This is a genomic window from Arthrobacter sp. JZ12, from assembly GCF_035189165.1.
Lineage (GTDB): Bacteria > Actinomycetota > Actinomycetes > Actinomycetales > Micrococcaceae > Arthrobacter_D.
This window is the reverse complement of the sequence record NZ_CP045246.1, coordinates 1,143,379-1,257,747: the sequence shown is the minus strand read 5'-3', so window position 1 is coordinate 1,257,747 and position 114,369 is coordinate 1,143,379. Positions and strand designations below refer to the sequence as shown.

Annotated in this window: 108 protein-coding genes, 2 tRNA genes, 3 pseudogenes and 1 riboswitch (2 of these 114 cut by a window edge); of the genes and pseudogenes, 30 read left to right on the top strand and 83 right to left on the bottom strand. The window is 65.0% G+C overall.

Features of this window, described 5'->3' with window-relative positions; translation table 11 throughout:
• The 3 genes from GC088_RS05855 to GC088_RS05845 all read right to left on the bottom strand — a co-directional run.
• Positions 1-302, bottom strand: partial view of a regulatory protein RecX gene (locus GC088_RS05855; protein ID WP_323961320.1) — the 5' portion only. The gene continues 301 nt to the left of window position 1, outside the view; the window shows 302 of its 603 coding nt (coding positions 1-302); the start codon lies at positions 300-302; the stop codon falls past the left edge of the window.
• 6 nt (positions 303-308) lie between these two features.
• A complete protein-coding gene (gene recA, locus GC088_RS05850) occupies positions 309-1,373 on the bottom strand; it encodes a recombinase RecA (protein ID WP_323961318.1) in 1,065 nt (354 codons plus the stop codon).
• A 236-nt stretch (positions 1,374-1,609) separates the two neighbouring features.
• A complete protein-coding gene (locus GC088_RS05845) occupies positions 1,610-1,828 on the bottom strand; it encodes a DUF3046 domain-containing protein (RefSeq protein ID WP_323961316.1) in 219 nt (72 codons plus the stop codon).
• Positions 1,829-1,870: 42 nt separating this feature from the next.
• On the opposite strand from GC088_RS05845, the gene GC088_RS05840 reads away from it, so the two are divergent.
• The gene (locus GC088_RS05840; RefSeq protein ID WP_323961314.1) at positions 1,871-2,344 is read left to right on the top strand and encodes a MarR family winged helix-turn-helix transcriptional regulator; all 474 of its coding nucleotides are present in this window, start codon (positions 1,871-1,873) and stop codon (positions 2,342-2,344) included.
• A gap of 92 nt (positions 2,345-2,436) precedes the next feature.
• On the opposite strand, the gene GC088_RS05835 is transcribed toward GC088_RS05840, so the two are convergent.
• The 6 genes from GC088_RS05835 to dapA form a co-directional block, all read right to left on the bottom strand.
• Positions 2,437-2,877, bottom strand: a complete 441-nt coding sequence (locus GC088_RS05835) for a helix-turn-helix domain-containing protein (RefSeq protein WP_323961312.1) — start codon at positions 2,875-2,877, stop codon at positions 2,437-2,439.
• Positions 2,878-2,961: 84 nt separating this feature from the next.
• Complete coding sequence (locus GC088_RS05830; protein ID WP_323961310.1) at positions 2,962-3,486, bottom strand: CinA family protein; 525 nt, start codon at positions 3,484-3,486, stop codon at positions 2,962-2,964.
• The gene (gene pgsA, locus GC088_RS05825; protein WP_323961309.1) at positions 3,483-4,073 is read right to left on the bottom strand and encodes a CDP-diacylglycerol--glycerol-3-phosphate 3-phosphatidyltransferase; all 591 of its coding nucleotides are present in this window, start codon (positions 4,071-4,073) and stop codon (positions 3,483-3,485) included. The genes GC088_RS05830 and pgsA overlap by 4 nt, the downstream gene beginning before the upstream one ends.
• A gap of 9 nt (positions 4,074-4,082) precedes the next feature.
• Positions 4,083-6,896, bottom strand: a complete 2,814-nt coding sequence (locus GC088_RS05820; protein WP_323961307.1) for an FtsK/SpoIIIE family DNA translocase — start codon at positions 6,894-6,896, stop codon at positions 4,083-4,085.
• A 51-nt stretch (positions 6,897-6,947) separates the two neighbouring features.
• The gene (locus GC088_RS05815; RefSeq protein ID WP_323961305.1) at positions 6,948-8,639 is read right to left on the bottom strand and encodes a ribonuclease J; all 1,692 of its coding nucleotides are present in this window, start codon (positions 8,637-8,639) and stop codon (positions 6,948-6,950) included.
• Positions 8,640-8,657: 18 nt separating this feature from the next.
• Positions 8,658-9,581, bottom strand: a complete 924-nt coding sequence (gene dapA, locus GC088_RS05810) for a 4-hydroxy-tetrahydrodipicolinate synthase (protein WP_323961303.1) — start codon at positions 9,579-9,581, stop codon at positions 8,658-8,660.
• Positions 9,582-9,624: 43 nt separating this feature from the next.
• Here dapA and GC088_RS05805 point away from each other — a divergent pair, with 43 nt between their 5' ends.
• The gene (locus tag GC088_RS05805; protein WP_323961301.1) at positions 9,625-10,809 is read left to right on the top strand and encodes a heparan-alpha-glucosaminide N-acetyltransferase domain-containing protein; all 1,185 of its coding nucleotides are present in this window, start codon (positions 9,625-9,627) and stop codon (positions 10,807-10,809) included.
• Positions 10,810-10,825: 16 nt separating this feature from the next.
• Here GC088_RS05805 and GC088_RS05800 read toward each other — a convergent pair whose 3' ends face one another.
• From GC088_RS05800 to glp, 6 genes are read right to left on the bottom strand one after another with little or no spacing between them, the layout of a single operon-like run.
• Entirely contained in the window at positions 10,826-11,293 is a 468-nt protein-coding gene (locus GC088_RS05800) for a hypothetical protein (protein WP_323961299.1), read from the bottom strand.
• 17 nt (positions 11,294-11,310) lie between these two features.
• Positions 11,311-12,069, bottom strand: coding sequence for a 4-hydroxy-tetrahydrodipicolinate reductase (dapB, locus tag GC088_RS05795; RefSeq protein WP_323961297.1), 759 nt, complete (start codon positions 12,067-12,069; stop codon positions 11,311-11,313).
• 56 nt (positions 12,070-12,125) lie between these two features.
• On the bottom strand, positions 12,126-12,557 hold the full coding sequence (locus GC088_RS05790; RefSeq protein ID WP_323961294.1) for a molybdenum cofactor biosynthesis protein MoaE: 432 nt from the start codon (positions 12,555-12,557) through the stop codon (positions 12,126-12,128).
• A complete protein-coding gene (locus GC088_RS05785) occupies positions 12,547-13,029 on the bottom strand; it encodes a MogA/MoaB family molybdenum cofactor biosynthesis protein (protein WP_323961292.1) in 483 nt (160 codons plus the stop codon). Before GC088_RS05785 ends, GC088_RS05790 begins: the two co-directional genes overlap by 11 nt.
• Positions 13,026-13,505 carry a cyclic pyranopterin monophosphate synthase MoaC gene (gene moaC, locus GC088_RS05780; RefSeq protein ID WP_323961290.1) on the bottom strand — a complete coding sequence of 160 codons (480 nt, stop codon included), beginning with the start codon at positions 13,503-13,505 and terminating at the stop codon, positions 13,026-13,028. The genes GC088_RS05785 and moaC overlap by 4 nt, the downstream gene beginning before the upstream one ends.
• Positions 13,502-14,815, bottom strand: coding sequence for a molybdopterin molybdotransferase MoeA (gene glp / locus GC088_RS05775; RefSeq protein ID WP_323961288.1), 1,314 nt, complete (start codon positions 14,813-14,815; stop codon positions 13,502-13,504). Before glp ends, moaC begins: the two co-directional genes overlap by 4 nt.
• A gap of 127 nt (positions 14,816-14,942) precedes the next feature.
• On the opposite strand from glp, the gene moaA reads away from it, so the two are divergent.
• Together moaA and GC088_RS05765 are read left to right on the top strand one after the other, a co-directional pair.
• Positions 14,943-16,013, top strand: a complete 1,071-nt coding sequence (gene moaA / locus GC088_RS05770; protein WP_323961286.1) for a GTP 3',8-cyclase MoaA — start codon at positions 14,943-14,945, stop codon at positions 16,011-16,013.
• A 2-nt stretch (positions 16,014-16,015) separates the two neighbouring features.
• Entirely contained in the window at positions 16,016-16,267 is a 252-nt protein-coding gene (locus GC088_RS05765) for a MoaD/ThiS family protein (RefSeq protein ID WP_323961284.1), read from the top strand.
• 42 nt (positions 16,268-16,309) lie between these two features.
• Here the strand turns inward: GC088_RS05765 and GC088_RS05760 are convergent, their stop codons facing one another.
• The 4 genes from GC088_RS05760 to GC088_RS05745 all read right to left on the bottom strand — a co-directional run bounded on the left by GC088_RS05760 (position 16,310) and on the right by GC088_RS05745 (position 21,700).
• On the bottom strand, positions 16,310-17,677 hold the full coding sequence (locus GC088_RS05760; RefSeq protein WP_416377500.1) for a M16 family metallopeptidase: 1,368 nt from the start codon (positions 17,675-17,677) through the stop codon (positions 16,310-16,312).
• Between the two features lie 93 nt (positions 17,678-17,770).
• Positions 17,771-20,041, bottom strand: a complete 2,271-nt coding sequence (locus GC088_RS05755) for a polyribonucleotide nucleotidyltransferase (protein ID WP_323961959.1) — start codon at positions 20,039-20,041, stop codon at positions 17,771-17,773.
• A gap of 266 nt (positions 20,042-20,307) precedes the next feature.
• Positions 20,308-20,577 carry a 30S ribosomal protein S15 gene (gene rpsO, locus GC088_RS05750; protein ID WP_323961282.1) on the bottom strand — a complete coding sequence of 90 codons (270 nt, stop codon included), beginning with the start codon at positions 20,575-20,577 and terminating at the stop codon, positions 20,308-20,310.
• Between the two features lie 130 nt (positions 20,578-20,707).
• Entirely contained in the window at positions 20,708-21,700 is a 993-nt protein-coding gene (locus GC088_RS05745) for a bifunctional riboflavin kinase/FAD synthetase (RefSeq protein WP_323961280.1), read from the bottom strand.
• Positions 21,701-21,963: 263 nt separating this feature from the next.
• On the opposite strand from GC088_RS05745, the gene GC088_RS05740 reads away from it, so the two are divergent.
• Positions 21,964-23,874, top strand: coding sequence for a hypothetical protein (locus tag GC088_RS05740; protein ID WP_323961279.1), 1,911 nt, complete (start codon positions 21,964-21,966; stop codon positions 23,872-23,874).
• Here GC088_RS05740 and GC088_RS05735 read toward each other — a convergent pair.
• The 4 genes from GC088_RS05735 to truB are packed head-to-tail and all read right to left on the bottom strand — an operon-like array spanning position 23,871 to position 26,287.
• Positions 23,871-24,497: a DUF4345 family protein gene (locus tag GC088_RS05735; protein ID WP_323961277.1), complete on the bottom strand. Its 627-nt coding sequence runs from the start codon at positions 24,495-24,497 to the stop codon at positions 23,871-23,873. The two genes, GC088_RS05740 and GC088_RS05735, sit on opposite strands and share 4 nt — an antisense overlap.
• Positions 24,498-24,534: 37 nt before the next feature.
• Positions 24,535-24,999 carry a hypothetical protein gene (locus GC088_RS05730; RefSeq protein ID WP_416377518.1) on the bottom strand — a complete coding sequence of 155 codons (465 nt, stop codon included), beginning with the start codon at positions 24,997-24,999 and terminating at the stop codon, positions 24,535-24,537.
• Positions 24,999-25,373: a hypothetical protein gene (locus GC088_RS05725; protein ID WP_323961275.1), complete on the bottom strand. Its 375-nt coding sequence runs from the start codon at positions 25,371-25,373 to the stop codon at positions 24,999-25,001. The genes GC088_RS05730 and GC088_RS05725 overlap by 1 nt, the downstream gene beginning before the upstream one ends.
• Positions 25,373-26,287 carry a tRNA pseudouridine(55) synthase TruB gene (gene truB / locus GC088_RS05720; RefSeq protein ID WP_323961273.1) on the bottom strand — a complete coding sequence of 305 codons (915 nt, stop codon included), beginning with the start codon at positions 26,285-26,287 and terminating at the stop codon, positions 25,373-25,375. The genes GC088_RS05725 and truB overlap by 1 nt, the downstream gene beginning before the upstream one ends.
• Before the next feature lie 36 nt (positions 26,288-26,323).
• Here truB and GC088_RS05715 point away from each other — a divergent pair, with 36 nt between their 5' ends.
• Positions 26,324-27,475 carry a pyridoxal phosphate-dependent aminotransferase gene (locus GC088_RS05715; protein ID WP_323961271.1) on the top strand — a complete coding sequence of 384 codons (1,152 nt, stop codon included), beginning with the start codon at positions 26,324-26,326 and terminating at the stop codon, positions 27,473-27,475.
• 172 nt (positions 27,476-27,647) lie between these two features.
• Entirely contained in the window at positions 27,648-28,781 is a 1,134-nt protein-coding gene (locus GC088_RS05710) for a ScyD/ScyE family protein (RefSeq protein ID WP_323961269.1), read from the top strand.
• Positions 28,782-28,873: 92 nt separating this feature from the next.
• On the opposite strand, the gene rbfA is transcribed toward GC088_RS05710, so the two are convergent.
• The 5 genes from rbfA to rimP form a co-directional block, all read right to left on the bottom strand.
• Entirely contained in the window at positions 28,874-29,314 is a 441-nt protein-coding gene (rbfA, locus tag GC088_RS05705) for a 30S ribosome-binding factor RbfA (protein WP_323961267.1), read from the bottom strand.
• 116 nt (positions 29,315-29,430) lie between these two features.
• Positions 29,431-32,349 carry a translation initiation factor IF-2 gene (gene infB, locus GC088_RS05700; protein ID WP_323961265.1) on the bottom strand — a complete coding sequence of 973 codons (2,919 nt, stop codon included), beginning with the start codon at positions 32,347-32,349 and terminating at the stop codon, positions 29,431-29,433.
• Between the two features lie 204 nt (positions 32,350-32,553).
• Positions 32,554-32,832 (bottom strand): YlxR family protein, encoded by a 279-nt coding sequence (locus GC088_RS05695; protein WP_323961263.1) that lies wholly within the window; start codon positions 32,830-32,832, stop codon positions 32,554-32,556.
• A gap of 73 nt (positions 32,833-32,905) precedes the next feature.
• Complete coding sequence (nusA, locus tag GC088_RS05690) at positions 32,906-33,877, bottom strand: transcription termination factor NusA (RefSeq protein ID WP_323961261.1); 972 nt, start codon at positions 33,875-33,877, stop codon at positions 32,906-32,908.
• 29 nt (positions 33,878-33,906) lie between these two features.
• On the bottom strand, positions 33,907-34,542 hold the full coding sequence (gene rimP / locus GC088_RS05685; RefSeq protein ID WP_323961259.1) for a ribosome maturation factor RimP: 636 nt from the start codon (positions 34,540-34,542) through the stop codon (positions 33,907-33,909).
• Positions 34,543-34,647: 105 nt separating this feature from the next.
• On the opposite strand from rimP, the gene GC088_RS05680 reads away from it, so the two are divergent.
• Genes GC088_RS05680 through GC088_RS05670 form a run of 3 tightly spaced genes read left to right on the top strand, consistent with a single transcriptional unit; the run spans position 34,648 to position 36,752 of the window.
• A complete protein-coding gene (locus GC088_RS05680; protein ID WP_323961257.1) occupies positions 34,648-35,736 on the top strand; it encodes a DUF4439 domain-containing protein in 1,089 nt (362 codons plus the stop codon).
• 9 nt (positions 35,737-35,745) lie between these two features.
• Positions 35,746-35,934 carry a hypothetical protein gene (locus GC088_RS05675; protein WP_323961255.1) on the top strand — a complete coding sequence of 63 codons (189 nt, stop codon included), beginning with the start codon at positions 35,746-35,748 and terminating at the stop codon, positions 35,932-35,934.
• Entirely contained in the window at positions 35,931-36,752 is an 822-nt protein-coding gene (locus GC088_RS05670; protein WP_323961253.1) for an aminoglycoside phosphotransferase family protein, read from the top strand. The genes GC088_RS05675 and GC088_RS05670 overlap by 4 nt, the downstream gene beginning before the upstream one ends.
• A gap of 24 nt (positions 36,753-36,776) precedes the next feature.
• On the opposite strand, the gene GC088_RS05665 is transcribed toward GC088_RS05670, so the two are convergent.
• The 10 genes from GC088_RS05665 to dxr all read right to left on the bottom strand — a co-directional run bounded on the left by GC088_RS05665 (position 36,777) and on the right by dxr (position 46,403).
• Positions 36,777-37,571, bottom strand: a complete 795-nt coding sequence (locus GC088_RS05665; protein ID WP_323961251.1) for a sulfite exporter TauE/SafE family protein — start codon at positions 37,569-37,571, stop codon at positions 36,777-36,779.
• Between the two features lie 9 nt (positions 37,572-37,580).
• Positions 37,581-39,380, bottom strand: a complete 1,800-nt coding sequence (locus GC088_RS05660) for a proline--tRNA ligase (RefSeq protein ID WP_323961249.1) — start codon at positions 39,378-39,380, stop codon at positions 37,581-37,583.
• Positions 39,381-39,492: 112 nt separating this feature from the next.
• Entirely contained in the window at positions 39,493-40,263 is a 771-nt protein-coding gene (locus GC088_RS05655) for a hypothetical protein (RefSeq protein ID WP_323961247.1), read from the bottom strand.
• A 38-nt stretch (positions 40,264-40,301) separates the two neighbouring features.
• Positions 40,302-41,132: a GNAT family N-acetyltransferase gene (locus GC088_RS05650; protein WP_323961245.1), complete on the bottom strand. Its 831-nt coding sequence runs from the start codon at positions 41,130-41,132 to the stop codon at positions 40,302-40,304.
• A 16-nt stretch (positions 41,133-41,148) separates the two neighbouring features.
• Positions 41,149-42,315 carry a flavodoxin-dependent (E)-4-hydroxy-3-methylbut-2-enyl-diphosphate synthase gene (gene ispG, locus GC088_RS05645; RefSeq protein WP_323961243.1) on the bottom strand — a complete coding sequence of 389 codons (1,167 nt, stop codon included), beginning with the start codon at positions 42,313-42,315 and terminating at the stop codon, positions 41,149-41,151.
• 53 nt (positions 42,316-42,368) lie between these two features.
• The gene (locus GC088_RS05640; protein WP_323961241.1) at positions 42,369-42,665 is read right to left on the bottom strand and encodes a YciI family protein; all 297 of its coding nucleotides are present in this window, start codon (positions 42,663-42,665) and stop codon (positions 42,369-42,371) included.
• Positions 42,666-42,682: 17 nt separating this feature from the next.
• The gene (locus GC088_RS05635) at positions 42,683-43,138 is read right to left on the bottom strand and encodes a hypothetical protein (RefSeq protein ID WP_323961240.1); all 456 of its coding nucleotides are present in this window, start codon (positions 43,136-43,138) and stop codon (positions 42,683-42,685) included.
• Positions 43,138-43,746 carry a MarR family transcriptional regulator gene (locus GC088_RS05630; protein WP_323961238.1) on the bottom strand — a complete coding sequence of 203 codons (609 nt, stop codon included), beginning with the start codon at positions 43,744-43,746 and terminating at the stop codon, positions 43,138-43,140. Before GC088_RS05630 ends, GC088_RS05635 begins: the two co-directional genes overlap by 1 nt.
• Positions 43,747-43,810: 64 nt before the next feature.
• Positions 43,811-45,160: a M50 family metallopeptidase gene (locus tag GC088_RS05625; protein WP_323961237.1), complete on the bottom strand. Its 1,350-nt coding sequence runs from the start codon at positions 45,158-45,160 to the stop codon at positions 43,811-43,813.
• Between the two features lie 37 nt (positions 45,161-45,197).
• Positions 45,198-46,403 (bottom strand): 1-deoxy-D-xylulose-5-phosphate reductoisomerase, encoded by a 1,206-nt coding sequence (dxr, locus tag GC088_RS05620; RefSeq protein WP_323961235.1) that lies wholly within the window; start codon positions 46,401-46,403, stop codon positions 45,198-45,200.
• A gap of 99 nt (positions 46,404-46,502) precedes the next feature.
• Here dxr and GC088_RS05615 point away from each other — a divergent pair, with 99 nt between their 5' ends.
• Positions 46,503-47,972 (top strand): HNH endonuclease signature motif containing protein, encoded by a 1,470-nt coding sequence (locus GC088_RS05615; RefSeq protein ID WP_323961233.1) that lies wholly within the window; start codon positions 46,503-46,505, stop codon positions 47,970-47,972.
• Between the two features lie 137 nt (positions 47,973-48,109).
• On the opposite strand, the pseudogene GC088_RS15460 reads toward GC088_RS05615, so the two are convergent.
• The 8 genes and pseudogenes from GC088_RS15460 to GC088_RS05570 form a co-directional block, all read right to left on the bottom strand.
• Positions 48,110-49,573: pseudogene (locus tag GC088_RS15460) on the bottom strand (DUF6994 family protein).
• Positions 49,574-49,944: 371 nt separating this feature from the next.
• Positions 49,945-50,760, bottom strand: coding sequence for an HpcH/HpaI aldolase/citrate lyase family protein (locus GC088_RS05600; protein WP_323961229.1), 816 nt, complete (start codon positions 50,758-50,760; stop codon positions 49,945-49,947).
• Entirely contained in the window at positions 50,753-51,268 is a 516-nt protein-coding gene (locus tag GC088_RS05595; RefSeq protein ID WP_323961228.1) for a MaoC family dehydratase, read from the bottom strand. The genes GC088_RS05600 and GC088_RS05595 overlap by 8 nt, the downstream gene beginning before the upstream one ends.
• Positions 51,258-51,914 (bottom strand): CoA transferase subunit B, encoded by a 657-nt coding sequence (locus GC088_RS05590; protein ID WP_323961225.1) that lies wholly within the window; start codon positions 51,912-51,914, stop codon positions 51,258-51,260. The genes GC088_RS05595 and GC088_RS05590 overlap by 11 nt, the downstream gene beginning before the upstream one ends.
• A 2-nt stretch (positions 51,915-51,916) precedes the next feature.
• On the bottom strand, positions 51,917-52,699 hold the full coding sequence (locus GC088_RS05585; protein WP_323961224.1) for a CoA transferase subunit A: 783 nt from the start codon (positions 52,697-52,699) through the stop codon (positions 51,917-51,919).
• Positions 52,700-52,747: 48 nt separating this feature from the next.
• Complete coding sequence (locus GC088_RS05580; protein ID WP_323961223.1) at positions 52,748-53,908, bottom strand: acyl-CoA dehydrogenase family protein; 1,161 nt, start codon at positions 53,906-53,908, stop codon at positions 52,748-52,750.
• Positions 53,905-56,019 carry an ATP-binding protein gene (locus GC088_RS05575; RefSeq protein ID WP_323961221.1) on the bottom strand — a complete coding sequence of 705 codons (2,115 nt, stop codon included), beginning with the start codon at positions 56,017-56,019 and terminating at the stop codon, positions 53,905-53,907. The genes GC088_RS05580 and GC088_RS05575 overlap by 4 nt, the downstream gene beginning before the upstream one ends.
• 5 nt (positions 56,020-56,024) lie before the next feature.
• Positions 56,025-57,629 (bottom strand): carboxyl transferase domain-containing protein, encoded by a 1,605-nt coding sequence (locus GC088_RS05570; protein ID WP_323961219.1) that lies wholly within the window; start codon positions 57,627-57,629, stop codon positions 56,025-56,027.
• Between the two features lie 131 nt (positions 57,630-57,760).
• On the opposite strand from GC088_RS05570, the gene GC088_RS05565 reads away from it, so the two are divergent.
• Positions 57,761-58,408 carry an SACE_7040 family transcriptional regulator gene (locus GC088_RS05565; RefSeq protein ID WP_323961218.1) on the top strand — a complete coding sequence of 216 codons (648 nt, stop codon included), beginning with the start codon at positions 57,761-57,763 and terminating at the stop codon, positions 58,406-58,408.
• Positions 58,409-58,492: 84 nt separating this feature from the next.
• A complete protein-coding gene (locus tag GC088_RS05560) occupies positions 58,493-58,960 on the top strand; it encodes a GNAT family N-acetyltransferase (protein WP_323961216.1) in 468 nt (155 codons plus the stop codon).
• Between the two features lie 10 nt (positions 58,961-58,970).
• On the opposite strand, the gene GC088_RS05555 is transcribed toward GC088_RS05560, so the two are convergent.
• The 3 genes and pseudogenes from GC088_RS05555 to pdhA all read right to left on the bottom strand — a co-directional run bounded on the left by GC088_RS05555 (position 58,971) and on the right by pdhA (position 62,507).
• The gene (locus GC088_RS05555; RefSeq protein ID WP_323961214.1) at positions 58,971-60,362 is read right to left on the bottom strand and encodes a dihydrolipoamide acetyltransferase family protein; all 1,392 of its coding nucleotides are present in this window, start codon (positions 60,360-60,362) and stop codon (positions 58,971-58,973) included.
• An 8-nt stretch (positions 60,363-60,370) separates the two neighbouring features.
• A pseudogene (locus GC088_RS05550) lies at positions 60,371-61,386 on the bottom strand (alpha-ketoacid dehydrogenase subunit beta).
• On the bottom strand, positions 61,386-62,507 hold the full coding sequence (gene pdhA / locus GC088_RS05545) for a pyruvate dehydrogenase (acetyl-transferring) E1 component subunit alpha (RefSeq protein ID WP_323961212.1): 1,122 nt from the start codon (positions 62,505-62,507) through the stop codon (positions 61,386-61,388). Before pdhA ends, GC088_RS05550 begins: the two are co-directional and overlap by 1 nt.
• 204 nt (positions 62,508-62,711) lie before the next feature.
• Between pdhA and GC088_RS05540 the strand changes: the two genes are divergently transcribed.
• From GC088_RS05540 to GC088_RS05530, 3 genes are all read left to right on the top strand, one after another.
• Positions 62,712-63,182: an Lrp/AsnC family transcriptional regulator gene (locus GC088_RS05540; protein ID WP_323961210.1), complete on the top strand. Its 471-nt coding sequence runs from the start codon at positions 62,712-62,714 to the stop codon at positions 63,180-63,182.
• Positions 63,183-63,319: 137 nt separating this feature from the next.
• Positions 63,320-63,742: a DUF4383 domain-containing protein gene (locus tag GC088_RS05535; RefSeq protein WP_323961208.1), complete on the top strand. Its 423-nt coding sequence runs from the start codon at positions 63,320-63,322 to the stop codon at positions 63,740-63,742.
• Between the two features lies 1 nt (position 63,743).
• Positions 63,744-64,310, top strand: coding sequence for a hypothetical protein (locus tag GC088_RS05530; protein WP_323961206.1), 567 nt, complete (start codon positions 63,744-63,746; stop codon positions 64,308-64,310).
• A gap of 115 nt (positions 64,311-64,425) precedes the next feature.
• On the opposite strand, the gene GC088_RS05525 is transcribed toward GC088_RS05530, so the two are convergent.
• Both GC088_RS05525 and GC088_RS05520 read right to left on the bottom strand, forming a co-directional pair.
• On the bottom strand, positions 64,426-66,042 hold the full coding sequence (locus GC088_RS05525) for a monocarboxylic acid transporter (RefSeq protein WP_323961205.1): 1,617 nt from the start codon (positions 66,040-66,042) through the stop codon (positions 64,426-64,428).
• The gene (locus tag GC088_RS05520; protein ID WP_323961203.1) at positions 66,042-66,434 is read right to left on the bottom strand and encodes a DUF485 domain-containing protein; all 393 of its coding nucleotides are present in this window, start codon (positions 66,432-66,434) and stop codon (positions 66,042-66,044) included. The genes GC088_RS05525 and GC088_RS05520 overlap by 1 nt, the downstream gene beginning before the upstream one ends.
• Before the next feature lie 170 nt (positions 66,435-66,604).
• On the opposite strand from GC088_RS05520, the gene GC088_RS05515 reads away from it, so the two are divergent.
• Genes GC088_RS05515 through GC088_RS05500 form a run of 4 tightly spaced genes read left to right on the top strand, consistent with a single transcriptional unit; the run spans position 66,605 to position 70,413 of the window.
• The gene (locus tag GC088_RS05515; protein WP_323961201.1) at positions 66,605-67,798 is read left to right on the top strand and encodes a sensor histidine kinase; all 1,194 of its coding nucleotides are present in this window, start codon (positions 66,605-66,607) and stop codon (positions 67,796-67,798) included.
• A 39-nt stretch (positions 67,799-67,837) separates the two neighbouring features.
• Positions 67,838-68,557 (top strand): LytR/AlgR family response regulator transcription factor, encoded by a 720-nt coding sequence (locus GC088_RS05510; RefSeq protein ID WP_323961200.1) that lies wholly within the window; start codon positions 67,838-67,840, stop codon positions 68,555-68,557.
• Positions 68,558-68,560: 3 nt separating this feature from the next.
• On the top strand, positions 68,561-68,941 hold the full coding sequence (locus GC088_RS05505) for a DUF485 domain-containing protein (protein WP_323961198.1): 381 nt from the start codon (positions 68,561-68,563) through the stop codon (positions 68,939-68,941).
• 11 nt (positions 68,942-68,952) lie between these two features.
• Positions 68,953-70,413: a sodium/solute symporter gene (locus GC088_RS05500; protein ID WP_323961956.1), complete on the top strand. Its 1,461-nt coding sequence runs from the start codon at positions 68,953-68,955 to the stop codon at positions 70,411-70,413.
• A gap of 66 nt (positions 70,414-70,479) precedes the next feature.
• Here GC088_RS05500 and GC088_RS05495 read toward each other — a convergent pair.
• From GC088_RS05495 to rpsB, 6 genes and pseudogenes are all read right to left on the bottom strand, one after another.
• Positions 70,480-71,057, bottom strand: a pseudogene (locus tag GC088_RS05495) (DivIVA domain-containing protein).
• A 95-nt stretch (positions 71,058-71,152) separates the two neighbouring features.
• On the bottom strand, positions 71,153-72,151 hold the full coding sequence (locus GC088_RS05490) for a phosphatidate cytidylyltransferase (RefSeq protein WP_323961196.1): 999 nt from the start codon (positions 72,149-72,151) through the stop codon (positions 71,153-71,155).
• The gene (gene frr, locus GC088_RS05485) at positions 72,151-72,708 is read right to left on the bottom strand and encodes a ribosome recycling factor (protein WP_323961194.1); all 558 of its coding nucleotides are present in this window, start codon (positions 72,706-72,708) and stop codon (positions 72,151-72,153) included. Before frr ends, GC088_RS05490 begins: the two co-directional genes overlap by 1 nt.
• Before the next feature lie 117 nt (positions 72,709-72,825).
• A complete protein-coding gene (gene pyrH, locus GC088_RS05480) occupies positions 72,826-73,563 on the bottom strand; it encodes a UMP kinase (RefSeq protein WP_323961193.1) in 738 nt (245 codons plus the stop codon).
• 132 nt (positions 73,564-73,695) lie between these two features.
• Positions 73,696-74,532: a translation elongation factor Ts gene (gene tsf, locus GC088_RS05475; protein ID WP_323961192.1), complete on the bottom strand. Its 837-nt coding sequence runs from the start codon at positions 74,530-74,532 to the stop codon at positions 73,696-73,698.
• A gap of 114 nt (positions 74,533-74,646) precedes the next feature.
• Positions 74,647-75,504, bottom strand: a complete 858-nt coding sequence (gene rpsB, locus GC088_RS05470; protein WP_323961190.1) for a 30S ribosomal protein S2 — start codon at positions 75,502-75,504, stop codon at positions 74,647-74,649.
• 319 nt (positions 75,505-75,823) lie between these two features.
• On the opposite strand from rpsB, the gene GC088_RS05465 reads away from it, so the two are divergent.
• Positions 75,824-76,474, top strand: a complete 651-nt coding sequence (locus GC088_RS05465; protein WP_323961188.1) for a M23 family metallopeptidase — start codon at positions 75,824-75,826, stop codon at positions 76,472-76,474.
• Positions 76,475-76,548: 74 nt separating this feature from the next.
• On the opposite strand, the gene GC088_RS05460 is transcribed toward GC088_RS05465, so the two are convergent.
• The 7 genes from GC088_RS05460 to GC088_RS05430 all read right to left on the bottom strand — a co-directional run bounded on the left by GC088_RS05460 (position 76,549) and on the right by GC088_RS05430 (position 83,330).
• Positions 76,549-77,739: an acyl-CoA dehydrogenase family protein gene (locus GC088_RS05460; protein ID WP_323961186.1), complete on the bottom strand. Its 1,191-nt coding sequence runs from the start codon at positions 77,737-77,739 to the stop codon at positions 76,549-76,551.
• Positions 77,740-77,951: 212 nt separating this feature from the next.
• A tRNA-Ile gene (locus tag GC088_RS05455) sits at positions 77,952-78,025 on the bottom strand.
• A gap of 76 nt (positions 78,026-78,101) precedes the next feature.
• Positions 78,102-79,298 (bottom strand): glycosyltransferase, encoded by a 1,197-nt coding sequence (locus tag GC088_RS05450; protein ID WP_323961184.1) that lies wholly within the window; start codon positions 79,296-79,298, stop codon positions 78,102-78,104.
• A gap of 42 nt (positions 79,299-79,340) precedes the next feature.
• Positions 79,341-80,231, bottom strand: coding sequence for a DMT family transporter (locus GC088_RS05445; protein ID WP_323961955.1), 891 nt, complete (start codon positions 80,229-80,231; stop codon positions 79,341-79,343).
• Positions 80,232-80,244: 13 nt separating this feature from the next.
• Positions 80,245-80,853 carry a CDP-alcohol phosphatidyltransferase family protein gene (locus GC088_RS05440; RefSeq protein ID WP_323961182.1) on the bottom strand — a complete coding sequence of 203 codons (609 nt, stop codon included), beginning with the start codon at positions 80,851-80,853 and terminating at the stop codon, positions 80,245-80,247.
• An 88-nt stretch (positions 80,854-80,941) separates the two neighbouring features.
• Positions 80,942-81,784, bottom strand: coding sequence for a phage holin family protein (locus GC088_RS05435; RefSeq protein WP_323961180.1), 843 nt, complete (start codon positions 81,782-81,784; stop codon positions 80,942-80,944).
• A gap of 106 nt (positions 81,785-81,890) precedes the next feature.
• On the bottom strand, positions 81,891-83,330 hold the full coding sequence (locus GC088_RS05430) for a sugar porter family MFS transporter (protein WP_323961178.1): 1,440 nt from the start codon (positions 83,328-83,330) through the stop codon (positions 81,891-81,893).
• A gap of 263 nt (positions 83,331-83,593) precedes the next feature.
• Between GC088_RS05430 and GC088_RS05425 the strand changes: the two genes are divergently transcribed.
• Positions 83,594-84,817: a multidrug effflux MFS transporter gene (locus tag GC088_RS05425; protein ID WP_323961176.1), complete on the top strand. Its 1,224-nt coding sequence runs from the start codon at positions 83,594-83,596 to the stop codon at positions 84,815-84,817.
• Between the two features lie 12 nt (positions 84,818-84,829).
• On the opposite strand, the gene GC088_RS05420 is transcribed toward GC088_RS05425, so the two are convergent.
• From GC088_RS05420 to GC088_RS05395, 6 genes are all read right to left on the bottom strand, one after another.
• Positions 84,830-86,317 (bottom strand): SDR family oxidoreductase, encoded by a 1,488-nt coding sequence (locus GC088_RS05420; protein ID WP_323961174.1) that lies wholly within the window; start codon positions 86,315-86,317, stop codon positions 84,830-84,832.
• A gap of 128 nt (positions 86,318-86,445) precedes the next feature.
• A tRNA-Asn gene (locus GC088_RS05415) sits at positions 86,446-86,518 on the bottom strand.
• A 55-nt stretch (positions 86,519-86,573) separates the two neighbouring features.
• Positions 86,574-88,511, bottom strand: coding sequence for a DNA primase (dnaG, locus tag GC088_RS05410; RefSeq protein WP_323961172.1), 1,938 nt, complete (start codon positions 88,509-88,511; stop codon positions 86,574-86,576).
• Between the two features lie 62 nt (positions 88,512-88,573).
• Positions 88,574-89,809: a deoxyguanosinetriphosphate triphosphohydrolase gene (locus GC088_RS05405; protein WP_323961953.1), complete on the bottom strand. Its 1,236-nt coding sequence runs from the start codon at positions 89,807-89,809 to the stop codon at positions 88,574-88,576.
• Between the two features lie 19 nt (positions 89,810-89,828).
• Positions 89,829-91,007, bottom strand: a complete 1,179-nt coding sequence (dusB, locus tag GC088_RS05400; protein ID WP_323961170.1) for a tRNA dihydrouridine synthase DusB — start codon at positions 91,005-91,007, stop codon at positions 89,829-89,831.
• A 198-nt stretch (positions 91,008-91,205) separates the two neighbouring features.
• Positions 91,206-92,585: a YibE/F family protein gene (locus GC088_RS05395; protein WP_323961169.1), complete on the bottom strand. Its 1,380-nt coding sequence runs from the start codon at positions 92,583-92,585 to the stop codon at positions 91,206-91,208.
• 159 nt (positions 92,586-92,744) lie between these two features.
• Here GC088_RS05395 and GC088_RS05390 point away from each other — a divergent pair, with 159 nt between their 5' ends.
• Positions 92,745-93,497, top strand: coding sequence for an alpha/beta hydrolase (locus tag GC088_RS05390; RefSeq protein ID WP_323961167.1), 753 nt, complete (start codon positions 92,745-92,747; stop codon positions 93,495-93,497).
• Positions 93,498-93,506: 9 nt separating this feature from the next.
• On the opposite strand, the gene GC088_RS05385 is transcribed toward GC088_RS05390, so the two are convergent.
• Positions 93,507-94,424: a GNAT family N-acetyltransferase gene (locus GC088_RS05385; protein ID WP_323961166.1), complete on the bottom strand. Its 918-nt coding sequence runs from the start codon at positions 94,422-94,424 to the stop codon at positions 93,507-93,509.
• Positions 94,425-95,864: a glycine--tRNA ligase gene (locus GC088_RS05380; RefSeq protein WP_323961165.1), complete on the bottom strand. Its 1,440-nt coding sequence runs from the start codon at positions 95,862-95,864 to the stop codon at positions 94,425-94,427.
• Positions 95,865-96,129: 265 nt separating this feature from the next.
• Between GC088_RS05380 and GC088_RS05375 the strand changes: the two genes are divergently transcribed.
• The gene (locus GC088_RS05375; protein WP_323961163.1) at positions 96,130-97,755 is read left to right on the top strand and encodes a M28 family peptidase; all 1,626 of its coding nucleotides are present in this window, start codon (positions 96,130-96,132) and stop codon (positions 97,753-97,755) included.
• A gap of 118 nt (positions 97,756-97,873) precedes the next feature.
• Complete coding sequence (locus GC088_RS05370) at positions 97,874-98,305, top strand: universal stress protein (protein WP_323961162.1); 432 nt, start codon at positions 97,874-97,876, stop codon at positions 98,303-98,305.
• 368 nt (positions 98,306-98,673) lie between these two features.
• Here GC088_RS05370 and GC088_RS05365 read toward each other — a convergent pair whose 3' ends face one another.
• A complete protein-coding gene (locus tag GC088_RS05365) occupies positions 98,674-99,519 on the bottom strand; it encodes a hypothetical protein (protein WP_323961160.1) in 846 nt (281 codons plus the stop codon).
• A 357-nt stretch (positions 99,520-99,876) separates the two neighbouring features.
• On the bottom strand, positions 99,877-100,842 hold the full coding sequence (locus tag GC088_RS05360; protein ID WP_323961159.1) for a DMT family transporter: 966 nt from the start codon (positions 100,840-100,842) through the stop codon (positions 99,877-99,879).
• A 62-nt stretch (positions 100,843-100,904) separates the two neighbouring features.
• Between GC088_RS05360 and GC088_RS05355 the strand changes: the two genes are divergently transcribed.
• Positions 100,905-101,126, top strand: a complete 222-nt coding sequence (locus GC088_RS05355; protein ID WP_323961157.1) for an RNA-binding S4 domain-containing protein — start codon at positions 100,905-100,907, stop codon at positions 101,124-101,126.
• Positions 101,127-101,132: 6 nt separating this feature from the next.
• On the opposite strand, the gene GC088_RS05350 is transcribed toward GC088_RS05355, so the two are convergent.
• Positions 101,133-101,765, bottom strand: coding sequence for a class I SAM-dependent methyltransferase (locus GC088_RS05350; RefSeq protein ID WP_323961155.1), 633 nt, complete (start codon positions 101,763-101,765; stop codon positions 101,133-101,135).
• Positions 101,762-102,451, bottom strand: coding sequence for an alpha/beta hydrolase (locus tag GC088_RS05345; protein WP_323961153.1), 690 nt, complete (start codon positions 102,449-102,451; stop codon positions 101,762-101,764). Before GC088_RS05345 ends, GC088_RS05350 begins: the two co-directional genes overlap by 4 nt.
• Positions 102,452-102,527: 76 nt before the next feature.
• Here GC088_RS05345 and GC088_RS05340 point away from each other — a divergent pair, with 76 nt between their 5' ends.
• Entirely contained in the window at positions 102,528-103,352 is an 825-nt protein-coding gene (locus GC088_RS05340; protein ID WP_323961151.1) for an SGNH/GDSL hydrolase family protein, read from the top strand.
• Positions 103,353-103,378: 26 nt separating this feature from the next.
• On the opposite strand, the gene metX is transcribed toward GC088_RS05340, so the two are convergent.
• Positions 103,379-104,521, bottom strand: coding sequence for a homoserine O-acetyltransferase MetX (metX, locus tag GC088_RS05335; protein ID WP_323961150.1), 1,143 nt, complete (start codon positions 104,519-104,521; stop codon positions 103,379-103,381).
• 16 nt (positions 104,522-104,537) lie between these two features.
• Positions 104,538-104,670: riboswitch (SAM riboswitch) on the bottom strand.
• Positions 104,671-104,991: 321 nt separating this feature from the next.
• On the opposite strand from metX, the gene GC088_RS05330 reads away from it, so the two are divergent.
• Entirely contained in the window at positions 104,992-105,633 is a 642-nt protein-coding gene (locus tag GC088_RS05330) for a VOC family protein (RefSeq protein ID WP_323961148.1), read from the top strand.
• Here the strand turns inward: GC088_RS05330 and GC088_RS05325 are convergent.
• The 4 genes from GC088_RS05325 to GC088_RS05310 all read right to left on the bottom strand — a co-directional run bounded on the left by GC088_RS05325 (position 105,630) and on the right by GC088_RS05310 (position 110,277).
• On the bottom strand, positions 105,630-106,418 hold the full coding sequence (locus tag GC088_RS05325; RefSeq protein WP_323961147.1) for a CPBP family intramembrane glutamic endopeptidase: 789 nt from the start codon (positions 106,416-106,418) through the stop codon (positions 105,630-105,632). The two genes, GC088_RS05330 and GC088_RS05325, sit on opposite strands and share 4 nt — an antisense overlap.
• A 66-nt stretch (positions 106,419-106,484) precedes the next feature.
• Positions 106,485-107,690, bottom strand: a complete 1,206-nt coding sequence (gene hutI / locus GC088_RS05320) for an imidazolonepropionase (RefSeq protein ID WP_323961145.1) — start codon at positions 107,688-107,690, stop codon at positions 106,485-106,487.
• Positions 107,687-109,060, bottom strand: coding sequence for a formimidoylglutamate deiminase (locus tag GC088_RS05315; RefSeq protein WP_323961143.1), 1,374 nt, complete (start codon positions 109,058-109,060; stop codon positions 107,687-107,689). The genes hutI and GC088_RS05315 overlap by 4 nt, the downstream gene beginning before the upstream one ends.
• Positions 109,057-110,277 carry an allantoate amidohydrolase gene (locus GC088_RS05310; RefSeq protein ID WP_323961142.1) on the bottom strand — a complete coding sequence of 407 codons (1,221 nt, stop codon included), beginning with the start codon at positions 110,275-110,277 and terminating at the stop codon, positions 109,057-109,059. The genes GC088_RS05315 and GC088_RS05310 overlap by 4 nt, the downstream gene beginning before the upstream one ends.
• A 278-nt stretch (positions 110,278-110,555) precedes the next feature.
• Between GC088_RS05310 and GC088_RS05305 the strand changes: the two genes are divergently transcribed.
• Positions 110,556-110,936 carry a VOC family protein gene (locus GC088_RS05305; RefSeq protein WP_323961140.1) on the top strand — a complete coding sequence of 127 codons (381 nt, stop codon included), beginning with the start codon at positions 110,556-110,558 and terminating at the stop codon, positions 110,934-110,936.
• Between the two features lie 7 nt (positions 110,937-110,943).
• Here GC088_RS05305 and hutU read toward each other — a convergent pair whose 3' ends face one another.
• Complete coding sequence (hutU, locus tag GC088_RS05300; protein ID WP_323961138.1) at positions 110,944-112,683, bottom strand: urocanate hydratase; 1,740 nt, start codon at positions 112,681-112,683, stop codon at positions 110,944-110,946.
• The gene (locus GC088_RS05295) at positions 112,680-113,354 is read right to left on the bottom strand and encodes an IclR family transcriptional regulator (protein ID WP_323961136.1); all 675 of its coding nucleotides are present in this window, start codon (positions 113,352-113,354) and stop codon (positions 112,680-112,682) included. Before GC088_RS05295 ends, hutU begins: the two co-directional genes overlap by 4 nt.
• Positions 113,355-113,482: 128 nt before the next feature.
• Here GC088_RS05295 and hutH point away from each other — a divergent pair, with 128 nt between their 5' ends.
• Positions 113,483-114,369 carry the 5' portion of a histidine ammonia-lyase gene (gene hutH / locus GC088_RS05290; RefSeq protein ID WP_323961133.1) on the top strand. The gene runs 688 nt beyond the window's last position, so 887 of the gene's 1,575 nt are visible here — the first part of the coding sequence; its start codon is at positions 113,483-113,485; its stop codon lies beyond the right edge, outside the window.

The following is a 114,369-nucleotide window of genomic DNA, read 5'->3' as shown; positions in this document are numbered from 1 at the left end:
CGAGCAAATTCAGCGTCGTCCACCAGCTGGACCTCTTCATAACGGTCCAGTACCTGAACGGCCACCTCCTCCGGAACACCGCGTTCGAGGAGCTTCACGTGGAGTTGATGGCGGCTGCGAGGGGCCATGGAGAGTTGCCGCAGCACAATCGAGCGCGCGACCTCGTGCGGGTCCGCCTCTGGGGTCTGGTCTGCGGCGGAGCCAGGCGTGGGCCCGGCAGATCCCCGTCGTCTGGAAGTACGCCCCTCCCGGGCACCTCGGCTGGATGCACCGGGGAGCGGCGTTTCAAAGCTTTCCTGCATGGAAAACTAGCGACCCTCGGTGCCGACAGCTTTCAACTTGGGCCCGTCCTGTGGCTGCGCAGCCTCTTCTCCGGCTCCACCGACACCCAGTTTCTCTCGAATCCGCTGCTCCAGCTCATCGGCGAGGTCAGGGTTGTCTATCAGGAACTTGCGGGCGTTCTCCTTGCCCTGACCCAACTGGTCGCCGTCGTAGGTGAACCATGCACCCGACTTCTTGACAAGCCCGTTCTCCACCCCGACGTCGATCAAACCACCCTCACGGGAGATTCCATAGCCGTAGAGGATGTCGAATTCCGCCTGCTTGAACGGCGGCGCCATCTTGTTCTTGACGATCTTCGCGCGTGTCCGGTTTCCTACCGGGTTGGTGCCTTCCTTGAGCGTCTCGATTCGGCGCACATCAATGCGCACCGATGCGTAGAACTTCAGTGCCTTACCACCGGTTGTTGTCTCAGGGCTTCCGAAGAAGACACCGATCTTCTCACGCAGCTGGTTGATGAAGATGGCCGTGGTTTTGGTTTGGTTCAGCCGGCCGGTGATCTTGCGCAGAGCCTGGCTCATGAGGCGAGCCTGCAGGCCAACGTGGCTGTCCCCCATCTCGCCCTCGATTTCAGCGCGCGGAACCAGGGCGGCCACGGAGTCGATGACGATGATGTCGATGGAGCCGGAGCCGACCAACATGTCCATGATCTCCAGCGCCTGCTCACCGGTATCAGGCTGAGAGACCAGCAGCGCGTCTGTATCCACGCCCAGCTTCTTGGCGTACTCAGGGTCCAAAGCGTGCTCGGCGTCGATGAACGCGGCGATACCGCCGTTGCGCTGTGCGTTGGCTACCGCATGCAGCGCCACCGTGGTTTTACCTGAGGACTCAGGCCCGTAGATTTCCACGACGCGGCCGCGCGGCAATCCACCAATCCCTAGAGCTGCGTCCAGGGAGATCGAACTGGTGGAAATGGTCTCGATGGGAGCGCGAACCTCGTCACCGAGGCGCATCACGGATCCCTTGCCGTACTGCTTGTCGATCTGGGCCAACGCGGCTTCAAGGGCTTTTTCGCGATCGGCTGGTGCAGGCATTGTTCACCTCGATTATTCAGTGGCCGCCAGGGCCCGTTTAGTGTTCCTCTTGACCGTAGCGTTCGGGTCCGACAGTTTGTCCGCGAGAGAATGTATGTGGACATCCCGAAGAAAAATGCCGGGCTGTGGAGAACGTGTGGCGGCGAAGATTATCTAGCTTCAGCTTAGTCCCGAACCGAACACATATTCGATTGAATGCCCGGCGTGTTCCGGGATTCTTCCGGGGGGGCGCGCAGCTAGCGCGGCTTCACGTCCCGGCCAAGCCTTCGGTGCTCAGGTACGTCCTGCATTTCGCACACCGACAACCACACAACCTTCGGATCTATCCCCGCACGCAGCGCCTCGGCGGGCGTGCGGTCGCCGAGGCCGGACAGGTGCAGGGTCTCGGCGAGGGTGCGTGAATAGGCAGGACCAAACTCATCGTCCATCAACCGCCAGAAGTCGCTCGTACGCATGCCGCGCCTGCCCTTTCCCTGATAAACCCTAGAATGAATCGCATGACTGTGGACCGCCATGAACCCGATGCCTCCGTCGATGCTGCCGTTCAGGCGTTGGAGCAGCAGCTCAGTATGCTGTGGCGGCGCGCCCGGTCCAACTCCTACAAGGTTGCGCGTCGGGTTCATCCTGATATGGAGCCTGCTGCCTACGGGCTGCTGGTCATCCTACAGCGGGAAGGATCAATGCGCCTGACCGACCTCGCAGCCAGCATCGGCGTGGGCAAGCCTTCGGTGAGCCGGCAGATCGCGATGCTCGAACAACTCGGCCTCGTGCAGAAGACAGCCGATCCGCTGGACGGACGCGCCCAGTCGATCAGTCTCACGGAAGACGGCCTGCGTCAGCTTTCGGCGGCCCAGGAGGCACGGAAGGAAGCCTTCCATCATCTGATGGAGGATTGGAGCGTCGATGACGTCACCACACTCGGAAACCTCATTGCCCAGCTCAACGACACCTACACCCGGGACAACTGGTAGGCCCCGCCGGAACTTGCCTGTCCTAACCGGCTACAGCAATGGAACAGGAGGCCCGCCAGACGGCGGGCCTCCTGTTTATGTAAGTTCGGGGATCAGTTCTTGGTTGCGGCCAGTCCCCTGCTGAAGCCGTCGGTGAAGTCCTCCGGGATTTCTCCACCGAACTGCTGGGAGAACTCCTGGGGAACCGTGTCAGGGACAGCTACACCTTCCGCCTCGGCGAGGCGGTCACTGACCTCGCGAAGCATCATTGACAGAGGGACGTCGAGAGCGGCGCAGATGGAGGACAGCAATTCCGAGGATGCTTCCTTCTGACCCCGCTCCACCTCGCTAAGGTAGCCGAGGGAAACTCGGGCGCTATGCGACACTTCCCTGAGCGTACGGCCCTGGCGCTGGCGGACGTCACGAAGGACATCTCCAATTTCGTGGCGTAATACGACCATCTTGCGCTCCTTCGGCTTACGTTGCGGATCTTCTGCCAACCCCACATCCCGCCAACGGATCACGCCGTTTACGGATACGGGTTGCTTTACCATGTGTATCGCCTAACTCCCTTTCGCGGGCTGTTGTACAGCCGTCTGATTTAAGCCTAGCCCGTGCGCGCATTCTGTGCTTGGCACTTATTGATAACTATTCTGGGCGCCCCTTTGTTCCCGGAGCGTCTCTTCGAGGACTTCCACCAGCAACTTCAGGGCTGCTTCACAGGCTTTTTTACGGATTCCCGCCCGATCGCCGCCAAACCTGTGCTCCTGCGAGATTCTGCGGTTCTCCGTGACCACTGCAACAACCACCACGCCGACTTCCTTCCCTTCGTGCGGCTCCGGTCCTGCCACTCCGGTGGTCGCGACGCCGACATCGGCCCCGCAGGATCGACGCGCACCCGCCGCCATCTGCTCGGCAACAGACGGATCAACAGCACCGACTCGTGCAAGGAGTCCTGCCTCCACACCCAGCAGGGATGCCTTCAGATCCCGGTGATAGGAGACGACGCCACCCCGGAGCACGGCGGACGCTCCCGGGACCGTGGCGAGAGCAGCAGCGACCATACCCGCCGTCAACGATTCCGCAGTTGCCACCGACAGCCCCAACCGGCGAGCCTTGTCGATTGCCTCTTCCGCAGCCGGTCCCTTGGAGTATGGCGTCACGGGAGCGGGTTGCGCGCTGAACGGCGCAGGCGGATCGCCTGGAGCACGTAGTCGACGCCGGTCACTACCGTGATCACGACGGCTGCCATCATCGCCACGATGGCCGGCCACTGAGCCCAACCCCCGAGTGCCGCCTGCACCAGGTAAAGGAAGATGGCGAGAGTCTGGACCACGGTCTTCAACTTGCCGCCCCGCGAAGCCGGCATCACGCCGTAACGGATGACCGCGAACCGCAGCAGGGTGATTCCGAGCTCCCGCACCAGGATGACAAGAGTCACCCACCACCACAGTTCACCCAGCACCGAAAGCAGGATCAGGGCCGAACCGATCAGGAGTTTGTCCGCGATCGGGTCGGCGATCTTGCCGAAGTTGGTGATGAGGCCCCGGCTACGGGCGAGGTCCCCGTCCAGCTTGTCCGTGTAGATGGCCACCGCGAACGTGGCCACTGCCAGCCAACGGAACATCCCGCCGTCGCCCGCGTCAGCGAGGAGGAACCAGATGAAGAACGGAACCAGGATGATGCGCACGACCGTCAGGACGTTCGCCACATTGAGAACGGGCACTGCCCCGGAGTCAGCGTTACTCACGGATCAAGGCTACCTGCCCGTCAGTTCCCAGGCGTCTTCGGAGCCGTCGTCGTCTCCGTCGTGGTAGTCCACGGCCTGCGGGCGGGAGTCGAGATCCTCGGCCACCAGGTCGGCGCCTGCCGACGGGTAGGACGCCGTTTCGGAATCGGAAGCCGCCGCAACCGGAGGCGGATCATCACCACGCATTGCTGCCAGCACCGGCGCAAGGTCATCAGGCTTCACGAGGACGTCGCGAGCCTTCGAGCCTTCGGACGGTCCGACTACGCCACGGGATTCCAGGAGGTCCATCAGGCGGCCGGCCTTGGCGAATCCGACCCGCAGCTTCCGCTGAAGCATGGAGGTGGACCCGAACTGCGTGGTCACCACCAACTCGGTGGCCTGCAGCAGAACCTCGAGGTCGTCGCCGATGTCGTCATCGATCTGCTTCTTCGGTGCTTCGACGGCGACGTCGTCCCGGTAGACAGCCTTGAGCTGCTCCTTGACGTGCTCCACGACGCGATGAATTTCCGACTCGGTCACCCAGGCGCCCTGCACACGCATGGGCTTGGACGCTCCCATCGGCAGGAACAGAGCGTCACCCTGGCCGATGAGTTTCTCTGCGCCGGGCTGGTCCAGGACAACACGTGAGTCTGTGACCGACGACGTGGCGAATGCCATGCGCGACGGAACGTTTGCCTTGATCAGGCCGGTGACGACGTCGACCGAGGGACGCTGCGTCGCAAGGACCAGGTGGATACCGGCTGCACGCGCCAGCTGGGTGATACGCACGATCGAGTCTTCGACATCGCGCGGAGCGACCATCATCAGGTCGGCCAACTCGTCCACGATCACCAGCAGGTACGGGTATGGTCGCACCACCCGCTTGGAGTCCGGCGGCGGCACAACCTTGCCGTTGCGGACTGCCTTGTTGAAGTCGTCGATGTGCTTGTAGCCGAAGTTCGCGAGGTCGTCATACCGGGTATCCATCTCCCGCACCACCCATTGCAGCGCCTCGGCCGCCTTCTTGGGGTTGGTGATGATCGGGGTGATGAGATGCGGCACGCCCTCATAGGCAGTGAGTTCAACGCGCTTCGGATCCACCATGATCATGCGCACCTCGTCCGGGGTGGCCCGCATGAGCAGCGAGGTGATCATCGAATTCACGAAGGACGACTTGCCCGCGCCGGTAGCGCCGGCAACCAGCAGGTGGGGCATCTTCGCGAGGTTTGCAACCACGAATCCGCCCTCAACGTCCTTGCCCACACCCATCACCATCGGGTGGTCCGTCTTGCGGGCATTCCCGGAGCGCAGCACATCGCCAAGGGAGACGGTTTCGCGGTCGGTGTTGGGAATCTCGATACCGATTGCGGACTTCCCCGGAATGGGGGACAGGATGCGTACGTCCGAGCTCGCCACCGCATATGCGATGTTCTTCGAGAGGGCCGTGACCCGCTCCACCTTGGTACCCGATGCCAGCTCGATCTCGTAGCGCGTCACGGTTGGTCCGCGGGAGAAGCCGGTCACCTTCGCGTCAACATTGAATTGCTCGAGGGTGTGCGTCAGGGCGGCAACGACGGCGTCGTTGGCTTCGGAGCGCTCCTTTGGCGGGGTACCTGCAGGCAGGTAATCGGAGGGCGGCAGCGTATAGGTGACGTCTCCCGCGAGGGAGAGCTGTTCGGTACGCTGCGGAATCGGGGTGGCCGGTGCCTGTGGCTGGACCGGGTTGGAGGGAACCTGCGCCGGTTTCACAGCGGGAGCGCCGGCGGCCGGCAGCACGGATATGGCCTCGGTGGCAGGCTCTGGGTTCCCCAGACCCTGGTTACGGCGGATCTTTTCGGTGGCCAATTCCTGCTGTGTAGGCCGGCGCACGCCCGGCGGAACTGCGGGAGGCGCTTGCGCCGCCTCCCCGTCGTCGTCGAGCACGGCACGTTCGAAGGCTTCGTCGCCAGCGTAGCCGTCCGGTTCCTCGTCCTGTTCCGCCGACTTCTTCCCGCCGAACAGGCGGGCCTTCTTCTTGGGCTTCCGCGGTGCCCGGTCGCGGTCGGACAGGTAACTCTGATCGTGCTCGTCCGCGTCCCTGTCATCGCCCTGGTGCGGGCTCTGGCCCATCAGGTGTTCGTACAGGTTCCGCAGCCGGGAGGGAATGTGGCGGAACGGCGTGGCCGTCACGATGAGGATGCTAACGAAGAGCAGGAAGGCCAGCACTACCGCTACCGGCCAGGCGGAGATGACGGCCGACGCCGGACCCGCGACCAGGTAGCCGACCACTCCACCGGCACGCCACAGCGGATCAAGGCCCTCGTGCAATGCCGGCTGACCGCCGACCAGATGCGCGATGCCCGCTCCCGCCACGGCCATGACCGTGAGCCCAATGCCGATGCGGTTGTTGGCACGGGGCGCTTCCGGGTACCTGAACAGGCGAACCGCGCCGATCAGGAGCATGAGGGGCAGCAGCAGCGCCATCCAGCCCACCGAGCCGCCTGCGACCGCGTGAATGCCGTCAGCAACCGGGCCCGTTAGCGCCCACCATTCGACGCTTGCAACTGCTACTGCACACAGAAAGAGGAAGAAGCCGGTGCCGTCGCGACGAAGATCTTTCGGCGGCTGGACGTCATGCCCGAACTTCCGGATGGCAGCCGCCACGAGATGCGCGAGCCCCATCCAGAAGCCGCGCACGGCACGCAGGGGCAGTGGCAATTTCTCCTCTGGAGTGGGCAGCGGCTGGGTCTTGCTGTTGACGCGGCTGGAACCACGGCCGGATGCAGCCGTGCTGCGTGTTCGCGACTGTTGCGGACTTCGCGGCTGCTGACCCCGCGAAGAAGGAGGGGAAGTACGAGTCGCCATACCCGCTACGCTACCGGACCCCACCCCTGATTCCCGGGATTAGCACGCCAGCTAGGCCTCCAGCACTACCGGGATGATCATGGGCCGGCGCCGATAGCGGCGGTTGACCCAGGTACCAACAACACGGCGCACCACCTGTTGAAGCTGATGGGTGGTGTGGTCCTTGTTGCTCATCACAGCATCGGCGAGGGCGGTGCTGATCTTCGGAATGATGTCGTCGAATACCGAGTCGTCTTCGGCGAACCCGCGGGCGTGGATATCCGGGCCGGACACGATGGTGCCGGTGCTGCGGTTGACGACGGTGATGATCGAGATGAAGCCTTCCTCACCAAGGATGCGCCGGTCCTTCAGGTCCGCATCCGTGATCTCGCCGATGCTGGAACCGTCCACGTAGACATAGCCGCACTCCACCGCTCCCACGATCCGTGCTACGCCGTTCTTCAGGTCGACGACGGAACCGTCGTCTGTCTGCAGGACGTTCTCGCTCGGGATACCGGTCTGTATTGCAAGATTGCCGTTGGCGATCAGGTGCCGGGTCTCGCCGTGAACGGGCATCACGTTCTTCGGCTTGAGGATGTTGTAGCAGTAAAGCAGCTCGCCGGCTGCGGCATGGCCTGAGACGTGCACCCTGGCGTTGCCCTTGTGGATGACGTCTGCACCGAGCTTGAGAAGCCCGTTGATGACGCGGAAGACGGCGTTTTCGTTGCCCGGAATCAGGGATGAGGCGAGGATGACCGTGTCACCCTTGCCGACCGTGATGGGGTGGTCGCCATTGGCCATACGGGACAGCGCCGCCATCGGTTCCCCCTGGGAGCCGGTGGACATCAGCACGAGGCGGTCATCAGGAATGTTGTCGACGTTCTTCACGTCCACCAAAATTCCCTCGGGTACCCGGAGATAACCGAGCTTCGCGGCGATTGACATGTTTCGGACCATCGACCGTCCCGCAAAGCACACGAAGCGTCCATGTGCCTCGGCTGCATCAAGCACCTGCTGTACCCGATGGACGTGGGAAGAAAACGAAGCGACGATGACACGCTTGTGCACCTGGCCGAACAGCCGGTCCAGTTCCGGGCCGATCTCCCGTTCTGCCGTGGTGAAACCGGGAACGTCCGCGTTGGTCGAGTCGACCATGAACAGGTCGACTCCCTCCTCCCCCAGGCGGGAGAAGGCCCGCAGGTCAGTGATGCGGCCGTCGAGCGGCAGCTGGTCCATCTTGAAGTCGCCGGTGTGCAGGACAGTCCCGGCTTCCGTCCGGATGAACACAGCGAGAGCGTCAGGTATTGAGTGGTTCACGGCAACGAACTCACACTCGAAGGGCCCAAACTGCTCGATTTGCCCTTCGGACACCGTGAGCGTGAAAGGACGGATCCGGTGCTCCTGCAGCTTGGCCTCGATCAGCGCGAGCGTCAGCTGCGAGCCGATCAGCGGAATGTCCTCCTTCAGCCGCAGGAGGTAGGGCACTGCTCCGATGTGATCTTCGTGCCCATGAGTCAGGACAACACCGACAACGTCGTCGAGGCGGTCCTCGATGTAGGAGAAGTCAGGAAGGATCAGGTCAACGCCCGGCTGCGTTTCTTCGGGAAACAGAACTCCGCAGTCCACGATCAGCAATTTCCCGCCGATCTCGAAGACAGCCATATTCCGGCCTATCTCCCCAAGACCGCCGAGTGGGACGATCCTGAGCGTTCCCTCTTCAAGCGCGGGCGGCGGAACGAGTGCTGTACCTGCGAGTTCTGTCATACTGTGGCCTTTCGGAGACTAGCGGTTGGAGCCCTCGGCGAAGTCCCAGCCGGCCTCAGCGAGGTCGGCGAGGACCGGTTCCATTTCGACGGCGGTGGGCTCGACAAGCGGCAGCCGCACTACTGAGTTGGACAGTACGCCCTGCATCCGCAGGATCTGCTTGGCCGAAATTGCGCCGGGAATGTGCGTCATGACCGCGCGCACCACGGGATCGAGTTCGAAATGGATCTTGCGTGCGGTTGTGTAGTCGCCCGCGGACGCCGCGTCCACCAGGGCGCGGAACTGAGCGGTCGCTACGTGCGCACTGACGCTGACAACTCCGACGGCGCCGGCGGTCATCCAGGGCAGGGTAAGTCCGTCGTCGCCGGCGTAGACATCCAGGTCGGTGTTGGCGAGGACCCGGGTTATATCTGCGAAGTCGGCCTTGGCGTCCTTCAGGGCAAGGATCTTCGGATGGTCCGCGAGACGGATCATGGTCTCCGTCGTGATGGGGATACCCGCCCGTCCAGGGATGTCGTAGATCATGATGGGCAGGTCCGATGCCTCTGCCACGGCGTCGAAATGGGCCAGCACACCCGCCTGTGTGGGCTTGTTGTAGTACGGGGTAACCACCAGCTGGGCATCGGCGCCGGCGCGCTGGGCGCGTCGGGCCATCTCCACGGAGTGGGAGGTGTGATTGGTTCCGGTGCCAGCGATGACCTTTGCGCGCCCGTTCACCGCTTCCGCAACCACGCGGAACAGGTCTTCCTTCTCCTGGTCCTCCAGCGTGGAGGTCTCTCCGGTGGTGCCGGAGATGACCAGGCCGTCACATCCGTCTGCGACGAGCCGGTCCGCGAGGGCCGCCGTCGAATCGAAGTCGACAGCGCCGTCGGCTGTAAAGGGAGTCACCATTGCGGTGACGAGGGAGCCGAACGGAAGAGAGCGAATGTCGGAGGGAGCCATAGGTCAAACTTACCCGCTGGAGCGGGCGTGAGAACATTCCATCATGGCCACCAGACAATCCCCGGGACGCCTCAGCGGAATCGATGCGGCAAGGGGCATCGCCCTCTTCGGCATGATGTCCACGCACGTTTTTCCGCTGTACGTGGACTCAACAGCGGACCCGTCCTGGATCGGCCTGACCTTCTCCGGACGTTCGTCGGCGCTCTTCGCGCTCGTTGCCGGAATCGGCCTCGCACTGCTCACCGGCGGCTACCGCCAGCACAACAGCGCGGGCATCTCGCGGGACCGGCGGGGAATAGCAGCCCGCGCCGTCGTAATCGCGATGGTGGGGCTGATGCTCGGCGGGCTGGAGACCAACATCGCCGTCATCCTGTTCCACTACGGGGTGCTGTTCCTTCTGGCGTTGCCGTTTGTGGGACTTCCGCTGCGAAAGCTGGCGTGGTGGGCGGCAGGCTGGACGCTGCTCTCCCCCGTCGCTGCGTTCCTCCTGCGGCCGTGGGCACAAGCGTCCATCAGCCCTGCGGACCTTGGTGCCAACCCCGCACTCGAACACTTCGGTGAGCCCGCCACGCTGCTGGCCGACATCCTGCTGACCGGCTACTACCCGGCGATCCAGTGGTTGAGCTACCTCCTCATCGGCATGGCGATCGGGCGGCTGAATCTCGCTGCCGCCCCCGTCCAGGTTGGGCTGCTCGCCGGCGGAATCGGGCTGGCCGGTGTGGCGAAGTTCACCAGCGCGCTCCTGCTCGGGCCTCTCGGGGGACTGGAAGCCCTGCTGCAGACTCCCCAGGGGCGCGAGTACAACATCGAGGCGATGATGTCGGTGAGCCTGACCGGGATCGAGCAGAGCGGAACCTGGTTGTGGCTCGCCGTAAGCGCGCCTCACTCCGGTACCCCGCTCGACCTTGCGCACACCGCCGGAACGGCAGCCGCCGTCGTCGGGCTTTGTCTTCTGGTGGCGCGGAAGCTGGAGTGGCTGCTTCTTCCACTTTCAGCGCCGGGCGCCATGACGCTGACCCTTTACTCGCTGCACATCTGGACGATGAGCGTGGTTGACCAGCAGGAACCTGCGCTTGATCCTGCGCCCGTGTATTGGGCGCAGGTGGCCGTATTCGTCGCCCTGGGGCTGCTACTGCGCAGGCTGAACGCGCGCGGCCCGCTCGAGTTCGTTGCGGCGGGCGCCAGCGATGTGGCCAGATCGCCCAGCACCCGGACGAAGAACTCCTAGCCAAGCGGGAGAAGTCCTAGGCAGGTCCCGACGCCGGGCGTCCCCGGTGCAGCTTGGCGGCATGCCGCATGGCGCGGCGGGCGCGCGAACGGTCCCCCGCGGCGTCGTAGGCGCAGGAGAGTCTGAACCAGGCCCGCCAGTCTTCCGGTCGTGCCTCAACTTCCGCCTGGTATGCGGGGAACTGGGCATCGGCTGCTTCCCGAACGATTCGTCCAGCCGGTGTCCGGGGCAGGTCATCCACGGGCAGCCCACCTTCGGAGTGCAGTTGCGAAGCCATGCGCTCCGTCTGTGCTCCGAACAGCAGTTCGCGCACCAAGGCCCAGGCACCGATGAGCGGCAACAGGAGGTACGCGGCCCCCAGTGCTTTGGCGACCGGGTCGGGGTCCGTCAGTAGCAGGATGCTGCGCTGGAATGCCACGACCAGCCAGAACGCAAGAAGCAGCGTGACGAAAACCACGCCGATTTTGACGCGATGTTTCTTCAAGATGTCCACTGCCGGCCTCACGCCTGTAGGTCTAGATAGCCGTCGAGGCCGACGGTCAGACCGGGGTGCGCGGCCACTTCGCGGACACCGAGCAGCACTCCGGGCATGAACGACTCACGATGGAAGGAGTCGTGGCGGATGGTCAACTGCTCGCCGACACCGCCGAAGAGCACCTCCTGATGCGCTACCAGGCCGCGCAGCCGGACTGAGTGCACCCGCACCCCGTCCACATCGCAACCACGGGCGCCGTCGAGCGCGGTCTGGGTGGCGTCCGGACTCGCGGGGACGCCTGCCTCACGCCGGGCACCGGCGATGAGCGCGGCCGTCCGCTCAGCCGTGCCAGAGGGAGCGTCCACCTTGTCCGGGTGGTGGAGTTCGATCACCTCGACGGATTCGAAGTACTTTGCGGCGCGGGCAGCGAAGGCGGTTGCCAGGACGGAGCCCAGCGCAAAATTGGGAGCGATCAGCACACCGACCTCCGGGGCGCCGGATAGCTGCTGCCGCAGCCGGCCAAGCCGCTCGCTGTCCCAGCCCGTTGTCCCAACCACTGCGTGGATTCCGTGCTCGACGGCGAACGCGACGTTCTGCTCGGTGCTGTCCGGCACGGTGAGGTCGACAACCACCCGTGCGCCGGCGGAGACGAGGCCTTCCAGCGAATCCTGCCGGCCGAGGGCCGCCACCAGTTGCAGGTCCTGGGCGTCGTTGATTGCCCTAACGGCCTCGGAGCCCATGCGTCCGGAAGCTCCGAGAACGGCGACGGGAATCTGTGAAGTCATGGGTCTAAGCGTACTGGCCGAGGGCGCCGCTTCCCGGAGCGCAGGCTGTGTTTGACCTAGCCGTCCGCCCCGACCCACTCCACGGTGCCATCTGCGAAGAACTGCTCTTTCCAGATCGGCGCGCGCGCCTTCACCGTGTCAACGAGTTCACTGCAGGCAGCAAAAGCTTCACCCCGGTGTGCGGATGCAACGGCCGCAACAAGGGCAGGGTCCCCGATGGAGAGCGGACCTGTGCGGTGCGATACCCAGATGCGGATGCCATCGTACTTCTCGGCGATTTCGGCGGCGATCTCAGCGATCACCCGCCCCGCCGAGGGGTGTGCGCTGTAACCCAGACGGTCGACCTGGCGCCCGTCGTCGTGGTTGCGGACCACGCCGCCAAACCCGACCACCGCACCGCAGTCGGCCGAGCCCACGAAAGACAGCGCCTGGTTGAGATCAAGGGGCTCATCGGACAGACCCGCGTGCAGAACAGTGCTAGTGCTCATGGTTTCCCTCCAGCTGTGCACAGATATGGTCAAGGATCGGGTCCAGCACGGCGATCCCATCCCTGACCGCCCCTGGCGAACCGGGGAGGTTGATGATGAATGTCTCACCAGCCACTCCCGCATAACCCCGGCTCAGGGCTGCCATAGGTGTCTTTGCGGCACCGGCGCCGCGTACCGCTTCCATGACCCCGGGCAGGGAACGGTTCAGGAATTGTTCGGTGATCTCGGGCGTAACGTCATCGGCGCTGAGGCCGGTGCCGCCGCTCGTGATCAGCACTGAAGGACTTTCATCCAGGCTTTGGGCAATAGCGTCCCGCACAGCTTCACCGTCGGGCACGACGGCGCTGCGCTGCACCCGGTAACCCTTGACGGTCAGCCACTGTTCGAGCAGCGGAGCGCACTCATCCCTATACACGCCGGCGGCTGCGCGGGTGGACGCAATGATGATCGCCGCAGTGCGCTCCCGGCTCATACCGTCCAGTCTCCGCTCTTCCCGCCGGATTTCGCGAGTACGCGGATGTCGGTGACCACGGCGTGCTTGTCCACCGCCTTGATCATGTCGTAGAGCGTCAACGCCGCCACCGACGCCGCGGTCAGGGCCTCCATCTCCACGCCCGTCACCGCTGTGGTCTTGACCGTGGCGCTGACCACGACGGCGGAGCCTCCGGGTTGGAAATCGACAGTGACTTTGCTGAGCGGCAGGGGGTGGCACAGCGGGATCAGCGTGGACGTCTGCTTGGCCGCCATGATTCCGGCAACCCGCGCAACGGCGAGTGCGTCGCCCTTGGGCAGTGCGCCGTCGGAAATAAGGGCGATGACTTCCTGGGTGGTCTGCAGCACGCTCTGGGCTGTAGCTTCCCGCGCAGTGACAGCCTTTGCTGAAACGTCCACCATATGGGCCGAGCCGTCGTCGCGGACGTGGGTGAGCCTGGCGTCGGGCTGAGTCATGTGAGCGCCTCTCGATTGGGGTTGCTGGGATGGAACGGCTGGACCCCGGCGCGCGGTTCGCCCAGGAGCCAGACGGCGACCAGGTCTCCCGCCTCCAGTGCGCCGGTACCAACGGGGAAATGGACGAGCGCATTGGAGCCGGCCAGGGCATGCATTAGGTGGGACCCGGGACCTCCGAGGAGTGCGACGTCGCCGATCCCCTCCCCCTGGCCGGACCGGTCAGTGTAGATACCGCGTCGGACCTGGTGCTTGCTTTCCGGGCTCTGGACATCCTCCGTGAGGCGTGCGGGCAGGCTGATGCGGGTACCCGGTATTCCCGTAACCGTGCCGAGTGCCGGACGCAGGAACATCTCGAAGGACACCAGGGCGCTGACGGGATTGCCCGGGAACCCGAGGAAAGGAATGCCGTTGATCGTGCCGATAGCCTGGGGGCCGCCGGGCTGCATTGCCACCGAGAGGAACTCGACGCTGCTGTCAGTCAGCGCCTGCCTGACCACCTCATAGGCGCCCTGGCTGATACCGCCTGTACTCAGGATGAGGTTCACGGGCCTGCTGATCGACTGCAGTGCGCGCCGGAGCTCTTCGGGCCGGTCCGCAAAGACACTGTGGCGCTGCACCAGCACGCCTGCTTCCTCCAGCGCCGCCTGCAGCAGGGTTGAATTCGCATCGTAAATCTTTCCCGGCTCGGGGTCCGTACCAGGGTCCTGCACCTCATCGCCGGTAGTGAGCAGCAGGACCTGAAAGCGCGGCCGGACTGCCACTGTTGCAAGCCCGCAGGCTGCAATAAGTCCGAGCTGGGCTGGACCGAGCACCGTTCCAGCACGAAGCGCGACATCACCCGCAGACAGGTCGCTGCCAGCCCTTCGGACAAAGAGTCCGTCCTCGACCGATGGCAGATCGACGCGGAACGAAGAGTTGCGGTACTGCTCCGCAGAGGGGAACTGCGGCGGGTTCGCGCGTTCTATGGGTACGACGGCGGCCGCCCCCTCAGGGAGCATTGCTCCCGTCATGATGGGCGCCGCCTGTCCCGGCTGGAGCGGAGCGGGAACGGCTCCCGCCGGAACGGGCTGAGTAACGGTGAGGCGGAGGGGTTCGCCGCTTTGGACGAGGTTTTCCCGGTGCACGGCGTAGCCGTCCATCTGCGAATTGTCGAACGGCGGCAGGCTGACCGGAGCAACCAGGTCTTTGGCAAGGACCCGGCCCCGGGCGGCCGTGAGCGGCAACTGCTCCGCCTGACCGTCGCCGAAGGCGCTGCTGTAACGCAGCAGTCCAAGCACCGCCTGCTGGTGTTCCTCAACTGTTCGTGTCATCACGCCTCGTTGTATCAGCCCGCACGGACATTCCTGCGGTTCAGCTACCAGACTAGTCGTGCGGAGCAGACGCGCCGGGTGTGTACAGCGGATAGAGGCCCGGGTTCAAAGGGCGTAACCTCGACGTATGGGAATCCGACTTGGCACTCCGGGGATTGGCGCGCCGGCCCCCGGCAGCGGCCTCATCGACTCCTACGGTCGCCGGGCCACTGACATGCGCCTTTCGCTGACGGACAAGTGCAACCTGCGCTGCACCTACTGCATGCCTGCCGAGGGACTGGACTGGCTGCCGAAAGACCAGGTTCTCAGCCGGGAGGAAATCGTCCGTCTGGTGGGCGTCGGCGTCGACCTGCTCGGGATCCGCGAACTGAGGCTCACCGGCGGCGAGCCGCTCGTACGGGCGGACCTGGTCGAGATCATCGCGGACATTCGCCGCCGACACCCGAACCTGCCGGTGTCTCTGACCACCAATGGGCTCGGTCTGGACAAGAAAGCCCAGCGGCTCAAGGACGCGGGACTGACCAGAATCAACGTCTCGATGGACTCCCTCCATCCGGATACGTTCGCGCAACTGACCCGCCGGCCCTTCCTCGACAGGGTGCTGCGCGGAATCGAGGCGGCTGCCGCCGTCGGGCTTGACCTGGTGAAGATCAACGCCGTCCTGATGCGGGAAATCAACGACCACGAGGCTCCGGACCTTCTCGAATGGGCGGTGTCACGGGGATTCGAACTGCGCTTCATTGAGCAGATGCCACTCGATGCCGATCACGGCTGGACCCGGGAGGGCATGGTAACCGCGGCGGAGATTCGGGACCGCCTCTCCGTCCGTTTCCTCCTGACCCCCGACCCGCGCAACCGCGACGGCGCTCCCGCTGAACGCTGGGAGGTCCGCAGGCCCGACGCGCCGGAGGTCGTAGTCGGCGTTGTCGGCATCATTGCCTCCGTCACTGAACCTTTCTGCTCCGACTGCCGGCGCACGCGCGTCACCGCCGAAGGAAAAATCATGAGCTGCCTCTTCTCACGTGAGGAGACGGACCTGCGGGACCTGCTCCGCTCCGGGGCCGACGACGCCGCCATCGCCCGCCGCTGGCAGGAGGCGATGTGGGCCAAGCCGAAGGCGCATGGGATGGGCCACACCGGCCTGGGCGCTGATGACTTTGTTCAGCCGGACCGCTCGATGAGTGCGATCGGCGGCTGACAGTGCTCATTCGCTACTTCGGCGCGGCCCAGGCCGCAGCCGGCGTCCCTGAAGAACGCCTCGATCTGGACGGCGTGCCCCTGGCGGTCGTGCTCGACGAAATCCGCGGGCGCTACCCTGACAGCGAGCCCTCCATGTCCCGGGTACTGGACCGGAGCAGCTTCCTGCTCAACGAAGTTGCGCTGAGAGACCGCTCGGAGCGGATCAGCCGCAATGACGTGGTCGATGTCCTGCCGCCCTTCGCCGGAGGCTAGTTCGCAGGAGGCTAGGTTCCGGCGAAAGGCGGCACCCCCCGCCTACAGGCCGAGGTCAGCTTCGCTGTCGAACGGGCCGACAACCGTCACGGTTCGTGGCGCATCAGCGAGTTCCCGCGCGAGCTGCTGCACCTGATCCGCGGTGACGGCGTGAACCCGTTCGAGCGTCAGATCCAGACCGAGGAACTCACCGCTGACCAGTTCCGCCCGGCCAAGCCGGGTCATCCGCGATCCGCTGTCCTCGAGTGAGAGGACCATGCCTCCCGACAGCTGCCCGACGGCGCGGCGCAGTTCGTCAGCGCTGACACCGTCCGTGGCGAGCCGCTCCAGTTCAGCACTGAGCAGCCGGATTACCTGGCCGGTCTTGGCCGGGCTGCAGCCGGCGTACATGGCGAAGTAGCCTGCATCTGCGTAGGACGCCGAGAAAGAGTAGGTGGAGTACGCCAGTCCGCGCTTCTCCCGGATCTCCTGGAAGAGGCGGGACGACATGCCTCCCCCGAGCACGGCGTTCAGGACACTCATCACGAAGCGTCGGTCGTCGGTCGCGGTCATCGCCGGGCATCCCACAAGAACGTTGGCCTGTTCAACAGCGCGGCGGATCACCTGCACCCCGCCGGTTCCGTCGAGCACAGCGGCGTCAGTCGCGCGCCGAGGCACCGGCACGGCGTCATCAGCCAGATGCCAGCCGGCCTTTTCCAGGGCCTGCCCCACCAGTGAACAGACGACGTCGTGGTCCAGGCCACCGGCCGCCGTCACGACGAGTTCCTCGGGCCGGTAATAGCGGCGGTAATGTTCCACCACCGAGTCTCGTGAAATGGAGCGGATGGCGTCGGGAGTCCCGCCGATCGGGCGTCCGAGGGGGTGCGAGCCGAGCACCGTCTCGACGAACTTTTCGTGCGCCACATCCGAGGGGTCGTCGCTGTCCATGGCAATCTCTTCGAGGATGACGTGGCGTTCCTGCTCCAGTTCCTCCGGGTCGATGACCGCGGAGGTGACCATATCCACGATCACATCGATTGCCATGGGAAGGTCGGAGTCGAGCACCCGGGCGTAGTAGCAGGTGTTCTCCTTCGCGGTGGCCGCGTTGGATTCCCCTCCTACCTCGTCGAAGGCCGCGGCAATGTCCAGGGCACTGCGGCGCTGGGTGCCTTTGAACAGCAGATGCTCGAGGAAGTGCGTAGATCCGTGCTGCCCCTCAGCCTCGTCGCGTGAGCCCACGCCGACCCAGAAGCCGATGCTTGCCGAACGCTGCCCGGGCATTGCTTCGGTGAGTACCCGCACGCCTCCGGGCAGAACCGAGCGCCTCACCATCGCTCCGCCGGGCGTACCGGCAACCAGCATTGATGAGCTCTCCGAGCTCCCGGGCGTCAGCGGCAGTACAACGGGCGTGCCCTGGCCTGTTTCAGTCATGTATTCCTTTCAACGCCAGCGGCTCCGCAGCGAAGATCAATTCGCCGCGGAGCCGCTGGTTGGTTCAATGCGTGTCAGCTGAACGCGTGTCCGCTAGTTGTCGGCACCTTCAGCGGGCTCTTCGGTGTGAGCGCGTTCGCCGTCCTCCGAATTGTCCGCTGCGGCTTCCTCAGCCACGACGGGTGCGAGGGACAACTTTCCGCGGTCGTCGATCTTGGTGATCTCGACCTGGACCTTCTGGCCCACGGAGACGACGTCGTCGACGTTGTCCACGCGCTTGCCGCCGGCAAGCTTGCGCAGTTCCGAGATGTGCAGCAGGCCGTCCTTGCCGGGGGTGAGCGAGACGAAGGCACCGAAGGTGGTGGTCTTCACGACCGTGCCCAGGTAGCGCTCGCCGATCTCAGGGACCTGCGGGTTGGCGATGGCGTTGACAGCCGCCCGGGCTGCTTCGGCCGAAGTGCCGTCGGTTGCGCCGATGAGCACCGTGCCGTCGTCCTCGATGGAGATCTCGGCGCCGGTGTCTTCCTGGATCTGGTTGATCATCTTGCCCTTGGGACCGATGACCTCGCCGATCTTGTCAACGGGAATCTTGACCGAGATGATGCGCGGCGCGAACTCGGAGAGCTCATCCGGAGTGTCGATAGCGGCCTCAAGCACGCCCAGGATGTGCAGTCGAGCTTCCCGGGCCTGCTTCAGGGCTGCAGCCAGGACCGAGGCGGGAATGCCGTCCAGCTTGGTGTCGAGCTGGATTGCGGTCACGAACTCGGAGGTTCCGGCCACCTTGAAGTCCATGTCACCGAAAGCATCTTCGGCGCCAAGGATGTCGGTCAGTGCGGCATAGCGGGTCTGGCCGTCGACCTCATCGGAGACCAGTCCCATGGCGATGCCGGCAACGGGCGCCTTGAGCGGTACACCGGCGTTCAGCAGCGACAGCGTCGAGGCACACACCGAACCCATGGAAGTGGAGCCGTTGGATCCGAGGGCCTCGGACACCTGACGGATGGCGTAGGGGAATTCCTCGCGGCTGGGCAGTACGGGCACGAGGGCACGCTCCGCCAGGGCACCGTGACCGATTTCGCGGCGCTTCGGGGAGCCGACGCGGCCGGTTTCTCCGGTGGAATACGGCGGGAAGTTGTAGTTGTGCATGTAGCGCTTGCGGGTAACAGGCGACAGCGAGTCGATCTGCTGCTCCATCTTCAGCATGTTCAGCGTGGTGACACCCATGATCTGGGTCTCGCCGCGCTCGAAGATAGCCGATCCGTGTACGCGAGGCAGGACCTCGACCTCAGCGGTGAGCTTGCGGATGTCGCTCAGGCCACGGCCGTCGATGCGCACCTGGTCGCGGAGGATGCGCTGGCGCACAACCTTCTTGGTGACCGAGTTGAATGCACCGGCGATTTCCTTCTCACGGCCCTCGAACTGGGCTGCGAGGGATTCGATGGTCTCGGCACGGTAGGCGTTTGCTGCTTCCTCGCGCTCCTGCTTGTCGGCGATCGTGAAGATCTCGGCAAGCCGGGCACCGGCTGCGCTCTCCACGGCGGAGAAGACGTCGTCCTCGTAGTCCTTGAAGACGGGGAATTCGACGGTGGGCTTCGCCGCACGGGAAGCGAGGTCGGACTGCGCCTCGCAGAGTGCGCGGATGAACGGCTTTGCTGCCTCGAGGCCCTCGGCGACAACCTCTTCGGTAGGTGCGGTGGCGCCGTCGTCCTTGATCAGGGACCAGGAATTGTCGGTGGCCTCGGCCTCGACCATCATGATGGCGACGTCGTCACCCACCACCCGGCCCGCAACCACCATGTCGAACACGGAGTTCTCAAGCTCGGAGTGCTTGGGGAATGCGATCCACTGGTCCTCGCCGCTGCCGTCGGAAACGAGCGCAACGCGCACGCCGCCGATCGGGCCGGAGAACGGCAGGCCGGACAGCTGGGTGGACATGGACGCGGCATTGATGGCAACCACGTCGTAGCGTACGTCCGGGTTGATGGCCAGAACGGTCACGACGATCTGGACCTCATTGCGCAGGCCCTTGACGAACGCCGGGCGGAGCGGGCGGTCCATAAGCCGGCAGGCGAGGATCGCCTCGGTCGACGGACGGCCTTCACGGCGGAAGAACGAGCCGGGGATGCGACCCGCAGCATACATGCGCTCTTCGACGTCAACCGTCAGCGGGAAGAAGTCAAAGCCCTCGCGGGGAGACTTGCCGGCGGTGGTTGCGGAGAGGAGCGCGGTGTCCTCATCGATGTAGACCATGGCCGAGCCTGCGGCCTGCTGGGCAAGGCGTCCGGTTTCGAAGCGAACCGTGCGCCGTCCGAACCGTCCGTTGTCAATGACGGCTTCGGCGAACTGGATTTCGGGACCCTCCAAGAGAGTCACCTCCGTTTCTTCAGTGATGGAGGCAGGCGGCGTCTTGCTGGTCAACGCCGTTAGGACGGGTTGTGGCACCCGGTCTTCGATCGAGGTCCACGGGAATGCATCAAAGGATGCTTCCCGGAGACCACTACCGAGGACCGCGAATGCCTGCAGCTGCCCGCCTGGCTCCTGATGAATTTGTACCTCTGACGGTCACCATATTGCCCGCCAAAGAATGAAGGCGGCTCCTTCCCTTGGGAAGGTGCCGCCTCTCAGTCTAACTAACGACGCAGGCCGAGGCGCTCAATGAGCGAACGGTAGCGCGTGATGTCGGTGTCGTGCAGGTAGTCCAGCAGACGACGACGGCGACCGACCAGCAGGAGCAGGCCACGACGGGTGTGGTGGTCGTGCTTGTGCTGCTTGAGGTGTTCGGTCAGGTCCAGGATGCGGCGGGAAAGCATCGCGATCTGCACCTCGGGCGAACCGGTGTCACCCTCAGAGGTTGCGTACTCCTTGATGATTTCCTGCTTCTGAGCGGCGTCTAGTGCCACAAATAACTCCTATGAGTTGTACCGTGAACAAAATAGATGCCGGTTCCCCCTCAAGGCCGATATGTCGGTTTGAGTAGAGCTCCGGCGGCGGCCCCAGCAACCACGGACTGCAGCTAGGGCGCACTCAACTCTACCCGTAGGTGCGCTGTTCTGTCGAAAGCACGGAGCGGGTCTCATCGACGTCGAGCCGCATCTGCTCGACCAGCGCTTCCGGCCCACGATAAGCAACCATTCCCCGCAACCGACGGACGAACTCGACGATAACCGTCTGCCCGTACAGGTCGAAGACGTCCACTTCCTCCTTGGGCCGGTCGATGACATGGGCTTCGACCTGCCTGCTCACGCCTTCGAAGGTGGGGTTGGAGCCTACTGAGATGGCCGCCGGCCAACGCACCTGGCTGCTGTCGATGAGCCATCCGGCGTAAACTCCGTCCGCTGGGATGAATCCGGTTGCCTCCGGTGACAGGTTCGCAGTAGGAAAGCCAAGCTCGCGTCCGCGAGCCGCACCATGGATTACCTCGCCACGCATGCGGTGGGGGCGACCGAGAATGCGCGCCGCTGTGGTTACATCTCCGGCTTCCAGCGCTTCACGCACCCAGGTGGAAGAACAGCGCCGCTCCCCCTGCGCCGTCGTGCTGGTCCGCAAACTGGAGCCGAAGTCGTCAATGGCAATCACGTCGAAGCCCAACCGCTCACCGAGCGATTCCATGGTTGAGAGGTCACCAGAGTTTCCGCGCCCAAAGCGCACGTCGTGACCGATGACCACTGCTTTCGCGCGTAGTCCATCGACAAAGACGGAGCGTACGAACTCTTCCGGCGTCTGGGAGGCGAGTTCAAGCGTGTAGTGCATCATCAGCAGTCCATCGATACCGGTGTCGGCAAGCGTTTCCACCCGGTCCTGGAGCCCCATGATCAGCTCGGGCGCGTCCTCCGGTCGATGTACCTGCAAAGGATGCGGCTCGAAGGATACAACGACGGCGGCCGCTCCCCGCTCCGAGGCCGCTGCAACTAGCTGCTGCAAAACGCTCTGATGGCCGCGGTGCACACCGTCGAAGTTGCCGATCGTGACAACCGTGGGACCGAAACCCTCGGGCACGTCGGCCAGGTCTCTCCAGTAGAACACGCATCTCCCTTGGCGGTTGGTGGCGGCACCGATCCTCAATCGACTATTCATTATGGCCGATGGTTGCCCCACGGTACGACGCCGGCCGGGACGGCAGCTCCGTGCTGCCCTCATCGGTCCTGCACAGGCAGCTGTCCTGGAGCGTCTTCTGCACATAACGCTCTTTCGACGCTCAACCGCGCGACAGGCAGGACAAGGTTGTTTCCGGCATCAGTCCCCTCCCCAGGGACTGATGCCTCCCTATCCACTCACTGGAGGACTACGTGCCTTTGAAACCTGCTGTCCGGCCGCTTCGCCCGAGGAGCAATCCCCGAACCACCCCCCTGCCCACAGCGATCTGCATCCTGCTGCTGGCAGTCCTGCTGCTGGCACACCAACCGCTGCCGGGCTACGCCGCCCCCACCGGGCGGGAGTGGCGTCCTGCATCCGGAGTGCACGGTGCCGAACACTTCGTGGGGCAGTACCGGAACAACGAGGGCGAAACCGCCTACTGTACTGACTTCGAGCGGCTGTCGCCGGCCCACGCGGGAGCGTACGACGGCGGCCACCACGGCGGCTTCATACGAAGCGACGGCACGCGTCTCACCGAGCGGGAGAATGCCGGACTTTCCTATCTGCTGCATCGCTGGGGAGGCACGTCGGACAACGCAACAGCAGCGTCAGTCCAGTTGGCAGTCTGGGCACTGACTTCCCCGGGGATGGCCTGGGGTTCTTCCGGCATGGACAGGATCCTGCAGGCAGAAAAACTACCGGCCGCCGTCATCCAGCAGGCACAGGTGATGACCAGTGCCGCTCTCACCAACGCCGGGCCGTACGAGGTTCACATCGACCTTGCCGAGACCGGCGATGGACTGTACACAGCCGGCGTAAGCGTGCGGGGCACCGATGGTAATCCCGTGGACGGCCTCACCGCCGAGGCCCGAGTCACAGGTCCATTCGGGCTCGCCGGAAACTCCCCGGACTCCTGGACCACCGGTGAGGCTGTGGAACAGCTCACCCTGGAGAGGACGGGGCTGGGGGCAGGAACCCTGGAAGTAGCAATACCCAGAACTCCCGCAGCCGAAGTGGAATGGCTCATACCGTCACGCACAGACGCGCAGCGGCTCCTGGTCGCGGCGGTGCTGGACCGGCGCGATGCTTCTGCGGCGCTAGCGGACCTTCCCGCATTCCAGCCGGTTGTTGCGACGCGCACTTCAGCAGCACGCACCGAAGCCGGCTCAGAAGTTCACGACGTTCTCACAGTTAGCAGCGCAGAGCCCACGGACGGCTCGGAACCGATCCCGTGGCTGGTCATTCCAGGTTCGCAGGAACCCGTCTCGGTTGAGGTTGTCTCAACCCTCTGGGGTCCGCTCGCCGCTCCGCCGACCCTGCGGGACGCTGTTCCCCACGGAACGCCACAGGTGGGTACTGTTACCACCCGTGTAAATGGACCGGGCACATACAACACCGACGCCCTAGAGGTGCCTACCCCCGGCTGGTACGTCTGGACGGAAACCATTCCGTCTGAGAGCGCCCTTCCGGCCGAAGCCGCGAAGTACGTCCGGACCTGGCAAAGCCGTTTCGGCATCACCGAGGAAACCACCTTCGTGCCGTGGCGCCCCAGCATCACAACCCGGCTCTCGGCCCACGAGGCATTCGTTGGCGAAAGCGTCACTGACTCCGTGACAGTGGACGGGCTGGGACCCGAGGAGACGTTCGACGGAAAAGAGGCAGCGCGGCAGATCCGACTGTCGATGTACGGGCCGCTCCCCGAGCGGCCCGTGCTGCAATCAGCTATTCCCCCCGGTGCCCGTCTTCATTCAGAAACCATGGTGCCTGCCAGCAACGGCCACCACGTCAGCAAACACTTCGCACCGTTCACTGAACCCGGGTGCTATACGGTGGTCGCCAGCTTTGCCGGCGACAGCCACACCGACCCGCTGACCACGCCGTTCGGTGAACAGTCCGAGACCATCTGTGTTGACTCCGCCCCCGCTCCCGCAGCCTCATCCCCTGCTGCCGAACCCAGCGAACCCCAAAAGGTTGGGAACCAGGGCCCGGCTGCGGGCCGTGAACAGCTCGCACAGACAGGTGTACGGACGGAGGTTGCCGCGGGGGCGGGCCTCCTACTGCTCGGCACAGGGTTGGCCTGCCTGCAGCGCCGGATCAGATCTTCCGGAAGGAGCCCGTCCTAGGAGGGGGCGCCGTACTGCCTGCGCAACTCGCTCGTCTTGGCAATGTAGCGGTGCCACACGAGCAGGGCCGCGGGAAACGCAAGTTCAACGACCATCAGGATGATAAGGAGGAAGTGCGGTTGTCCCGAGAACGCCCAGGAGAGCACCCGGCCGATGCCGCCCATGAAGACCATCAGGCACACCAGCCACAACATGTTCGCCCATTGGAATTTCACCGCAATGGTCACGAATGCGGCCCCTACGCCAACCATCATGGCCGCAAAGAACCGGAACTGGTTCTCAAGCGTGGGGTTCACCGCACCGTCCCCGGTGTCGGGAAGCCCTGCCGACCCCGTGATGAGGTAGTACCCGCCAAAACCGGCTATCACCAAACCCACCAGCACCACAACGGTCCGGAAGACACTCCAGTCGCTACCGGGTTTGGCCGGTTTCCCGGATCCCTTCGACGTTCCCTTGCCGGAAGCTTTGCCCCGGTCGGTCGTGGACGGCGTACCGGTGGACGTCTGCCCGCTCCCGGCGACGCTGTCAGCGGAAGAAGTTCGCTCCCTCGACGATTCGCCCTGGGCGGACCCGGCCGCCCGGCGCGGGTTCGTTTGCGGGCTGTCAGGCGTGCTGCTGGTCATGATGCTCCCTCGTCCTCGATATCCGGTCCGGGTGGAATCAGGCTTCCATCCTCTCACCTGAGGCCGCTGCCCGCTGGCGATAAAGCCACCACAATCCAAGCACCGGAAGCACGAGGGGCACAAAGCCATACCCGCGCCCATAGACCGACCACACGGTATCGGCCGGGAACAGGATCGGGTCCACAACGCTCAGAGTCCCAACGGCCAGTACGCCAAGCAACTCAAGGCCTACAGCCGCCACGGACAGTGCGTACCATCTCCGCCCGGAACGACTCAACGACACCGTGGCGAACACATAGACGAGGGCCGCCACGGCCGTCAACGAATAGGCGACCGGCGCCTCAGAGAACTTCGTTGCGATCTGGAAGGCCGCACGGGCCGTAGCGGCCAGCGCGAAAACCCCGTACACGGCAATCAGAAGGCGTCCGGGCCCTTCGCTGAGCGGACCGCCCACGTTCGCTTTTGCAGGTGCGTCCGTTGAGCTTCCTGGGCTGCGCCTGATCACGCTGGTACCACTCCGTCCCAAATCTGCTCCATCCGGAAAAGCATGACAAAAATGGTGATACCCACCGCGCCGAGGACGAGATTGCTCCAGCGGGACCGCTCGAGAATCGCCCACCAAAAGGCGCCGACGGGAATCATCAGGGCGGTTACGAGATAGCCCCAGAACTCCCAAGGCTCCCCCGCGACCGACTCGCCCCCCGCCTGCCGAAGAACCCCGGCAACCAGGTAAACGAGCAGGAACAGTTCGACGGCCGCAACGGCCAGGATGGTGATGTCATTCGGCGGCTGCCTGATGGCCGCCGCGCCCACGCACACAAGCGTCGATAACAAGCAAACCGCCGCCCCTGCGATGAAGAATCCGTCAACCACCATCAGCCGGCACCGCCGCCGGGAGTAAACACCAGTACCGGCTTCGCTTCATTTCCCCGGTCCTCAAGAAGCGCCACGAGGGACCCTCCCGGAGCAAACGCTGCAACAGGCCGATTGTCCGCTGACCCGTTCCCCGAAGCGGAAATTCGACGACCATGGGACAGATCCAAAGCTTCCCTGTCGTCCAGCTCCCGGCTGGGGAACAGTGCCCGTGCCGCCGAGTCCATGTCCAGCATGCGGAAGTCCGAGGCCAGTTCATCCAACGATGAAGCCTGATCCAACGCATACGGACCAACCTCGGTGCGGCGCAGGACGGTCAGATGCCCTCCTACACCCAGCGCGGCGCCGAGATCCCTGGCAAGTGCGCGGATGTAGGTTCCCGAACTGCACCTTACGGTCACGTCAACGTCCTGGACGGCTCCGTCGCCGATTCTGCGAACATCATGAATTTCAAAGCTGTGGACCGTCACGGGCCGTGCCGCCAGCGCTACTTCCTCACCCGAACGCACGCGGGCGTATGCCCGTTCGCCGTTTACCTTGATGGCGCTGACGCTGCTGGGCACCTGTTCGATAGGCCCGATGAACCGACCCACCGCGGCACCGATGGCCTCTGCCGTCACATCAGCAGCGGAGGTTTGCGACGTGACCTCGCCCTCGGCGTCGTCGGTCACGGTCGATTGCCCCAACCGAATGGTGGCCGTATAGGTCTTGGAGGTTCCCACGATGTAGGTCAGGAGCCGGGTAGCGCGGTTGACGCCCACCACGAGGACCCCCGTGGCCATCGGATCGAGGGTTCCGGCGTGCCCCACCTTCCGGGTCCCGGCAATCCGACGCAGCTTCCCGACTACGTCATGGCTGGTCCAGCCCTGCGGCTTGTCCACAATTACGAGTCCTGAGTGGACCTGCCCGGAAATCACGCCTTCCAGTATAGGTTGCGCCGATACGATGCCCGTATGCCATCCATCGCACAGCACATCGAGCGTCTTCCCTCGAACCAGATACGGGAGATAACGCAGGCAGCCTGGGCAACACCGGGCGCGATCGTATTGAGCATCGGGGAACCGGCCTTTCCTGTTCCCCGGCACATCCTTCAGGCAGGTATCGCCGCTCTGGACCGGGATGAGACCAACTACACCCCAAACGAAGGGATCACTCCCCTGCGCAGCAGCTTTGCGGCACGCTTCGCGAAGCTGAACGGTATGGATGTGGATCCTTCTCGCGTCTACGTCACCGCAGGGGCCCAGCAGGGACTCCATCTGGCAATGAGCATGCTTCTCGACGCCGGAGACGAGGTTCTCATACCAAATCCCGGCTACCCGACGTTCACCATGACCGCGCAGCTTGTTCACGCACGCCCCGTGGACTACCCGCTACGCCCCGAGCACGGCTTCCAGCCGCAGATCAGCGACTTGGAAGAGCTGGTCACCGACAAGACCCGCGTTCTGGTTCTGAACTCTCCCTCGAATCCGCTGGGGGCTGTATTCAGCGAGGACCTCACCCGTGATCTGGTGCGGTTCGCCCGGCGGCACGACCTCTGGATCCTGTCGGACGAATGCTACGAGGCCTTCACCTTCGGGGTTCCCCATGTGAGCCCCGCAAGATTCGACACCACGAACGAGCACGTGGTTACTTCGCTGACGCTCTCGAAGACATTCGGGCTCACCGGCCTTCGAATCGGTGCTCTCATCCTGCCGGACGGCATGGGCAGACAATTCAATGCGGTCATGGAGTCGATCGTCTCCTGCGTCGGAGCCTCGCCCCAGTACGCCGCGGTGGCCGCGCTTACCGGACCAGAGCACTACATCGCAACGGCCGCTCATCACTACCGGACCAACCGGGACACGGCGACGTCGGCACTGAAGGACCTGAACGTGCCCTTCCTGGACGCGCAGGGTGCCTTCTATCTGTGGGCCGACATGTCGCACGCAACTGGCGGGGACGTACGCTCGTGGGCCCGGAGATTCCTGGCCGAGCAGAAAGTCGCGGTCGCTCCGGGTACGGCCTTCGGCACGAATGGCGAAGGCTGGATCAGGATCGCGCTCTGCGGAGATCGCGACGAACTGATTTCGGGACTAAGCCGGCTCCCTCGCAGATCTTCCATCTGATCGGACGATGAGTATTTACGGATTCCCCCGGCAGGTCTATCGTGTGAACTGCTTTGGAGTCTGCGCCCGGTCGGTGGATTGATCCGCTGAAATCCGCTGAGGGGAACGGGCAGCTCGCGTAGGTCCAATGTGGTCTCGCTTGAACTGGTTACACCAAGTTGAGGAGATCACAGTGAACAAGTCCTTTGTGGCTGCTGCTGCGTCGGCGGCCCTGACTCTGGGAATGGGAATAGCACCTGCCCAGGCCCACGACCGTCATGAGTCGTCGGTGCCGACCGTCGAGGAAACAAGGGTAATAGCCGAGGGGCTGGTTTCCCCGCTGCGCCTGGCCGTGGGCGACGGAAGGTCCATCGATGTCGCCCAAAGCTTCGCGGGAACGGTTTCCCGCATCGCCCGAGACGGAAACATCGAGACTCTCGATGCGATGGAAGGGTACTTCGCCGGATCGGTATCCCGCTCCGGCAGGACCACCTACTACACCATGACCAAGGGAGCCGGGGCGGGGATTCCCGCCGAGAATGAGTCGCTCCTGAAGTCCCGAGACCGACACGGCAATATCAGAACCATCGCCAACATCGCCGCTTATGAGCAGGAGGCCAATCCCGACCAGGAGACCCGGTACGGCTTCCGCGATCTGGATCAGGCGTGTCTTGCGCTGCAGACCAACCTGGGTCCCCGCGCAAGCTATACCGGCCAGCAGGACTCAAATCCCATCGCGACCGTCCCGTTCAGGGATCACGTGCTCGTGGCCGACGCAGGCGCCAACGCGATCTTCAGGGTTGATCGGTGGGGCAACGTATCAACGGTTGCCGTGCTTCCAGCAATCCCCGTGACCGTGACCGAAGAGATCGCGGCTGCAGCGGGAATGGATAACTGTGCCGTCGGCGCAACCTATTACCTGGAGCCGGTACCGACGGACCTCGAACTCGGTCACAGGAAGATGCTGCATGTGTCGTCCCTGCCCGGCGGCCCGGAAGATCCGAGCCTCGGAGCCCTGGGGTCGGTGTTCACCGTGAATCCCTGGTCGGGCGAGACCCGGCAGACGGTGACTGGACTGGTGTCGCCTACCGGGCTGGCGATCGATCAGAGGGGAAATCTCTACGTCGCTGAACTCTTCGCCAACCGCATCTCTGTTGTTCCGCGGGGTGCGTCCGGGGCCAGCGTCCTGTACGAGGCCAATCAGCCCGCAGAGGTTGAGCTGAAGGATGGCTCCACGCTCTACGCCACCACAGATGTCCTTGGTCCTGAGAACCTGCCCCCCGCCGGCAAGATCATCAAGATTGAGATCCACAAACGGGGGCACTAATCCCCGCTACAGACACCCGTTGAAGAAGGGCTGACTGGATACACGAAAGGGCGGCCGCCGAACTCCGGCGACCGCCCTTTTCTGTTGTACGACTACTGCGCTTCGTCCTCGTCATCTGCAGGCTTGCGGTACGGGTCGGCATCGCCGGCGAAGGCCGCCTTGCGTGCCAGCTCGGCCACTTCGGCGTCGCGTTCCTTCGCGGTGCGAAGGAGCTCCTCCAAGTGGCTCGCGTTGACCGGTACCTCGTCCGGTACGAATTCGAGGGTCGGCGTCAGCCGCGCGGTGATGTTCCTGCCCACTTCAGCGCGCAGTACGCCCCTGGCGGACTCGAGCGCCTTGTGCACTGCTGCCTGAGCCTCCGAATCACCGAACACGGTGTAGTAGACGGTTGCGTGCTGCAGGTCATTGGTTACGCGCGCGTCGGTGACGGTGACCGCTTCCAAGCGCGGATCCTTGACCCGGCGGCGAAGGGCTTCGGCGACGATCACCTTGATGCGCTGGGCCAGCCGTGCGGCCCGTGCTGCGTCTGCCATGGCTTCTCCTTACTAGTCCCAGGTCGGGGACTGCAACGACGACGGCGGCCTCCCGCCGTCGTCGGTATGGATAGGAGGCGGGGCCGCTGCAAGCAGCGGCCCCGCCCGGAAGGAATCTAGACCCGAGGCTTTTCGCGCATCTCGTAGGTCTCGATCATGTCGCCTTCCTTGATGTCGTTGAACGACCCGAGGCCGATACCACACTCGAAGTCCGTGCGGACCTCGGTGGCGTCGTCCTTGAAGCGGCGGAGCGACTCGACGGTCAGGTTGTCGCCGATCACGACGCCGTCGCGTACCAGGCGAGCCTTGGTGTTGCGGCGGATGATGCCGGACCGGACGATCGAACCTGCGATGTTGCCGAACTTGGAAGAACGGAACACCTCGCGGACCTCGGCCGTACCGAGCTGTGCTTCCTCGTACTCCGGCTTGAGCATGCCCTTGAGTGCGAGCTCAATGTCATCGATCGCTGCGTAGATGACGGAGTAGAAGCGCAGGTCCACGCCCTCGCGGTCGGCCAGTTCCGCCACGCGCTCGGCGGGACGGACGTTGAAGCCGATGATGATCGCGTTGTCGACCGTAGCCAGGTTGACGTCGTTCTGGGTGATGGCACCCACGCCGCGGTGGATGACGCGCAGTGCAACGCCCTCGCCAACGTCGATCTTGAGGAGCGAGTCCTCGAGCGCTTCGACGGCTCCGGACACGTCGCCCTTGAGGATGAGGTTGAGCGTATCGACCTTGCCCTCCGCGACCGCCTGGTCGAAGTCTTCCAGGCTGACGCGCTTGCGGCGCTTGGCCAGGGCGGCGTTGCGGTCGGCTGCCTCACGCTTCTCAGCGATCTGCCGTGCGGTGCGCTCGTCCGGGGTAACCAGGAAGGTGTCGCCTGCCCGCGGAACCGTGGACAGACCCAGTACCTGAACCGGACGGGACGGACCGGCTTCGGTAACGTTCTCGCCATCCTCGTTGAACATCGCGCGGACGCGGCCGTGGGCGATGCCCGCAACGATCGTGTCGCCGACGCTCAGCGTTCCGGACTGCACCAGGACGGTGGCAACCGCTCCGCGGCCCTTGTCCAGGTTCGCTTCGATCGCGATACCGCGCGCGTCCTTGTTCGGGTTGGCACGCATGTCCAGTGCGGCATCCGCGGTGAGCAGAACGGCTTCCAGCAGTTCGTCGATGCCGTTGCCCTTGAGCGCAGAGACGTGAACGAACATGGTGTCGCCGCCGTACTCTTCCGGCACCAGACCGTACTCGGTGAGCTGACCCTTGACCTTGTCGGGGTTCGCGCCCTCCTTGTCGATCTTGTTCACCGCGACCACGATCGGCACACCGGCCGCCTGTGCATGGTTCAGCGCCTCAACGGTCTGCGGCATCACGCCGTCGTCCGCGGCCACGACCAGCACGGCGATGTCGGTGACCTTCGCACCCCGGGCACGCATGGCGGTGAACGCCTCGTGACCCGGGGTGTCGATGAAGGTGATGGGACGGTTGTCGCCCTCGTGCTCGTGATCGATCTGGTAGGCACCGATGTGCTGGGTGATGCCGCCGTGCTCGCCGGCAACGACGTTGGACTTGCGGATGGCATCCAGCAGGCGGGTCTTACCGTGGTCGACGTGACCCATGACGGTGACTACAGGAGGACGGGCCTCAAGCTGCTCGTCGCCCTCAGCATCCAGCTCCGCGTCAAGGTCAATGTCGAAGTTCTCGAGCAGCTCGCGCTCCTCGTCCTCCGGCGAGACAACCTGGATGCGGTAGCCGAGTTCCTCGCCGAGGACCTCGAAGGTGCCCTCGTCCAGCGACTGGGTGGCCGTTGCCATCTCACCAAGGTGGAACAGCACGGTAACCAGTGCGGCGGGGTTCGCATCGATCTTCTCCGCGAAATCCGTGATGGAGGAGCCGCGGCGCAGACGGATGACTGTGTCACCGTTCCCGCGGGGAACACTGACGCCACCCAGCGACGGGGCTGACATCTGCTCGAGCTCTTGCCGCTTCGCCCGCTTCGACTTGCGCTGCTTACCGCGACCTGCTCCGCCCTTGCCGAAAGCACCGGCAGTGCCGCCGCGACCGCGACCGCCCTTACCGAAACCGCCGCCGACCGGACCAGTTCCGCCGCCGCCGCCGGTACCGGGCGCGCCGCCTGGACCACGACGGGGACCGCCACCACCGGGAGCACCACGACCGGGTGCAGCGGGGCGTTCAGTCCTGTTGGGCATCATGCCCGGCGTAGGCCGGGGTCCGCCCGGACGAGGGGCGCCGGGGCGCGGAGCACCCGGACGGGGAGCTCCGGGACGGGGACCGCCTGCACCTGCGGCAGGACGGGGACCGCCTGCACCAGCCGCGGGCCGCGGACCGCCGGGACCTGCAGCGGGACGGGGACCGCGCTCATCGTCCCGGCGTCCGCCCGGACGCGGCATGCCCTGCGAGGTTGCAAAGGGATTGTTGCCGGGGCGCGGACCACCGGAGCGGTCACCGTCGCCGCGGCCCGACCGCGGCATGCCCTGGGAGGTTGCAAAGGGGTTGTTACCCGGACGCGGCGCAGCCGAGCGATCACCCGGACGTGCAGCACCGGGACGGGGAGCCGGAGCGGGACGGGCAGCTGCCGGCTTGGGGCCGGGCTTGCTCTCGGTGGCCCTGCTCTCGGTACCCGAGTCGGTGCCGGCTTCAGGCTTCTGCACCTCGGGTGCCTTGAACGCAGGCGCAGCCGGCGTCTGAGCTACGGGTGCCTCGGGAGCCGGAGCAGCCGGCTTCTCCTGGGCGGGGGCCGGCGTCGGGGTGGCCGGGGCAGCAGGTGCTGCCGGAGCGGCGGGCGCCGGCTTGGGTGCCTGAGTCCGCTGTGCGGGCTGGGCGGAACGCGAGGCTGCCGGGGCTTTAGCCGCACCTGCGTCGGGGAAAGCGCCGCGAAGTTTCTTCACGACGGGCGCTTCAATGGTGGAGGATGCCGAACGGACGAATTCGCCCAATTCCTGCAGTTTTGCTACTGCATCCTTCGAGGTAATCCCGAGCTCCTTGGCGAGCTCGTGTACGCGGACCTTGGCCACATTTCTCCTGTCTCGGTCCGCACCGAGTCAGGAGCGAACCGTCTAATTCCTACTGCAGACCCCAACCGCCGAAGCAGTTGACGCGCCGATAGCAGAGCTCAACAGATTGTTCATCGTTGGGCACTCATGGCTGGGTACTCATCGGGTTTCCATCAGTTTTCTGACCCGCTTTCAGGGAGGACGTGTTCTAGCAGGAAGCCTCCGTCAGGAGACGTCCTGGAGTGTGTGCAGCCATTGCTCGACGCCTTGCGTATCAGTTGCGCCGCGGAAGGCGCGATTGAAAGCTTTGCGTTTGAGCGCTTGCTCCACACAGGACGGCCGGGGGTGCAGCCAGGCACCCCTGCCCACCAGTCGACGGCGGTGGTCCACCTCAGCGACACGATCGTCGCCACGGTTGACCGCTGTCCATCGAACCAGATTGGCTTGGTCGTCACGGTCGCGACAACCAATACAGGTTCGTACCGGTTGTTGACGTAACGACATAAGCCCTGTCCATTCTAGCGCCATAAGCGTCGATATTGCGCATCGGGTGCTTCCGGTGCGAGGGACCTGCGACTCAGGCGCCCGCCGCGTCGGAGGCGATGTCAATGCGCCAGCCTGTCAGCTTGGCTGCAAGTCTCGCGTTCTGGCCTTCCTTGCCGATAGCGAGGGACAGCTGGTAGTCGGGCACCACCACCCGGGCGCTGCGGGTCTTCTCGTCGGTGATTGTGACCGATGACACGCGCGACGGCGACAGTGAGCTGGCGATGAAGGTTGCCGGGTCATCGCTGTAATCAACGATGTCGATCTTCTCGTCGTTCAGTTCATTCATCACGGCGCGAACGCGGGAACCCATCTCGCCGATGCATGCACCCTTGGCGTTGACTCCCGGAACATTGGCCTTGACCGCGATCTTGGTGCGGTGCCCCGCTTCTCGGGCCAGCGCAACAATCTCCACGGTCTTGTCCGCAATTTCAGGAACTTCCAGTTCGAAGAGCTTCCGCACCAGATTGGGGTGCGAACGGGACAACGTGATGGAAGGCCCTTTCATTCCCCGGTGTACGTCCACCACGTAGGCACGGAGCCTGGTTCCGTGAAGGTATTTCTCTCCAGGTACCTGTTCGGGCGGCGGGAGCAGCGCTTCCACTGATCCGAGGTTCACCTGGATCATGTGCGGATTGTTCCCCTGCTGGATCATTCCCGCGACCAGTTCGCCTTCCTTGCCGCGGAACTCGCCCAGGATGTTGTCGTCCTCTGCGTCGCGCAGCCGCTGCAGGATGATCTGCCGCGCGGTGCTGGCCGCGATCCGGCCGAAGCCGGAAGGGGTGTCGTCGTACTCACCGACTGCAACGCCGTCGTCGTCGGTTTCCGTTGCCCAGATGGTGACGTGGCCTGTTCGCCGGTCGAGCTCGGCCCGGGCCATCTCCTGCGCCCCGGTGGTCTTGTGGTAGGCGACCAGCAGAGCCTGCTCGATGGTGGGGATCAGCAGGTCCAGCGGAATCTCCCGCTCGCGTTCCAACAGCCGCAGAGCGCTCATATCTATATCCATTGGGGCCTCCTCAGCAGCCAGCGGTGGTGTCAGTCATTGTCGCCGCCGGGTTCATCGGCATCTGTGTGTGCGAATTCGACCTGGACCGTACCCTTGCGGATCGTGTCGTAAGCAATTTCCCGGTCCTCGCCGAACTTCGGCTTGGTGCCCTTTTGCGCCGGCAGGAGGGGTCGGATCAGCACCGAAGCGTCCTGCGCATCAAGAAGGCGGCCCTCAAGGGTATCGCCGTCGGTCAGTTTGACCACCACCAGCCGGCCGATGTTGCGTCGCCAGTGTCGCGGCTGGGTCAGCGGCCGCGAGACCCCGGGCGAGGAAACCTCGAGATTGTAGGGCTGTCCGTCGTCTTCCGGATCCTTGTCCAAAGCGTCCGAGATGCTTTGGGAGACCTCCGAGACGGTATCGAGGCTCACGCCGTCCACACCGTCGTCGGATACATCCACTACAACGTTCAATGTGCGGGTGCCCCCGGTGACGCGCACCTCGACATCCTCCAGCAGGAGGTTGTGCTGTTCAACGGTGGGGCGCAGGAATTCACGGAGCCGCTGCGCCTCGGCAGCGACGTCAACGTTGGACAGGTTCTGGCCCTGGCGACGTGCCGGAGCGCCTTGCCTTCCGGCGGAACTCTGCTTCCCGGACCCAACCGGCTTCCCGGAACGAACCGTCACTTCCGCCTCCCGCTCAATAATCTTGTGACTACTACCCTAACGACTTTATGACAGGTCGGTGAACGGGACACCGCAGCCAGGTATGACATGGCAAGATGATCGGTTGTGACGCACTCCCGCAACCGTACCGCTCGAGGTGGCAGCGGCTTCGGTAGGGGTGTGCGCCGCTTCTTCCGTTTCATCGTGCTGCTCCTTGTCCTGGTGATGGTCGCATGTATCGGCCTGGTGATCGGCACCGAGCCGCGCGAGGAACCCACCCCCACCGAGCTTGCGCTGGCGGACAGCGCCGGTGCAGCCCGGAGCCTGGCGTCAACTGCGCGGGCTCTGGCGGGCGAGGCGACCGCCGCTGATTCGCCGCCCTATGAGTCCATGGCGACGATCTTCGATCTTCACGCAGCGGCGCTTCAACTGCCCGACGACGCCACGGAGCCTCCGCCTTCCGCCTTCAGCGATACCGGGAACGACGCCCGGGAATCGCCGTCAACTTCTCCCTCGGCCGCGCCCGCCGTGCAGCCTCGGGATCTGCTCATCGACCTCGCCCTGTCCTACACGAAGGCATTCAACGCTGCCGCGACTGCCGAGCCCGGTCCGGCCCGGGTGCTGGCCTCCGTAGCGACGGCGCAATGGCTGCAGGCAAGGTCGCTTGCGGGAAGCATGGGCGTCAGTCTTCCGTCCATCCCGGTGCCTGATGCCCAGTACGACGGCGCGCCCGCCTGCCCGGTCGATGTGCCCCTGCAGCGAGATACCGGCCTGGAGGGGGCACGGCTCGCGGTGCTGGCCGAGCACCGGGCTGCCTATGCGTACGAGCTGGCTGCGGCCCGCGCACCGGAGCCGCAGGAGTACCTGCCGCGCATGGCCGAGCACGACGACGCCGCCTCCTCCGGTTCGGCGGTGCTGGCCCAGCAGTGCGTGGCTGAGCCGCTGCCCGCCGTCGCCTACTCACTGACCGGGGACTTCCTGGCTGACACCGGTAGGTCGCTGCAACTGCTCGAGGGCGCAATGGTGGAAACGTACGCGGACCTGGTGGGAGTCAGCCGCACGGGGATTGTCCGAACCTGGGCGATTCGGCGGCTCGCTGATACTGCACAGCACGCGATCGAAACGGGTGCCGGGCAATCCCCCGCGACAGGACTGCCGGCGTTTCCCGGCATTGCCGCTGACGAATACCCGAGGCTGGAGGAGCCTGGGCGCTAGGCTTAGGAGGTGGATGCACGCGACATCGAACTTCCGCGCTCGCTGGTGCACAAGGTCCTCACACTGCCCGGGGGAGGCAGTGGCTCGATCGGTGGGCCGGTATCGCGAACCGCTATCTGGACGACTGGGACCTGGTCCTGGATCTCGATCCGGACACTCTGCCCTGGAGCGGACATGTCGCCGTCGTTCTTCCGGTGATCTGCGGAGACGGAGCGCCGGGGGTCCTGAAGATCACGGCCCCGCATGACGAGGCACTTCCCGAACCCGACGCCCTCTCGCTCTGGGACGGGAATGGAGCGGTGGAGCTCCTGATGAGTTCCCGGGACGATCTCGTCCTCCTCCTTGAACGCCTTGACGGGGATTCGTCGCTGAACATGCTTCCCCTGGCCGACACCACGGAGGTGTGGGGAGGGCTGATGCATGAGCTGTCCATAGCTCCCCCCACCGAGACCGGATTCGCCGATCCGCGCTGGCTGGCCATACCGTCCGTCGCGGAGCAGGCCGAGCAGTGGACGGATACGCTTCCGCTGGAGTGGGAGGCCCTGGGACGCCCCTTCGACCGCTGGCTGCTTGAGTACGCTCTTGAGGTGTGCCAGGTCCACGGCGCAGTGGGGCGCCGGCGTGACAACGACGTGCTGGTCCACTCCGACCTGCACTACCTGAATATGCTTCCGGTGCTGGAGCGTCCGCGCCAGTTCCTTGCGATTGATCCGAAGCCGGTGCTGGGCGACGCGGAGTTCGCCGTCGCGCCGATGCTCTGGAACCGGATCAGCGACCTTTCGCCGATTGACCCGGCTGCGCACCTGAGGGACCGCTGCACCGATCTGGCGCTTGCCGCCGGCCTGGACCCCATGCTCGCCCGGGACTGGTCGGTGGCCCGGGAGGTGGACAACGCGCTGGGATACCTTCGCGACGGCCACACCAACGACGCCGACCGCTCGCTCTGGGTGGCGAGCAACCTCCTCCGCAGGCCACTGGAGAATCTTCCTCCTGCGGCGAAGCTCGCAGCGCCCTGATCGGCCTGATCGGTCTGGTCGGGCTCAGCCGAAGTTTTCGGCCCAGACGTCGTAGCCAAGCTTGACGATCAGCGCCCCCACCACGATCAGGAACACCACGCGGATGAAAGTGCTCCCCTTCGTGATCGCCATCCGGGAACCAACGTAGCCGCCGACCATGTTCGCCCCTCCCAGGATGAGTCCCAGCCCCCACAAAAGCGATCCGTTGGGCAGGAAGAAGACGAGGGCACCAAGATTGGTGGCCATGTTCACGATCTTCGCCTTCGCACTGGCGCCCAGGAAGCTGTAGCCAAGCAGCGTCACCATGGCGATGATCAGGAACGAGCCGGTGCCGGGGCCGATGAGTCCGTCATAGAACCCGATCACCAGGCCGATCGCTCCTGCGGTTCCGTAGTGGCGGCGGCCGCTGTGGCGAAGCTTCGTCAGCGTCCCGACCGTTGGCCTAAAGGCCGTAAAGATCGCCACCGCGATCAGGGCCACAATGATGATCGGCTTGAAGACCGCAGCGGGCAGGGAGGCTGCCAGGATTGCCCCGCCGAAACTGCCCACCAAGGCAATCAGCGCCATCGGCACGGCCGTGCGAAGGTCCGGCCGTGCCCGTCGGAAATAGGTGATGGCGCTGGTTGTGGTGCCGAAGATCGAGCCCATCTTGTTGGTCGCAAGGGCCTGGACGGGAGTGATGCCGGGAACCATCAGCAGCGCAGGCAGCTGTACCAGTCCCCCGCCGCCGACCACCGCGTCCACCCAGCCGGCGGCGAAACCGGCAGCAATCACGAGCAGCACCGTGGCGAGCTGGATCTCTTCCAGCCCGGAGACCACCCGCGCCGCCTAGGCGCTGATCAGCGCGCGGAGGTGCGTTGCTGCCTCGGCGACGGCGACGTTCTCGCTGGTGCCGGAGGCCCGGTCCTTCACCTCGACGAGACCGTCGGCCAGGCCGCGCCCGACGACGACGATCGTGGGTACCCCGATCAGCTCGGCATCGCCGAACTTCACTCCGGGCGAGACCTTTTGGCGGTCGTCGTAGATCACGCTCAGGCCCTGCTTCTCGAGCTCACCGGCGAGCTGCTCCGCGGCTGCGAAGACCTCGTCGCCCTTGCCCGTGGCCACCAGGTGGATATCGGCGGGAGCAACGTTGCGCGGCCAGATGATGCCCTTCTCGTCCCGGTTGGATTCGACAAGTGCGGCCACTGCGCGGGTCACGCCGACGCCGTAGGAACCCATGGTGACGGTGGTCAGCTTGCCGTTCTGGTCCAGGACCTTCAGGTGCAGCGCCTCGGCATACTTTCGTCCCAGCTGGAAGATGTGGCCCATCTCGATGCCGCGCTGCGTGCGCAGCGGCCCTGACCCGTCCGGCGCTTCATCACCTTCGCGTACTTCGACGGATTCGATGACGCCGTCCCAGCCGAAGTCCCGCCCGGCGACAAGGCCGAAGACGTGCTTCCCGCTGACGTTCGCTCCCGTGACCCACGTGGTGCCGGAGACAATCCGGGGGTCGACGAGGTAAGGAATTCCCGTGGAGCCTTCGGTTCCCAGGACAGCAGAATCCAGGCTCAGCCCCGGACCGATGTACCCCTTGACCAGGCCGGGGTGCTTCTTCAGGTCCTCGTCGGTGGCCGCTTCGACGGCGACCTCTCCGCCGACTGACAGGTGGCCGGCGATGTTGGCCTCGATGCGCTTGAGGTCCACGTTGCGGTCACCGGGAACGCCGATTACCACGAGCACGCGCTCTCCGGACGGAAGCACAGCGGCAAGGACCACGTTCTTCAGCGTGTCCGCCGCGGTCCACGGGCGGTCCTGGCGGGGCAGTTCGGCGTTGGCATGGTCAACGAGGGTCTCGATCGTCGGGGTGTTGGGAGTGTCCCGGACGTCGGCAGCCGGCGCGTCGGTGAAGTCGATCTCGGCAGGCACCACGGTTGTGACGGCTTCTACGTTGGCCGCGTAACCGCCGTCGGACACCACAAAGGTGTCCTCACCGATTTCGGTGGGGTGCAGGAATTCCTCGCTCTTGGAGCCGCCCATCGCACCTGCGGTGGCGGCGACCGGGATGACCTCCAGCCCCAGCCGTCCGAAGATCCGAAGATAGGCATCCCGGTGCTTCTGGTAGCTGGTCTCCAGGCCCTCGTCATCGATGTCGAAGGAGTAGGAATCCTTCATGATGAACTCGCGGCCACGCAGCAGGCCGGCACGCGGACGGGCCTCGTCACGGTACTTGGTCTGGATCTGGTAGAGGCTCAGCGGTAGATCCTTGTACGAGTTGTACAGGTCCTTGACCAGGAGGGTGAACATCTCCTCGTGTGTGGGCGCCAGCAGGTAGTCGGCGTCCTTGCGGTCCTTCAGGCGGAAGAGCCCCTCGCCGTATTCGGTCCATCGATTGGTGGCTTCGTACGGTTCCTTGGGCAGAAGGGCCGGGAAGTGGACCTCCTGGGCGCCGATCGCGTCCATTTCCTCGCGCACGATGTTCTCGACCTTGGCCAGCACCTTCAAGCCCAGCGGCAGCCAGCTGTAGATGCCGGGTGCGGCCCTCCGGATGTAACCGGCACGCAGCAGCAACCGGTGGCTGGCGACCTCAGCTTCGGCAGGATCTTCGCGCAGTGTGCGCAGGAAGAGGGTGGAGAGTCGAAGGACCACGCTTGGAATCCGTTTCGTAGGCACTAGGTGCTGCGGGCCTCAGACGTGCGGCGGCAGCAAACAACACCTACCAATCTAACCGCTCCGGCAGGTATCCGGTGACATGCGAGGTTCAGAGCCTCTCAAGCCCTGCTACCACCAGATTCAGCAGTTCGACGGCGCGTGCATTGTCCGCTTCCGGGTCGGTTGAGCTTCCCACCAGAACGTTGATCACGGTGCTGCTTACCACCCCGGTGACGGTGACTGATTCCTGGATGCTGCCCGGTATTCGAACGGTTGTGCGCAGGGCGAGGTGGTCCTCGGCCGATGTCTCCACGTCAAGCTCCTCGACCGCTGCTTCGACATCCTGGCCGCCCGCCTGGAACGTGAACTCTGCGCACGCCGCCAACTGCCCGCGGGCTTCTCCCAGTTGACGGCGGGCTGAATCTTCAGTCGGGAGACTGGACAGGGTAATCGAGTCCGGCTGCAGCGAGGACTCCCCCGCGAACGTCATGACGGCGAGCGTGGCCTCGTCAGCAAGGGCTTCCGGGCTTGTTTCCGCGTAGAGGTTGCATTCCTTGGGCGTAACAACCAGTCCCGAGTCCGGTCCGGGCTCTTCCTCAAGCTGATTCCGAATGTCCTCGTCCGGGATCACCGTGGCCTTCAGGGACTCAGCCTCGTTGATTTTTGCCAGTACCGCTTCGAGTTGAGCAGCGCTGAACTGGGGGCCTGAAGGTGTGACCCCGGACGGCGCGGCCGTGCCTTCGCCCGTCGGCTCCGGGGTTCCGGACACAACGGACTCGGACGACGACGGCGGGGCCTTGCTTCCGTCCGAATCCGTCCCGCTGCAGCCAGTGAGCACGAGCATCACCCCGATTGCGGCGATGCGCCTCGCTGCGCTCATGGTCTGGCCTTCCGGGATGCTGGTCAAGAGGAGCGGGATCAGAACAGGACGGTGGCGAACTCTCCAGCTCTCTGAAAACCGACGCTCTTGTAGAGCGCAAGCGCGCGCTCGTTGTAGGAGTTCACATACAAGCTCACCACGGGAGCGAGCTTGAGGCCCTCCCTCACAACTGCTGCCATATAACCGGCGCTCAAACCCTGCCCACGGTAGGCAGGATTGACCCAGACGCCCTGAACCTGCGCCGTGCTTGCCGACACCGTCCCCAGTTCCGCCTTGAACACCACCTGGCCTTCGTCGTCGAAATCGACCAACGAGTGCCGGCGCCGGATCAGGCCGGCAACCCGCCGCCGGTAATGTTCCTGTCCGCCGGCGTAGGGCGAGTAGCCGACTTCCTCCTCGAACATCGCCGCGCACGCGGGAAGGATCTGCTCCAGTTCATGCGGCTCAGTGAAACGCAGCGACTGGTTGGCGGGAACGGTTGAGGTCTCCCGCATCTCCAGGAGGGGTTGTTCTTCCCGCACGTCGAACGGATTGGGACTGTAGGTACTAAAGGTTGACCAGATGCCGAGAACGCTGGACGCCGGACCGAAGATCGAGGAGAAGCGGCGCCCGCTTTCGCCGAGCAGCCTGCCCAGGGCCGCGGCGTCGTCGTCGTCCATTCCCACCGGCACGAGGTTGACCCCGGCCCAGCAGGCGGAGACCAGGCGGGAATCCCGGAATGTCCCGATGACTTCCCCGCCAGACGTCGACGGGGCGGCAGTGCCGGATGCCTCCAGGTGCGCGGCCATGAACACATTGGCCGTGCTGTCCGAGTTCACCAGATCCCAGAGTTGGGCTGTGTCCTTGCCGGTCAGAGTCCGGAACTGCACAGCCCCGTCGGGCTCCCTAGCTGACGGTAACCACGGGGCCACCCGAGCCAGCAGTTTCGCCATCGGTTTCGCCCATCTCTTCGGCAATCCTCATTGCTTCTTCAATGAGTGTCTCAACAATCTGGTCCTCAGGGACAGTCTTGATGACCTCTCCCTTGACGAAAATCTGGCCCTTGCCGTTACCGGAAGCGACACCGAGGTCGGCTTCACGGGCTTCGCCCGGTCCGTTAACCACACAGCCCATGACGGCCACCCGCAAAGGCACTTCCATGCCCTCGAGGCCGGCGGTTACCTGGTCGGCCAGGGTATAAACGTCAACCTGGGCGCGACCGCAGGACGGGCATGAGACGATCTCAAGCTTCCGCGGGCGCAGGTTCAGCGACTGCAGGATCTGGTTGCCGACCTTGATTTCCTCAACGGGAGGCGCGGACAGCGAGACGCGAATGGTGTCGCCGATCCCCTTGGAGAGAAGCGCACCGAAGGCGGTTGCCGACTTGATGGTGCCCTGGAACGCCGGACCGGCCTCGGTAACGCCGAGGTGCAGCGGCCAGTCCCCGCGCTCGGCCAGAAGTTCGTAGGCGCGAACCATAACCACGGGGTCGTTGTGCTTGACGGAGATCTTGAAGTCGTGGAAATCGTGTTCTTCGAACAGTGACGCTTCCCAAACCGCTGACTCCACAAGGGCCTCAGGGGTTGCCTTGCCGTACTTCTGCAGGAGTCGCGGGTCCAGGGAACCGGCGTTGACGCCGATCCGGATGGAAGTTCCGGCATCCTTGGCGGCGACGGCGATTTCCTTCACCTGGTCGTCGAACTTGCGGATGTTGCCGGGATTGACGCGGACGGCCGCGCAGCCGGCGTCGATCGCGGCGAAGACGTACTTGGGCTGGAAGTGGATGTCGGCGATCACTGGGATCTGGGACTTCTTCGCGATGATCGGCAGCGCCTCTGCATCATCCGCGGAAGGACACGCCACGCGCACAATGTCGCAGCCGGACGCCGTCAGCTCGGCGATCTGCTGCAGGGTGGCGTTGATGTCAGTGGTGGGCGTGGTGGTCATGGACTGCACGCTGATCGGGTAATCCGATCCGACGCCCACAGATCCCACCTTGATCTGGCGGGTCTTCCGCCGCGGCGCGAGGGTGGGCGGCGGGGCGGAAGGCATTCCGAGGGAGACCGAGGTCAAAGCATCCTCCAGTTATAGGGTCTAGCTAGGTGTTGCGCGCTTTGTGGGCGCGGTTACTTCTGGACGTAGTCCGAGAAGGCGCCGATGACGGGGTTCCACTGGGTTGTCTTGACTGCGGAGATCACCCCGGCGGTGGCGAAGGGGTCCTGCTTCAGGAGATCGCTGAGCTCGGACTCGCTGCCGGCGACAAAAAGCAGCAGCGCTCCCGCGTTGTCAACGAAGGGGCCGGAAGCCAGAACCTTGCCCTGGCCTACGAGGCTGTTCAGCCATTCCCGGTGCGCCGGACGATGCACGTCCCGCTCAGCTGCAGACTCTGCCCCATACACGTATTCGACTGCGAAAACACTCATGCACTTACCCTACGTGATCAGACGAGGTAGACGGCTGTCAGGCCGGCAACGGCACAGGCCCACAGCAGCGAGGTAAGGGTTCCGATGATGAACCGTTCAGCGGCAGCCGGAGTCTCCTTCAGCTCTGCGTAACGGCCAAGGCCTTTGATGGCAATTACGTACGCGATGGCCACGGGTTCATTCAGCAGGATGGCGAGCGCCACAGCGACACGTTCGAGGATACCGATCACGAGCCCCCCGCGAAGGACCCCCGGTTTGTCAGGGGTCGGGACCTCTTCTGGAGCTGGTGTTTCCACCGCGTGGGCAGGAAGGGGCTGATCACTTTCCGGCTGGCTTATCTCCTGCTGGCCTATTCCCTGCTGGGCGCTCTCCTGCCGGTCAACGGTGCGTGCCAGGCGAAGTACCGCAAGGGTGATGGGCGATCCGACTGCCCCGGCAATCAGCACGGCGAGCGCACCCCAAAGCAACTCCATCAGCTCTTCCCCCCATTAACGTTCCGGTCCGCCAGCTGTAACAATACTGCCGCCGCCGGACGGGCCGACCACTCCTCGACCCAGGCCGACCGGAACACCGCCTTGCTTACAGCCTGGGGGCTGATGTCCAGTGCACGGGCGACAGCCGACTGGCTGCCCCGGCGCTGCGGTTCAAGCAGGTCGAGGATCCGCCACTCGGCGTCGGACCGGTGCATGACAAAGCGCGCGATCAGCGCGAGCACTCCCTCCGCTTCCGCCGCGCCCTTGGGGCCCTCTACCGCCAGAGGGGCTCGATCAGCTGACTTCTTGGCTCGTTCAACGGCCGCGCGGGCAGCGACGAAGGCGCTGCCGCGTCCTTCGCGGGGAGTAACGGGGAGGGGCTCCTCGACGGTGCCGATGCCGATTCCCACGTACCATCCGCCGTCACGGATACAGCGAAGGGTGGCCTCCACGACGTCGTCGGCTGATTGCAGGATCCCCTGGGCCTCATCCCCCACCGAGCGCTCGAAGGGGACCGCCGCGGCAAGGTCGCTGAGGGACCGCAGAAGGTGGGGAATGCGGTCGGCTCCATGTTGGCTGTCCCGTTGGTCGATCGTGAGAACGAACATTCGTCAACCATATGTGGTTGAAAGAGTCAATTCAACCGAAATAGGGTGAATCGGCGAATTCAACCTAACCAAAGAGGTCTACCGGCTTCACAATATCTGCGTAGATAAGCAGCGCTCCCATGCCCATCAGGAGCACGGCTACAACGTAGGTCACCGGGAGAAGCTTGGCCATATCGAACGGCCCAGGGTCAGGCTTCCGGAAAACCTTTGCCACCCCGCGGCGCAGCCCCTCCCACAGCGCACCGGCAACGTGGCCGCCGTCGAGCGGGAGAAGCGGAATGAGGTTGAACACGAACAGGGCAAGGTTCACGCTACCCAGCAGTCCTACGAGGGTGGCCACCCGTGCGTCAAGGGGGATTTCCTCCATCGCAGAGACCTCGCCGGCGATCCGGCCTACACCTACCACGCTGATCGGGCCTTCAGGGTCGCGCGGCGCGTCGGAGAAAGCGGCTTCTGCCACCTGCGCAACCCGTTGGGGAAGATTGAGCACGACGCCGGCGACCCGGACAATGCTCTCCCCCACCGCGGGCAAAACTTCCGTGGCCGGCTCCGGTACGAGTTCCTGCGTGGCGCCCACCCCGATGAAGCCGACCTCCTGCATGACGGCAGTGCCGTCGTCGTTCAGGGTGGCCTGCCCGTCCGCGTCCGGTACCGGACGCTCGGTCAGGAGCGGTTCGATGGTGGCTTCGATCGTCTGGCCGTCGCGCACGTAGCTGATTGGGACTTCCCGGCCGGCTGCGTCCCGGATCCAGGAGGACAGCTCAGCCCAATCGGTCACCTCACGGCCGTCGAAGGCAACGATCCGATCTCCGGGTTCCAGCCCGGCTTCGAACGCGGGTGCGGCAGGGTCACCCGGAGCGCAATCAGTCTGCCCGGTTGCCTGCTGCTGGTCGGCCGGGACCACGCAGCGGTAGACCTCGGACACGGTGGTGGTGGGCTGGGCAGAACCGAAGCCCATGATGAGGATGGCGAACATGATCACGCCGATGAGCAGGTTCATCAGCGGCCCGCCGAGCATGATGACGATGCGCTTCCAGATGGGGAGCCGGTAGAACACGCGGTTCTCGTCCCCCGGCTGGAGCTGCTCGGCTGCGGCGCGGCGGGCGTCGGCAGCCAACTGCTGGAACATGCCGGTGCTGGACTGCCTGACCGTGCTGTCGCCGTCGACGCTTTTGGCCGGCGGGAACATCCCGACCATGGAGACGTAACCGCCCAGCGGAAGGGCCTTCACCCCGTACTCGGTCTCGCCCTTCCTGCGGGAGAAGAGGGTGGGACCGAAGCCGATCATGTATTGGGTGACCCGGACCCTGAAGAGCTTTGCAGGGACCAGGTGACCCACCTCGTGCAGTGCGATTGAGGCGGCTATACCGACCGCGACGAAAATCACGCCGGCAATGAACAGCAGAATGGACAACGTCAGTTCCTTCTCATGGTGTCAGTCACCTGGTCTATCAGTCCCTGAAGCCACAACGAGCCCGGGCAGTGCGGCGTGCCCACCCCTCGGCGTCGAGCACTGTCTCAAGCGTCAGGACGGTCTCGGGAGAGTGTTCGTCGAGTACAGCGCGCACTGTGTCGACAATGTCTGTGAACCCGATCCGGCCCGCATGGAAGGCTGCCACCGCTTCTTCGTTCGCTGCGTTGTAGACGGCCATGGCGGTACCACGCTGGGCTGCAGCTTCCTTGGCGAGGGCGACGGCGGGAAACGCGTCCTCGTCGAGCGGTTCGAAGGTCCAGGAGGTGGCCTTGGTCCAGTCGCATCCCGTTGCGGCACCGGCGATGCGGTGCGGCCATCCGATGCCGAGCGCGATCGGCAGGCGCATGTCCGGTGGGGAGGCTTGGGCAATGGTGGAGCCGTCGATGAACTCCACCATTGAGTGCACCACCGACTGTGGATGGACGACGACGTCGATGCGGTCCAGCGGGACATCGAACAGCAGGTGCGCCTCGACTACCTCCAGCGCCTTGTTCACCATGGTGGCCGAATTGGTGGTCACCATCAGGCCCATGTCCCACGTCGGGTGGGCGAGCGCCTCCTTGGGGGTTACCGAGGCCATCTGGGCGCGGGTGCGGCCCCGGAACGGCCCGCCCGACGCGGTGAGGACCAACCGCTGCACTTCCTCGGGCGTTCCGGAGCGGAGCGCCTGGGCCAGGGCGGAGTGTTCTGAGTCCACGGGCACGATCTGACCGGGGCGGGCGGCGTCGTGCACCAACTGCCCGCCGACCACCAGAGATTCCTTGTTGGCCAGAGCCAACAGATGGCCCTGCTTCAGCGCGGCGAGGGTGGGTGCCAGTCCAATGGAACCGGTGATGGCATTGAGGACGACGTCGGCGTTCGGCGACGCTGCCAGCTCGCTTGACGCGTCCGGTCCAACGAGAAGTTCGGGGCGGTAGCCCTGCTTGCCGGCCTGCCGCGCGGCGTCGTCAATGGCGTCTTTCAACTCCTGCCCGGAGCCGGAAGCAGCCGCGACGAGTGGGGCTTCGGTTGTCACGGCCTGCGATGCGAGCAGTGCGATGTTTGATCCGCCGGCTGAGAGGCCGGCAACCGTGAAGAGGTGCGGATTCGCTGCAATCACATCGAGGGCCTGGGTACCGATGGATCCGGTGGACCCGAGGATGATGACGCGGCGCGGTGTGCCCTGGTTTTCGACGGTTGCCATGTCTTCCAGTATTCCGCACCGCTCCCCCATTTCCCCCTGCATCTGCTGGCCGACCGGGCAGCGTCAGTTTTGTCAGAGCCGGATGATGAACTCGGTTGTATGGAAAGCGGAACCGAAAGGATCCTGGAGGACGCCTATGCCGAGGCGGCACTGCAGTGGCCCGACGTTCCGCTTGAGCACCTCATATCGGACGAGGATGAGCTTGAGGACCCGGCAGAGCAACGGATGCGTTCCGCTGTGGAGCACGCATCCGTCTACAGCCTCGTGAGCAGGTTGCAGGGTGCGCGTAGCCAAGAGTCGCGGTCTAGTCGGCGCTTGCCCGACACCCTGAACCTGCTTCGTGCAGCGGAACGGCTGGCCGCATGGGCAGCGGCTCAGCGTACGCGGCTGGTGGCGGAGGTCTACGGTCTCGGCAACGCGGCCAACCACTCCTGGTCCGGAGAAGGTGACTCCCTCCGGTTCACTGAAGCAGCAACGGAGACCGCGGCGCTGCTGAAGCTGTCGGAGGGGGCCGCCACCCGGTTGGTCAGCGAGTCCTTGAGCCTGACCGGACATCTGCAAAAGACGCTAACAGCGCTAGAGGACGGGCGTATCTGCGCCGGCCGAACGTCCGTCATCGTTGAGCAAGCCCGCACGCTTCCGGAGGAGGCGCTTCCCGCCTTCGAAAGGGAAATTCTGGAGTCGGCGCCCCAGCTGAATCGCCCCAAACTCGCTGCACGCTGTCGCCGGCTGAGGGAAAAACTCCACCCGGACACTCTCAGCGCCCGGCGCGCTCAGGCCTTTTCCGACCGGCGCGTGGTGTTGGAACCTGCTCAGGACGGCATGGCGTGGCTGAGCGGGTACTTGCCTGCCGAGCAGGCGGTGGCGATTTTCACTTCGGTTGATGCTGCTGCCCGAAACCTACGAGGCGGTGACGAATCGCGCACACTCGCGCAGCTTCGTGCAGACGTCTTCGCTGATACTCTCCTTGGCAGTCCCTCCGGTGGCGCTTCCGGTTCTACTGCCAAGGTGCTGGTGACCGTTCCTGTGTTCTCTTTGATGGGACTTACGGACGAACCCGCCGAGCTGGAGGGGTACGGCCCGATTCCTGCGGACGTTGCGCGGGAACTCGCTGCGAACGCTCCATCGTTCATGCGTCTATTGACGCATCCCTACTCAGGGGCGGTGCTGAGACTGGATCGGACGCGGTACCGGCCAAGCGAAGACCTCCGTACCTGGGTAAAGGTCAGGGACAAGACCTGCAGCTTCTACGGCTGCAACCGACCGGCCAGCCGGTGCGAGATCGATCATGTGATTGCTTGGTCCGAGGATGGTCGCACTTGCGAGGACAATCTTTACCCCCTGTGCAAACGACACCACATGCTGAAGCACCAGTCGGGGTGGACGCCCGATCCCAACCCATCCGGCGGGCTGAGCTGGACGTCACCGGGTGGGCAAACCTACAGTTCACCTCCGGAGCCAACACCGTCCGACATTTCCCTCACCGCTGCGGTCCTGCAGAAAATCAACCGACCATCGGGTATCGAATCCACGACGCATCCCCAGCAACCCGAGCCGCCGCCTTTCTAGCGATGGGCTAAAAGCGCGCTCATTCATAAGTGCTGCATGAGGAGCTGGGGAACTCCAAGTCCCGCGACGGTCACTACTGGACAGACTATTCGCCCTTGCCGTCAACTTCTCGACCGAGACGGCGGCTCGTCGCGACCCTACTGCTCGTCGATGTCGGCGTCCTTCGGTGTCTCCTGCACGATGCCCTGCGCGTGGAGCTTCGGAGCGTAGACGGTGTACAGACGGAGTGGTTCGTCGCCGCGGTTCTCGACGCTATGCCACGTTCCCGCGGGTACCAGAATGCTCCAACCACCCTCAACGTCCTGCTGGAATGAGAGGTCCTCCTTCGCGGGCCCCATCTTCACGCAAGCCTTCCCTGCCTCGATACCCAGGAACCGGTCAGTGCCGCGATGCACCTCAAGATCAATCGAACCGCCGGGCTCGATCGACATGAGCGTCACCTGCAAATGTTTGCCCGTCCAGACAACCCGGCGGTAGTCGGCGTTCTCCTCCGTAGCCCTCTGCAAGTTGAACGCCTTCGGCGTCGGTCCGTGATCGGTGATAGCCATATAGGCGTCGATCCTGCGGTTCCGTGCACGGATGAAATCGTTGCTGTTCTGTAGGTACCGGAGGTATTCGTCCTTGTTCTTCGGTACTGCTGGCGTTTTGAAGTCTGCGAACGGGTGGAAAAACCGAATGGTCTGGCCGTCATCCTCCACGAGATCCTGCAGCAGGAAAAATTCGACGTACCCCCGGAAGTCCCCAAACAGTTCGAAGAAATTCGCATACCTCGACAAGACGTCAGCCAGCGGGTTTGGCTGCTCACCGAGGTAGTGGCGGCGGATGCACTCCAAGGTCAGGTCGGGGCGATCGGCGACATTGGCGCGGAATCCGCGTGCACCATTGATCGTCTGCTTTCCGCCGATCGTGTTGCCGGGGAACACGATGGTGCTGCCAACTGTGTAGCCGGGCCACTCCGGCAGCTCATCATCGGGGATCTCACGTATGACACGCCGCGCTTGCTTGTGCAGCCTGGTGGTGAAGGCATCACTGGCGAGGACGAAGACACCCCGGGAGGATCGGTGCACGAGGTACCTGCGGGGCTCCGGCGCAAGGTCAAAGCGTCCTCCGGTGGGTAACTCCTTGCTTCACAGCACCTGGTGGTACCGGCGAAGCGTCGGACTGTATCTGTCAGGGTCCTTGCATTTGTCAGGGTCCTTGCTAGGCGGACTGTCTGAGCGGAAGTTGAAGGATGTGTCAATGAATGCGGTCATTCCGGCGTCTTTGCTCTTATCCTTGACTTCCGCGACCCACGACGTCGGCTCGTCGCTGCCCTGGTCCTCAGCCTCAGCCTCAGGTGTCCCCTGCGCAGTTTCCTGCGCGGGGTTCACGGGCGCGCAGACGGTGTACAGGCGGAGTGGTTCTTCTCCGATATTCTCGACTTCGCGCCACATGCCGGCAGGCACCTGAATGCTCCAGCCGCCCTCGGCGTCCCGCTGGAGCGAGAGGTCGTCTTTCGCAGGCCCCATCTTCACACGGGCCTTCCCTGCACCTATTCGCAGGTACTGGTCGATGCCGTGATGTACCTCAAGGCCGATCACATCACCAGGCTCAAGCGACATGAGCGCTACCTGCAGGTGCTCGCCTGTCCAAATGACGCGGCGGTAGTCGGCGTTTCCCCTCGTCGCCGTGTCGATGGAGAACGCGTTGGGCTTCAATCCGTTATCGGTGATGTCCATGACCGCATTCTGTAGTATTCCCCAACGGTCACCAAAGCCTTTAACTCGGTCAGGGTGTGGTGGATATCGCGGCTACCGCGAAACGAAGCCTGCGCGAGAAAGCTGCCCTGCTATCTCCTCGTGCCACATTGTGGTCATGGCTGGTGCGAATCAGTTCGGACTGTTCGCGATCTCGCCATTCGATGCTGCAAGCGTGTCCAAATGCTACGCGATGCGGCGTAGACGAAGTAGCGCACCCTCTCAGCACAACGTCCTCAGCGCTGGTGCGCCGCCCGGCGCAGGGTCTGCTCGGCGTGCCTCAGGATCGGGCCATCCACCATCTTGCCCCGGAACGTGAACACGCCCCCGTGGTGCTGGGCTTCGGCAAGCAGATCGCGGGCAAACTGCTCCTCCTCAGCCGAGGGCCGGTACGCCGCACGAATCGCCTCCACCTGGCTGGGATGGATACAGGCCTTCATGCTGAAACCGGATGCAACGGCGTCACGGGCCTCGTCCGCCAGCCCGTCAAGGTCCGGGATATTGACGTAGACGGCATCAACGGCCTGCTTGCCGGCGGCAGCCGCAGCCAGCAGCACCGTTGAGCGGGCATGCCGCGCGATGTCGCGGTAGCCGCCGTCGTCCTTCCTGCTGGCCGTCCCCCCAAGCGAGGCCACCAGGTCCTCAGCACCCCACATGAGCGCGACGACGTTGGGCTCCCCCGCAAGCTCACTCGCCTTCAGCACACCGCGCGCCGTCTCACACAGCGCAATCACCCGGAATCCGCTGATCGCCCACAGGTCCTCGCCGCCCTCAGCCTTCGCCAGCATGATGGTGCGGTAGTTCGTCTCGTGCAGCGCCTGGAGGTCTTGAGCGAAATCATGCGTCTGCGCCGGGTTGACGCGAACGATCGTCCTCGCCGGATCAAGCGGGTTGGCGATCAACGCCTCCCTTGCCGCTGCCTTGTTCTCGGGCGCCACTGCGTCCTCAAGGTCCAGGATGACGGCGTCGGACCGGTCTGCGGCTTTCGCGTAGCGTTCAGGCCGGTCCGCGGGGCAGAAGAGCAGAGCCGGCCCCATGGCGAAGTCAGTCATGGACGCCCTTGCCCTCTCCGTGTGCCTGTTTGGTCCACATCAGCACGGTCCGGCTGACCAGTGCCACGACGTCACCGTCCTGGTTGCGCCCGGTGTGCTTCATGGTGACCAGGCCCTGCCCGGGACGGGACTCGGACAGCCGCTTGCCGGTGATCTCGGTGTCCGTGTAGAGCGTGTCACCGTGGAACACCGGTTTGGGGAAGGACACATCGGTCAGCCCAAGCTGCGCAACAATCGTTCCCTGCGTGAGCTGGCTAACGGACTGCCCGACGACGGTGGCAAGGGTGAGCATGGAGTTCACCAGCCGCTGCCCGAAGGGCTGCGCGCCGCTCCAGGCCGCATCCAGGTGCAGCGCCTGGGTGTTCATGGTCATCGTGGTGAACAGCACGTTGTCCGCTTCGGTGATCGTCCGCCCGGGACGGTGCGAGTACACCACTCCGACATCCAGTTCGTCGTAGTACAGCCCGCGCTGCACCACGGTCCGCGGCACCTGCCCGTCAGCTTTCATCGAGCTCCACCTCAAGCGGTGCTCCAGTCGCTGCGATGACCTCTTCCACGGTCACGCCCGGCGCGGTCTCGCGCAGAACCAGGGTGCCGCCGTTGCGTTCGTGGTCCACATCGATGACAGCGAGGTCGGTGATGATGCGGTCGACACAGCCCTTGCCGGTGAGCGGGAGCGAACACTCCTTAACGATCTTCGGGTTTGAATTACGGTCCATGTGCTCCATCATGACGATCAGCCGCTTGGCGCCGAATACAAGGTCCATCGCACCGCCCATGCCCTTGACCATCTTGCCGGGAATCATCCAGTTGGCCAGATCCCCGTTCGCCGCGACCTCCATTGCACCCAGCACGGCCAGGTCGACGTGGCCGCCACGGACCATGCCGAAGGAGGACGCGGAGTCGAAAAACGCCGCTCCCTTGTTGACGGTGACGGTCTCCTTGCCTGCGTTGATCAGGTCGGGGTCCAGCCGTTCCTCGGTGGGATAGGGCCCGACGCCGAGAATCCCGTTCTCCGAGTGCAGCACCACTTCGACGCCGTCGGGGATGTAGTTGGGAATGAGCGTGGGCATCCCGATTCCGAGATTGACGTACTGCCCGTTCTCCAGTTCCTGGGCCACCCGCGCGGCCAGTTCGTTACGTGTCAGCGCCATGACTAGAGCTCCTTCCCCTGGCTGGACGGTTCGGCGGTAAGAGAGACCGTGCGTTTCTCAATCCGCTTCTCTGTGTTCGGTGTATGCACCACCCGCTGCACGAAGATGCCCGGCGTGTGGATGTGCTCCGGGTCCAGCTCGCCCGGTTCGACCAGTTCCTCCACCTCGGCGATGGTGATCCTGCCTGCCTGCGCACACAGGGGGTTGAAGTTCATGGCAGTGGCGTGGAAGACGAGATTCCCGTGGCGGTCGCCCTTCCACGCGTGCACCAGCGCGAAGTCCGGGGAAACGGACTCCTCAAGGACGTAGTCCTGGCCATTGAACTCCCGTACTTCCTTGGCGGCGGACGCGATGGCGACGTTGCCGGCGTCGTCGTACTTCTGCGGCAGCCCGCCCTCGCTCACCTGCGTCCCGACGCCGGCAGTCGTGTAGAAGGCGGGAATGCCCGCCCCGCCGGCACGCAGCTTCTCGGCCAGCGTTCCCTGCGGTGTGAGCACAACCTCGAGCTCGCCGGCCAGGTACTGGCGGGCGAACTCCTTGTTCTCGCCCACATAGGAACTGATCGTGCGCCGGATCCGGTGGTCGTCCAGGAGCCTTCCGAGCCCCCAGCCGTCCACCCCGCAGTTGTTGCTGATGGTCTCGAGATCCGTGGTGCCCTGCTCGTGAAGCGCATCGATCAGCGCAACCGGGATGCCGCACAGTCCAAAACCGCCGACGGCGAGCGAAGCGCCGTCCGGAATGTCCGCCACGGCCTCGGCTGCAGAGGCGACGACCTTGTCTATCACTGCTTCTCCTTTACTTGTTCCAAACGATGCGCTGCACCGACTCGATGCTCAGAGCCCCAGTTCACGGGCGATGAGCATCAACTGCACTTCTGTGGTTCCCTCCCCGATCTCAAGGATCTTGGAGTCACGATAATGGCGGGATACCGTGAATTCATTGATGAAGCCATACCCGCCGAACACCTGGGTGGCATCGCGGGCGTTGTCCATGGCGGCCTCGCCTGCGACCAGCTTAGCGATGGAGGCCTGCGTCTTGAACGGCTTGCCCGCGAGCATCCGCGCCGCGGCGTCGTAGTAGGCCAGGCGCGCGGTGTGGGCCCTCGCCTGCATGCGGGCGATCTTGAACTGGATGGATTGGTAGGCGCCAATGTTGCTGCCGAAGGCCTGCCGCTCCTTCGCATAGCGGATGGACTGTTCAACGCAGCCCTGCGCCGCACCGACTGCGAGCGCTGCGATCGCGATCCGGCCCTCGTCGAGAATCTGCAGGAAGTTCGCGTAGCCCCGGCCGCGGGCGCCGAGCAGGTTTGCTTCCGGAACACGGACGTCCTTCAGGGTGAGCGGATGCGTGTCGGACGCGTTCCAGCCCACCTTGTTGTACGGCCTCTCAGCGGTGAACCCCACCGTGTCCGTGGGAACGAGGATGGTGGAGATTTCCTTCTTCACCGTCCCGTCCGGAGCCGTTGTGGTGTCCGTGACCGCGGTGACCGTAACCAGCCGGGAAATGTCCGTGCCGGAGTTGGTGATGAATTCCTTGGTCCCGTTGATCACCCACTGACCGTCCACCAGCCGCGCCGTGGTCTTGGTGCCGGAGGCGTCCGAGCCCGCCTCGGATTCGGTCAGCCCGAACCCGGCGAGCGCCTCACCGCTGGTGAGCATGGGCAGCCACTCGCGTTTCTGCTCCTCGGTCCCAAACCGGTAGATCGGCATGGCGCCGAGCGACACCCCTGCCTCGAGCGTGATCGCAACTGACTGGTCCACCCGCGCGAGCTGCTCCAGCGCCAGGCACAGGGCGAAATAGTCTCCGCCCATGCCCCCGTACTCCTCCGGGAAGGGCAGCCCGAAGAGTCCCATCTGGCCCATCTGCTTGATGACCTCGTACGGGAAGCTGTGTTCGGCGTCGTGCTTGGCGGAGACGGGAGCGACGACCTCGTCGGCGAATTCCCGCACGGTGTCCACGAGGTCCTGGTATTCCTCGCTTAGTTCGAAATTCATGGTGTGGGAGCTTTCTCTTCTGCTGGGATGGATTCGGCGTCAGGATCTTCTGTGCCGGACGGTGGATCGGGGTGGATGCGGGCGACAACCTGGTTGGCGGAGACCAGATCGCCGGGGCTGAGACTGATGTTGACTGTGCCGTCGACGGCGGCCCGAAGCTGGTGTTCCATCTTCATCGCCTCGACACTGAGCAGGACCTGCCCCTCGGACACCCGGTCACCGTCTGCCACACTGACGGTGATCACGGTGCCGGGCATGGGCGAGCGCAACTCGGGATCCGCGGATCCTTCCGCACGGGCGATCTGCGCAAGCTGCCGTTGCAGCACCTCGTCCCGCGGCAGCATGCGCACCGGCGCGGCCCATCCATCGTCGGCGAGCCAGACGGTAGGCCCGCCTGCCGCCGCTTCCGCGCGGATGAACCGGGTTGTCAGGCTCACCCCGTCGACGACGGCGGTGCCCGCGCCTCCCGCGGCCCCGTCGCCGGGAGCGGCGGGGATCCACTGAACCCGGTACTGCGTGCCGCCGACCTGGACAGTGCTTCCCGCGCCGTCGTGCACGATAACGAGCTCCCTCACTGAGGAGCCGTCGTCCAACTGCACAGGAATGCCGGCAGGAGCACCGCCCATCCGCCAGCCGTCGCGCCGCAACCAGGGCGAGCCGCTGCCCTGGTGCGGCTCGGAAACCAGGTCCACCAGCACGACGGCGGCGGCCGCCAACTCAGCCTCCGTCGCCGTGCGGAAGGACAGGGCCGGCAGTTTGCGTTCGATCAGGGTGGTGTCGAGCCTGCCGGTGCGGACGTCGTCGTCGTTGATGAGCAGGCGCAGGTATTCGACATTGGTGCGAAGCCCGGCGATCCGGGTGTCCGCAAGCGCACGGTCCAGGCGGTCCAGCGCCTCCGCGCGGGTGGGAGCCCAGGCAATCACTTTCGACAACATCGGGTCGTAGGTCAGTGAGATGGTCAGCCCGGGCAGCAGCGAGCTGTCCACCCGGATCCCCTCCCCCTCCGGTTCGGCAAGGCTCTCAACGGTCCCTGCGGACGGAAGGAACCCCGCCGCGGCGTCCTCCGCGTAGACCCGCGCCTCCACCGCGTGGCCGGTGAGCACGACGTCGTCCTGCGCCAGGGAAAGCTTCTCGCCAGAGGCGATGCGCACCTGCTCCTCGACAAGGTCGACGCCGGTCACTAGCTCCGTGACCGGGTGCTCCACCTGCAGGCGGGTATTCATCTCCATGAAGAAGAACTCATCCGGTGCCTCATCGGACACTAGGAACTCGACCGTTCCCGCGCCGACATAGTCCACGCTGCGGGCTGCATTGCAGGCTGCCGCCCCGATCCGCCCACGGGTTGCAGCGTCCAGCAGGGGCGAGGGCGCCTCCTCGATGACCTTCTGATGCCGCCGCTGCAGCGAGCACTCCCGCTCGCCGAGGTGGATTACGTTCCCGTAAGAGTCGGCCAGCACCTGGACCTCGATGTGCCGCGGGGTGCGAACCAGCCGTTCGAGGAACAGGGTGTCATCACCGAAGGCGGACGCCGCGACCCGTCGCGCGGTCTGCAGCGCACCAGGAAGGTCCTCGGGCCGCTCGACTGCGTGCATGCCCTTTCCGCCACCGCCCGCGGAGGGTTTGATCAATAGCGGATAGCCAACCTGGGGCGCCGCGGCGATCAGGTCCTCGTCGGTGAGTCCGGGCTCGGCGATCCCCGGCACCACCGGAACGCCGAAGCCGGCAACGTGGTTCTTCGAGCGGATCTTGTCGCCCATGACGGTCAGCGCTTTGACGCCCGGACCGATGAACGCGATGCCGGCGCCCTCCAAAGCCCTGGCGAAGGCCTGGTTTTCGCTCAGGAAGCCGTAGCCCGGGTGCACAGCCTGGGCACCGCTTCTCCGGCAGGCGTCGATGATGGCATCGATGTCCAGGTAGCTCCGCGTGGGTGTGGCCGGTCCAATCCGGACCGCGGTGTCCGCCTCGCGCACGTGGCGGGCACCGGTGTCGGCGTCGCTGTAGACGGCGACGGAGCGGATGCCCATGGCGCGGAGGGTCCGGATCACGCGGCACGCGATTTCGCCGCGATTGGCGACGAGCACGGTGCTGAAGGCCGTTGGTTGTGTGGGCATTCCATTCACATCCTGAAGAGTCCGAAGGAGGTGTCGGGCAACGGTGCGTTCGCGCACACGTCGAGGGCGAGCCCAAGCACCCGGCGGGTATCGGCGGGGTCGATGATCCCGTCGTCCCACAGGCGCGCCGTCGAGTAGTAGGGGCTTCCCTGCGCATCGTACTGTTCCCGGATGGGGGCTTTGAAGGCCTCCTCGTCGGACGCGCTCCACTCCTCGCCGCGGGCCTCGAGCTGATCGCGCTTGACCGTGCTCAGTACGGAAGCGGCCTGGTTCCCGCCCATGACCGAGATCCGGCTGGCCGGCCACATCCACAGGAAGCGCGGCGAGTAGGCCCGGCCGCACATTGAATAGTTCCCTGCGCCGAAGGAACCGCCGACGACGACGGTCAGCTTGGGCACGCGGCAGGTCGCCACCGCGGTCACCATCTTTGCCCCGTGCTTGGCGATTCCGCCCGCCTCGTAGTCCCGTCCCACCATGAAGCCGGAAATGTTCTGCAGGAAAATCAGGGGGATGCCGCGCTGGTCGCAGAGCTCGATGAAGTGCGCGCCCTTCATCGCCGACTCAGCGAAGAGCACTCCGTTGTTCGCGACTATGCCCACCCGGTGTCCGTGCAGGGTGGCGAATCCTGTGACGAGGGTGGTGCCGTACTCCTTCTTGAACTCGTGGAAGCGGCTGCCATCGACGATGCGGGCGATGATTTCCCGGACGTCGTAGGGCGCGTTCACGTCCAGCGGTACGGCGCCGTAGAGCGTGGCCGGGTCCACGGCGGGCTCTTCGAAGGGGCTCGGGGTCCAGGCCCACTCTGGAACGGGCAGGGTCGAGACGATATCGCGCACAATCTCGAGCGCATGCTGGTCGTTCTCGGCAAGGTGGTCGACGACGCCGGACGTGCGGGCGTGGACGTCACCGCCGCCAAGCTCCTCCGCCGTGACGATCTCACCGATGGCTGCCTTCACGAGTGGCGGGCCTCCGAGGAAGATGGTGCCCTGGTTCCGGACGATGACGGTCTCGTCGCTCATGGCCGGCACATATGCCCCTCCAGCGGTGCACGAGCCCATCACGGCCGCGATCTGTGGGATCTTCCGGGCAGACATGGTCGCCTGGTTGTAAAAAATGCGGCCGAAGTGCTCCCGGTCCGGAAACACTTCGTCCTGCTTGGGCAGGAACGCCCCGCCGGAGTCCACGAGGTAGATGCACGGGAGGTTGTTCTCGAGCGCGATCTCCTGGGCGCGCAAGTGTTTCTTCACGGTCATCGGGTAGTAGGTGCCGCCCTTGACCGTGGCGTCATTGCAGATAACCAGGACCTGCCGGGAGTGAACCAGACCGATGCCGGCGATGACTCCGGCACCCGGGCTCTCGTCGTCGTACATACCGTTCGCCGCAAGGGGCGCGATCTCCAGGAAGGGGCTGCCGGGATCCAGCAGGTGATCGATCCGGTCGCGCGGCAGGAGCTTCCCGCGGGCCACGTGGCGTTCGCGGGATGATTCCGGGCCCCCGAGCGCCGTCTTCGCGAGGCGGTCGCGAAGCTCCTCGGCGAGCGCGCGCTGCCCGGCCTCGTTCTGCCGGAACGCGTCGCTGCCCGGATCGACCTGCGAAGCGAGGGTCTCCATTGACGTCCCTTCCAAAGAAGCGCGAAGCGCCACTCAGTTAGCGCCTATTAACTCAAATTAGGTTATTAGCTATTAACCGAGCTGTCCACCAGAATGGAGGCAGCCCTGTCCTTTCATTCGTGACTCCCTTCATGACTTCCCTGATTCCTTCCCCGAAAGGCGGCATGGACGCTCCCGCACCCTCCCGGATGACCGGACGCAGTCTGGCGAAGGCCTCCCGCCGCGCAGCGCTGCTGGACGCTGCGGCGCAGCTGTTCGCCGAGCGCGGCTATAACGGAGTGTCAATCGAGGACCTCGGGGCAGCAGCGGGAGTGAGTGGGCCGGCGGTCTACCGGCACTTCAGCGGCAAGCCTGCGGTACTGGCGGCGCTGTTGGCCGGCGTCAGCTCGGATCTGCTGGACGGCGGACGCGCCGTTGTGGCCGAATCCCCCACCCCGGACCATGCCCTGCGAGGGCTGATCGAATTTCAGGTGGACTTCGCCCTGCGCAACGCCAACGTCATCCGCGTCCAGGACCGGGACCTCAGTTCACTGGCGGAGGAGGACCAGGAGACTGTGCGTTCGCTGCAGCGCAGCTACGTGGAGGTCTGGGTGGACGTGCTGGCCGACCGAACACCTGACTCATCAAGGACACAGCTGCGCCGAAAGGCGCATGCGGCGTTCGGGCTGATCAACTCAACTCCCCACACGACGCACCGTCGCCGCAGCAGCCGGGACACCGCCGAGCTGCGCCAACTACTCGAGGACATGGCGTGGGCCGCCCTGAATGTCGAAGCATGAAGTAATCCGCGTCACGCCCCTAGTAGGCTGAAGGCAAGCCAGCTATTCCGCCGAAAACCTGTACCACCTACCTGAAAGCTTCCAGTGATCACGCTACGCGCCGTTGAACCCGCCGACCTGAACGAGTTCTTTTCCCACCAACTCGATCCCAGCGCCAACCACATGGCAGCCTTCAGCGCCAAGAACCCGTCCGACCGCGGCGTTTTTGACCACCACTGGCAGAACATCCTGAATGACCCGACCATCACGGTGCGCACCATCGTGGCCGACGGCGACGTCGTCGGAAGCATCCTGGCCTACCGCGATGGCGGCATCCCGGAGATCAGCTACTGGATCGACAAGGCACGGTGGGGACAGGGAATTACGACGGCGGCGGTGGGCCTCTTCCTTGAAGAGTTCACCGAGCGGCCGCTGCGGGCGCGCGCCGTGGCGGACAATACGAATTCGATCCGCATTCTTGAGCGCTACGGGTTCAAGCAGATTGGTGAGACACAGGGCTTCGCGAACGCCCGCGGCGCGGTGGTTCGCGAACTCATCCTCGAACTGAGCTGATTTCCGGGCACTACACCATTGTCAGCACCATGCCGGGGTCCGACAGGATGGTGCCGACATCGGCAAGGAAGCGTGAGCCCTGCTCGCCGTCAACCAGGCGGTGGTCAAAGGAGAGGCTGAGGGTCATCACCTGGCGCAGGGCAATCTGGTCCTGATGCTCCCACGGCATCTTGCGCACCGCTCCCATGGCAAGTATTGCCGCCTCTCCCGGATTGAGGATCGGGGTTCCGGCGTCTATGCCGAATACGCCAACGTTGGTGATCGAAATGGTCCCGCCGGTCAGGTCTGCAGGGCTCGTCTTGCCCGCACGTGCGGTATCTGTGAGATTCTTCAGCGCGTCCGCAAGCTCGGCAAGACTGAGCTCCTGGGCGTCCTTGATGTTCGGCACCATCAGCCCGCGTGGAGTAGCGGCCGCGATACCCAGATTCACGTAGGTGTACTGGACGATCTCCTGGGCGGCGTCATCCCAGTGCGAGTTCAGTGTCGGGTTGCGGTCGAGGGCGATGCACAGGGCCTTGGCCACCAGTGCCAACGGTGTCAGGCGCACTTCCGCGAATGGCCGGGTGGACCTGATGCGGGCGAGCAGTTCCATCGACTCGGTCACGTCCACGGTCAGGAACTCGGTGACGTGCGGGGCTGTGAAAGCACTGGCGACCATGGCAGCGGCAGTGTGCTTGCGGACGCCCTTGATAGGCGTGCGGATCTTCCGCTCCGCTTGTGGACGGGACGCGGACGACGCCGGCCCGGCGCCAACGACCTCGTCGCCGGCTTTGGTCTGTGCAGCCAGCACATCCTCACGGGTGATGAGCCCGCCCGGGCCGGTGCCCGTCAGCTGGGCGAGGTCCACTCCGGAGTCGCGGGCAAGCTTGCGCACCGGCGGCGTCGAGCGGGGGCGTTCGGCAGGCTGCGCGGGCTCGGCCGCGGCCGGCTGCGCGGAAGCGGCAGCGACGACCGGCTTCGCCGGCTCGGCTACGCGTGGCGAAGCCTCCGCCGGCACGGGCCTGCGGCGGCGGGTGGGTCTGCCGGTCTTCTCTACCGCCGCCCCGTAGCCCACCAGGTTCGGCTCGCGTTTGGCCGGCGCCGCGCCGTCGTCGTCGGTTGCCTCTACTGCTGTCGGCTCGGACGGCGGAATCTGGCCGGCTGCAGTGTCCTGGCTGTCGGGGCTCGGAACATCGAAGGAGACGATGGGCGAACCCACCTCAACCACGGTGCCGGGCTGTTCGTGCAGCGCGGCGATCCTGCCGGCGTAGGGCGAGGGCAGCTCGACAACCGCCTTGGCGGTTTCGACATCGGCAATCACCTGGTTCAGTTCCACGGTGTCCCCGACGGCGACGTGCCAGGCGACGATTTCCGATTCGGTCAGCCCTTCGCCGAGGTCGGGCAGCCGGAATTCCTTGATCACCGGTGACACTATCCTTCCAGTCCGCCGTGCGGGTTCAGTGAGTTGGGCCGTCCCAGTGCCCGGTCGACGCCGTCGAGGATCCGGTCCAGGTCGGGCAGGTGGTGGAACTCCAGCTTCGAGTACGGGTACGGGATGTCGAAACCGGTGACCCGCACGGGTGCATGTTCCAGGTGGTAGAAGCATCGCTCGGTGATGCTAGCGGCGATTTCAGCCCCCAGACCGCCCGACTGTGCGGCCTCGTGGGTGATGACCAGGCGCCCGGTCTTACGGACGGACCGCTCCACGGTGGCGTAGTCGATGGGTGCCAGCGAGCGCAGGTCGATAACCTCCACCGACACGCCTTCGTCGGAAGCGGCGATCGCGGCATCGCGCGCGGTCGGCACCAGCGGGCCGTACGTCACGAGCGTGACATCGCTGCCCTCGGTGACGACGCGGGCGTCCCCCATGCTCGAGGCGGTGATATCGACACCCTCATCCACCTCGCCCTTGACGTGGTAGCGGCGCTTCGGTTCGAAGAACAGGACCGGGTCGTCGCTGGCAATCGCCTGCTGGATTACTACATAGGCATCCTGCGGGTTGGAGACACTGACTACCCTCAGTCCGGAGGTGTGGGTGAAGTAGGCCTCGGGCGATTCGGAGTGGTGCTCGGGGAGCCGATACCGCCTCCAAACGGAACGCGGATGGTCAGCGGCACCTTTACCTTGCCCTGTGTCCGGTAGTGGAGTTTGGCGACCTGGCACACGATCTGGTCGAACGCCGGGTAGATGAAACCGTCGAACTGGATCTCGACGACGGGACGGTAGCCGCGGTAAGCCAAGCCGACGGCGGTGCCCATGATGCCGGACTCGGCCAATGGCGTATCCATCACCCGGTGGCGCCCGAAGTCCTTTTGCAGGCCGTCGGTGATGCGGAAGACGCCTCCCAGCTTGCCGATGTCCTCCCCCATCAGCACAACTTTCGGGTCGTTTTCCATGGCCTTGCGCAGGCCCGCGTTGATGGCGCGGCCAAACGTCATGGTGGACATCAGCGGCTCCCTTCGCTTGAGGATTCCGATGCGTTCAGGAACGCGAGGTACCGCTCGTAGTGGTCCTGCTGGCGTTCCAGCCAGGAGTTCGGCTCGCTGTACACGTGCTTGAAGACGTCCAGTGCGGCCGGCTCCGGCATGGAGACGCACCCCTCGCGCAGGCGGGCGGCAACGTCGTCGGCCTTTGCCTTGACCGCGTCACTCACCTCTGCGGGCAGCAAGCCGCCGGCATCAAGCAAGGCTGCGAGCCGTGCGATGGGATCCCGCGCAGCCCAGTCCTCGAGCTCATTCGGGTCGCGGTAGCGGGTGGGATCATCTGCCGTGGTGTGCGGGCCCATCCGGTAGGTTACGGCCTCGATGAAGGTAGGGCCGCCGCCGGTACGGGCACGGTCCAGCGCCTCCCGTGTTACCGCAAGGCACGCGAGGACATCGTTCCCGTCGACGCGGACGGAAGGGATCCCGAAACCGGGCGGGCGGTTGGCGATGGGCACGTGGGCCTGCAGTCCCACCGGCTCGGAGATAGCCCAGTGGTTGTTCTGGCAGAAGAAGATCACTGGAGCCTGGAAGCTGGCGGCGAAGACCATGGCCTCGTTGACGTCGCCCTGGCTGGTGGCACCGTCGCCGAAGTAGGTGACCGCGGCGGAGTCCGCGCCGTCATTCAGGATTCCCATCGCGTAGCCCGTGGCGTGAAGGGTCTGGGCACCGATGATGACCTGCGGAGTAGCCATGTTGATGGAATAGGGGTCCCAGCCGGAGGACGCGTTGCCACGCCAGACGCGAAGCACCTCGGTCAAATCCACGCCGCGGCAGTAGGCCACACCGTTCTCGCGATAACTGGAGAACACGAAATCGTCCTCGCGCAGTGCGCGCCCTGAGCCCACCTGCGCGGCTTCCTGACCGAGCAGCGGCGGCCAGAGCGCCAGTTCACCCTGGCGCTGCAGGGCAGTGGCCTCGGCGTCGATGCGGCGGACAACCACCATGTCCTCGTAGAGGGCCTGCAGACCGGCGCCGTCGATGTCCGAGACCCAGCGATCGTAGGGGCTTTCCCGGCGTTCGCCGCCCGGCCCGATGAGCTGCACAAGCCCTTCGGTTCCTCCAGCCGTACTGTCGTTCAGATGCACGTTCACCCGTCCTTCTCCAGCCAGCTTCGGCGTTCTCCGCAGGTGTCCGCGGTCCGCGCCGTCAGCTGGCACCACGTGCCGGGGCACCCTTGCCCGAGGCCTAATGTGACCATACTCACGTCTGCCACACGGTACAACTGAGCTTCGATTTTCTGAGCAAAGTGCTTCATTCCTGCGATCCGCACCGTGCTAACGTTGCGCATTATGCAGCCCCTCGATGCCACCGATACCCGGCTCCTGCTGGCGCTGGCCCGCGATTCCCGACGCACCGTCGTCGCCCTCGCCCAGAAGCTTGGGCTGTCCCGCAATACAGTCCAGGCACGCATGGCCCGGCTCGAAAAGAACTCCGTCTTCCTCTCCTTTGAGCGGCGCATCAGTCCGACGGCATTGGGCTACCCCCTGACTGCGTTCATCCACGTCCATGTGGACCAGCGCAAGCTCGCTTCCATCACCCGCAAGCTCGCCGACATCCCGGAAGTCCTCGAAGCGCATGGTCTCACCGGTCAGGCGGACATCCTGGTCCGGGTCGTGTCCGTCGACGCCGAGGATCTGTTCCGTATCAACGGCAAGATCCTCGCGTGCGACGGAGTGGAACGCTGCGACACCTCCCTCGCGATGCACGAGCTGATTCCCTACCGGGTCGAGCCCCTACTCGAACGCGGATCCGAGGAGTAATCAGCGCTGCGGGCAATCCGGAAGCGGCGCAACGCCGAATTGAGGGCAAGGCTCCACGTTGGAGCACTCCCGGACGCGTTGCAGCCGGGAGTCAGACAAGGCCCGGTCAACACAAGGCCCGATTGAAAGGCATCATCATGCGCACTTCTCCCAACCGACTGCTGGCAACCGTGTTCGGCGCCGTCTACCTGCTGGTCGGTATCCTCGGCTTTTTCGTTACCTCCGGCGTCGGCTTTTTCGACACCGAGGGCAGCACGCTCATCATTTTCGAGGTCAACCCGCTCCACAACATCATCCACCTGGCCATCGGCGCCGCCCTGCTGCTGGCAGGCCTGAACTCGGTGAGCGCCGCCAAGGGCGTCAACATCACCGTGGGCGCCGTCTACCTGCTGGTGGGTGTGCTCGGGCTGTTCCTGGTGGGAACGTCGCTGAATATCATCGCCCTCAACGGCGCCGATAACGTACTGCACCTCGCCAGCGCAGTCCTCCTGCTCGGTGTCGGCCTGTCTCAGGACAAGGCCGTCTCCACCTCCGGCGCCGCCCGCACCTACACCGCCTAAGGTGCTGAACGGGCAGGAGGCGGGAACGCTGAGGCTGTTCGCTGCCTTCACAGCACTCGGTGCCGGGCTGACGTTCTTCGCGCTCTCAGCCAACGCCCTGCTGGCGGGCTACGCCCTCCTGCTGCCCGTCGGCATTGCGGCGTCGACCTGGGCGGCGGCCCACACCCTCTGGGGTCTGCTGGTACTGAGGGGCCGCGCCCGGCCGGGACGGGTGGAGAGCCGATTCGTGCGGCTGGTGTCGCGCGCGCTGCCGGTGGTCGCCGCCGTCGTTCTTGGGGCAGTGGTGTGGACTGCATTACTGGCACCCGCAGACACCCGCCGTGTGGATCTAACGCTGGTGTCCGCACTTGTGCTCCTCCTGCTGCAGCTGGGCTGCCAGGGTGCGCTTCGCCGCAGGCCTGTGCAGCCCGCGCCCCCTCCGGGCAGACTGCTGGCCGGCCTCTTCCTGTCGGCTTTGCTGGTTGCGGGGGTGACGACGCCGGGGCTGGCCGCCTCCACAGCGGGTGACAGTGCGGTGCCGCACGGCGAGCACACGCTGCTTCCGGTCCCCTCGAAGCACGGCCACTAAACCGTTGTGCCGGCAGCTCCCTGAGGCATAAGGCACGTGAAAGGGACCGGAATCGTGATGATTCCGGTCCCTTTCTTCGCTGCGGTGTTCCCTTACGGGACTGCAGGCAGGCAGCCTAGTGGTTCACTGCCTTTTCCGCGCCGACGCCGGTGAGGGAGCGGACCTCCATTTCGGCCTGCTTCTGCGCGTCCTCGGTGCGCTTGGCCAGGACCGTGCCCAGCCAGCCGAGGAAGAAGGCCAGCGGGATGGAGACGATTCCCGGGTTGCTCAGCGGGAACCAGGCGAAGTCCGCCGTCTGGATCATGGACTTCTCCCCGCCGGAGACAACGGGCGAGAACGTGATCAGCACGATCGCCGCCGCCAGTCCGCCATACATGCTCCACAGGGCGCCCTGGGTGTTGAAGCGCTTCCAGAACAGCGAGTAGATGATGGTGGGAAGGTTGGCGCTCGCGGCCACCGCGAAAGCCAGTGCAACCAGGAACGCAACGTTCTGTCCCTGGGCACCGATGCCGCCGATGATGGACAGCACGCCGATTACGACGACGGTGCGCCGGGCCACCTTCACCTCGCCATCCGGGTCCACCTTGCCCCGACGGACAACGTTGGCGTAGATGTCGTGGGCGAAGGACGCGGCAGCGGTGATGGTCAGGCCCGCGACCACGGCGAGGATCGTGGCGAAAGCGACCGCCGAGATGATGCCCAGCAGCAGCGGACCGCCCAGTTCGAAGGCCAGAAGCGGCGCTGCGGAGTTCACCCCACCCGGCGCACTGTTGATGCGGTCGGCGCCGATGAGCGCCCCGGCACCGTAGCCGAGGACAAGCGTGAACAGATAGAACGCACCGATGAGCCAGATGGCCCACACCACCGAGCGGCGTGCTTCTTTGGCGGTGGGAACGGTGTAGAAGCGCATCAGGACGTGCGGAAGCGCGGCGGTTCCGAGCACCAGTGCGAGCGCAAGCGATACGAAGTCCAGTCGGGTGGTGCCGGTGGCTCCGTACTGCAGGCCCGGTCCGGTGATTGCAGGGTTGCCGGCGGTTTCCACCGCTGCTCCCAGCAGCGTGGAGAGGTTGAAGCCGTGGATAGCCAGTACCCAGACAGTCATGATGAAGGCGCCCACGATCAGGAGGAACGCCTTGATGATCTGTACCCAGGTGGTGCCCTTCATTCCGCCCACCAGCACGTAGAGGATCATCAGCGCACCCACCACCGAGATCACCAGCGACTGTCCGAGGCGGTCATCGATGCCGAGGAGCAGTGAGACCAGGCCGCCCGCGCCTGCCATCTGCGCAAGCAGGTAGAAGAAGCACACCGCGAGGGTGGTGATGGCTGCAGCGATGCGGACCGGCCGCTGCTGAAGACGGAAGGACAGCACGTCGGCCATGGTGAACTTGCCTGTGTTCCGTAACAGTTCGGCGACGAGGAGCAGTGCCACGAGCCAGGCGACAAGGAACCCGATCGAGTACAGGAAGCCGTCGTAGCCATTGATAGCGATTGCGCCGACGATGCCGAGGAAGGAAGCGGCCGACAGGTAGTCACCGGCGATTGCGGTGCCGTTCTGCGGGCCGGTGAACGAGCGGCCTGCTGCGTAGTAGTCGGCCGCGGTCTTGTTGTTCCGGCTGGCCCGAAGGACGATCACCAGGGTGATCGCGACGAAAAGCCCGAAAATGGTCATGTTCAGCCAGGGCTCGCCGACCGTCGTCGTTTCGACGGTCTGCATGGGCAGGTGCTGCATTATTTGGTGCCCTTCTCATCGTGGGCTTCGGAGTGGAAGACCTCCGGATTCTGTTCCTCAAGGTCATTGCGCAGGTCCTCAGCGAGGGGATCCAGCCGCTTGTTGGCGTAGCTGACGTACCACATGGTGATTCCGAAGGTGCTGACGAACTGCAGCAGTCCCAGGATCAGGCCGATGTTGATGTTTCCGAACACCGGTGTGCTCATGAACTCGTGGGCATAGTCGGCCAGCAGGACGTACAGGAAGTACCAGAGCAGGAAGGCTGCTGCCATCGGAAAGACGAAGCTGCGGTGGCGCTTCCTCAACTCTTGGAACTGCGGCCTTTCCTGGACTTCGGTGAAGTCCACCGGGACCGCGGGCGGGGCGCCGCTTGCGGACGGGTCGGAACCCATTGAAACCTCCTCGTTAGGGACCTCCGCGCCGGTTTCGGCCGCGTCCAGCGGCAGCAGGCGGGAGTGTGACTCCCATCACTCTCCGTGACTCCTGTATCCGCGGCCAAGGACTTCAAGGCACCTGTCGCCCAACGGACGCCGGAATGCGGTGAACGGCTACCCTTGAACCCATGCTCAGCCCCGCCGTCGACGTCGCCCTTATCGGCGCCGTCGTCGTCATCACTCTCGCGGTGGTGGCGGTACTGGGGTTCAGGATGTCGCGCTCGCACCGTGACCTTGGGTCCGACGCCGACCGGGCCACCTACGCCACGCTCCACACCGTAGCCCTCGCATCGGAACATCTCAGAAGCGGCCTGACGCCGGCGGGAGCCTCGCGCGCAAGCCGCCACCTGCGTGGGCTGCTGCGTTGCCAGGCCCTGCTCATCACGGACGCGAGCGGCATCCTCGCCTGGGACGGGACGCAAGGACCTCCCGCCAATATCCTGCAGCTTGCCCAGGAGGTGCTGGCTAGCGGACGCACGCAAATCTTCCGGCGGCCCCGGCTCGCCGCGATCGGCCTTGAAGACGACCGCATGGCGGAAGCGGTCATTGCTCCCATCACCGTCAACGGGCGGGTAGTGGGAACCGTGGGCGCGTTCGCCTCCTCAGTCAGCGCGGGGCTGGTCCGGGCCACCAATGAGGTCGGCGGATGGATAGCCACACAGGTGGAGCTGGCCGAACTGGACTCCTCACGCACCCAGCTCATGGAAGCCGAAGTACGCGCCCTGCGTGCACAAATCAGCCCGCACTTCATCTACAACTCACTGAATGCAATCGCTTCCTTCATCAACACCGACCCGGAGCGCGCCCGCGAGCTGGTTGTGGAATTCGCAGACTTCACCCGCTATTCGTTCCGCCGCCACGGAGACTTCACCACCGTCGCCGAAGAGCTGAAGGCAATAGACCGGTACCTCCTGCTCGAGCGCGCCCGATTCGGCGACCGTTTGAAGGTCAGCCTCCGGATCGGGCCTGAGGTACTCAGCACGGTCATCCCCTTCCTGAGCCTGCAGCCGCTCGTCGAGAATGCCGTCCGTCACGGCCTGGACTCCAGCACGGGCACGGGAAACATCACGATCACCGCGCACGACGCCGGTGCCTACGCCGAGGTCACGGTGGAGGACGACGGCGTGGGCATGGACCCCGAGCGGCTCCGCGCAGTTCTCGCCGGCCACGTCGACGGCGTCCATGTCGGCCTGCGCAATGTGGACTCCCGGCTCAGGCAGGTGTACGGCGACAAGCACGGGCTCATCATCGACACCGCGCCCGGCGCCGGCACCCTCATTACGCTGCGCATACCGAAATCCCAGCCCGATCACCAGGCCTGAACGAACGAGAGGACTGCGGCCACGGCGTAGGCTGGGAACATGGTCAACGTGGTCATCGTCGACGATGAACTTCCGGCGCTCGCCGAACTGGAATTCCTGCTCTCCCGGGATTCCCGCGTCTCCACCATCCACCGGGCCTCAAGCGGAGCGGAAGCGCTCAAGATCCTGCAGTCCCACCCCGTAGACGCCCTGTTCCTCGACATCCATATGCCCGCCGTGTCAGGGCTGGAGATCGCACGGGTCATCTCGCGCTTCAGCAGGCCTCCCGCCGTCGTCTTCGTCACCGCCGATGAGGACCGCGCCCTCGAGGCATTCGAACTCCGGGCCATTGATTACCTGCTCAAGCCGGTGCGCGCGGAGCGCTTGCGGGAGTCCGTGCGTCGCATCTGCGAACTGATGGAGGACGGCGCGGCAACGCCTGAAGTCATCACCGTGGACCAGGGCGGCATCAGCAGGATGATCCGTCGGGACGAAATCCGGTACGTACAGGCACAGGGTGACTACGCCCGCCTGCACACGGCAGAAGCAAGCTACCTTATCCGGATTCCCCTGAACGACCTGGAGCGCCAGTGGGCGGAAGCAGGCTTCCTGCGAACGCACCGCTCCTACCTGGTGGCGATGAACCAGGTCACCCAGGTCAAACTGGGAGCCGGGCGCGCGAGCGTCCTCGTCGGTGACGCCGAACTGCCCGTCAGTCGCCGCCACCTGTCCGAGATTCGCGGCAAGCTTGAGGCGACCCGCCTCCGGCCACGGCAGTAGCGCATGGCAGAGCCCGCCCAAAAACCGGCCCGCGTCCGGGTAACGGCACCTCAGTCATCCACCCGCCCCGCCGCTTCCTATCCGGTTACCCGTGAGCTGGCGGAGCACTCCGACGTCGGCGAACTGTTCCTGCGCTCGCTCATCCGTTCGCAGTTCAGGCTTGCAGCCGTGGTGGCGTCCGGCTTCCTGGTCATTCTCGTGGGGATTCCCGTGCTGTTCGCGGTGTTCCCCATCATCAACACGTGGACGATCGGGACTGTCCCTGTTCCGTGGCTGCTGCTCGGACTGGGAATCTATCCGCTGGTAATCGCCTGCGGCGTGCTGTACATCCGCAGCGCGAACCGGAACGAGCAGCGTTTCCGGGACCTGGTGAACGAGGAGTGAATTTCCCCGAGCTGAGCCCGGTGGTCGGGTATGTGTCCCTCGTACTCGTTGCGCTCTCAACCGTCCTGATCGGTATCTACGGACTGCGGATCTCCCGGACCACCGGAGATTTCTATGTCGCCAGCCGTACCGTCCGGCCCTGGTGGAACGCCTCGGCTATCGGGGGCGAATACCTATCCGCCGCCAGCTTCCTCGGCGTAGCCGGACTGATCCTGCTCTCCGGCGTGGACGCGTTATGGTTTCCGATCGGCTACACGGCGGGCTACCTGATGCTGCTCCTGTTCGTCGCCGCTCCCCTGCGCCGATCGGGTGCCTACACAATCCCCGACTTCGCCGAGGCCCGCCTCGACTCCCAGGCAGTCCGGCGGGTTACCAGCCTGCTGGTAATCGCGGTGGGTTGGCTCTACATCGTTCCCCAGCTGCACGGGGCAGCCCTCACCGTGCGGATCACCACAGGGCTGCCGTCGTGGGTGGGCTCGGTCGCCGTCGTCGTAGTAGTGTGCCTGAGCGTGATCACGGGCGGGATGCGGTCGATCACCTTCGTCCAGGCGTTCCAGTACTGGCTGAAGCTCACTGCGCTCGCGGTTCCGGTGGCCTTCGTCCTGATCAAGCTCGCCGGCAGCGGCGAGTCGCCCACCGACGGCGGTGCCGTCTTCAGTGCCGATCTCAACGCGACGGCCGGCGCCTCGCTCTACCAGAGCATCTCCCTGGTCATTGCTCTGCTGTTCGGGACCCTGGGCCTTCCGCACGTGCTCGTGCGGTTCTACACCAACCCGGACGGAAGTTCCGCCCGCAGGACCACGCTGATCGTGCTGGGGCTGCTGTCCGTGTTCTACCTCTTCCCCACCGTGTATGGGATCCTGGGACGCACCTACACGCCCGAACTGGCGGTAGAGGGCGCAGCGGATGCCACCGTGCTGCTCCTGCCGAGCAGGATTTTCGACGGCGTTACCGGGGATATCCTCTCGGCCTTCGTCACCGCCGGAGCGTTCGCGGCGTTCCTGTCCACCTCGAGCGGGTTGGTGGTCTCACTCGCCGGCGTGGTCAGCCAGGACTTCTTCCGAGCCAGCGTGCCGGGCTTCCGCTGGGCCGCCGTCGTCTCCGCCCTTATTCCCCTGGGGTTCGCGCTCCTGACCGATACCCTTGCCCTGGCGGGCAGCGTGAGCATGGTTTTCGCCTTCACGGCCTCCACCATCTGTCCGCTGCTGGTTCTGGGGATCTGGTGGCGCGGGCTCACCGACGCCGGGGCGATTGCCGGGATGCTCGCAGGGGCCTGCCTTTGCGGTGGTTCCATCCTTCTGGCCTCGGCACTTGGCACGGGGAGCGCGCCGCAGTGGCTGCAGTGGCCGGCGCTCTGGACGGTTCCGGCAGCGTTCGCGGTGACCATAGCGGTATCCCGGGCAACGGCGCGTCGCCTGCCCAAGAACGTCGCGCGGGTGCTGGCCCGGCTGCACACTCCGGAAGCCGCCTGAGTCTCTCTTTTGGCTCCCGATTAGCTCCCGATTGGCTCCCGAACGCACGCGTCCGCGAGGGGAAGGTCAGTCGATGGCGGCCATCAGCTCGACCACCCGGTCGAGGAAGGCGTCCACCTGGGTTTCCTCGTATCCGTCCTGCCCCTGGCCTCGCGGAATACGGCTCGACGGACCACGTCCACACTGAGCGGCCGGTCATTCTCGAAGTAGCCCAGCAGTTCGTTGCACAGTGCGTCGACGTCCTCAACGCTGTAGCTCGTCGCGTTCTTACGGGTCGGGCGCCGGAAACGCTCACCCGGCGGCCGGTGCAGCCGTCCGCGCAGGACCGCGGAGATTCGGCCGATCTGCATGAGCCACGCCTGCTCCCCCTTCGAGGCGATCAGTGCATCACGCTCCCGCTGGGCGAAGACGTCCTCCAGACGGTCCAGGGCGGCGTCCACTGCACGCGGTTCGTATCCGCCGCGTGCAGGGTCAAAGGCCATGGTGCGGACATCCGAACTGGTTACCGGCTCGCCGTCGCTGCCGTCGGAGTTGTAGAAGGTACGCGCCCTGGTCAGGAACTTGTCTACCTGACGTGCGTTGTAGCCGTATTCGCGCCGGCTCACGCGGGCAAACGGCGAACTGCCGTGGCGTACTCCATCCATTCTCGGGTGTTCTCTTTCTCCGTCGCGATGCATGATGCACCGGGTAGCAGGGGCGGCACCGTCGGCATCTTCGGCTTCGTCCGGCGAAGCGCTGCCTAAAAGGTTCCGGGTACCAATGTAACGGACAGCAGGAACGCGACCGGTGCAGCGAAAACAATGGAGTCCAGCCGGTCCATTACGCCGCCGTGCCCGGGCAGGATGCTGCTCATGTCCTTGACCCCGAGTTCGCGCTTGATCATCGACTCAGCCAGGTCACCGGCCGTGGACGCTGCCACCACTGCGACAGCAAAGCAGATACCTACCCACCATGGCGCCTCGAGAAGGAAAACCACGGCAAGCACGCCGATGATCATCGCTCCGCCCACTGAACCGGCGAATCCCTCCCAGGATTTCTTTGGGCTGATCCGCGGGGCCATCGCATGTTTGCCGAACGTTGCCCCTACCAGGTAGCCGAAGGTGTCGTTGGCCACGACCAGCAGGAGCATGGTTGCCAGCTTCAGCGAACCTGCCGGCTCCTGCAGCAGCAGCATCGCGAAGCTCAACAGGAACGGCACCCACAACAGGACAAACGTGCCCGCCATGATGCTCCGTGCGGCATCCGGAGCCGGGTCAAGGCTGCGCCAGAGCGCCAGTGCCGTCACGGAAACAACGACGGCGAACGCCAGCGCCTCCGGACCGCCCAGGTAGGCAGCGAACGGCATGGCGACGGCGGCGGCAACCGCTGGAACCACCGGCACGTGCAACCTGCGGACCTCCAGGGCGCGTGCCACTTCCCAGACGCCCACCACGCCGAAGATCGTCGCGAGGGCCACGAAGGCAATGGGCAGGAACAGCATGCCCACCAACAGCGAGATCAGCAGCGCCAGCCCCACACCGATCGCAGCCGGAAGATTGCGCCCGGCCCGCGAGGCCTCCCCCGATTTTGTTTGCGGTTCGCGGCGTTTGAAGAGGCTGCGGCGGCGCTCCTTCTCGGCGGTACGACGTGCACGCCTGCCCGGAAGCGCGCCGCTGGGCGACGGGCCGGCCGCCGCCCCGTGTGCAGTCTCAGCGGCAGGCGTGCGGCCAGCCTCGGTCGAAGGCTGGGAGTCGCTCATCAGACCTCGAGCAGCTCGGTTTCCTTGCGCTTCAGCATCTCGTCAATGGTGTCAGTGTGGGACTTGGTCCGGGCGTCCAGATCCTTCTCCGCCCTTGCTCCCTCGTCCTCGCCGGCGTCGCCGTCCTTGACCGCCTTGTCGATGCCGTCCTTGGCCTTGCGGCGGATGTTCCGGATCTGGATCTTGGCGTCCTCAGCCTTGCCGCGCACGAGCTTCACGTATTCCTTGCGGCGTTCCTGCGTAAGCTCCGGCAGTACAACCCGGATGACGTTCCCGTCGTTCGACGGGTTGGCGCCGAGGTCGGAGTCGCGCAGGGCCTTCTCGATCTCGTTGAGCGCGGACCGGTCGAACGGCGTGATCAGCAGGGTGCGTGCCTCAGGGTTCTGGAATGACGCGAGCTGCTGCAGCGGCGTCGGGGAACCGTAGTAATTGACTACAACCTTGGAGAACAGCGACGGGTTGGCGCGTCCGGTCCGTACGGTTGCGAAGTCTTCCTTCGCTGCCTCGACCGCGCGGTCCATCCGCTCACTGGCGTCTGACAAAGTCTCTTCAATCACGATTTCTCCTTTGGTACGAAATCCGCTGCTTCCAAGCGTCCGATTCAGTTGATAATCCTAGTTCACACGGTGCGGCTCCGCTGGGACCGCAACCTCCGCGCAAGGTTGAGCCGGGCTCTAGGCGCTGACGATGGTGCCGATCCGCTCACCCATGATGGCGCGAGTGACGTTGCCCTCGCCCTCCATGCCGAACACCACCATGGAAAGGTTGTTGTCCTTGCACATGGTCATCGCGGTCTGATCCATCACGCGGATGTCCTGGCGGAGCGCGTCGTCGTAAGAGAGGGTCTCCAGTTTCAGGGCGGTGGGGTCCTTGTGGGGATCGGCAGTGTAGACACCGTCAACACCACTCTTGGCCATGAGTACGACGTCGGCGCGTACTTCCAGCGCACGCTGGGCCGCGACGGTGTCGGTGGAGAAGTAGGGCAGGCCGGCTCCGGCACCGAAAATAACTACCCTGCCCTTTTCAAGGTGCCGGATGGCGCGCCTGGGGATGTAGGCCTCGGCGACCTGGCCCATGGTGATTGCGCTCTGGACACGCGTCTCAACGCCCGCCTGCTCAAGGAAGTCCTGAAGTGCGAGGCAGTTCATCACCGTGCCAAGCATGCCCATGTAGTCGGCCCGGGAGCGGTCCATTCCGCTCTGCGACAGCTCAGCTCCACGGAAGAAGTTTCCGCCGCCCACCACGATGGCGACCTCAACCTCGCCGATGGTCGCGGCTATTTGCTTGGCGATCCCACGCACCATTTCCGGGTCGACGCCCAGCTTGCCCCCACCGAAGACCTCGCCCGAAAGCTTCAACAGGACGCGCCGCTTGGGGGACCCGCTGTAGTCAGCCTTATCGTATTTCTCCATGATGCCTCCCGGGCTGATCGCGCCTGCGTATCGATTGAATGTGACTTTGGGTCCGTCACCGGACATGGCGGAGGGGCGGCCGCAGCAGCGGCCGCCCCTCCATCCTCTCAGACAAACTGGTGCCCGGGAGAGTTATGCTCCAACGCGGAAGCGGGCGAATGCCTTGGGCTCGACGCTTGCTTCCTTCAGAACCTGTGCCACCGACTTCTTGGCGTCCTTGGCGAATGCCTGGTCGAGGAGTACGCCCTCCTTGAAGAAGCCGGTCAGGCGGCCTTCCACGATCTTGGGAAGTGCTGCTTCAGGCTTGCCCTCGGCGCGAGCGGTCTCGTCAGCGATGCGGCGCTCAGTCTCAACCAGCTCAGCCGGAACGTCCTCACGGGTGAGGTAGGTCGGCGAGTAGGCAGCGATGTGGACAGCAACATCGTGAGCGGCCTCAACGGCAGCCTCACCATCGCCCTCCACTGCGAAGAGGACGCCGACCTGCGCGGGGAGGTCCTTGGAGGTCTTGTGCAGGTAGGCGTCAACGATCGCACCCTCAACGCGTGCAACGCGGCGAACGTCTACCTTCTCGCCGAGCAGTGCACCGGCCTCGATGACGTGCTCGGACAGCGGCTTGCCGTCGACGCTGTGTGCCAGCAGGGACTCGACGTCGGAGGCACCGGACTCGATGGCTGCTGCCAGGACCTTGTTGGCGAATTCGATGAAGGGGCCGGCCTTGGCAACGAAGTCGGTCTCGCAGTTGACCTCGACCATGACGCCGACGTTGCCTTCAACCTTGGCTGCTACCAGGCCCTCTGCGGTTGAACGGCCTTCACGCTTGGTGGCGCCCTTCAGTCCCTTGATGCGGATGAGCTCCATGGCCTTCTCGGCATCGCCGTTGGCCTCGTCGAGAGCCTTCTTCACGTCCATCATTCCGGCGCCGGTCCGCTCGCGGAGAGCCTTGATGTCAGCGGCAGTGTAGTTTGCCATTTGAACTCCTCAGATGTGATTTTCTCGTCAAGATATTCGCGGGAAAGTTCGCCGAACTCTCATCCGGCCCAAACGAAAGGGTGCGGGTCGTATCCCGCACCCTTTCGTTCGAAACTACTTGCTCTCGCCGTTAGCGGCTTCGTCAGCAGCGGGGGCTTCCTCTACTGCAGGCGCCTCGGCGGCCGGTGCCTCAGCAGGAGCGGCGCTGCCTTCGAGCAGTTCGCGCTCCCACTCTGCGAGCGGCTCTTCCGCTGCTGCGGCGTCGTTACCCGAGGCGCGGTTGTTGCGGGCGATGAGGCCCTCGGCAACGGCGTCGGCCACAACGCGGGTCAGCAGGTTCACTGCGCGGATGGCGTCGTCGTTGCCCGGGATCGGGAAGTCGACCTCATCGGGATCGCAGTTGGTGTCAAGGATGGCGACAACCGGGATGTTCAGCTTCTTGGCCTCGTCGATGGCCAGGTGTTCCTTCTTGGTGTCGACAACCCACACGATGGACGGAGCCTTGGTGAGGTTGCGGATGCCGCCGAGGTTGCTCTCAAGCTTGGTCAGCTCGCGCTGCAGCAGAAGGAGTTCCTTCTTGGTGCGGCCGGAACCTGCAACGTCGTCGAAGTTGATCTCTTCCAGTTCCTTCATGCGCTGGATGCGCTTGGAAACGGTCTGGAAGTTGGTGAGCATACCGCCGAGCCAGCGCTGGTTGACGTACGGCTGGCCAACGCGGGTGGCCTGCTCAGCGATGGCTTCCTGTGCCTGCTTCTTGGTACCGACGAAGAGGACGGTTCCACCGTGGGCGACGGTTGCCTTGATGAACTCGTACGCACGGTCGATGTAGGACAGCGACTGCTGCAGGTCGATGATGTAGATGCCGTTGCGCTCGGTGAAGATGAAGCGCTTCATCTTCGGGTTCCAGCGACGGGTCTGGTGTCCAAAGTGGACGCCGCTGTCGAGCAGCTGGCGCATGGTAACGACGGGCATGCCGTTCCTTTCGTAAGGCAGCAAGGGCATTGGGCCGGCTGCCGGTTTGACGGTTGAAATTTCCGCACGATGTGCGGAGGTCCTGGTGCCCGTCAGTCAGCGACTCACTGTTCCAACCGAATTACTCCGGACCGCTGGATCAATGTTCGTCCGCCTGCCACCCTGAGCAAGGCTCGAGGTTGCGGCGCGCGAATCGGGACACGCGTAGTCAGTTGCCTGCTCCTGCGCATACCGAAAATGAGATCCGTGAGGACACATCCGGGCGCGCTTGAACGCGGAGAACTGCTCCACCAAGTGTACTACAGCGGATCAGCGCCGGATGACCGGTCCGGGCTGCCCTGACCTCGCCTCCACAGCGCGCCGGCCGGCGCTGACACTGTCCACATATAAGTACGACGCCGCCCGCTGGGCCGGCTGCCCGTGGAACCGTGGGCATGTGACTCCACACACGCACTCCATCCTGCGACTGCTGGTGATCCTTGCCTGCCTTGCGCTGCTGATCGGTCCTGCCGTCGGTGCCAGCGGAGCCCCATCTGCACCTACTCACCAGAGTGTTCCGTGGGAATGGCCGCTGGCAAACATCCCTCCGGTGCTTCGGCACTTCGACCGCCCGCCGGAGAAATGGATGGCTGGGCACCGCGGCGTCGATCTCGGCGCCGCCCAGGATTTAGAAGTTGTGAGTCCGAGCGACGGCAAGGTGGCGTTCGTCGGCACAGTTGTTGACCGGCCTGTGCTCACGATCGATCACGGGGACGGCCTCCTGAGCAGTTTCGAGCCGGTCACGGCGTCCGTTACCGTCGGTGAGCGCGTTCGGGAGGGTCAGGTGATAGGCCGGCTCAGCTCGGAGGTTCACTGTCCCGGCCCCTGCCTGCATTGGGGTGTGCGCGAGGACGGCGAGTACGTGAACCCCCTCAACTTCGTTTCTGACCGGCGCCCTTCGGTGCTGCTACCGCTACACGGTCCGTCCTGAGCGTGAGCATCGTGCACGGAAGGCGGTCGCCGGAAGGCGGTCGGCGGAAGGCGGTCGGCCATAATGCCGGAAGGCTAGACGAACGCAGCGATACCCGTAATGGCCCGCCCGGTCACCAGGGTATTGATCTCGTACGTGCCCTCATAGGAGTAGACCGCCTCGGCGTCAGCGAAGATCTTCGCCATCTCGTAATCCGTGACAATTCCGTTCCCGCCAAGGATGCTTCGGCCAAGCGCCACGGTCTCCCGCATCCGGGCGGTCGTAAATGCCTTGGCGAGCGCAGACTGCTCGTCGCGGGCGCCGCCGTCGTCGGCCAATTGCGCCAGCCGGACCATCATGCCAAGTGAGCTTACGGTATTGCCGAGCATCTCAACCAGCTGCTGCTGGATGAGCTGGAAGGAGGCCAAAGGCCGCCCGAACTGCTGGCGCTCCACCGCATACCGCCGCGCCACGTCGAACGCTGCCAACTGCTGACCGACTGCCTGCCAGGCCACCGAAAGGCGCGTGATGCGCAGTACCTTGTTGGCATCCTTGAAGCTGTTGGCGCCAACAAGCTTGAAGTCGTCGCTGACCTCCACGCCTTCAAGCACGATGTCCGCGTTCTCAACGGTACGCAGCGCGGTCTTGTTTTCGATCTTCGTCGCCTTGTAGCCGGGCAGGGACGTGTCCACGAGGAAGGCCTTGACCTGGTTGTCTGCCACATCGCGGGCGTAGATGACCACCCAATCTGAGAATGTCGCGTTGCCGATCCAGCGCTTTGCCCCATTCAGGATCCAGCGATCACCCTGGCGTTCGGCGGTGGTGCGCGTGCCACCGGCCACGTCGGATCCTCCGAGCGGCTCGGTGAGCCCGAAAGCCCCGATCTTCTTCATGGAGTAGATGTCGGGAAGCCAAGCGGCCTGCTGGTCAGGAGAGGCGAGCGCCTCGATGGATCCGGTGAACAACCCATCGTGGACGCCCATGAAGGTAGCGATGGACGTATCCGCACGGGTGAACTCCGCGTGCAGCAGACCGGCGAAGAGGTTGGAGTACCCCAAGCGCCGGACCGGAGAAACAATATCCAGATCTGCTATTCGCGGGATCAGTTCGCTGGGAAAAACCGCGTCGTTCCACCAGCGCGAGGCATGCGGCCGAACTTCGACCGACAGCCACTCCCTCACCTCATGCAGTCGGTCGCGCTCCTTGGTGTCGAGCAGTTGCTCGAACGCATAAAAGTCGCCGTCCGCGTACGGGAGATTGCCGGCATCGAACGTAGGTGCACCCATTGCAGAATCCTCATCCTTCATCGGCCATCGCCGAGGTCAAACACTCCGCCATGTTACCCATCGGTAACTTGATTGCACCAGCCATTCGGAATCAACGTGTTCCCGCCTCCCGACGCGCAGCGAGGAGTAGCGAGGAAAAGCGAGAAAAAGTAAGGAAAAGGGGTAGGAAAGCAAGGAACCCCGGCCACCAAGTGACCAGGGTTCCGCTGTTGTAGGGCTGGTGGGGCTTGAACCCACGACAAACGGATTATGAGTCCGCTGCTCTAACCGGCTGAGCTACAGCCCCGCGGCGCTGCCCAATACGCTTACATTCGTACGGGCGCAGACCTATTCTAGCCATGCTCCTGAGCGCACTTGGCGGTTTAGACGGTCTCCGTTTCGTGCAGCCGGCCGCGATAGAGATCCTCGAACGTTGACAGCGTTGCATCAATGCTGTGCTTCTCCACCATTGACCGGCTCATCTTGCCCATCAGTTCCCGCTCCGCTTCGGGCAGCGAGATGATCTCGGTGAGCCGCCGGCTTAGCTCGGAACTGTCATGGGGTGTGAAGAGATAGCCGTTTGAACCGTTCTCCACTAGATGGGGCAACGCCATCGCGTTGGCGAGGAGCACTGGAGTGGACGCAGACATCGCTTCGAGCGTCACGAGCGACTGAAGCTCGGCTGTACCGGGCTGGCAAAAAACCGTGGCACGAAGGTACGCCAGCCTCAACTCCTCGTCATCAACGAGTCCGAGGAACCTGACCCGGTCCCCCAGTCCGAGGCGCTCCGCCTGTGCCTTCAATGCAGGCTTCACTTCTCCGCCACCGATGATCTCCAGGTGGAGGTTCAGATGGTCAGGGGTTTTTGCAACAGCATCGATCAGCACATCGACGTGCTTCTCTTCCGCCAATCGCCCAACAAAGAGAACAATCGGGTGGTCCGGGCGCTCAATCTGCTCTCCCGGCCTTGGCTCATAGGCTGCGGCATCGATTCCGTTGGACAGCGGCAACACCTTGCGAAGGAACGCGTGCTCGTGCATTGCCTTGGCTGCCAGAGGCGTGGGCGTGGTGACGACATCCGCCTTGCCCATCACCCTCCCCATGTCCCGCCACGAGTTCCTGGCAACGATGCTCTTGAACCACTGCGGGAAGGGCAGGAATGGGTTGAGGTTCTCCGGCATGAAGTGGTTGGTGGCGACCACCCGGATCCCCCGCTTCACGGCCTCATACAGGGTGTATTCGCCCACCATGTAGTGGCACTGCACGTGTACTACATCCGGCTGCACGCGATCGAAGAGCATGCTGATCTCACGCTTGATTTCCCAGGGGAAACAGATCCGCCAGTAGTCGTGGGTGGGTACCGAGTGCGACCGGAGCCGGTGCACTGTCCAGTCGCCGCCCGGCTCGGTGAAGCTCTTGCCCTTGGTGGTGTGCGGAGCGAGAACGTGTACGTTATGCCCGCGTGCGCTCATGCCCTTGGCAAGCCGGTAACCGAATTGCGCCGCGCCGTTGATGTGCGGCGGATAAGTGTCGGCGGCGATCAGGATGGTGAGCGGCGAACGTGCTGCCGAATCTGTCACGAAGTAGTCCTCGGGTTGGCAACGATGGTCAGTGCACCGGCGTTAGCGCCGTCGTGCTTCCTTCTGGCGCTTGACCACATCTGGATGGTGCCGCGACAGGGCTGTTACCCCCACAATAGCAACGATGGCTGCCACTCCCATGGCAATTGCGATCACCGATTCGACATTGGGTTGGAGCTCGCCGAGCACTGCGATACCGACGGCGATGCCCACGATCGGGTCGATGACAGTGAGGCCGGCGATGACCAGGTCGGGCGGTCCGGTGGCGTAGGCGCTCTGGACGAACCAGGACCCCAGCCCGGCTGCGGCAATGATTGCGACCACGCTGTAGATCGGCACGTTCAGAAGGAATCGTCCGTTCGGATCGAGCAGGTGCGTGGCGATGATCTTGGTGAGAACCGCAACGAAGCCGAACAGCACGCCGGCGCCGAGAATGTAGGCGAACGCGTTCAGGCGGCGTTTGAAGACAGCCGCTAGGGTCCCGAATACCGCAACGGCGATGCACAGCAGCAGCACTGCCGTGAGCTCCTGGTCGGGCAGCACAACGTGGTCCTTGCGGGTTACGTTGAGGGCCAGCAGTACGAACAGCGCGCTTCCCGCAACACACGCTGAGATGGCCATGACGGTGGGTCGGTTGATCCGCACCCCCTGGTCTCGGGAGTTCACCACCGTGGTGATCACCAGGGCGATCGCGCCGATGGGCTGCACCACAGTGAGGCTGGCGAGGCTTAGCGCGATCACGTTGCACACCATGCCGGCCCCGAGCAGGATCAGTCCGAGGATCCAGCGGGGATTGCGCAGCAACCGCATGAAGCCTGTCGAGTTGAGGGATAACCCGCCGGTGTTCGAGCGCACCGCACTGCCCTGGCGCTGCGCGCCTACGGCGAGGAAACACGCGCCGAGCAGCGCCAGCAGAACCGCTACCCAGGCCATGCGCCTGCTCTCATCATGCGGCGCGCTCCAGCCGGTACTTGCGGTGGGCAGCAATGAAATAGCCATAGAACGCGATGATGTGGCCTATGCAGCCGAGCAGGAGCAGGACGTTCGCTGTTATTTCGAGCCAGGTCTGGTCAAATCCCTCGACGCGCTGCAGGAGCAGGAGGGGGGAACCGACCAGCAGCAGCGCAGTCCGGATCTTGCCGATGTTTGTGACAGGCAGGCGCAGCCGGCCCCGGAACAAAATGAGCGCATTGACAATGAGGATTGCGTCCGGGATGACGATGGTCCAGACAAGCCAGGGCGGTGCAACGCCGTCCACCACGAATGTCACCGCAACCACGATCAGGGCGGTGCGGTCGGCAAGGGGATCAAGCCATTTTCCCACCGACGACACCTGGCCGAACCGGCGGGCAACGTAGCCGTCGATCCAGTCGGTGGAACCGAGCGCAACCAGTGTGATGACGGCTGCGGCGTAATCCTTTTGCACCACGAACGCCACGAAGAGCGGAACTCCGCAGAACCGGATGACGGTGATGATGTTGGGCAGGGTCCAGAAAGTGTTCAGTTCGGCAGGAATATGCCCAGGCTTTCCCCCTGCGCCAATAATTCTGATCACGGTCCCTCCGCTCCCCATTATGCAGGCTGTCGCGGGCTCAACCCTGCAGGCGGGGATACAGCGACTGTTCCGCGTCTGTTTCGCGCGCCTACTTTGTGACGAGGCGGCGGACCATTACGGCAATGGCAGCTGCCGAAGCTGCCACGACGCTCAGGGGCTTCCACCGGTCGGCAAGGGTCTGGTTGTGACGAACCGCGTGGGCGGCGGTTTCTGGACGGGTGCGCGAGCTCCGGGCCTCGCGGGCATGCAGCGCGGAGGACTTGGCATGGGCAGCGGAGGACTTGGCACGAGCCGCGGCATCCTTGGCCCGCGAGGTGGTCTTCCCGAACCGCGACTTGAAGTCCAGGCCACGGTCAAGCTGGTCGCGGGTCTCGGCGATGTGATCGCGGCGCCGTCCGGAGCGGCTGCGGAGCTCGGCGTACGACGGCGTGGCCGGCTTGGGCTCTCCGGTGTCCTTGTGCTTGGGCTTCTTCTGTTCCTTCGGCTTCGGCGCGTCGAGTGTGGCGGGATTGAACTTCCGCCCTTCCTTCAGCACTCCGATGTCGTACTTGACGCCGCGGATGGCGTCCTCAGGGAGCAGCGGCAGCGCCTTCTTGAACCGGGAGAACCCCATGAAGCCGGCAATGGCCGCGATGATCAGGAAAAGCGCGGCGAAGCAGAGAGCGGCCAGCCACGGAGGCATTACGGTGGCCAGGCCCATGATGGCGGCGACAATAAGCGCGACGACCAGGAACGCGACGAAAATGAGCGCAACCACGAAGAACGCGGCCGCCACCCCTGCCTTTACGCCCTTCTGCTTGAGCTGTTCGCGAGCTAGTGAGAACTCGTCCCCGAACTGACGGGGCGTCAGCCGCAGGAGCAGTCTGATCAGTCCGATCACCGACGGGGTGCCGCCGGAACGTTCTACCCGCGTGCTGGTCGAGCTCTCCATGTGCCCTGCCTCCATCCGATTGTCCTGCGCTTCGCTTCCCAAAATTACCACCGCCGCATATTTCTCGCCCATGGTTCGCCGGTCAACCGGCCGACGACGACCACGGTCAGCTGGTCACCAGTTCGTCCCGGTCTTCCAGCTCCCGTCCGGCGTACTCCTCAAGGCGCGTCCGGACGAACCAGAACGAGACGACCGCAAATACGGTGAAGACCGCGTACATGATCCATACTCCGAGGTTCTCGCTGACCCAGGGGAAGGCCAGCGTCACCAGGAAGTTGAAGATCCAGTTGACCATTGTGGCGACCCCCAGCGCGATGGAACGTATCTTGTTCGGGAACATCTCGCCGAGTGTCACCCACATCACCGGGCCCCATGTCGCCGCAAAGAAAATCACGAACAAATTCGCCCCGATCAGCGCTACGGGACCCCAGATGCCGGGGAGGCTCACGTCCTCGCCGCTCCCGGAGGCCTGCGCGAAGGAGAGGGTGGCTGCAAGCAGCCCTACGAACATGCCTGCGGAGCCAACGAGCAGCAGCTTGCGCCGGCCGATGCGGTCCACGAAGAAGATGGCGACGAAGGTCATGGCGACATTGATCACGGACGTGATTACCGACGTCGTGAACGAATCACTCTCACTGAAGCCCACGGACTGCCACAGCGTTGTGGAGTAGTAGAAGATGGCGTTGATTCCCACGAGTTGCTGGAGCGCGGCGATGGCCATTCCGACCCAGAGGATGGGCTGGATGCCCAGCGCCGGCCCCCGCAGGTCGCGGAGCGTGGTCCTGTCTTCGGTCCGCAGGGTTGCCCGGATCTCGCCCAGCTTGGCCGAGGTATCGCGCACACCGGTCACCCGGGAGAGAACGTGCGCGGCTTCTGCGTCGCGGCCTCCGCGGATCAGGTAATGGGGTGATTCCGGAATGGTCAGAGCCAGCACTCCGTAGACAAGGGCAGGCACGACGCCGACAAGCAGCATCCAGCGCCAGGCAGGCAAGCCCCACCACAGGTCGCCCGAAGCGCCGCCGGCGAGGTCCGCGAGCCAGGCGTCGGAGAGCAGGGCCGCGAAGATGCCGATCGTGATGGCCAACTGCTGAATCGAGGCAAGACCTCCACGCCACTTTGCGGGAGCGATCTCGGCGATGTACCCCGGGGCGATAACGGAGGCGACGCCGATCGCCACACCGCCGACAAGCCGCCAGAACATCAGGTCCCACTCGCTGAATGCGAACCCTGAACCGACGGAATTGACCAGGAACAGAATGGCTGCGCCGAACATCACCCGCTTGCGGCCCAGTCGGTCAGCCAGTTCACCTGCAAACCAGGCCCCGGCCGCACAGCCCAGGAGCGTGATTGCCACCGTGAACCCGAGCACCGCTTCGCCGAGGTTGAAGTCCTGCTGGATGGCATCCACCGCTCCGTTGACGACGGCGGTGTCGAACCCGAACAGCAGGCCGCCGACGGCTGCAGCGACGCTGACGCCGATGACCTTGCCGGTGTGCGGGCGAGGCGCGCTACCGGCTTCGTTGCTGCTCGGACGGCTGGCATGCACTGTATGTCTCCTCAAGGTTCGGCTGATCCACGCAGATCTGACCCTTCACCCTACGACAACACTAAGTCGACTGAGCAATCCCCCATCTGCTCCCAGCAGCGGGGGCTTGCGCAGGGGTTCTAAGATAGATGTTGATTCGTTACGGCAACCACCATGACGCTCTCGCATCCAGCCCTTCGGATGCGCACCTCCACCATCTGGCACCTGCAGCGTCGCAGCGCGTCTATCACCGCCCTCGCACACACGCCCCAGTTAGGTATCTGTTGAGCACCATCACTCACCCCGGCGACGCCCTCACACGGCGCCAGAAGCTGATCTATGTCTTCATCCTCGGAACGTTGACAGCGCTCGGCCCCTTCACGATCGATCTCTATCTCCCAGCCTTCCCCGCCCTCCAGGACGACCTTCGCGTCACTGAGGCGGCAATCCAGCTCACCCTCACAGGCACCATCGTGGGCTTCGCTGCCGGCCAGCTCCTGGTCGGCCCCTGGAGCGACAAGGTCGGCCGGCGGCTTCCGCTGATCGCCGCAACCAGCCTTCACGTTGTCGCCTCAGTCGGGGCCGCCATGTCGACGGACATCGGCATGCTCATGGTGTTTCGCGTCCTCCAGGGGATGGGTGCTGCAGGTGGCGGCGTCGTCGCAATGGCCATGATTCGCGACCTATTCAGCGGCTACCCGCTGGTTCGGATGCTGTCCTATATGGCGCTGGTCAACGGAATGGCCCCCATCTTCGCCCCGGTCATCGGCTCCCAACTCCTGGTAATCATGCCTTGGCCCGGGATCTTCTGGTTCCTCGCCGCCTACGCCTTCCTGGTGATCCTCGCGGTGTCCACGTTCATCATCGAGACGCTGCCCGCGGACCGGCGTAAGGCTTCCTCCTCGACCGCCCTGCAACGCTACCGCGCAGTCCTGACCGACAGGGTTTTCATCGGCGTCCTGCTGGTCGGCGGCATGAACTTCTCGGGCCTGTTCTCCTACCTGTCGTCGTCGCCGTTCCTGTTCCAGGACGTGTATGGCCTGGATCCGCAGGGCTACGGGGTCCTGTTCGCCATCAACTCACTTGGCATCGTCGCTGCGGTGCAGATCAGCTCACGGGTGCTTCGCAGGGTGGGCCCGCAGTGGGTGCTCGTGGGGTCAACGGCCCTCATGCTCACCATGGCCCTGCTTATCATCCTCTTCGACTACCTGGGCTTCGGCTTCTGGGGCACGGCTGTTCCGCTCTGGTTCTACATCATGGCCGCCGGCTTCACGTTCCCCTGCGTGCAGGTACTGGCCCTTGCCAACCACGGTGCCCAGGCGGGGACGGCAGCGTCCCTGCTAGGTGCAACGACCTTCGGCCTGGCAGGCGTCATCTCCCCCGTCGTGGGCCTGCTCGGCATCGACTCCGCCACCCCGATGGCCGGTGTCATGGCCGCCTGCATCAGCCTGGGCGTGGTGTTCCTCTGGACAATCGTCCGGCCTCGCACCGTGCCCGCGATCGGGTAGGGTTCGCAGCCCTCAGGCCGGCTGGGCTGCGCGCTCTGCCGCCCGGGTGATGTTCCGGGCCATCGACGCGAAGATGACGCCGTGGAACGGCAGGACGGCGAGCCAGTAGAGCCGGCCCGCGAGGCCTCTCGGGAAGAAGACGGCGCGTTGGCGGTATTCGCTCGCGCCGCCGTCGGGCACTACCGACAGCTCGAGCCAGGCCCGGCCCGGCAGCTTCATCTCCGCCCGCAGCCGCAGCTTCTCACCACGAACCAGTTCCTCCACCCGCCAGAAGTCCAGGGCCTCCCCTGCCATCAGCTCAGAAGAATGGCGCCGTCCGCGGCGCAGCCCCACCCCACCGGCGAGCTTGTCCAGCCAACCTCGGGCAGCCCAGGCTACTGGCCACGAGTACCAGCCGTTCTCGCCGCCGATGCCCTCGATGACGCTCCAGACAGCGGCGGGTGGGGCACTCGAGCGGTACCTCCGCTCATCCTTGTAGACAGTGTGCCCGGACCACTGCGGGTCGGACGGGAGCGGATCGGCGACCGTATCGAGCTGTGAAGCCCCGGCCCAGCTGGTTTCGACCTCGCCGTTGCTCATCTTGTTCAGAGCCAACTCCACCGCACGGCTATAACCCGTGAGGCCGCCCACGGGCTCGGGCAGGTAGCCGGAGATGTCGTTCTCAGCAGTGATTGCGTCGTGCTGGAGAGACTCGATCAGGGGCATGGCCATCGCGCGGGGAATGGGGGTTACGAGGTTGACCCAATGACCGGCGAGGCGCGGTGTGAGGACCGGAAGGGCAAGCACGGTCCGGCCCGGCAACCCCGCGGCAGCCGCGTAGCGCTTCATCATGTCCGCGTAGGTAAGCACGTCTCCGGAGCCGATGTCGAAGGTCCGGTTCAAACCCTCGGGGAGGTCGAGGGCACCGAGGAGGTAGTGCAGGACATCGCGTACCGCGATCGGCTCGATCCGGTTCAACACCCACTTCGGGGCCGGCATCACCGGAAGCACCTCGGACAGGTGGCGGATCATCTCGAACGACGCCGACCCTGACCCGATTACGACGCCGGCCTGGAAAGCGACCGTCGGCACGCCTGAGGCGAGCAGGGCCTCCCCTACGGCTACCCGTGAACGCATGTGGGTAGACAGCTTGACTCCCTGCGGGTGCAAGCCGCCCAGGTACACGATCCGGCGTACTCCAGCAGCTGCAGCGGCGTCCGCCACGATAGCCGCGATGCGCGCTTCACGCTTTTCGAATCCTCGCCCCGAGCCCATCGAATGCACCAGGTAGTACAGAGTGGTGACTCCCCTGCAGGCCTTCTCCATTGCAGACGCGTCCTGCAGATCACCTTCGAGGACTTCGACTTCGTCAGCCCACGGCACATCCCTCAGCTTGTCCGGGTTGCGCACCACCACGCGGACCCTGCGGCCCTCAGCCACCAGCCGGGAGACGAGACGCCCCCCGATATAGCCGGTGGCGCCGGTGACAAGGATCAGCTCAGGGTGCTCGGAGTGGACCATGGACAGAAGCGTACGCTTCGGCGCTGGGAGGTGTCTGGGGCCGCCTCGTCAGCGGCTCGAGTGCGAACCGAACAAGGGAAAAGAGAAAGGCTCCTGACCAACGTTTCCGCTGGTCAGGAGCCTATTTGCTCCCCCGACTGGACTTGAACCAGTAACCCTTCGATTAACAGTCGAATGCTCTGCCAATTGAGCTACGGGGGAAAGCAGCAGGTACTACTTTACATACGATCCGGGTCGAAGTGAAATTGAGCGGTTGCTAGTCGGAGCGCAGCGCGCGCCGCTCCATTTCCAGCTCCATCAGCTCCCGGTTCAACTGTTGGAACAGTGCCGGATCTCCGGCCGGATCAAGGCGTTGGAGAGCGCTGAGCTTCTCCGCCTTCAGGCGGGTGATACGTAGCTCCGCAAGCCTGTTCAGGATGTCCCGGCAGTAAAGGGTCAGCGCATCTGCATCCTTGGCCGGCAGCGGAGTCACTGCCAGTTCGCTCACAAAGCCGCGCAGCACCTCCGGCACCTCCTGCCGGACACGCTCAACCCAGTTGGATGCCGTTCCGGGATTCTGCCCGCCCGCTGCGCCCGCCGCCCTTACAGCGTCATGCAGGGCAGCATAGGCGGGCACGGAGAAGCGCGAGTCGACAAAGTTCTCCCACTGCCCCCCGTCCAGAAGCTGGGGATATTGCAGGACGACCTCGAGCGCCTCCCGCTCCATGCGGGCCACCGGGTCGCGCGGGTCCGGCCGCGTGAACTGCGTCCGCCCCGGGACCTGCTCCGGCACGCCGTCCGGTGCATTTGCCGGAGCACGCTCGGCGGAGCGCTCCGGAGCGCCCGAGCGCTCGGACCCCGGCTGGGCTGCCCGTTTGGCCGCGGCCGAGACTGCCCGGGCGACCTGGTCCTCGCCGACGAACTGCATGCCCAACCACCGGGACAGCTCCCGGGTATAGACGGACCGCAGCGACACGTCCCGAATGTTGGCGACGATGGGCGCAGCGTGCCGCAGCGCCTTCATCTGGCCTTCCCCGGTGGAGAGGTCGAACTGCTCGAAGGACGCCTTGATAGCGAACTCGAACAGTGGACGCCGGGTGGCGATCAGGTCCTGCACCGCCTGGTCGCCCGCGTTCTGCCGCAGGTCGCACGGGTCAGCGCCGGTGGGATCCACGGCTACGTAGGTCTGGGCGTTGAAGCGCTGGTCTTCCTCGAAGGCGCGCAGCGCCGCCTTCTGGCCTGCCGCATCGCCGTCGAAGGTGAAGATCACCTCTCCCCCGGTGCCGTCGTCGGAAAGCAACCGCCGTGCGATCTTGATGTGGTCGGCGCCGAAGGCGGTGCCGCAGGTCGCGACGGCGGTGCCGACGCCCGCCAGGTGGCAGGCCATCACGTCGGTATAGCCCTCGACCACAACCAGCTGGCGTGAACGGGCTATTTCCCGTTTGGCCAGGTCGATCCCGTACAGGACCTGCGACTTCTTGTAGAGCGAGGTTTCCGGTGTGTTCAGGTACTTCGGGCCGGGGTCGTCTTCGTAGAGCTTGCGCGCTCCGAAACCAACCGTGTCTCCGGTGATGTCGCGGATAGGCCAGATCAGGCGGCCGCGGAAGCGGTCGTAGAGACGTCCTGCATTGTTGGAGGAGACGCTGAACATCCCCGTATGCTTCAGCTCGTCGAGGGTGAATCCACGGCCGGTGAGATGGCTTAGAAGGCCATCCCAGCCCTGCGGAGCATAGCCGACGCCGAAATGCTCCGCGGCTGCACGGTCAAAACCCCGTTCCTGCAGGAACGCGCGTCCGGCAGCTGCGCCCGGGGTCAGGAGCTGCTCGCGGTAGAACTCGGCGGCGATCTTGTGGGCGTCGAGGAGCCGTTGACGCTTACCGGTGTCTTCTCGCCGTGGCCCGGTGCCGCCGTCCTCGTAGCGCAGCTCGTAGCCGATCCGCGCGGCAAGCTTTTCCACGGTTTCGGCGAAGGACGTGTGATCCATCTTCTGGACGAAGGAGATCACATCGCCACCCTCGCCGCAGCCGAAGCAGTGGTAGGAGCCCATTTGAGGACGGACATGGAAGGACGGCGAGCGCTCGTCGTGGAAGGGGCACAGTCCTTTCCACGAGCCGACGCCGGCGGATTTCAGTGTGACGTAGCCGTCCACCACTTCCTTGATGTCGGTACGCTGCCGGACCTCATCGATATCTTCACGCTTGATGAGTCCTGCCATGCGTTCCAGTCTATGTGTCTCGAAGGGCGCGGCCCCTCGTCGTTGGGAAGTTGTGGAACGGGCTACCAAAGGGCCGGGACGGGGCCCACCACCCGCTCGTGCAGGGCGAGTGCGGACGCGTCCGTCAGGGAAGCCACCTGGTCGATGACCACGCGGAGGCGGGCGTCGTCGTCGTCGGCTTCGCGCCAGTCGGCAGCGAACATCGGATCGAGGTAGCGGTCGCCGTCGGCTGCCATCTGCTGCACCAGGGAGGTCAGGACCTCGCGCTGGCGCTCGTAGATGGGCTGCCGGTGGACGCTCGTCATCACGTAAGTGGTGGCCAGGCCCTTCATGACGGCAATCTCCGTCACGGTGTCCTCGGGGACCACCATCTCAGCGGCGTAGCGGGTCAACGGCTGGGCTCCGTAGAGGCCGCGGGTGGTCTCGAGCGCGCTCAGGCAGAAGCGTCCGATGAGTTGGCTGGTCATGTTCTTCAGTGCCGCCATGGACCGACGGCTGCCATCGGCTTCGCGAACCCAGACATCCGTCGCCTCCAGGCGGGCCAGGGCTGCGTCGACGGCGGCGGGATCGGAGTGCGGCAGGTACCACTGCTGCGTGTAACCGACCACGCGGGCCCGGTGGTCCGGGTTGTCCATCCACTTGAGCTGGAAGTGGCCGGCGACAATGGCGTCCTCCACATCATGGACGGAGTAGGAGATGTCGTCGGCGAGGTCCATCACCTGCGCCTCAATGCAGGACCGGCCTGCCGGTGCGCCCTGCCGAAGCCAGTTGAAGACCGGGAGGTCGTCCTCGTAGGCGCCGAACTTCGACGTGCGATGCCCGTGGATCACGGGGGCATCCGTAGCTGTCCAGGGGTACTTGCAGGACGCGTCGAGGCTGGCGCGGGTGAGGTTCAGGCCGGCCGGTCCCCCGTCGGCACGGCTAATCTTCGGCTCAAGCCGGGTCAGCAACCGGAGCGTCTGGGCGTTCCCCTCGAAACCACCGATGGAGTGCGCCAGATCGTTGAGGGTGGCTTCGCCGTTGTGTCCGAAGGGTGGATGTCCGATGTCGTGGGACAGGCACGCGGCGTCGACAATATCCGGGTCGCAGCCGAGGGAACGGCCGAGCTCGCGGCCGACCTGGGCCACCTCGAGGCTGTGGGTGAGCCTGGTCCGCACGAAATCGTCAGTGTCCGGAGCAACCACCTGGGTCTTGGCGCCGAGGCGGCGCAGCGCGGACGAGTGCAGCACCCGCGCCCGGTCCCGCTCGAAGTGGGTACGGTGAGTGCTCTTCGGCGGCTCGGCGACCCAGCGCTCCATGTCGGCGTCTGTGTAGCGGTTATCCACCTGACACGTCCACTTCCGCAGCCGCGATGTCGGCCTGCTGCTCGGCGTTCAGGTTACGGGCCTCCAGCCAGCGGTCCGGCAGCGCGGGACGTTTCGGCGAGCCTGCGCGGCCCCGTGGGCCCTCGGCGTCGGCGCCGGGGTACGGCGAGTTCCGGTCGAGCTGGTCCAGCAGGCCGCGCAGCACCTCCAGGGTGGGCACCGTGGCGAGCGCCGCGCGTAGGTCGCCGCCGACCACATAGCCCTTGAAATACCAGGCCATGTGCTTGCGGATGTCCCGCAGCGCCATCATCTCGTTGCCGAACGTGTCCACAAGGAGTTCAGCGTGCCGGTAGACGGTGTCTGCCACCTGCCCGAGGCCGGGCTGGTGCCGCTCGGAGCTGCCTTCGAAGGCGTTCTGGAGGTCACCGAACAGCCACGGACGCCCCTGGCAGCCGCGGCCGATGACCACGCCGTCGACGCCGGTCTGCCGCACCATGGCGATGGCATCCTCGGCGCTCCAGATGTCACCGTTGCCGAGGACCGGGATGTCCGGCAGCGCTTCACGCAGTTCGGCGATAGCGTTCCAGTCAGCTTTGCCTGAGTAGAACTGGGAGGCAGTGCGGCCGTGCAGGGCGACGGCGGCCACACCGGCGTCGCGGGCGATCTTGCCTGCCTCGCGGAAGGTCAGGTGGTCCTCGTCGATGCCCTTGCGCATCTTGATCGTGAGCGGAATGTCGCCACGGGAGGCTTCACGGACCGCGGTCTGGACGATCGACGTGAACAGGTCGATCTTCCAGGGCAGCGCGGCCCCGCCCCCCTTGCGCGTGACCTTGGGGACCGGGCAGCCGAAATTCAGGTCAATGTGGTCGGCGCGGTCCTCATCCACAAGGATGCGCACGGCAGCGCCGACTGTCTTCGGATCCACGCCGTAGAGCTGGACGGAGCGCACCTTTTCGTCGTCGTCGTGGGAGATGATGCGCAGCGACTCCGGATTACGCTCCACGAGCGCACGCGAGGTGACCATCTCCGAGACATACAGGCCGCCGCCGTACTCGCGGCACAGGCGGCGGAAAGCGGTGTTGGTGATGCCTGCCATCGGAGCAAGGACCACCGGCGTGTTGACGGTGATACCGCCAAGGCGCAGGGGCGGGAGGTCCAGCGTCGCGGCAGGAGTTGTAGGTGCAATGCTCACCTATCCATTGTCGCAAGGCGGGGCAAATCGGCAGGCGCCTCCGTGCACAGGGCCGGGCCGGCGTCGGACTTCATCCCTGCGGATCCGTTGGTAATGCGCAAACGGAGCCGCGCCGAAGCACCTTCCTTTGACGACACGCAACGGATCCGCTGCCTCCGTGCCAGGCTGCCTCAGTGCCAGGTTCCGCCGTCGATGTCGTCAACGCGAGTTCTGCTCGCGCAACTCCCGGCGGCTAGGCAACGGGTTCTCGGGAACGTCCGCAGGCACAGGGGCGCCGGCGTCGGCCTCGTCCGCGACCAGCGCTGCGGGGGTGGTGTCCTGCTCAGGGCGGGACGGCCGGCGGATGCCGACGGCCTTCACCACCAGCACCGCGATCAGGGTGGTGACGGGAATGGCCAGGACCAGGCCGATGGAACCGACCAGCGTGCGCACCACCTCCTCGGCCAACTCGCCGCTGGTCAGGGTGGTCACCAGCGACGAGTCCTGCAGGGACACCAGTAACAGGAGCGGCAGCGCAGCGCCGGCATAGGCAAAGGCGATTGTGTAGACGGTGGAGGCGATATGGTCGCGCCCGATGCGCATGGCGCCGGTGAACAGGCGCCGCGTCGAAGTGTGCGGTGCCAGCTCATACAGTTCCCAGACGGCGGAGGACTGGGTGATGGTCACATCGTTGAGGACGCCCAGCCCGGAGATGATCAGCCCGCACAGGATGATGCCGGACAGCGAGATTTCCGGCGAGGCGTTGATGAGCGCACTTGAGCTGTCCGAGCCCACTCCGGTGAGGTTGGCCGTATCGGTTGACCACGCTGCCAGCAATGCAGTGATGCCAAGTCCGAAGATTGTTCCCAGCAGCGCCGTCGAGGTCCGCGCCGAGAAGCCGTGCGCAAAGTAGAGGACTCCCATCATTATGACCACGGAGCCCACCAGCCCCAGCAGCAACGGCGGCTTGCCCTCCACCAGCCCCGGCAGCATGAACTGGGCCAGCACAATGAGCGCGCCCACCAGGCCGATTATGGCCCGCAGCCCGCGCCAGCGCGCCACTGAAACAACGACGACGGCGTAAAGCACCGCGAGCGCGGCCACCGGCAGCGTGCGGACGAAGTCGACAAAAATGTAGGGCGCACCGGAGGCGGTCACCACGCCCTCCAGGTTGAGGTAGCGGATGGAATCGCCGGCGTTAACCTGTCCTGAGCGCGCCACTTCCGGGTTCAACTCCACCGGAACGGCTGAACCACCGGCATTCGGTTGGGTGTAGGCAACCAGGCACTGCTGCGCTTCTCCCCCGGCTTCGACGGTTGGAGCGGACGAGGGGCAGTCCTCCAGCACAACGCGTTGCACGATGCCCGTGTCCATGGAGGTGCCCTGCGCCGTCGCCAATGGATTGGCGACGGTCACTCCGGTCCGGTCTCCGCTCGGCCAGAGCAGGATCATACCGATCAGCGTGATGATGCCCAGCGGCACCAGGATGGCGGCGAGCAGAAGGTTGGCCCGGCGCCGTGTACCGGCCATGGCCGCATCCTGCTCCGGAGTGGAGGCGGATCCGGATGAACCTGCGGTATGGATGTGGCTGTGGCCCACTGCTCGTCCTTGCCTGTTGTGTTTGCCTGAATCACGGGCCTGGTCCGGTTCTTGGCGGATGGACAGCGCCATCCTTATCGTGATCCCCTGTGGATTCTACGCAGTCGTCCACCGCGTTCAGTCGCATAAGCATGGGGAGACCGGCACAAAGGAGAATGCATGGCGCAGGAACGTGCCAGCGGGGCGGATGAGGATCCGTCGTCCGCCCTCCCGCACGAGCCGACGGTGACCATCCGGCCGGCCTCAGCGCCCACACGAGGTGTCGCTCTGGTGCTACACGGCGGGCGGGCAAACAGCTTTGAGCGCGTCCGCTCCCGCCACCTCAGCCCTGCCCGCATGCTGCCATTCGCCCGGCTGCTTTCCTCATGGGGTGGTCCGGCAGGACTGGAGACCTGGACACTGCGCAACCGGGTCCGGGGCTGGAACGGCGCACTGATGTCGCCCCTGCAGGATGCCCGGTGGGCGTTGGAACGTATTTCGGAACAGCACCCCGGGATGCCCGTATATCTCCTCGGCCATTCGATGGGCGGCCGGACGGCGCTGGGTGCCGCCGGCGCGCCGCAGGTGCGTGCCGTCGTCGCGCTTGCTCCATGGCTGGACAGTTCTTCGTCCAGCCAGCCCCTGGCCGGCCGGAGGGTACTGATCCTGCACGGCGAAGCCGACCGGTGGACATCACCGGCAGCCTCGCTGCGCTTCGCGCAACGGCTTCAGGACACGGCCGACGACGTCCGGTACGTCAGGCTCTCCGGCGCCGGACACTTCATGTTCACGAAACTGCCGGTGTGGCACGAACTGAGCGTCTCCTACCTGCTCGACTGCTTCGCCCGGGACACGGGCGCACCCGTGCAGGACAAGTACCGGCGAAGGGCGGCCGCGCTTCTCGCGCAGCCGCCCCTCAGCGTGGTCCTTTAGCCTGGAGCGTCAGTCGCTGACTACCCTTGTCTCCGCCACGACCCGGGCCTTGTTTGCCGACAGCAGCGGCTCGAGCACCTCCACCAGGGCGGTCATGGAGTCATCCACCTCGACCTGGATGGGGTACTGATAAACCAGCATCGCCAGGAGCGAGGCGACCGCTGCGCTCTGTTCACTGCCGGGCAGTGATGTGTCATAGCCGATCAGCACGTCAGCGGGCGCGTCCGTGCGGCTCTGGGTGTAGCTGAGGGCGAAGGCGGCGATGGACCCGCCGCGGGACTTCGCCTTGTCCCGCAGCACAACGGCTCCGCCGGCACCGGCTGTGTCCGCGAGCAGGAACTGCTGCGCCTGCCCGAGGGTCATGTCCGCCGGGTCCCACTCGTGGACCGCGTTGTACCAGTCGGTGACCGCGCGGGTCAGCTCCACCGAACCGGTGGCAGCATCCTCGAGTTGCGGGCCGTCTTCGTCGGTCAGGTTGGGCGCAGGCAGGGCGCCCGGAGAAACCTCGATGATCCGCGAGCGCTGGATCTCGCGGAAGCCGGCAGCTTCCGCGAATCCGGCACCGCCGGAGCCGGGTACCACCTTGGCCCGCAGTGTGGACACGCCCGACGGCGACTGCGCAGCCTCTGCGCGCAGCATACCCAGCAGGGTGGCGGCGATACCGGCGCGGCGGTGGTCCTTCCCGACCTCGACGTAGGCCCAGAGCCGCTGGTTGTGCAGCCTGGGTTCGAAGACGTAACCGGCCGCCACGGGAACCGCTACGCCGTCGACGTTATCCTCGGCGACGATGCAGCGAAGCCACGGGGACTCCGACGACGGCCGGAACAGTCCGCGGGACTGCTCCGCCTGCGGGTTCTCCGGGCCGCCCCACACCTGAACGAGCTCAAGATCGTCGCCGTCGCGCCATGGCCGGTACTCGATTGCCACTTAGGCGCCCACCAGCCGCTGCGCGAGGTAGCCCTCAACCTTGTCCAGCGAGACGCGCTCCTGTGCCATGGTGTCGCGTTCCCGGATGGTCACTGCCTGGTCCTCAAGCGTGTCGAAGTCCACGGTGATGCAGAAGGGGGTGCCGATTTCGTCCTGACGGCGGTAACGACGGCCAATAGCGCCGGCGTCGTCGAAATCGATGTTCCAGTTCCTGCGCAGCTGAGCGCCGAGATCCTTGGCCTTGGGCGAGAGCTCCTCGTTACGGCTCAGCGGCAGCACAGCCGCCTTTACGGGAGCCAGCCTCGGGTCGAGCTTCAGCACGGTGCGCTTGTCGACGCCGCCCTTGGCGTTGGGTGCCTCGTCCTCAGCGTAGGAGTCCACCAGGAACGCCATGAAGGACCGGGTCAGGCCCGCAGCGGGCTCAATCACGTACGGTGTGTACCGCTCGTTGGTGGCCTGGTTGAAGTAGCTCAGGTCGGTGCCGGAGTGCTTGGAGTGGGTAGAGAGGTCGAAGTCGGTGCGGTTAGCGATGCCTTCCAGTTCGCCCCATTCGGAACCCTGGAATCCGAAGCGGTACTCGATGTCCGTTGTGCCCTTGGAGTAGTGGCTCAGCTTTTCCTGCGGGTGCACGAAGAGGCGCAGGTTGTCCGGGTTGATGCCAAGGTTCACGTACCAGTCGAAGCGCTCCTTGATCCAGTACTCGTGCCACTCATCGTCTGTGCCGGGCTCAACGAAGAACTCCATCTCCATCTGCTCGAACTCGCGGGTGCGGAAGATGAAGTTGCCCGGGGTGATCTCGTTCCGGAAGCTCTTGCCGATCTGTCCAATGCCGAACGGAGGCTTCTTGCGGGACGTGGTGAGCACGTTGTTGAAGTTCACGAAGATGCCCTGGGCCGTTTCGGGGCGCAGGTAGTGCAGGCCCTCTTCGTTTGCTACCGGGCCCAGGAAGGTCTTGAGGAGGCCGGAGAACTCCTGCGGTTCGGTCCACTGGCCGCGGGTTCCGCAGTTGGCGCAGGCGATGTCGGCGAGGCCGTTCTCGGGGGCACGGCCTTTCTTCTCCTCGTACTCTTCCTCGAGGTGGTCGGCGCGGTAACGCTTGTGGCATGAAAGGCATTCCACCAGCGGGTCTGAGAACACCTCGACGTGACCGGAAGCTTCCCACACCTGGCGGGGCAGGATCACGGACGAATCAAGGCCGACGACGTCCTCGCGGCCCCGCACCATGGACTGCCACCACTGGCGCTTGATGTTTTCCTTCAGCTCGGCGCCCAGGGGTCCGTAATCCCATGCTGAGCGGGAACCTCCGTAAATCTCACCAGCCTGGAAAACGAAGCCGCGCCGCTTGGCGAGGGAAATGATCGGGTCCAGGGCGGAAACCTGCTTGGCCACGGTGATGCCATCCTCTACGTGTATGGACTGGCCGCTGGGTGCGGTCGTCATTGTGCTGCCGGGCGCGAAAGAAGCCTTACAGGCTGAAGCGGGACCGGACAGGCGAAGCTACCACCCTAGCCTACCGAAATCGTGGCCAACCGAGTCGCTGCGCACCTGCCAACCACAGCGGAACGGATACCCACCTTCGTGAGCGGCTCCCTTGACGCCGCAGGAGAACTGTTCCTAGATTGAGCGCACCCCTGTGGCGTGATCCGCGTCACAGGGGTTCCGGTGTCTGCGACCGTAGATACCCCTTGCGACAGAAGGAACAACGGTGATCCCAAACGCACTACCTCAGCGCGCCCATTTTCGGCGTGCATCGCTCGCATTTATCGGTGGTCTTGCCCTGGTTGCCTCGGGCGGACTGCCCGCCGGCGCCGACCCGACCCATGAGAACAGCAACAACAACACCTCCCAAAAGCTTCGGACCGCCGTCTCGGTTGACCGAGTAGTTGCTCATCTTGACGCACTCGACGCGATCGCCACAGCCAACGGCGGCACCCGCGCGTCGGGAACCGCTGGATATGACCAATCCGTGGATTACGTGGTCGGGAAACTGCGTGAGGCCGGCTACTCCCCCGTAGTGCAGCCGTTCACCTTCCCGTACTTCGAGGAGCTGAGCCCGTCCATACTGACGCAGACCAGCCCCGACGCACGCAACTATTCCGCTGACTCCTTCTCCACGATGACCTACTCCGGAGCCGGAGACGTGACGGGAGCGATCACCACCGTTGATACCACGGGTGCTGCCAGCGCATCGGGAACCAGCGGGTGCGAGGCAGCCGACTTCGCAGGATTTGCGGCTGGGTCGATTGCGCTCGTGCAGCGTGGCAGCTGCTCCTTCGCACAGAAGGCGGGCAACGCCGAGGCAGCCGGTGCGGCCGCCGTCGTCATCTTCAATACGGGAGTACCGGGTGCCACCGGGCCGATCGCCGGCACCCTCGGCGCGCCGGGAATCTCGATTCCGGTGCTGGGAGCGAGCTACGAGGTCGGCCTCGACCTGATGGGCGACAGCGTCCAAGGCCGTGTTGCGGCGGACACCATCTCCGAGAACCGGGAGACCTACAACGTCCTTGCGGAGACCGCGCACGGAAACGCAGACAACGTGGTGATGGTCGGGGCACACCTCGACAGCGTCAATGCCGGGCCCGGAGTCAATGACAACGGCACGGGAAGCGCGGCTATCCTCGCGGTAGCCGAGTCCATGACCAAGGTGCAAACCGCCAATAAGGTACGTTTCGCCTGGTGGGGTGCAGAGGAACGCGGATTGCTGGGCGCGCACCATTACGTGGACGGCCTCAAGGCGTCCGGTGAGCTCTCCAGGGTTGCCCTGTACCTCAACTTCGACATGGTCGGCTCTCCGAACTTCGGCCGCTTTGTGTACGACGGCGACAACTCAGCTTTCCCAGTGGGTCCGGGCGCTGCTGCCGGTCCGGTCGGTTCAGGTCAGATCGAGCAGGACTTCCACGACTACTTCGCGGGCGAGGGCCTGCCTTCGGGCGAGACCGCCTTCAGCGGCCGCAGCGATTACGGGCCGTTCATTGCTGAGGGAATTCCTGCCGGCGGGCTCTTTACGGGCGCTGAGGGCATCAAGACCGAGGAGCAGCAGGCGCTGTTCGGTGGCGTTGCCGGTGCACCCTACGATTCCTGCTACCACGCTGCGTGCGACGACACCGGCAACGTCAGCATTGAGTCCCTGGACCAGATGAGCGATGCAATCGCCCACCTGGCACTGAACTACGCAATGAATACGACGGCGGTCAACGGCGCAGGTGACAGGGTCAAGGGCAACTTCAGGCAGAATCAGACATTCGAGGGGAATCCGCTGGGCGGCGGCACGGAAAGCGGCGGTGGGCTTCACCCGGAGCATGACCACGATCATGAACTGGCCGATCGATAGCGGCAGAGCATGATTTGCGGGTGGGCCGGGTAGCTCCACCGTGGGCACCGGCCCACCTGGCGTGGTTCCCGTCCATCAGTTCGAAGCGCAACAGGGCGTTTTCTTAGGAGGAAGCAGCATGGCAGGAAATGTAATCGTGGGAGTTGACGGCAGCGATACCGCTTTCAAGGCGGCTTCCCGCGCGGCAGAACTGGCTGAGAGCCTCGACACCGAACTTGTAGTTCTGAGCGCCCACATCACGGGCAATACCGAAGTCGTGACGATCGGCAGCGACACCTACGTGCTTGATGACGCAGAGCGCGCCCTCGCCATGGCCGAGCAGGTTGCAACCCGGCTGCGCGGAGTGCACCCTGCGGTGAAGATCCGGCCGGCCGCGGGCCGTGGGAAGCCCGGTGATGTGCTGATTGAGGAAGCCCAGCGCAACGGAGCACAGCTCCTGGTGGTAGGCAACGTCGGTATCAAGGGACTGGGCCGCGTGCTGGGCAGCGTGGCATGGAGTGTTGTACACAACGCGCCCTGTGACGTGCTTGTAGTGAAGACAGCGCGCTGACCGTCAGCTGCTTAAGTAAAAAAGAGAGGGCCACGTGGACGTGGCCCTCTCTTTTTGCGTCAGCGGCGGTTGAGGAAGCCGCGAAGGATTCTTTCGACGCCGCCAGAACCGGACCGCCCTCCGCTGCCTCTGCCATAGGTCGATCGACCCATGCCCCTACCGTAGGTAGATCGGCCCATACCTCTTCCGTAGGACGACCTGCCCGCGCCGCGTCCGGTGGTTCCGCCCGCACCGCCTGCGAGGCGACCTACTGCACTCCTGAGAATGTTGCTGAGTCCCATGGGATTCTCCTTCGATCGGTTGTAGTCCAGCTCGAGGTGTATTCGACGCTACGCCGATTGATGAGTCACCGCTAGGGGCACAGATCCCTAACCGGCAGTGACAGCCGTCTTTCCCTCCGGTCCGTCAACCACAAAGACAACCTCGGAGGGGTCCGGCCAGACGTCCTCGAGTTGCGCCACGCCGTCGGCCTCCTCAGAATCGGCGTATTCGATCACCAGGCAATCGAGCATCCCGTCCGTCACGTGCAGCACAACCTCCAGCGGGATTCCGTCCAGCGTTGAGAAACGCGCCCGCACCGGAAAAATTTGGTCGTGCGGGACTGCTTTAGGCAATTCCTCCCGCATACGGAAGTGCACGCTCGAGACGCGCCCTTCGCCCCAGTGCACTTCCTCCGCGGTGTCCAACTGCGCCAACAGTTCAGCCGCGCCCGCCGTCTCCTCCGCGCGCAGGATTCCCATAGTCAGATCCCGAATTTCAGGTGTCAGGGGCCTTACCTGCTCCTCGGCATCAACCAGCGGGAACGCGCCGATGGGTGCTGTTCGTGCTGCTGCGCGGTCCATCAGGAAACCGGCAAAGGTGGCTGCGGCGGCTCCGACAGCCATCCAAGCGCGCGGGTACTGTGCGCCGGCAGACCGAAGCTTTTCCTCGATACGGGAGTCGAATGCCTCCCCTACGTCGGCGAAACGCCAGGCCAGTGCGCCGGCCCCGAGGCCGGCAGCGATGCGCAGCGGGAGGCGCCATCCGTTGGCGCCCGTCGTCACCGCCACATAAGTGCCGGTCACAACGGCGGTAGCCCGGTGGAGTGCCTGCCGGTCAGCGTCGGTCAACTTCGATGGGTCGATCAGGGGCAGGGCCCCCATCACAGCGGTGGACAGGACACCAAAGAAGGGTGAGGCCGGATTCACAAGGAAGGGCTTGCTTGAGCGAGTCATTGGCCCATCCTCTCAACGTTGGGCCCGAGGGGAAATACCCCGGTCACGAGCTGAGTACGAAATTCAGAGGAAGGACGCCCTCCCTCGGGTACGCGCGGTACGGGGAGTGCCCGACGGATGATCCAAGCAGAGGTTGTCCGTGAGTCAGTCCAGGCAAGCGGCACCTACCGTGTGAGCCTGACTCCCGCCAGCGCTGCTCGTCACCCACGACGACCTCACCGTGCTTGACGACGAGCCCACCAGCATGCCCGGCCTCAGGGCGCCAGCAATGTCTTCTGCGAGCAAAGATCTGTCGGGTGAAGGCGTGCCCGTCCTTGGTTCCCGCAGCAATAACTGAGGTGCCGGCGTCGCCGAGCGTCAGGGCGACGCCGGCCGCCGCCAGGGCAGCGTGGTGAGCAGGATTGCGCCAAGTGCCAGGACCGGGCCGCCAACGGTCGCGAACGCGACTACCGTACCAGCGGCCGGAACCAGCAGATCCAGGGCCAGCGATCCCAGCAACTGGCCCCCAACCATTCCCAAACCTGTCAGCAATACCCCGAGGGTTCTGACCAGCAGGGCGCTTACACCAATGAAGATGCAGCCCATCGGGCCTCCCACGTAGTACCACCACTCCCCCGGCAGGCTCTCGCCGGCCCCGACGGCAATGATCTTCACAAGCCAGGCAGCCAGCAGCACCGTCGAGCCCGCGATGAAATTCACCAGGGTGGCAGTGATGGGAGTGCCGTAGTGCACCGCGGCGGTGCCGTTCATCGCCTGCTGGAAGCTCATCAGGATGCCGGCTGCCACCGGGAGCAGCAGCGGCAGGATCAGGGCCGCCGTCGTGCCTGTCCCTTCAAGCCGCGGCGAAACCGCCCAGGCCACTGCGGCGATGGTCAGGACGACGCCGATCACCCTGATTGGAGTGATCGCTTTCCGCCCTCCCGGCCCCATACCGCTGCGATCAACCGCCAGGCCGCTCAGCGTCTGCCCCATCACCGCGGCGATCGTGAATAGGGCAACTCCCAAGATCGAGATGGTGAGCGACTGGGAGAATACGAAGAACGCGCCGATGGCTCCTGCCGCCAGGTAAAGAGGCGGAAAGCGCCGCTCGCGCACGGCGGGGACCAACTGCGCGAGACCTGCGCGTCCGCGCGGGAACAGCAGCGATACGGCAATCATCACCACGAGCCCGGTGCCGAAACTGATCAGGGCCGCGGCCAGGCTGTCATCCAGCCGCTGCCCGAGAGCGCCGTTGATCCTGCTCTGAACCGGAATCGCGGTACCGGCGCCAACCGCTATGGGAAGACCGACGGCCGCGGGCAGGTGGTGAGGGGTGGAATGCACCCGTTAACCCTAAGGGCACTGCGGACTGCCGGCTTCGGTCTCCGGGCAGGCAGAATGGAGCCATGAGCAACAGCAGCGAAGTGCCCATCCGCGACTCAATGATCCGCCTCGGTCAGCTGGTCAAGCTGGCCAACCTCGCAGAGGACGGGGTGGAAGCGAAGGAACTGATCGAGAACGGTCTGGTCAAGGTCAACGGAGAGATCGAAGAGCGGCGCGGCCGGCAGATCCATCCGGGCGACTCGGTCACCGTCAACGGCGTCACAGTGACAGTGGTACCCGCCTGATTCTGCCTAGGCCAGTGCCTGAGGCCTGCACACTGCAACGAGGAAATCCGACGACGGCGCCCACGGCAGCAAATCCCAGGTAGCCAGCCGCAGCGAGACGGAAAATTTGGCCCGCTCCGCGTCATCGAAGAACCGGTCGAAGCTGTAGCCGCGCCCTGCGCCGAAGCCGACGACCAGGCGACCGTCCTGCGCCAGCAGCCCGTGGAAGCGCTCAAGCACCGTCGGTGCGGTTCCCGGAGCCAGGAAGGTCAGTACGTTACCGGCGCACACAATGACGTCGAACGGCTCCTCGAGGTGTGGGGTTGAGCGATCCACCTCGGACAGGTCCCCCACCAGCCAGGTAGCCCCTGGATGACCTGCGCGGGCAGCCTCGACAAGTTCGGCATCCGCATCCACTCCAACTACCGTGTGCCCGCGCCGCGCCAGTTCCCCGCCGATCCTGCCCTGGCCGCAACCGGCATCGAGTATGCGGGCGTTCCGCGGAGCCAAGGCGTCCACCAAGCGTGCTTCCCCGTGGAGGTCGGCACCTTCCCGCTGCAGCTTTTCCCAGCGCGCTATGTACGCGGCTGACTGCCCGGGGTTCTGCCGCTTGCCCGCTTCCCAGAGCGTTTCCTTACCCACCGAAGACGTCCGACTCACCGTGCCAGCGGTTTCCGGGTGACTCCGGGAACCACCATCTGGAGGAATTCGCGTACGTGTCCCAGCTCCTGCGCATTGATGCTGTGGTACATCCCGGCGTAGAGCACTTTGGTGAGCTTGGTGTGGCGGTTCAGCCAGCCGTGTGTGAACTCGATCCGGTCGGCCGGGATCACCGGATCCTCCTGGTCCCGTCCCCAGAAGAACGGCACCGGGCCGGCCTCCAGCTCGCTGTCGCGGAAGAAGTCGCTGCCGTCAGCCGGAACGGCAAAACCTGAAAGCCCGACGACGGCGGCATAGTCGCGTGGGCGCGCCCGCAGCATGGACGTGGCAACGGCCATCCCCATCGAGAATCCAAGAAGGCTGACGCTGGAGTGCGGGGCCTTGACGGAGTCGACCCAGTCGATGACGTTCTGGACGGCAGCAGTCACCTTGTCCACTGAATACTCGGCGTCCTGCATCAGCGGAAACCATGTGAACCCCGGCCCCATGGCAACGGGCGCACGAAGGGAGGCGACGGTGAATTCGTCCGGCAGGAACTCAAGGATTCCCATAAGGTCTTCCTCGTTGGCCATGTGTCCGTGCAACAGCACCAGCAGTGGCGTTCCTTCGCGCTCGTCCTCAGGCCTGGACCAGATAACGGTGGGCGTGTGCGTGCCGGGGCGTTCCGTGGGAGGCAGATTCGTCATTGATCCATAGTGGCATGCCTGATGGTTCCGGCCGCGCCTGCGCGCCTGGCCGGGCACCCTTTGGCAGGATGTCAGAGTGAAGGATCTCCACGCCGAGCTCAACGCCCACCCGCACCCCTGGAACCGGTACGTTGCCTTGGGCGACTCATTCACCGAAGGGATTGGCGACCCCGATCCGCAGAGTCCGGGCGGTAACCGCGGCTGGGCGGACCGCGTAGCCGAGGAACTGAGCAGGGACCACCCGAACTTCGCCTATGCGAACCTCGCCGTGCGCGGCCGCTTCCTTCAACAGATAATCGATGAGCAGGTGGGTGCCGCCATTGCGCTCAAACCTGATCTGGTGACCCTGTCTGCAGGCGGCAACGACCTCCTCCACCCTGGTGCCGACCCCGACAGGCTGGCGGCACGGCTCGACGGCGCCGTGCAGGTCCTCAGCGCGCATGGGCCGACCGTGGTCCTTTTCACCGGGCCGGATGTCCACGACACGGTACTGGGCGGCATCCGGGCGAAGACGGCAATCTACAACGAAAACCTGCGCACCATCGCCGCCCGGCACGATGCCGTCATTGCTGACATGTGGGCGCTGCGGCAACTGGTGAACCCGCAGATGTGGGCGCCGGACCGGCTGCATTTCTCGCCGCTGGGGCATCACACCATCGCGATCATGGTGCTCGACACGCTCGCGGTGAACCATCAGCTGAAGCCCCTCGAACCCAAGCCCCTTCCCGCAAAGACCTGGCGGGAAGCCCGCACCGAGGATCTGGTCTGGGCCCGGGAGTACTTTGTTCCGTGGGTGCTGCGCAGGCTGCGTCACCGATCTTCCGGCGAAGGCATCACCGCCAAGCGCCCGCTCCCCGAACCCATGTTCGGTCATGGCATGCCGCCCGGCTCAGCGGGCTGAGCTCGGCCGTGGTGCGGAAACGCCGGTCAACCGGCGCCATCGTTATAGAACGCCGCCTGCAGCGCGGGTTCAAGCTGCGCTATCTCGGTGAGGAAGGCGTCGTGTCCGCTCGGTGAGGTGATGGTGTGCACCGGGACCTCGCCGGGCAGCGCGGCGGCGAGCTCATGGGATTGCGCCGGCCAGTACAAACGGTCGGAGTCGACGGCGGCAATGAAGAACTGCGCGGTGGCGGCGCCGAGGGCGTCCCGGAGGCTGCCGCGGTCGCGTGCTACGTCGTGACTCATCAGTGCCTCGGTGAGCACTATGTAGCTGTTGGCATCAAACCGGCGGATCAGCTTGTCCGCCTGATGGTCGAGGTAGCTCTCAACCTGGTAGCGCCCCCGCAACGCCGGGTTCACCGCACCGAAAGGCTCCTCGATCCCCTGAGCGGCACGGCCGAAGCGCTCATTGAATTCCGTCTCGGAGCGGTAGGTGATCAGGGCGATCCTGCGAGCCAGGCCCAATCCGCCTTCCGGACCGGCACTGCCGTAATAGTCCCCGTCCGCGAACTGGGGGTCCAGCCGGATGGCCTGCACCTGGGCCTGCGCGAACGCTATCTGTTCAGCCGTGCTGGCTGCAGTACAGGCGATGACGCCGCAACGCTTCACCCGGTCCGGGTACGTCACCGCCCATTCAAGGGCGCGCGCGCCACCCATGGAGCCGCCGATCACCGAGTGCCAGGAGGAGATGCCCAGGAGGTCAGCCAGCAGGGCTTCGGCTCGTACGGAGTCCCGGATGGTGACGAACGGGAAGCGGGAGCCCCACGGCCGGCCTTCCGGATCCAGCGAGGCGGGACCGGTGGATCCGTAGCATCCGCCCAGCATGTTGATGGACACCACGAAGTAGCGGTCAGTGTCGATGGTGCGCCCCGGTCCCACCAGACCGTCCCACCATCCCTCTTCTTCCGAGGATCCCCGTGCAACGTGGGAACTTCCGGTCAGCGCGTGCTGGATCAGGACAGCGTTGGAAGCATCCGCGTTGAGGGTCCCCCAGGTTTCATAGGCCAGCACGACCTCAGGCAGGTGTCCTCTGGTTTCCAGCGTGAGCGGACCGATGGAGAGCCGCTGCACCACGACGCCGTCGGCCGTGATCGCGTCAGGATACGGTTCCGTTGTTGTGGTGCCTGTCAAGCCTGCCGCCTTACATGTTTCGCGCTTGCTCCTGCACGGTGGCGCAGGGCCAGGTCGTCACCCGGGGCACCCCACCGCGGAAGGAGGGTTGCCGGACAGCAGGCCGGGGCCGGTGGCGTTCGCAGGACGCCGTGCTGTCACTCGTGACCTCATACAAGGGAACCCGATGCAGGCGCAAAAGAGCAACTCATATGACTTGCGGTGAACCTGAGGTGAAATGATCCGCTGACGGCAGCAGGCGCGGATGCTTGGGTGGGGCGGCTTCGTGTATGGGACGAGCGGCCCCACCCAAGGTGGACCACCGAAACGGTGTTCCCTGCAGGTAGCCCCGGCGGTCTCGGAACCGGTTCCCCCTGACTCCTTCATCATGGACGCCCGACCTTGGGTTTAACTTGGGACCATGAAGCATTCAGATGTGACTTAGGCAACCCTAAGTCGAGGCCCCCATCACAAAGTGCCAAGATGGAGCCATGCGCCTGGATCATGTGTCATACGCCTGTGAACCCGACGGTCTGACTGCCACCGCGGAGCGGATCTCCAAAGCCCTGGGCATTGAATTCGTGAAGGGTGGAGTCCACCCCCGGTTCGGTACCAGGAACATGATTTTCCCCCTCCTGAACGGCCAGTACCTTGAGGTCGTTGAGGTTCTCGACCACCCTGCCTCGGACAAGGCACCGTTCGGCCAGGCCGTTCGGGCACGCTCGGAAGCCGGCGGCGGCTGGATGGGCTGGTGCGTGGCCGTAGACGACCTGGCCCCGTTCGAGGAGCGCCTCGGCCGCAGCGCCGTCCCGGGCAACCGCAAGTTCCCGGACGGTCAGGAATTGACCTGGCAGCAGATCGGAATCAAGGGGCTCATCGCCGATCCACAGGTTCCGTACATGATCCGCTGGGATGACGGCACGGAACCGTTGCACCCTTCCCAGGCGCGGCCGGCGTCGGTGCGCTTGAGTGCACTGACCATCGCCGGGTCGGCGGAACGGGTCACGGAGTGGCTGGGAACGCCGGTGAATCACCCGCTGGATGATGTCGACGTCGAGTGGATCGCACCCAACGGAACCCCTGGCATCATGGCCGTGACCTTCGATACGCCGCAGGGTGAAGTGCGGATCTAGTTCCCGATTCCGATCGCTGAGCCGAACAGCGCAAACCCCACGAAACCTGCTATATCCAGCAGGGCGTGGGCGATCACCAGCGGCATCACCCGGCGGGTGCGCGTGTACGCGTAGCCGAAGATCAGCCCCATGATCACGTTGCCGATGAAGGGCCCGATGCCCTGGTACAGGTGATAGCTTCCGCGCAGCAGCGCTGAGGTCACGATCACCGCGGGGACTGACCAGCGAAGTTCGCGGAGCCGCTCGAAGAGGTAGCCGACCACGATCACTTCTTCGAGGACCGCGTGGCGCAGTGCCGACAGCACCAGTACCGGGAGCGTCCACCAGTAGGTGTCCAGCGCCGTCGGAACTATCGCCGTCGTAATCCCCAGCGCCCGGCCTGCAGCATAAACGCCAAGGGTGCCGGCGCCGATGAAAGCCGCCAGGCCCACGCCCAGCCCAAAGTCGATCTTCGGGTTGCTGAAGGTGAAGCCGATCCTGCGGAACGCGGACCTGCCGGGTTCGGTGAGCAGGAAAAGCACCAGGACAACGGGCACCAGGGCGAAGAAGATTCCGAGCAGCTGGTACGTGAGGTCGAAGTATGGCCGCTCGTCCAGTACGGGATTGAGCCGCGTGGTCTGGGAGGCAAGCGGCGCGCGGGTCATCTTGTCGATCAGTTCGACGAGCGCATACACCCCGGCCTGCCCCAGCGAAAGCCCCAGGACGATCAGTATTTCCGCCCGGATCTTCCGCCGGCCGCTGAGCGGCGCTAACGACGACGACTGGCTGGTCTTGGCGGTTGGCATTCCTTCATGGTGCCGTATGGTTTGCCGGTTGCCCAAGCTCCCTCGGGCAGCGGTTCACCGGCCGCCTTACAGAACCCGGACGCCCTTCCGCCATACGGCGTGCGTGAGTTGCATGCCCGGCCGGTACGCGAGGTGGGTCGCCGAGGGTGCGTCCAGCACCTGCAGGTCAGCACGGTGTCCCACGGCCAGGGAACCTACGGCGGGGGCGCCGTCGTCGTCCGCCTGTTCCCGGTGCAGCGCCAGCGCGCCGCCAAAAGTTGCCGCCCTCACCGCCTCGTGGACGGTCAGTCCCATCTGCAGGACCGCCGTGGCAACGCAGAATGCCATCGAGGTGGTGTAGGAGGTGCCGGGATTGCAGTTGGAGGCGAGGGCGATTTCGACGCCGGCGTCGAGCAGCTGCCGGGCGGGCGCGAGCGGTTGCCGGGTGGACAGGTCGCAGGCCGGAAGGCAGGTGGCCACGGTGCCGCGCGGGCCCGAACCGCTGTCCCAGCCCGACCACGAATCCGCAAGCGATTCGATGTCTCCCGCGTCCAGGTAGTTGACGTGGTCCACGCTCGCGGCGGCCTCGGCCACTGCCAGGCGCACGCCCTCCCCCGGCCCGAGCTGGTTGCCGTGAACGCGCAGCTCCAGGCCCGCGTCACGGCAGGCCCGCAGCACTTCTCGGCTCTGGTCGGGCGTGAAGGCGCCTGTCTCGCAGAAGACGTCGGCCCACCGGACGTGGGGACGGACGGCCTCCAGCATCGGTCCGGTAACCAGCCGGACATAGTCGTCAGCAGTCGAACCGGCGGGGACCAGGTGGGCGCCCAGGAAGGTCACCTCGTCGGCGATCGAGGCCGCGATCCGGGCGCTGCGCGCTTCATGCTCCACGTCCAGGCCGTAGCCGGTCTTGGTCTCCAGGTACGTGGTTCCGCCGGCCGTGGCTTCGGCGGCGCGCTGCGCGACCAGGGCGGCCAGTTCATCATCCGGGGCCAGGCGGGTGGCGTCGACGGTCACTGAGATCCCGCCGGCGGCATATGGGAGTCCCGCCATGCGCGCCTCGAACTCTGCGGTCCGGTCACCGGCAAAGACCAGGTGTGTATGACTGTCCACCCAGCCGGGTAGGCAGGCCCTGCCGCCGGCGTCGTACCGGGAATCGGTGGCGGGAGCCTTCCGGGAGGGACCGATCCAGGTGATCCGCTCCCCCTCCAGAACGACGGCGGCGTCCGCCAGCACGCGCCGCTCGGCGTCCTGCGTCATCAGCTCCCCGATGTTGGTGATAACCGTTGCGCTCATTCGCTGCCCTCCTGCGTGCCCATGCTGTCCAGTTCTGCGATTGCGCCGGCGAGCAGGAGCGCCGGGTCGCCCAGGCGCTCATGCCTGCCGTTGCGGGCTACCACCTTCCCGCCGACGACGACGGCGGCGACGTCCTGCGCCGTCGCTGTCAGTGGGAGCTGGGCCGGCCGGGATCCTGCCGTTCGGGCCGTCGAGGGGCTGATCACCATTAGGTCGCAGGTCTGTCCGGGCTGCAGTCCCGGGGCCCGGCGCCCCTGCGAGCGCGCACCGCCCGCGGTGGCGGCACGAACAAGGTCGGCCGGGGAGAACCGGCCACGCCTGCCGGTGGCCAGTCGTTCGCCGTGTTCGAGTGCCCGCATCTCCAGCCAGGGATCGACGACGGCGTGCTGGTCGGTGCCCAGAGCCACCGTTGCACCGGCGTTGGAAAGTGCGCGGGCTGGGCCGATGCCGTCGGCGAGATCGGCCTCGGTGGTGGGGCACATCGCTACAGTGGCACCGGCACGGCCAAGGAGGGCGATGTCTTCGTCGCTCAGGTGGGTGGCGTGGACAGCCGTCAGCCTGTCACTGAGGAGGTTGTGCCGGGCCAGCAGGGCTGCGGGCGTTAGGCCCGTTGCCGCGAGGCAGTCGCGGTTCTCTGCCGGTTGCTCTGACAGATGGATGTGGAGGGGCAGGTCGGCCGGAAGCTTTTGAGCGATCTCGGACAGTGCCGCTTCATCGACGGCCCGCACCGAGTGGAGGGCGGCTCCGACCGTGACCTGCCCGGGATCGAACTGCCCGGCGATGGTGCTGCGGAGGGACTGCAGGCGAGCCAGCCACTGGCGGGCGCTGCCGTCAGTGAAGCGTTCCTGGCTTGACGTTACCGGGGTCCCGAACCCTGAGGAGAGATAGCAGGTGTCGAGCAGCGTCAGCCGGATACCTACGTCCGAGGCAGCGCGGGCGAGGGCCAGCTCCATGGCGTGGCTGCCGCCGTCGTCTTCGGTGTAGGGAGTGCCGCCGGGTCGATGGTGGACATAGTGGAACTCCGCGACGCTGGTGAACCCGGCCGTCACCATCTCGGCATAGACGGCGGTGGCAAGCCGCCGGTACAGGTCGGGCGTGAGCTGGTCTGCTGCCCGGTACATCGCATCCCGCCAGGTCCAGAATGTTCCCGTCCCGTCATGGGTCCGCCCGCGCAGGACCCGGTGGAACGCGTGGGAGTGTGCATTGGCTGCAGCGGGGAAGGCAACGCCGTCCAGCCGCTGGTCTGCCGGCTCCGGTTCGGAACCTGTGCTGACGGATGTCACGATGCCGTCGTCGTCCAATTCCACCCGGACCCCCGAAACAATGTCTCCGGGCTCCAGCCACGCCCGCTCGCACCACAGTGTCCTCACAGCAGCCGCTCCAGCGCGTCGGCGAGCGCGGTGGCGCCGAGGTTGGCGTCGTCGTCCTCCACGTGTTCCTCAGGCGAGTGGCTGATGCCGGTGGGATTGCGGACGTACAGCATGCCTGAGGGGACGTGGCCGGCCAGGATGCCGGCGTCGTGTCCGGCTCCGGTGGGAAGGGCGGGCGCTCCCGGAACCGCGGCGGAGAGCTGGCGTTGAAGCTCGGTGTCGAAGTTGACGGTGCCGCTCAGCGATTCCTGGGCCAGCGTTGCCGTACAGCCCTCGAAGGCCGCGGCCTTCTGTGCCTTTCCGTGGACGGCCTCCACGAGGGAGGCAGTGGTCGCATCGTCCGGGTGCCGCACGTCGATCCACATTTCCACCCGGGACGCGATGACGTTGGTTCCACCCGGAATCGGCTGGACACGGCCAACGGTGGCGCGGGCGTCGGGTGCGGCGGCCGCCGTCTTGCGGATTGCGAGGATCACCTGGGCCGCGGCCACCATGGGGTCGGCGCGGTCTTCCATGAGGGTGGTGCCCGCGTGGTTTCCCTGCCCGGTGATGGTCAGCTTCCAGCGCCCGTGGCCGATTATGGAGCTTCCGACTCCTATGGGTGCGTCCAGGTCGATCAGGCCGCGTCCCTGCTCGACGTGCAGTTCGATGAAGTCGCCGATCCGGGCCAGCGCGGCGCCATCCCGTCCGAGGTGCTCCGGGTCCAGTCCGTTGGCCCGTGCGGCTTCGGCGAACGTTGTGCCATTGGGGTCCTTGAGGTTCCGTGCGGTGTCGGCGTCAATGGCACCGGTCAGCAGTCGGGAACCGAGGCAGGCAACTCCGAACCTCGAGCCCTCCTCCTCGGGAAAAACCGCGACGGCGAGCGCCCGCTGCGGCTGGATTCCCCGTTCCTTCAGGATATCGACGGCGGCGAGCGCAGAGGCGACGCCGAGCGGTCCGTCGAAGGCTCCGCCGCCGGGCACCGAGTCGAGGTGGCTGCCGGTAACCAGGGCACCCCGGCGGCTGTCGTCGTCATGCCGGCCGTCGACGTCCCACCAGGCCCAAAGGATTCCGTTGCGGTCCGTCTCGACGTCGAGTCCGCGTCGTCCGGCCTGCTCCTGGAACCAATTGCGCAGGTCCAACTCCGGCGTCGAGAACACCGGCCGTGAGTACCCGCCGCGGACGCCGTCCCGTCCCACGTCCGAAATCGATCCGAGCAAGCTGCTTACCGTCTCCAAGGGTTTCCCTTCCAGTTCGTCGTTGTTCCTTTAGCCATCACGGCGAACCTCTGTGCAGCGGGGCTGATCAGTTCTAAACTCGCGATCACGAAGTGCCGCGAGGTTGCCGAAATCGGGTTCACACGGGCCGGGCGGCCGGCGGAAGCGGCGCATCGCGGAGGAGCTTGCGACGACGTGTCTAAGCCGCGTGCCGGCTGTCCGGCCCGAGACTTCCAGACGCTCCATTTCCGTGAACTAAGAACTGAATGTTTCAGTACCGAATCCAGAGAGGAACTGTCATGAGCGGACGCGTAGTGCATTTTGAGATCCCCTTCGACGACGGCGATCGGGCCCGCACCTTCTATAGCGATGCCTTCGGCTGGAAGGTTGAGGAGATGCCCGAGCTGGACTACACATCGGTCGTGTCGGGGCCCGTGAGTGAGGAGGGCATGCCCCTCGAGCCCGGCTTCATCAACGGCGGCATGTTCAAGCGCGACAACGGACCGCTGAGCGGACCGATCATCACGATCGACGTCGAGGACATCGACTCGGTCATGGCGAAGATTGAGTCGGCCGGCGGAACGGCGGTCGGTGAGAAGCTGACGGTCGGCGAGATGGGCTTCGCCGCCTACTTCCGTGACCCAGAGGGCAACGTGGTGGGGCTCTGGCAGAACGCCTGAACCTCTTCTAGCCTTCCTGTGCATGCCGGCCTGGTTCCTGCCGGTTCTCATGACGGTTGTCCTGGTTCTCCTCCATCGGCATGCGGACACCGCGTTCTCTCGCCACCTTGCGTGCCCGCTCGTAGCCGGCGTCAACGTGGCGGATGACACCGGTTCCGGGGTCATTGGTCAGCAGTCGCTCGAGCTTTTCAGCGGCGAGGGCCGTTCCGTCCGCAACGGATACCTGTCCCGCGTGGATGGAGCGGCCGATGCCGACGCCGCCGCCATGGTGGATCGACACCCAGGTGGCCCCTGACGAGGTGTTCAGGAGGGCGTTCAGGAGCGGCCAGTCGGCAATCGCGTCCGAACCGTCCGCCATCGCTTCAGTTTCCCGGTATGGAGAGGCAACGGAACCGGAATCAAGGTGGTCGCGGCCGATGACGATCGGTGCCGAAACCTTGCCCTCGGCCACCAAGCGGTTGAACAGCAGCCCGGCCTTAGCGCGGTCGCCGTAGCCCAGCCAGCAGATGCGTGCCGGCAGCCCCTCGAATTCGACCAGCTCACCGGCGGCGTCAAGCCACCGGTGCAGGTGCTCGTTGTCCGGAAACAGTTCCTTGAGCGCGGCGTCGGTGACGGCAATATCCGCCGGGTCACCCGAGAGTGCCACCCAACGGAAAGGCCCGAGTCCCTCACAGAAGAGCGGCCGGATGTAGGCCGGCACAAAACCCGGGAAAGCGAAGGCCCGCTCGTACCCTCCCTTGCGCGCCTCGTCACGGATCGAGTTTCCATAGTCGAAGACAGTGGCGCCGGCATCCTGGAACCCGACCATGGCCTCCACGTGGCGGGCCATGGAAGCCTGGGCCTTCTTGGTGAAACCGACAGGGTCGCCCTTCGCCTCGCGATCCCACTCTTCGACGCCTACCCCTTCGGGGAGGTAGCTGAGCGGGTCGTGGGCGGAGGTCTGGTCCGTCACGATGTCCACGGTGAACTCGCCCTTGCGCTGTCTCTCCAGCAGCGCGGGCACAATCTCGGCGGCATTGCCGACGACGCCCACGGACAGCGCGCGCTTTTCCTCCTTGGCGGCGAGTACCTGGGCTAGCCCGTCTTCGAGGTCGTCAGCGACGACGTCGAGATACCGCTTGGCTGCCCGTCGCCTGAGGCGCGTCTCGTCGACGTCGATAATCAGGACCGCACCTCCGTTGAGGGTGACAGCCAGCGGCTGGGCACCTCCCATCCCTCCACACCCGGCGGTGAGGGTCAACGTGCCGGCAAGGGTGCCGCTGAATTGGGCGCGGGCGACGGCGGCGAATGTCTCGTAGGTACCCTGCAGGATGCCCTGCGTGCCGATGTAGATCCAGGACCCGGCGGTCATCTGGCCGTACATGGTGAGTCCTTCGGCCTCGAGCCGCCGGAACTCCGGCCAGGTGGCCCAGTCCCCTACCAGGTTGGAGTTGGCCAGCAGCACGCGCGGCGCCCAGGGGTTGGTCCGGAAGACACCTACAGGCTTCCCGGACTGGACCAGGAGGGTTTCGTCGTCGGCCAGGTCCTTCAGGGTGGCGACGACCGCGTCGAAGGCCTCCCAACTGCGCACGGCGCGCCCGGTACCGCCATAGACCACAAGATCCTCGGGCCGTTCAGCCACCTCGGGGTCGAGGTTGTTCATGAGCATGCGCAGCGGCGCCTCGGTCTGCCAGCTCCTTGCGGTGAGCTCGGAGCCGCGGGATGCACGCACCGTGCGGGAGGGGTCGTGCTGGGTGAAACCGGTCATTCGGGGACTCCTGGGGTAGGGATGTCAATTGGAGAAGCGGGAGCAAGGATGCAGGCCGCCTCGGCGGCAACCTCACGGCCGATGCGCTGCGCGCCGTCGTCGTCGATCCGGTAACTGGGAACAACCACGCTCAGCGACGCGATCACCCGGCCGCCTGACAACACGGGCGCCGCAATTGCGGTGACGTCGGATTCGATGCCGTTACGGACCACCACGAAGCCCTCGTCGGGAGTGGACCCGGCCAGCACTGCACCGGCGGCCGACCCCTCCAACGGGATGCTGCGGCCCACCCAGCTGGTATGGCGTACCGAGTGGGTGCCCTCCCGGACGGCGAGGTAGATGCCGTGACCGTCATGCGAGGGAACGTTCAGGTAGGCCGATTCGCCGGTCGAGTCCACCAAACGTTCCAGCGCCCCCTCGGACAGCGACACCAGCGACTCGTGCGAGAGTGCCTGCGCGCCGAGCTGCACCACGCGCATTCCGGGCCGATACCCGTCGTCATCCCGGCGTACGAAGCCGGTCCCTTCGAGGGTCCTCAGGAGCCGCAGCGCTGTCGATGCCGAGAGACCGGCATCGCGTGCCGCGTCGGCGAGCGTCACCGACCCGCGGTCGCAGACGGTGCCGAGCAGGAGCAGGGCCCGTTCGACCGTTCGGGTGGAGGGTTCCGCCACAGGTTCTTCCTTGCATTGGGAGTGGATTTGTATTTCACTTATTGAAACGCTCATTTCATTCATTGGCAAGAGCAGCGAGCAACAGCATCGTGCAAGAGCAGCGCGGACAGGACGACGGAGGACAGGACATGCAAGGCAAAACCGTGCTGATCGGCCAGGGACCGCTGGCGCCGGAGGACGTCGTCGCCGTCGCCCGCTACGGTGCCCGGGTGGAACTGGGCGAGGACTCATTGGCAGCCATGGCGGCCAGCCGTTCGGTGATCGACGCCCTCATCGACGACCCCGTGCCGCATTACGGAGTCTCCACCGGCTTCGGTGCGCTGGCGACCAAGCACATTCCCGTCGAGGAGCGCACCCACCTGCAGCGCAGCCTCATCCGCAGCCATGCGGCGTCGTCGGGTGCGGAAGTTGACCGCGAAGTGGTCCGCGGGCTCATGCTCGGCCGGCTCTCGACGATGGCCACCGGCCGAACCGGCGTCCGACCGGTCGTGGCTCAGACCTACGCCGAGATGCTGAATGCCGGCATCACGCCCGTCGTCGGCGAGTACGGGTCGCTCGGCTGCTCAGGGGACCTGGCGCCGCTGTCCCACGTTGCCCTGGCGTTGATGGGCGAGGGCAGCGTGCGCAATAACGACGGCGCCTTGTTGCCTGCCGCTGAAGCCCTCGCCGCCGCGGGAATCGCCCCCGTTGAGCTCCGTGAGAAGGAGGGCCTTGCCCTGATCAACGGCACCGACGGAATGCTCGGGATGTTGGTCCTCGCCTCCGCGGACCTGCACCGCCTGCTGCGGACCGCCGATCTCGCGGCGGCGATGAGCGTCGAGGGCCTTTTGGGCACCGACAGCGTCTTCGCGGAGGATCTGCACGCGCTGCGCCCGCACCCGGGCCAGGTTGCCTCGGCGGCCAACATCCGGCGGGTTCTGGCCGGATCGCGCCTGATCGGCGAGCATGCCTCGGAGGAACGGACAGCGCATCGATTCACCCGGGTACAGGACGCCTACTCCCTGCGCTGCGCCCC

Excerpts from the sequence above, each read along its gene's own strand:
- recA (WP_323961318.1), bottom strand. The coding sequence starts at position 1,373 with ATGCCTGCACCAGCCGATCGCGAAAAAGCCCTTGAAGCCGCGTTGGCC.
- GC088_RS05845 (WP_323961316.1), bottom strand. The coding sequence starts at position 1,828 with ATGCGTACGAGCGACTTCTGGCGGTTGATGGACGATGAGTTTGGTCCT.
- GC088_RS05840 (WP_323961314.1), top strand. The coding sequence starts at position 1,871 with ATGACTGTGGACCGCCATGAACCCGATGCCTCCGTCGATGCTGCCGTT.
- GC088_RS05835 (WP_323961312.1), bottom strand. The coding sequence starts at position 2,877 with ATGGTAAAGCAACCCGTATCCGTAAACGGCGTGATCCGTTGGCGGGAT.
- GC088_RS05820 (WP_323961307.1), bottom strand. The coding sequence starts at position 6,896 with ATGGCGACTCGTACTTCCCCTCCTTCTTCGCGGGGTCAGCAGCCGCGA.
- GC088_RS05815 (WP_323961305.1), bottom strand. The coding sequence starts at position 8,639 with ATGACAGAACTCGCAGGTACAGCACTCGTTCCGCCGCCCGCGCTTGAA.
- dapA (WP_323961303.1), bottom strand. The coding sequence starts at position 9,581 with ATGGCTCCCTCCGACATTCGCTCTCTTCCGTTCGGCTCCCTCGTCACC.
- GC088_RS05805 (WP_323961301.1), top strand. The coding sequence starts at position 9,625 with ATGGCCACCAGACAATCCCCGGGACGCCTCAGCGGAATCGATGCGGCA.
- dapB (WP_323961297.1), bottom strand. The coding sequence starts at position 12,069 with ATGACTTCACAGATTCCCGTCGCCGTTCTCGGAGCTTCCGGACGCATG.
- GC088_RS05790 (WP_323961294.1), bottom strand. The coding sequence starts at position 12,557 with ATGAGCACTAGCACTGTTCTGCACGCGGGTCTGTCCGATGAGCCCCTT.
- GC088_RS05785 (WP_323961292.1), bottom strand. The coding sequence starts at position 13,029 with ATGAGCCGGGAGCGCACTGCGGCGATCATCATTGCGTCCACCCGCGCA.
- moaC (WP_323961290.1), bottom strand. The coding sequence starts at position 13,505 with ATGACTCAGCCCGACGCCAGGCTCACCCACGTCCGCGACGACGGCTCG.
- glp (WP_323961288.1), bottom strand. The coding sequence starts at position 14,815 with ATGACACGAACAGTTGAGGAACACCAGCAGGCGGTGCTTGGACTGCTG.
- moaA (WP_323961286.1), top strand. The coding sequence starts at position 14,943 with ATGGGAATCCGACTTGGCACTCCGGGGATTGGCGCGCCGGCCCCCGGC.
- GC088_RS05760 (WP_416377500.1), bottom strand. The coding sequence starts at position 17,677 with ATGACTGAAACAGGCCAGGGCACGCCCGTTGTACTGCCGCTGACGCCC.
- GC088_RS05735 (WP_323961277.1), bottom strand. The coding sequence starts at position 24,497 with ATGACCAGCAGCACGCCTGACAGCCCGCAAACGAACCCGCGCCGGGCG.
- GC088_RS05725 (WP_323961275.1), bottom strand. The coding sequence starts at position 25,373 with ATGGTGGTTGACGGATTCTTCATCGCAGGGGCGGCGGTTTGCTTGTTA.
- GC088_RS05715 (WP_323961271.1), top strand. The coding sequence starts at position 26,324 with ATGCCATCCATCGCACAGCACATCGAGCGTCTTCCCTCGAACCAGATA.
- rbfA (WP_323961267.1), bottom strand. The coding sequence starts at position 29,314 with ATGGCAGACGCAGCACGGGCCGCACGGCTGGCCCAGCGCATCAAGGTG.
- GC088_RS05695 (WP_323961263.1), bottom strand. The coding sequence starts at position 32,832 with ATGTCGTTACGTCAACAACCGGTACGAACCTGTATTGGTTGTCGCGAC.
- nusA (WP_323961261.1), bottom strand. The coding sequence starts at position 33,877 with ATGGATATAGATATGAGCGCTCTGCGGCTGTTGGAACGCGAGCGGGAG.
- GC088_RS05655 (WP_323961247.1), bottom strand. The coding sequence starts at position 40,263 with ATGAGCGCAGCGAGGCGCATCGCCGCAATCGGGGTGATGCTCGTGCTC.
- GC088_RS05640 (WP_323961241.1), bottom strand. The coding sequence starts at position 42,665 with ATGAGTGTTTTCGCAGTCGAATACGTGTATGGGGCAGAGTCTGCAGCT.
- GC088_RS05635 (WP_323961240.1), bottom strand. The coding sequence starts at position 43,138 with ATGGAGTTGCTTTGGGGTGCGCTCGCCGTGCTGATTGCCGGGGCAGTC.
- GC088_RS05630 (WP_323961238.1), bottom strand. The coding sequence starts at position 43,746 with ATGTTCGTTCTCACGATCGACCAACGGGACAGCCAACATGGAGCCGAC.
- dxr (WP_323961235.1), bottom strand. The coding sequence starts at position 46,403 with ATGGCAACCGTCGAAAACCAGGGCACACCGCGCCGCGTCATCATCCTC.
- GC088_RS05615 (WP_323961233.1), top strand. The coding sequence starts at position 46,503 with ATGGAAAGCGGAACCGAAAGGATCCTGGAGGACGCCTATGCCGAGGCG.
- GC088_RS05600 (WP_323961229.1), bottom strand. The coding sequence starts at position 50,760 with ATGACTGACTTCGCCATGGGGCCGGCTCTGCTCTTCTGCCCCGCGGAC.
- GC088_RS05595 (WP_323961228.1), bottom strand. The coding sequence starts at position 51,268 with ATGAAAGCTGACGGGCAGGTGCCGCGGACCGTGGTGCAGCGCGGGCTG.
- GC088_RS05590 (WP_323961225.1), bottom strand. The coding sequence starts at position 51,914 with ATGGCGCTGACACGTAACGAACTGGCCGCGCGGGTGGCCCAGGAACTG.
- GC088_RS05580 (WP_323961223.1), bottom strand. The coding sequence starts at position 53,908 with ATGAATTTCGAACTAAGCGAGGAATACCAGGACCTCGTGGACACCGTG.
- GC088_RS05575 (WP_323961221.1), bottom strand. The coding sequence starts at position 56,019 with ATGCCCACACAACCAACGGCCTTCAGCACCGTGCTCGTCGCCAATCGC.
- GC088_RS05570 (WP_323961219.1), bottom strand. The coding sequence starts at position 57,629 with ATGGAGACCCTCGCTTCGCAGGTCGATCCGGGCAGCGACGCGTTCCGG.
- GC088_RS05565 (WP_323961218.1), top strand. The coding sequence starts at position 57,761 with ATGACTTCCCTGATTCCTTCCCCGAAAGGCGGCATGGACGCTCCCGCA.
- GC088_RS05540 (WP_323961210.1), top strand. The coding sequence starts at position 62,712 with ATGCAGCCCCTCGATGCCACCGATACCCGGCTCCTGCTGGCGCTGGCC.
- GC088_RS05535 (WP_323961208.1), top strand. The coding sequence starts at position 63,320 with ATGCGCACTTCTCCCAACCGACTGCTGGCAACCGTGTTCGGCGCCGTC.
- GC088_RS05525 (WP_323961205.1), bottom strand. The coding sequence starts at position 66,042 with ATGCAGCACCTGCCCATGCAGACCGTCGAAACGACGACGGTCGGCGAG.
- GC088_RS05520 (WP_323961203.1), bottom strand. The coding sequence starts at position 66,434 with ATGGGTTCCGACCCGTCCGCAAGCGGCGCCCCGCCCGCGGTCCCGGTG.
- GC088_RS05515 (WP_323961201.1), top strand. The coding sequence starts at position 66,605 with ATGCTCAGCCCCGCCGTCGACGTCGCCCTTATCGGCGCCGTCGTCGTC.
- GC088_RS05510 (WP_323961200.1), top strand. The coding sequence starts at position 67,838 with ATGGTCAACGTGGTCATCGTCGACGATGAACTTCCGGCGCTCGCCGAA.
- GC088_RS05505 (WP_323961198.1), top strand. The coding sequence starts at position 68,561 with ATGGCAGAGCCCGCCCAAAAACCGGCCCGCGTCCGGGTAACGGCACCT.
- GC088_RS05490 (WP_323961196.1), bottom strand. The coding sequence starts at position 72,151 with ATGAGCGACTCCCAGCCTTCGACCGAGGCTGGCCGCACGCCTGCCGCT.
- pyrH (WP_323961193.1), bottom strand. The coding sequence starts at position 73,563 with ATGGAGAAATACGATAAGGCTGACTACAGCGGGTCCCCCAAGCGGCGC.
- tsf (WP_323961192.1), bottom strand. The coding sequence starts at position 74,532 with ATGGCAAACTACACTGCCGCTGACATCAAGGCTCTCCGCGAGCGGACC.
- rpsB (WP_323961190.1), bottom strand. The coding sequence starts at position 75,504 with ATGCCCGTCGTTACCATGCGCCAGCTGCTCGACAGCGGCGTCCACTTT.
- GC088_RS05465 (WP_323961188.1), top strand. The coding sequence starts at position 75,824 with ATGACCGGTCCGGGCTGCCCTGACCTCGCCTCCACAGCGCGCCGGCCG.
- GC088_RS05460 (WP_323961186.1), bottom strand. The coding sequence starts at position 77,739 with ATGGGTGCACCTACGTTCGATGCCGGCAATCTCCCGTACGCGGACGGC.
- GC088_RS05445 (WP_323961955.1), bottom strand. The coding sequence starts at position 80,231 with ATGGCCTGGGTAGCGGTTCTGCTGGCGCTGCTCGGCGCGTGTTTCCTC.
- GC088_RS05435 (WP_323961180.1), bottom strand. The coding sequence starts at position 81,784 with ATGGAGAGCTCGACCAGCACGCGGGTAGAACGTTCCGGCGGCACCCCG.
- GC088_RS05420 (WP_323961174.1), bottom strand. The coding sequence starts at position 86,317 with ATGGTCCACTCCGAGCACCCTGAGCTGATCCTTGTCACCGGCGCCACC.
- dnaG (WP_323961172.1), bottom strand. The coding sequence starts at position 88,511 with ATGGCAGGACTCATCAAGCGTGAAGATATCGATGAGGTCCGGCAGCGT.
- GC088_RS05405 (WP_323961953.1), bottom strand. The coding sequence starts at position 89,809 with ATGGAGCGCTGGGTCGCCGAGCCGCCGAAGAGCACTCACCGTACCCAC.
- GC088_RS05390 (WP_323961167.1), top strand. The coding sequence starts at position 92,745 with ATGGCGCAGGAACGTGCCAGCGGGGCGGATGAGGATCCGTCGTCCGCC.
- GC088_RS05380 (WP_323961165.1), bottom strand. The coding sequence starts at position 95,864 with ATGACGACCGCACCCAGCGGCCAGTCCATACACGTAGAGGATGGCATC.
- GC088_RS05370 (WP_323961162.1), top strand. The coding sequence starts at position 97,874 with ATGGCAGGAAATGTAATCGTGGGAGTTGACGGCAGCGATACCGCTTTC.
- GC088_RS05365 (WP_323961160.1), bottom strand. The coding sequence starts at position 99,519 with ATGACTCGCTCAAGCAAGCCCTTCCTTGTGAATCCGGCCTCACCCTTC.
- GC088_RS05355 (WP_323961157.1), top strand. The coding sequence starts at position 100,905 with ATGAGCAACAGCAGCGAAGTGCCCATCCGCGACTCAATGATCCGCCTC.
- GC088_RS05345 (WP_323961153.1), bottom strand. The coding sequence starts at position 102,451 with ATGACGAATCTGCCTCCCACGGAACGCCCCGGCACGCACACGCCCACC.
- GC088_RS05330 (WP_323961148.1), top strand. The coding sequence starts at position 104,992 with ATGCGCCTGGATCATGTGTCATACGCCTGTGAACCCGACGGTCTGACT.
- GC088_RS05325 (WP_323961147.1), bottom strand. The coding sequence starts at position 106,418 with ATGCCAACCGCCAAGACCAGCCAGTCGTCGTCGTTAGCGCCGCTCAGC.
- hutI (WP_323961145.1), bottom strand. The coding sequence starts at position 107,690 with ATGAGCGCAACGGTTATCACCAACATCGGGGAGCTGATGACGCAGGAC.
- GC088_RS05305 (WP_323961140.1), top strand. The coding sequence starts at position 110,556 with ATGAGCGGACGCGTAGTGCATTTTGAGATCCCCTTCGACGACGGCGAT.
- hutU (WP_323961138.1), bottom strand. The coding sequence starts at position 112,683 with ATGACCGGTTTCACCCAGCACGACCCCTCCCGCACGGTGCGTGCATCC.